Genomic DNA, 97972 nt, shown 5'->3' with positions numbered 1-97972 from the left:
TGAATTAAGCTTATGTATAAGCCCGTTTTCATAATAACAGACCCTGTAGTTATTACAGTAAAAAAAAATCCGGTGATAATTATCCTCGGCAATCCGGAAACACTCGTTGTTTTCCAGCCCGTCGGCCGATGTGAAGTTTTTAAAGTGCTGGCCGTCAAACCTGCTCACGCCTTTATCGGTGGCCAGCCAGATAAAACCCTTGCTGTCCTGCATTAAATAGTTAACCCTTGAACTGGGCAAGCCATCAGGCGAGCTATAATTTTTCAGGTAAACTAACTGATATGGAATGTCGGCATATCCCCGGCCCGGGAATAGAAACAGTGCTATTATTAAAAGTTTAAAAAAAAGGCTTTTTAGCGGCATTCTATAATTTGTATACATCGCTGCTTTTATCAATATGCAATGATACGGTGTATGGCTTTGTTTTGTTGTATCACCGATAAATTTAAAAAGAAATGATTTGTATTTAAATACAGTTTGAAAACGGCGAGGGAGCCGATCCAGTGTAAAACAGACGCGTATATGTATGATTGATTGTCTATTAAAGCAAACAGCACAATAGCTTTTGGCTAATTGTGCTGTTTGACGCTATGCTATATGCTAAGCTTAACTTTCGTTATATTTAGACTGTAAAATTAAAACGGATACCCGATTGCCAGGTTAAACACACTCCGGTTAAAGTTGAAATCCCAGCGTGGCTCATTAACACGTACATATGGTGTACGAAGAGGGATACCTAAATCTGTACGTAATACCAGTACGGTTAAATCAAACCTTAAACCAAAGCCGGCATCAACGGCAAAATCATTTAAGAAGCTTTTGGTAAACACGGCGCCCGGCTGTGATCCGTTGGAGTGCAGTAGCCAGATGTTACCCGCATCAACAAATAAAGCTCCGCGTACTATGCTGAATAGCTTTGGCCTGTACTCAATGTTAGCTTCTATCTTGATATCACCAGATTCATCGGCAAGGAAGCCGCCTGTGCCTACACCGCTGCTTGGGTCAAATGAACCCGGCCCTATGGCCCTTGCCCTGAAACCCCGTAAGCTGTTAGGGCCACCAATAAAGAATTGCTGGCTATAAGGTAACTGTGTTGAGTTGCCATAGGGTAAACCTACACCCACAATAAGCCTGCTGGCTATAGTGCTGTTTTGCCCTGTTTTATGAAAATACCTGATCTCGTTTTCGAGTTTCACAAACTGGTTAAATATGGCGCCGAACAATTTTTTAGGTTTTCCACCGGCACTATCTGCACCGGTAACTAAGCCGTAAATATTGTTTGAAAGGCTGATCTTTCCATTATAATAAAGCGTATTGGTACGATAATCCTCGTTGGTATTGGTATAAGTGAAGCTATAGCTTGGGCCCAGGATGAACTGTTTATCGATAACATGCTTTAAGGCTGGGTTTACCGGAACGTCTTTCCTGTCGATACTGTCTTTATATTTCTGCGACACGCTCAGCGGATTTACAAACTGAAAATTGATGAGGTTAAGCTCATGTGACCGGTGTTCTGTTTCGCGCCACTGATAACCGAATGATAAGTTATATGAATTTAAGTTATAGAGTTTTTGACGGTTTACTATTGAATATCCCAAGCTCAGATTAGTATGTGGGATATAGGCATCGGCCGCTTTTGGGTAGATAGGTCCGATAAAGCGCGGCCATGAAAGCGTTGTCTGGATACCGGCCTGATACACATTATAGCCTGCATTTTGGCCCCCCACCTGAACATCGGTACTCCCAAAAAGTGTTACCTTTAAAGCCTCGGCACCTTTAAAGGCGTTACGATTAAGCCAGTTTAAATTTACCTGTGTACCAGTGTAGTTAGCCGATGTGGTGCGGCCTAAAATATCAAGCGACAGCGATTTCTTTTTGTATTGGGTTAAAAAATAATAAACATCCAGCTTCGATGAATCGGCAGATACATCTTCAAACCTGTTTTTAACAAATTTATACGGACCCAGATTAATGAAGCGGTTAAGCGAGTTGTTATGTGCAGTACGGTTGTAAACCTGGCCCGGGCGCATCAGCACCGTATTGGCAAAAGTATAGGTATGTACGGTGTTACGACGCTCAACAATATTATACCATTTATAAAAAACAGCTTTATCCTTCATCAGCGAGGTGTCCCTTAACGAGTAACTCGGATACACATAAATATTGTTGATGGTATAAATGTTTTGGGCGCGGCCAGGTGTTTCATTTTTAACAGCCACAAAAATATCAACCTGATGCCCGGCTATAGTGCTATCTACGTGCATGATCAAATGTTCGGGTGAGAAATAATAAAAGCCTTCTTCTTTCAACCGGGCATCAATACGCAGGCGTTCGGTTTTAATAACATCAAGGTTATATTTATTGCCGACTTTTAGCAGCGTTTTTGCCGATGTTCCGGCTACTGCGGTATCGATAGTGCGGGTACCCCGCGGAAATACCACCTTCCTGATCTTATAGCCAGGCCCGGTTACTGCTGTATAAACCGCCTTGGCAACTTTTGATGTTGGCTTTTTGCTCACCGTATCGCCGCTTACCTGCGCCTGAAAATAGCTTTCGTTTTGCAGCCTGTTTTGCAGGATCTTGCTGTTTTGCTCAAGGTTAACAGAACTAATAAGCACAGGAGGCTCACCCTTTTTATTAAGCCAGTGGGCAAGGCCTTTGCTTTTATTGGTTTTTGTTTTAAAGTACAGCCACAATTTAAAACGCATACCTAATATGGTACTGTTGGGTATAGGTCTTAATAAAGCGCCAAGTTCCTCACTCAAGGCTTTTTTTTCGCTTTTTTTCAAAACCGAGTCTTTGATTACTACCTCGCCGCCGGTGTATAACTTTTGGCCCGGCGCCAAAAACTTGGTGGTACTGCAGGCACTCAGTAAAACACATGATGAAAGCAGTATATATTTTAAATGTTTGGTCATGGGCTTAGTTTGAAGTAGTTTGCGGTTTGTTTTCCTGTTGCTGCTGCATATTCTTTTGCTCCAACGCTTTATCCGCCTCGTCCTGTTTTTCTTTTTTCTCTTTTTGTTCCTGCTGATATTGGCGGCGTAACCTGCGTTCTTCAGGGGTACGCTTGCGGAAGATCTCGCGGAAACGGTTATAATCAACAGTTAGGGTAAAGCCTACGCCAGTTTCAATGATCTGTCCCTGTATCACAATAAATTCGTCGCGGCGGTAAGCACGCAGGGTGTAGCGGCCGTCTTTACTTAGTTTATAGGCTATGGATACGTCGCCCGCGATGTTCGATGCTTTTTGACCGGGTTGATTACCTTCCAGGTTAAAATTATTGCCAACACTTACGGTAAGCCTGTCATTCAGGAAGCGCTTGGACAGGCCAACGTTGAGGTCGGTACGATTGGTGGCCGTGCCCGATGAGTAATCCTCACCTGAGGTTAAACCGAAATTCAGATCAACTCCTGATATTAAACTTCCTGCAAGCCTGTTTAACTGGTCAGATAACAGGCTGCTTACGCTGTTACGGATGGTGCCCTCTACGGTAGTACCCGCACCCTGGCTTTGCAGCGGATTATCGCCAATAAAGTGCCCCAGTACAAGTACACCTAATACCTGCTTGTTTAGTTCGTTAGGGTCCTGGCGTATCTGGGTAAGGCGGGTATTAACCGTACTTACCACTTCGGATGACACAGAATAAGAACTGTCTGGCAGTACAATGTCAAAGCTGATAGTTGGTGTGAGCAGCTGATCTTTCAGGTTAAGGTTAACATTGAAAGGTAGCTTTTGCTTATACATCGTACTATTTTGCGCATCCGAAAGCTGGTTTGAAACCAGGTCAATTGGTGGTACATTGGCTACGTAAATAGCGGTAAGATCAATATTGGCACTGGTTGGGTCTCCAGTCCAAACAATAGTACTGCCTTTTTTAAAGTTAAAAGTGCGCTTAACAGTTGCATAGGCCAGGTTGTACGAGCCTGAGTTAACCACATAAGTACCGGTAAGGTTTATTTTGCCGCTTGGGTCAATGCCGCCATTCAGGCTGGCCTCGCCTTTAAGGTGTACGATATCGCCGTTTCGCTCATCAACTACAATAGTAAACGCAGCATTTTTATTTACGTTGATAGTTGCAGAAACATCCAACCCTGTAACATCCGATTTTTTGAGCGAATCCAGTTGCCTGGCCAGCAGGATGGAATCCATTTTAGGGGCATTTTTATCAATAAAGTCAACCACTCCCTTCCGGTCTTCCAGCGCCGGGTCATTGGTAGGCAGCACAAAAGTCATATCGGTTTTGTCGTTAACAGTAAGGTTGGCATCAACCACCGGCTTAGTCATATTGCCGCGGACCTTGATGCGGGTATCCACATACAGTTTGCCGTAGTAAAGTTTGTTATCGGCCTGGGTTGAGTTAGTAACTCTGAAGTTATTGGCATTAATATCCATGCCGAAGGCAAAATCGGTGTAAGTTTTGGTGTAGATACTGCCGCTTACTATGGCCTTGTTGCCAGTTGAATCAACCAACGTAAAATCATTAAAGCGGATCCCTTCGTTGTTGAAAGTAATGCTTTCCTGCGGCATCCTGAAATAGGAGTTAAGCATAGCCACGTTAAAGCCTACTTTGTTAAAGTTGATATCTCCCCGTACAGAAGGCGCATCTGTAGTGCCTGATATTTTAAGTGCTCCGGTAATATTACCTGTGGCATTACGCAGGCTACCAAAGCTAAATCCCTCGATGCTCTTCATGCTCAGGTTCACGATATTCAGGTCGAGATCAAAACGGCTTTCGGGCGTGGTGTAATACGTTCCATTCAAATCAACCTGATTGCCTTTGCCGGTAATGCTCATTTGAGCGGCGTAGGCATTCTGCGTTTGGTTATTTACTTTGAGGGCTATATTGCCCACCGTATCTCCTTTAAAATTAAAATTATCAACGTTTATGGCAGCGGTAAATACAGGACTGGTTTGGAAGTTGCTTACGGTAGCATCACCATTAATGATACCACCCACCTGTAACGAGTCCTGTTTGGCCATTTTAGTAAGCGCCTCAATATGGAAATTATTGAACTTGATATTCAGCGGGCTGTTAAACTCTTGTGTGCTGCTGTTAACGCTAAGGATCTGGTTGTTGTTGCTAATAGTGAAGTTATGCGCCAGGATTCCTTTTGGCCCGTATTGTAAAAAGTTATCATCACTAACCGCCCATGGCAAATAATCCAGCAATAAGCCATCTTTATTAAAGCTAAACTGGTATTCATTTGGCAACAGACTGAAAGTACCCGCTATACGGAAACGTTCTTTTTTTGCTGCGTCGCGGATTTGAACGCTCAAGCCTGCTTTGTTATCCTGTGCGGCACCTGAGATGCTGGTATACAACAGATCGACAGAACTTCCCACCTTCACTTCATCAACAGAAAAATTATAATTGAGCGCATTATTAGCAGTGTTAATGTTAAGCGATGCTTTGTTAACTGTGTTGGTGCCGTAAACAACTTTTGGTATGGAGCCTTTAACAACAAGTTCGCCGGTTTGACTATTAAAGCTGCCGTTCAGCAAAACCGGGTCAAGCTGTTTCAGGTCGGGGGCAAACTGGGTAAGCAATGGCGTTTTAACCAGTTTGGCTTCAAACGTAAACTGCTGCGGAGAATATTTAACCACAGGTGCGGGTTTGGCTTTTATCGTTTTGCCGCCTTTAGTTTTAACAGCTACCTGCTGCCCGCCTGCAATAGCGGTGTTGAAATATTTATTGATCACATCCTGCAGGGCCGGGGCTATCTGGGTAAGTTTATACTTGCCGGCCATGTGGGCAGACATGACAGGAGTTTTCAAGCGTAATGTACTGCTATCGGCGCTGGCTGTCGAGATGAGGCTGATAGTGTCCATCCGGATGCGCTGGCCTTTGTTTACTACCAACAGGTCGGTTGCTTTAATATCGGCGTTCAGGTAATCGGGATCGGCAGTTGGTACATCAGCCACAATCTTGCCATGAAAACGCATATCGTCCTTGACAAAATTCAGGTTTTTGAGGTTGATGCTATCCACACTTAACGTGGCCTTAACTGCCGGGTATTTTTTGTTGAGATTGGCTTTAGCATCCAGGCTGAAATTAATGTTAGGATCTTTCATGGTAGCAACTGCTGTATAGGCCCCATTGCTTGATGTACCTTTCATTACCAGGTTTTGGTAAGTGTAGCCTTTAACATAAGCTTTTGCAATATTGCCGTTAAAAGCTATGCTTGCCTTTTTAGGATCGAGGCTGGCACCTTTTAAATTAGCATTCATGGTAATGCGGCCAACCATTTGTGGTTGTTTGGTAAGCGCGCCAAGGTTAAGCTCGTTAACTTTAATATTGGCTGTATAAGTTGCCGTGTTTTTGTTTTGCCCATTCTTCAAAGTCGCAATCAGATCAACAGCGCCATAGCTCGAGCGCAGGCTCATTTTGGTATTAAAGCTGTACATGCTTCCTTTAAAATTACCTTTCAAGCTCATTTTTTCGGGGATGCTCACATTTGGCGGAATACTACCTGCTGGAGCAAGCTTGGCTATATCACTGTGACTGGTACTGAAATCGGCAATACTAATATCAAATGTAGCTTTGTTTACATCGGGCAGGCCTTTCATTTTTGCCGAGGCCTTGATATGCGTACTGCTTAAGCCGGTTACTTCCAGGTTAGGGATCTCGAGGTTGTTTACCTGCCCACTCACCCGGCCGTTGATTTTGAATACCGTACCCGGTGACGATTTAAAGGGTTCTATGCTGGCCATGCTTGGCATCAGCAGTAAAACATCCTTTAGACCCAAACGGATGCCATCTAAATTGGCATTGATACCCAGCGCGCCAATGTTTTTGGTGATGGCATCAATAGAAGGGTAACGTACCTGTACCGACTTTTGTAGTGTGGTATTCGGCGTTTCCAGCAACAGGTCATTCATATAAGCATTAGTTGGCCCGTACAGGAATGCCGTATGAAACTTATTGATCTTTAAACCGCTTTTTTCGGCAAAGGTAAAGGAGTTAATTTTGCCCGAAATGGTATCAGGGCTATAGGAAATATTTTCAGCTTCGGCATTAAGACTTCGGATGTCCATATGGCCAAAATCGAGACCTTTAAGGATAGCCTTCTGCGCTTCATTATCGAACTTAATATTATCGTTAGTAAAAGTTACTTTTCTAATTGTTGCCCGCCAGGCAGATTTGGTAGGAGAGGATACCAGCGTATCCAGTTTTTTAATGGTTTTAACAACTTCTTTAACCACAGTTTTAGGCTTGGCTAAACTAAGGCCTGCTTTGGTATCACTCAGTTCGATGCTTTTGATGCCTACCTTTTGATTCTTTAAGTCTATCTTGTCCATCTCCACCAAAAACTTGCTTAGGTCCACCTTGGCACCCATTTCGGCACTTCGATAATCAACCTTAATTTTAGAGATATCGATCACCCCTAAATTCAAATCCATATTCAAAGGTGTGGTAGCGGTATCAGGTGGTGGGATGGCGTTGGTCGGCGATTGGATGATCTTAGCATTTACATCGCTCAGGGTAATTTTCGGTATGGTGAACTTCATCTTATCCATATCAAAATCCTTAACGCGGGTGTCAAAATGGCCAAGCAAAAACTTTACATCGTTGCCTGTAATGGCATCCTTGTATTTTATGTTGATCTTATCGAGAACGATCTTATCAACAGAAAACTTCATGGTTGATGTAGTATCGGTAGGTTCTACTTCTTTTTTTTGTTCGCCAACAAAAGCCTTGATAATGTAATCGAAGTTAAACACACTGTCGGCCCCACGGTTTACATTGGCCGTAATGCCCTGCAGGTTTACTTCGTTTACTTCAACCTGGCTGTGCAGCAGCTTGAGCATGCTGATATCAACCTTTAATCTTTCGCCGGCTATGAGGGTGTCTTTTTTCTGATCTTCAAAATACACGTCCTCCAAAACTAACAGTTTAGGCAGGCCAAGGCTGATATGGCCAATCTTAACTTTGGTGTGGATTTTATTCTGTAAAAAAGTTACGGCTTTGTCTTTCGCGAAGTTTTGAACAGCAGGAACCTGTATCAAAATTACTACAAGGATAACCAGCAGAACTACACTTACCAGTATCCAAAGTATCGTTTTAAGGGTTATTCGTAGTATTTTTTTCAATTGTATTTGTATTTCAAAGGTGAAGATGCTGTTGATCAATATAAACAAATAACATGCTAAGTATAGCAGTTTGCTGTGTGTTGTTGTATAATTTACAAAATGGGGCGGCTTTAATTAAATTTCCACAGCGCTACTTTTTAACAGTCTACATCCCTAACTTGTTTTAACTTTGTACCTCATAAAGATTTTGTTGAAACGGATTTACTATGCCTGATTTTTCACACCTCCACGTACATACCCAATTCTCCCTGCTTGATGGGGCAGCCGATATTTCCAAGCTGTATAAAAAAGCCGCTAAGGATGGGATGAAGGCCCTTGCTATTACCGACCACGGCAACATGTTCGGCGTATTTAAGTTTGTAGCCGAAGCCGGTAAACACAATGTAAAACCCATTGTAGGTTGCGAGTTTTACGTGGTTGAAGACAGGCATAAAAAGCAATTTACCAAAGAAAATAAGGATGTTCGCCGCCATCAACTGATGCTGGCTAAAAACCCTACGGGCTACAAAAACCTGGTTAAGCTATGCTCATTGGGATATATGGAAGGGCTGTATAGCAAATGGCCTCGTATTGATAAGGAACTGATCTTAAAATACCACGAAGGTATCATTGCTACTACCTGTTGTATTGGGGCTTCGGTACCACAAGCCATTTTAAGGGATACGCCCGAAAATGCCGAAAAGGAGTTTAAATGGTGGCTGGATTTGTTTGGTGAGGACTTTTATATCGAGTTACAGCGTCACGAAATCCCGGAGCAGCAAATTATCAATAATGTGCTGCTCACTTATGCTAAAAAGTATAACGTAAAAGTGATTTGTTCAAACGATTCGCATTACGTGGATCAGCAAGACTCAAACGCGCACGATATTTTGCTTTGCGTAAACACAGGCGATATGCAAAGCACCCCAATAGCTACCGACGAGGAAGGTGGTAAAGGCTATCGTTTCGGTTTCCCTAACGATCAGTTTTACTTTAAAACACAGGAGGAAATGGGCAAGCTGTTCCATGACCTGCCCGAGTCACTGGATAATACCAATGAAATTGTTGACAAGGTGGAGGTGTTAAAGCTAAAACGCGATATCCTGCTGCCTAATTATGTAATTCCTGAAGAGTTTAAGATCCACAAAACACCCGATGCCGATACTTTAAATCAATGGGAATACCTGAAGCACCTTACCTTTATGGGCGCCAAGGAGCGTTATCGTGATATTAGTCCGGAAACCGAAGAACGCATCAATTTTGAGTTGTTCACCATTCGTACTATGGGTTTTGCAGGGTACTTCCTCATCGTGGCAGACTTTATAAAGGCTGGCCGCGATATGGGCGTGTTCATTGGCCCGGGACGTGGTTCGGCGGCGGGATCGGTAGTGGCTTACTGTACCGGGATCACGAATATTGATCCGATGAAGTACAACCTCCTGTTTGAGAGGTTCCTAAACCCCGACCGTAAATCGATGCCCGATATTGATACGGACTTTGATGATGCCGGTCGCCAGCGGGTTATTGACTATGTGGTTGATAAATATGGCAAAAACCAGGTAGCGCAGATCATTACCTATGGCTCGATGGCTGCCCGCACCAGTATCCAGGACGTGGGCCGTGTATTGGATATGCCACTGGCCGATGTAAGTGCCATGAAGAAACTGGTGCCTGAAACCCTGGGTATCACCCTCAAAGATGCCATTGAACAGGTGCCGGAACTAAAAGAGATCCTGAACGGTAACGACCTAAAAGCACAGGTATTGCGTGAAGCCGAAAAACTGGAAGGATCGGTACGTAATACCGGTGTACACGCCGCAGGTATCATCATTGCCCCTTATGACCTTACCGAGATTGTACCGGTAGCGACAGCAAAAGATTCGGACTTACTGGTTACCCAATATGATGGCCGCGTAATTGAGGATGCGGGTGTAATTAAGATGGATTTTTTGGGTTTAAAAACCCTTACCATTATTAAGGATGCCCTGCGCATGATCAGGCAAAATCATGGTGTGGTGATCGATATCGACTACATCCCGCTTGATGATATTAAAACTTATGAGCTTTATCAGCGCGGCGATACCAACGGTACTTTCCAGTTTGAAAGTGATGGTATGCAAATGTACCTGCGCGAGCTTAAGCCCGATAAGTTTGAGGATTTAATTGCCATGAACGCCCTTTACCGTCCGGGCCCGATAGAGTATATCCCAAACTTTATTGCCCGTAAGCATGGCCGCGAACCGATAGTGTTCGATTTACCTGACATGGAGGAATACCTGGGTGAGACCTATGGTATTACTGTGTACCAGGAACAGGTGATGCTTCTGTCGCAAAAGTTAGCAGGCTTTAGTAAAGGTGATGCCGACGTTTTGCGTAAGGCGATGGGTAAAAAGCAGATTGAGGTACTGAACAAGATGGAAGCCCAGTTCATGGACGGGGCGATAGCTAAAGGCCATCCAAAAGATAAGCTTACCAAAATCTGGACCGACTGGAAAGCATTTGCCCAGTACGCGTTCAACAAATCGCACTCTACATGTTATGCTTTCGTGGCATACCAAACAGCTTACTTAAAAGCACACTATCCGTCAGAGTACATGGCGGCGGTTTTGAATAACCAGAACAATATTGAAAAAATTACCTTCTTCATGGAGGAGTGCCGCCGTATGGGCGTTGAGGTATTAGGGCCGGATATCAACGAGTCGGACATGGCGTTTGCGGTGAACAAGCGTGGCCAGGTACGTTTCGGGTTAACCGGCGTAAAAGGTGTGGGTGATAAAGCGGTGGAAAGTATCATTGAAGAACGTAATGCCAACGGCCCGTTTGAAACAGTATATGATTTTGCAAGGCGTTCCAATACCCGTAGTGTCAACCGTAAATCTTACGAGAACCTTGTTTATGGTGGTGCGTTTGATGGCTTTGGAATTCCGCGTGCACAGTTTTTTGCCAAAACCGAGTTGGGTACATTAACAGGTGTTGAACGCCTGATCAAATATGCTAACGATTATCAGAATGTACAAAGCAGTTCGCAATCGTCATTATTTGGCGGTTCGGTGGCATCTTATGTACCAGAGCCTGCTATGCCTGATGTTGAAGAATGGCCGCTGATAGAAAAGCTGAAGTACGAAAAAATGGTTATCGGAATTTATTTGACCGGTCACCCCTTGGATAATTATAAGGTTGAACTTAAACGTTTTTGTAACGCAAACATCAGCGATTTGAAACTGATGCAAAAAGCCCGGTCAGGTGAAGGCGGCGAAGATGTAACTGCGGCGTTCAATGAACTACGCCGTCGCGGTGAGTTAAGGATAGGTGGCCTGGTATCAAGCGTTCAGCATAAAATGACTAAAACGGGTAAGCCATTCGGCACATTTGTGTTTGAGGATTACAATGAATCGTATGAGTTTGCGTTGTTTGGTGATGATTATGTAAAATTCCGTAATATGATGATGGAAGGCTACTTCCTGCATATTAAAGGAAACATTGAAGAAAAGTTCCGCCAGAAAGATAACTGGGATTTGCGCATCATGGTGATGGACCTGCTATCAGAAATGCGGGATAAACTTACCAAATCATTAACTGTTTGCATTGATGTACAAATGCTCAACAGTAAACTGCTGGATGATATCCAGCACATGATAGATGATAACAATCAAAAGTATCCAGTTAAAAATTGTAAGCTCCGTTTCCAAATCAAGGATAGGGAAGAGGTTATGCTTGTTGAACTGTCATCTAAATCATTCAAGGTAAATCCAAGCGATGATTTTATGGCGGGGATACATAGTTTGACTAATGAGGAGCCGGTGCTGAGTTAAGGTAGTTATGAAGCTTGATATAGTTAAATTTATAGGTTAAATTTGTTTAACAAGTGATCGTTATTATGGAAACAGAAGTTATTAGGGAAAGACTGCAAGAGTATATCCGTTTTGCTGACGATAAAAAAGTAGCCGCGATATATACCATGGTTGAGAGTGAGATACAAGATGAGCTTGATTTATGGGAGGATCAGGATTTTTTAAATGAAATGAAAAGCCGCGTAGATGATTATGAAAGTGGCAGAGTTGTTGGAATTCCCTGGGAGCAGGTTAAGAAAAATGCAAGAGCACGGTAGTTCTGATGAGATATAACATTTAATTACTTCCGAAAGCCGAAATAGAATATCAGAAAGCATACAGGTGGTATGAGGAGCAATTAACCGGATTGGGAGATCGTTTTGAAACCTCTGTTGAGCGAAAATTAAATAGTATAAGTAATAATCCTCTTTTTTATCCTAATAAAAGCGGGAAAATACGGGAATGTAAAGTGGATGACTTCCCTTTTTTGATCATTTTTAGAGTTTACTCTGAAAAGGGTCTCATCTTTGTTTATTCAATATTCCATACCAGTCGCCGTCCTGGTAAAAAATACAAGAAAAGCCTGTAGAGATATCGTTTTACAACATCTACATTTTACACTTCCACTTTCACCACCTCATCATCCTGTTTCACTAAAGTATAACAAGTATAATCAGGCTTAATTACTTCGCCATTAGCATTAGTTACAGTCATGTAATGGCTTCCCCATCTTTCGAGGGTGTAAAATATAGATGATAGTTCTTCGCCGATAGGGGTGAGGGAATATTCAACCCTTGGCGGTACTTCGGGAAAAATATGGCGGGATACTATGCCGTCTTCTTCCAGTTCGCGGATCTGTTGCGAAAGCATCTTTTCGGTCATGCCGGGGATGGCCCGGTTTATCTCGCTGTAACGCTTCTGACCGCTTAATAATTGGTTTATTATACTCAGTTTCCACTTACCACTAATCACGCTTAGGGCTGCTGCCATAGCGCAGGAGTGATCGGAATGTCTGTTTTTTGTCATAATGAAAAAGGCGATATGTCGATTGCATCAAACCGGTCCATAACCTACCAAAAAGTATGTTGCACACAAAATGGTGCATTCTTGTGGGTAGCTATAACTCACTGTACCTTTGATGTATCAATAACAAAGATAATGAAAAAGTTACAAGGAAAAACAGCAGTAATAACAGGCGGCAACAGTGGTATAGGCCTGGCCACAGCACAAGAATTCATCGCACAAGGTGCAAAAGTGATCATCACCGGCAGGAACCAAAAATCAATCAACGAAGCAATTGAAACACTTGGTGCTGATGCTCAAGGTGTAATTGCAGATAGCGGCGACATCAACCAGGTTAAGCAATTGGGTGAAAAGGTAAAAGCTATTGCCGAAAAAATTGACATCGTATTTGCTAATGCAGGTATTGGCCAGTTCAATTCAACTGAGCAAATGAGCGAGCAGATGTTTGATGATATCATGAACATCAACTTTAAAGGTGCCTACTTCAGTATTCAGCAATTGTTGCCTTTAATTAATGATGGCGGCTCTATCATCCTGAATACATCAATTAACGCACATATTGGTATGGCCGGAGCAACTGTTTATGCAGCAAGTAAAGCAGCATTGCTTTCATTAGCTAAAAACATTTCGGCCGAGTTGTTGCCACGTCGCATCAGGGTTAACTCTGTAAGCCCTGGTCCGGTTGTAACACCTTTACACACTGCCGATAAATTAGGCTTAACCCAGGAACAATTGGAAGGCATGGGTTCCGAACTGATCAAACAGATCCCAATGGGCCGTTTTGGTTTGGCCGAAGAAATTGCCAAAACAGTTACCTTCTTCGCTTCTGACGATTCAACATTTATAACCGGTGCCGAATTGATTGCTGACGGCGGTATGGCTACTTTGAAAGGTGCATAAACCCCTCTAAATCTCCCCTGAAGGGGAGACTTTTAAAAACCTATCTTCCGTGAAAATTTGATCAAGATATAATTCATGGAGGCATGATAAATTTATTAACTGATGACCGGCGGCTGTGGCTTCCGGTCATTTTTTGTTTTGATGAGGTAAATAATATAACTGAAGATACCAATAGATAAGGCGACTACCCCATCAATGAAAATGCCGCCGAAAAGTACGGCCATCTCGGGCATACCACATCGCCCGGCCGGGTGAGAGGATGAGGGTGGTGGTGGCGGAACAAGATACGGAAGGGCTGCAACTGTTAACGCTATGCCCAATCCCCATGACAATACGGTACTGCCTATTATAGGTAATATGATCCGACCCTTTATCCTTAATGATGAAAGGATCATTTGTACAACCGGGGCAATAAGCCAAATTAAAAAGATAAGCATTTCGATATAATTATATTGCTGCCTTTTCTTACATTAATTTATAGTACGTTATAAAACTACAAACTCCAATAACCGGAACTATAAAGCCTACATTTAAGATACCTATTGATATAAATATAGTGCATCCTATAGCACATTTGATATCGGCAGGTACGCTATATAGCGAAATCATAAAAGAAAGGGTGGCTAAGCCTGCTGCCAGCAAAAGCGACAAAAATATAATTATGGATAAAGGCAATTTGATTTGACCGTTTATCCTGCGTGATGATAGCTTAAACTGGAGTATCGGCGTAAAGAAGTTAAGTAACAGCGGGATAATAATCGTAAACATAATTCTATAGCTATGTGTTAATTAATACCCCCAATGTTAAAAAGTAACCCGCCGCTATAGTTGTAAATATGCTTTGGAAATAGGTAATTTGTGTTAATACGTCATGTCGCAAGGAGGTATTTAAGGGTGTAAATGCGACAAATGGTCATGCCTGCGTTAAGGCTGCGTATTATAATAATATAATTGTCACATTGTCAGTAGTACACTTGTGGCAAGCAATTTGAATAGCATATATTTGTAAGTACAAAATTTAAAAAATAGAAATCATGGCTTTAGAAATAACTGATGCAAACTTTGACGAGCTTGTCCTGAAATCAGACAAACCGGTATTAATTGACTTTTGGGCAGAATGGTGCGGTCCGTGTAGGATGGTAGGTCCGGTAGTTGAAGATATTGCTAAAGAATATGAAGGCAAAGCTGTTGTTGGTAAAGTAGACGTTGACAACAACCCAGGTATATCTGTAAAATATGGTATCCGTAACATCCCTGCCTTATTGTTCTTCAAAAATGGCGAAATTGTGGATAAACAAATCGGTGCTGTGCCAAAATCAGTATTAACTGATAAACTGGTAAAACAGTTAGCATAACCCTTAAGCTTATTTAATGCTACACATTGTAGCATTAACACAACATACTTTTTGAAAGAGCGTTGCAATTTTGCAGCGCTTTTTTTATGCCTATATTAGCCTATGACCAAATTAAACGATGATCAGCAAATAAGGCAGCTGGCGAATCTTGAATTGCTGGCCCGGCAGGTGGTTGAAGGTTTTATTACTGGTTTGCACCAAAGTCCCTTTCATGGCTTTTCGGTTGAGTTTGCCGAACACCGATTGTATAACAACGGCGAATCGGTAAAAAATATCGACTGGAAGCTGCTGGCCCGTACCGATAAATTGTTTGTAAAGCAGTTTGAGGAAGAAACCAATCTTCGCTGTTTTTTGCTGCTGGATACTTCATCATCCATGAACTTTCCTGAAACGGGTACCAATAAACTCCAGTTTTCTGTTTATGCCATAGCATCGCTCATGTACCTGTTTAAAAAACAACGCGACGCTTTTGGACTTTGTCTTTTTTCGGATAAAATAGACTGGATCAGCGCGGCGAAATCAACCACTACACACCTGTTTTATTTATATGCCGAGCTGGAAAAAATGTACGCCAGTCCAAAAGTAAATACGCAAACCAATATTACCAATGTGCTGCATCATATAGCCCAGGAAATCCATCAGCGTTCGTTGGTGATCATTTTTAGCGATATGCTGGAAAATAATCTGGATGCCGAAAAACAGCAGGCTTTGTTTGCTGCTATCCAACATTTGAAATTCAATAAACATGAAGTGGTGATTTTCAACGTTACCGATAAGCAAAAAGAGCTTGAGTTTAATTTTGATAACCGCCCTCATCATTTTATTGATATCGAAAACGGTGACGAACTGAAAGTGAACCCGGCCCGCATCCGCGACGCCTACAAGGCATCGTTAAAGGAGTATCGCCATCAGCTGGAGTTAAAATGCGCACAGTATCATATTGATCTGGTTGATGCCGATATCCATGAAGGCTATCATCATATCCTGAACACTTACCTGGTTAAGCGGAATAAGATGATATAAGAGATTATTTTGTAAAAAAGGCGTCATTGCTTCGTACCTCGCAACGACGGTAGTTTTTTGATTGGGTTTTCTTGAAAACAAAAAAAGGCCATTCCCATCTGGAAAACGGCCTCTATAGTTAAATAGGGGATCTATTTACAAAATAAACTTTGTAAATGTATTGATACAATGTGAAGATTAAGTGAAGTCAAGCTCGCGGTTAAATATGAGATAGATACTGGTACCCCTGTCTTTTACCGAATCTATTTTTACCCGGATGCCATGAAAAGCGGTAATACTTTTCACAATAGCTAAACCAAGGCCGTAGCTTTCTTTTTCTTCAGTCTCAAATTTTTCAAAACGGTTAAAAGCGTTTTCTATTTGTTGTTGGTTCATCCCCGCACCTGTGTCTGTAATTTCCAGTATATAAACATCTTCCTTCAATTCATCGGCAACGGTAATACTGCCTTTGGGTTTATTGTATTTAATTGCATTGTTTATCAAATTGAACAATAGGGTATGCATTAGGGGGCGGTTACCCATAATGGAGTAGATGTATTTAATGTTATTGTTGAAGGTGAGATGCTTTTCTTCCAAACGGTCTTCCAGTTCTTCCTGTATCTCCATAATTACGCCTGCTATCATCACCACATCGGTCTTGGCATACTGGTTATTTTCAACTTTTGATATTAGCAGCAGGCTATTGATGATAGATTTAAGCCGGTTTAATGTTTTCAGCGAGGCGTGCATTTTGTTTTCGCTGGCTTCGCTGAGTTCTTCCTGCAATAAAATATTCTCCAACCGCGAGCTGATAATTGATATGGGCGTAAGTAACTCATGCGATACATTGGCAATAAACTGTTTTTCCAGAGCAAACAGGTTACTGATCTTTTTCATGAGTGTGCTGATACTGTCATCAAGCAGTTCGAAATCCTGTGTGGTGGTCTGGATCTTTTCATAATCAAAGTTCATAGGATCATTTACTTTGATCAGCTTGCGGTCGATGATCTTATAAAAGGGCGCAAGCAAAAATTTGGTAAACACCAGGTCGCTTACCAGCGTGAGGGCGAGTGCTATTATCAATGTCAAAAGGGTAAACCTTTTAATGATGGATTTTAATTCCTCAACAGAGGTAACCGCTACGCCAATTTCAAGTAAATAGGTATGGTTATTAAAATTAAACTGATGAGTAAGTATGCGATAAGTTTGCGTTACACTTTCATTAGTTCGGATTTCTGTAGTAAACTTTGCATCTTCGGTAACTGTGGGTTCAAACTTAACCGGTTTTATAATAATAAATTCCTCTTTTAAAATATTGTAGTCCTTATACGTTCTTTGAGTTGATAGATAGCCATTGATCTCTTTTGAACTTAGGTTTTTGAGTATTTCCTTTTCATCATCCTCCAATCTAAGCTCAACATGGTCATAAGAAATTTTTTCGATAGAAAGCAGGATAAGCAGGCCAGTGAAAAGTATAATGGCTAATTTGGTTAATGTATTATAAAGGGCCAGTTTTACCTGTAATTTCATGAGGCTGTCAATTTCAGATGTTGATACGGTAGCCGATGCTCCTTACGGTTTCAAACCAATCTATAGGAATATATGCCGATAGCTTTTTACGCAGGTTTTTAACGTGCACATCCACAAAGTTAGAGTCGGAATTTATTTCCAATACATCGCCCCAAACATGTTCGGTGAGGTTGGTGCGCGATATTACCCTGTTTTTGTTAAGCACCAGGTAGTTGAAGATCTCGAACTCTTTTTTGGTGAGGGTTATGCGCTCATCGTTGTAAGTAACGGTACGGTTTTGTATGTTGATCTTTAAGCCTTTAACATTGATATCATTACTCTCCAGGCGGTGTTTGCGTCGGGTGATGGCGTGCATGCGGGCTAATAGCTCGTTTAATGAAAACGGCTTTGCCAGGTAATCGTCGGCACCCTGTTCAAGGCCCGATACCCGGTCGTCAACAGCGCCGCGTGCGGTGAGGATAATTACAGCATCTTCGCGCTCGTTCATGCCTTTCAGCATTTTAAGCAGGTCAAAGCCGTCACCGTCGGGCAATCCCAGGTCAAGCAGGATAAAGTCATAATTGTTTACGAAGATTTTTTCCGATGCCGATTTTTTAGTGCGGGCATGTTCAACCGTAAAACCTTCGTGGCTTAAAAATTCATCAACCTCAAGCGCAAGGCCTTTTTCGTCTTCAACAATTAGTACGTTCATAATTGTGCATTTACAGGAACTATCAATAAGGGTTACAGGATCAAGATTATTCACGGCGGGCAAAATACCGTACCGAAGATTAATAAAGTATGAAGATAGGCTTTTATAGCGTCCTGTAAAGTGCCATTTTTTTAAATCTTGCGTTTAAATTAAAAAAGCTCAAATCAATTTGCGCCGATTGGTGTTACAAACTAAAAGCTACCACTTCATTGTATGAGACTTTCTATCGAACGCAAACCCATCCGGGTAAATCCAGATCCGAAACGTGTAATAGCAAGATTTTTTTTTAATGGGAACGATCGCGCCAAAGAGGTTATTGAGCGTGTAATGTTAATCAGCGAAGATGATGCTTTTGGCATTGTATCGCCCTTGCTGCAGGAATATTCCAAAAGGCACCGTAATATTACCCGGGTGCTCAACAGGCATTGCAGCAAGCTTAAGCCTTTGTTTTTAGAGCTCAATATTGATTTTGATACGCTTACCGTTTACCGCAAGCTGCTCATTGGGTCTTATTTTACGCATGAGTATTCTATTGAATCGGCCGCCTTCTTTAATCCCTCGATAGTTGAAGATCCCGACCAAACTGAGCTTGAAGACGGCCAGCGCAGGGTGATCATCAGTTTCCGGGCGGTAGGCGAAGGGCATATCTCTTCCATAACTTTTCGCCGGGCCTTGATAGATAAGGATAACAACATCAGCATACAACCTGCGGGCAGTTACATTGATGAGGCCGAAATTGTGAGAAATGCCGTTTATAATAAAAAGCTTTTTTTTGAAAAAGCTGCCATCACCCAAATTAATATTGATGTTATAAGTGAGCTGGAATCAAAACTCGATCATCATTTTGAGTACGCCAACCTGCGCCGGATCATTATGGATTCGCAAAAACTGCAGGAAGACGATATGAAGCGGCTGGAGTATGACAAGGTACTTTGGCTTGCAGATTCCTATTATGAAATTGTTTTTTCACTGGATACCGATATTTCCGACAGGGTGATCTTCCCGATATCCGAATATGAACGTAAGGGTATTGAGGATGCCCGTTTTGTACAGTTTACCAACGATGACGGCAGCAAACTGTACTATGCTACTTATACCGCCTACGATGGCTCCCTGATTATGCCTAAGCTGCTGCAAACAACCGACTTTTATAATTTTAAGATCATGCCTTTGTACGGTGCGGGTGCACAGAATAAAAACCTGGCCTTGTTTCCACGCAAAGTGAACGGCAAGTATGTGATGATATCGCGGATAGACGGCTGCAATAACTATATCATGTATTCGGATAAGATCAATATTTGGGAAAAGCCGGTGATGCTGCAACAGCCTAAATTTAGCTGGGAGTTTGTGCAGATAGGTAATTGCGGCTCGCCCATTGAAACACCCGATGGATGGATCATGATAACCCATGGCGTTGGTCCCATGCGCCGTTATGTGCTGGGTGCAAGTCTGCTTAAACTGGATGACCCAACGGTTGAAATTGGCCGCCTGCGCGAGCCTTTGCTGATCCCCAACAGTGATGAGCGGGAAGGCTATGTACCTAACGTGCTTTATTCATGCGGGGTAATTGTACACAACAATAAACTCATTATTCCATACGGTGTTTCAGACTCATCAACTGCCTTTGCCGAAGTATGCCTGGATGAGCTTTTGAATAAACTTAAAGCCTTTATTTAAGCGCAAAGCCGAAGGCTGAAAGCGAAAAGCTTTGTGTTTGAAAAGCTTTCAGCCTTAAGCTTTCAGCTTTTAGCTTGTATTTATATTGTTGATTATAAGTCATTTAACTTTCATATAAATCTCATAATGTATTATTAGTTAAAACTTATTCTTCTTTTTCAAGTTAAATAAATATGAAAAAGATAATTTTAAGCTTAAGCATAATACTGTTTTCGCTTACAGGTTTTAGCCAGGCACTTAAACCTGTAAAGATAGATAGCCTTGTCACGGTTTCATTACCCGAAGGCTTTACTAAAAAGGATACATTAGGCCAGCAGATATACCAGGGTAGTGCATCATTAGGTAATATTCTTGTTTTACGCGTGCCAAACGCTAATACAAAACCTTTAAACAAGGAGAGCGACTTGAAAGATGTATTTAAAACCTACATCAAAGGTATTCAAAAACAATCTGTTAATGGCAGTGTAATGTATCCGCGTGATACCACTATCGGTAAACTGGAAGGAAAGGTATTCACCCTCAGGATTGATAACAGCGGTTCAACCGGCGAATCTCCGGAGTTAAGAAATTTTATCCTGCTGTATACCCAGGACGTAACCTATACTTTTGAATATAACTATCCGGAGCAGAGACTTGATCTGGCAAAGGCCGAACTGAAACAATTTTCCAGTTCTATCAAAATCGCACCTACTTTGGATCGCCGCGATCAGTATTTGTCTGACGCAAAAGGCATGTCCGCCCCGGCCAAAATAGGTATTTATGGCGGCGGCGCCGTTATAATATTGATTATCGTATTAACCGTGATCAAACGTAAAAACAGTCAGTTGGAAGCTGGAGTTTAATTAGCGACAGGGGCTTTTTTGAATACGTTATCGAGCAGGCCCCGGTTCCATTTGGCCGAATTGATGAACTGCTTACCATCAAGCCATGTTAGCCAAAATATAGTAACAAACACACCAATAGCCGAGCCGGCAAGCACGTCTTCATAAAAGTGCTCGGTTAAATAAATTCTTGAATAGCCAACCATTATGGCAACAAACAAGGCTGGGATTCCCCAGCCTTTGTTTTTACAGAGGTACGTTATGACCAGCGCGGCAGAAAAAGCACTCACCGTATGTCCGGACGGAAAACTGTATTTCTCCAATATATAAACACCTTCTACGGTATGTACCCTGCTCCACTGGCTGGCAAAGTATAGCTTTGGCCGGGGGGCGATATAAATGTATTTAAGGATTTGTGCCGCGACGGATGTTATGGCATAGCTGGAGGCCATTAACAGCCAGCTGCGGTAACTGAATAAAAGCATAGCAAGTGATACTATCACGGCTGTGGTGCCGTCGCCGATATCTGTAACATAAGGCTCAATGGTATCAAGCCAGGGGTGGTGCCAACCATTAACCGTAAAAAAAATAGCTTCACGGGTAAATAGCAGTTTGATAGTCAGGCAGGTGGCTAAAAGGATAAGGTAAAGGATAAAAAAAGGGCGGATCCTGTGCAACACGTCTTTTATTCCTATCTTCATGTTGCAAAGTAAGCATATACTTATTCAATGCAAAAAAATGATTAATTTTGAGATTGGTTAGCACTTATTAATTAAACTACATGTCGAAAAGTATCTTTCGTAAAAAGTCGGTAGCAAAAATTTTAAATGATGTTGAATGTGGTTTTAGTGATAGTGAGCATCCCGGTACAACGTCATCCCAACTCAAAAAAGAACTTAACGTAAAAGACCTCACCCTCATGGGCATAGCCGCCGTTGTGGGGGCAGGTATATTTTCGACAATTGGCGAAGCCTCTTTCCACGGCGGCCCTGCGGTTTCCATCCTGTTTATTTTAACCGCTGTTACCTGCGGCTTTTCGGCTCTTTGTTATGCCGAGTTTGCCTCGCGTATCCCGGTTGCGGGCAGTGCGTATACCTACGCTTATGCCTCTTTTGGTGAATTGATAGCATGGATCATTGGCTGGGACTTGTTAATGGAATACGCCATTGGCAACATCGCAGTAGCCATTTCCTGGAGCGAATACTTTGTAAACCTGCTGGAGGGCTTTCATATCCATATGCCCAAGTTTCTGACTATGGACTATGTTTCGGCCCTGCGTGGGCATGAGCAGGTTCAGGCAGCAGGTACAAACCTGGCTGATATCAGTGATAAAGTAAAAGCAGAAGCACTGGCCTGGGATCAGGCGCCGGGCATAGGCGGTTTTAAGCTCATTGCCAATTTACCGGCCCTTTTAATTGTTATCATCATCACCTACCTTGTTTATATTGGTATCCGCGAAACAAAAAAGGCCACCAATGCCATGGTGGTTTTAAAGATAGTGATTGTTATAGCGGTTATAGTGGTGGGTTTTTTTTACGTAACACCTGCCAACTGGCACCCGTTTATGCCTAACGGTTTCAGTGGTGTTATGAAAGGGGTATCAGGGGTGTTTTTTGCTTATATCGGCTTTGACGCCATCTCAACCACAGCCGAAGAATGTGAAAGGCCCCAGCGCGACCTGCCCCGCGGCATGATCTATTCGCTGGTGATTTGTACAGTATTGTATATCCTGATAGCATTGGTGCTTACCGGCATGGTAAGTTATAAAGACCTGCAGGTTGGTGACCCACTGGCCTTTGTTTTTGCAAAGGTGGGCTTAAATAAGATTAGCTATGTGATCTCCATCAGTGCAGTTGTTGCTACAGCGAGTGTATTGCTGATATTCCAGTTAGGCCAGCCCAGGATCTGGATGAGCATGAGCCGCGATGGTTTATTGCCTAAAGCATTTTCACGTATCCACCCAAAATATCAAACACCTGCTTTTGCCACGGTAGTAACCGGTTTTGTGGTGGCTATACCGGCTCTGTTCATGAATCTTACCGAGGTGACCGATTTGACCAGTATAGGTACCCTGTTTGCATTTGTACTGGTTTGCGGCGGTGTGCTGTTGCTGCCGCGTGAAGAGGCTGTTAAAGGCAAATTCCATTTACCATATGTGAATGGTAAATTTATTATACCAATTATCACACTGGTGATTTTAGGCTCGGTTGCCTGGTTTAAACCGGCCGCGCAGGTTGAAATGATGCAGTTTAAGAAGCTAAAAGACCGTAGCGATATCATTGATAACATGGACAACAATGACAAGCTGAGCCTGCTTAAAACTACCAATCAGCTTTATAACGCTAATGTAACTGTCCAGCCCGACTCGGCTAAAAAATATTTTAAGGATATAGAAGAGGATAAATTCAATACCGCACTAAGGCAAACGAACGATATCAGCGATGCTAAGAAGTATTATTTAGGTTTTGACGGCTTCCTGTATAATTTCCCTAACTATCTTTTCTTTATACTAATCATTATTATAGCGGTTTATAGCTTTATTAAAAACTTCTCGCTCATCCCTGTTTTGGGGCTGATGAGCTGCTTTTACCTCATGACCGAGCTTGGCTATACCAACTGGCTCAGGTTTTTGATATGGCTGGTGATTGGCTTAGTGATTTATGCCACCTACAGTTATAAAAACAGCGTACTGGGGAAAGAACCCAAAACCGCTTAAAACCTATGTGGAACTGCCCCTTATGCGAACGTGAATTTACCGCTACCAACCAGGTGCATTCATGCTGCGACAGGGAGCTATCGGAAGCGCTAAGCGGCAAAACGGCCCATACCATAGCGCTGTTTGATCATTTGGTTGACGAGTACCTGCAAATTGCCGAAATTAAAGTTTATCCTACCAAAAGCATGATCGCATTGGGAGCAAGGATAAACTTTGCTTATGTTGCCCAATTAGGTAAAAACTTTATTGATGTGGTATTTCCGTTTAAACAGGTTTATGACGATAACCTGTGCTTCAGTAAAATAAAACAAGTGCCCGGCACCGATCAGTATAATCACTACTTCAGGATGTATTTTAAGGAAGATATTAATGATGAGGTGCGGAAATATATGCGGATGGCCTGGGAGAAAAGCAAGTGACTATATAACTACCGCAGGCTTTCAGACTGTGGGTGGCATAGTGTAAGCTTTCAGCTTACACACTTGAGCTGAAAGCCCGTAGTAGATTGAAAAACAAAAGCCTCCCGTTTCCGGAAGGCTTTCAATATTAAAGGGGGAATTTAATTAACCCGGTGAATTTCAATCGCCTCAGGTATAGCAAGCACCAGCGGCACTTTCTCTACCGTTACAAAGCTCAGGTCGAGGCCAAAACCGCGCTCTTCGGATAAGCTCACTTTTTTAAGCTGCTTGTAGTAATCCATTATAAATCTTTCGATGAATGACAGGTTGTGTGAGCGTGAGAAGATCTTTTCGATCACCACAAAACGGAAATCGCCGACAATTTTATGCCTGTTCAGTGACTTGTAGGTACTGGTAATATCAACCTCGCCTTTTTTAACAAGATCTTCTACCACTTTCCTGAATAGCAGGTTTATTTGCTGTTCAACGCGGAAACCGAGCTTAAAGTCAATCCGGATGAGTTTGTTTGGCACTAAATGGTCAACTTCGTATTCGCGTTTGTAAGGTTCGTCCACTACGTCAACGTGTACAAGCCAATAAACATCTGCACGTTTAGGCTGTTTTTGCAGTATGGAATAAACAATTTTTGATTCAATTTCTGAATTGAAGTTGGCGCTGGTTAAATAAACCAACTGCGAAGCATATTTAGGCACACTTTCATCAGAGCTTAGCTCCTTTATTATATCAAAATAGTCTTCTATCTCAACAAACTTCACATAGCGGTTCCTGATCTTGCGGGCGGTATGCCATGTCCACATTACGGTGAACAGCACAAAACCGATGGAGAGGGTAAACCAACCACCATCTAAAAACTTGTGCAGGTTACCGGTAAGGAAGGTTCCTTCAATAAGCAGGTAAACCGCCAAAAACGTATTGATGATATAGTTAGGTACTTTTTTGCGTTTCAGGAATTTGGATACCAGTATGGTGGTCATGAGCATGGCTACGGTGATACTTAAACCGTAAGCAGCCTCCATTTTATCCGAGTGTTTGAATATTAGCACCACACCTAAACAACCGGCCCAAAGGAGCCAGTTAACACTGGGTACATATAACTGTCCTTTTTGCTCTGATGGATAGTTGATCCTAACTTTTGGCCAAAGATTAAGCCTTACAGCTTCGGCAATGAGCGTAAACGAACCTGATATCAGCGCCTGGCTGGCAATGATAGCCGCTACTGTAGCTATGCCGATGCCATATATCAGGAACCATGTTGGCATGATTTGGTAAAAGGGGTTTTGAGCATTAAGGTCCATAACGTGGCCGTTACGCTGTAGCAACCAAACTGCCTGGCCTAAATAGTTTAGGATAAGACAAATTTTTACATACACCCAGCTTACGCGGATATTGGCTTTACCGCAGTGGCCAAGATCGGAGTACAATGCTTCGGCACCTGTGGTACACAGAAACACGGCACCCAATATAATGAAGGCGCCATCGCTTGAACTCGACGTAAGCAATTTAATGGCATAGTACGGGTTTAACGAGCGGATGATCCATGGATCATGTACGATATAGGTAACACCTAAAAAGCCCATCATCGTAAACCAGACGAACATGATAGGCCCGAATGCCTTACCTACCAGTGACGTACCGAATTGCTGTATGATAAATAAAGCGGTAATAATGGCCATTACCACATATACAGTAGGCAAGTTAGGGTAATAGGTTTGCAAACCTTCAATAGCCGATGATATGGTAATTGGCGGGGTAATAATGCCATCGGCCAAAAGGGCGCAGCCTCCTACAACCGCCGGTACAATAAGCCATTTTGCTTTACGCCGTACTAATGAAAACAGCGAGAAAATGCCGCCTTCGCCCTTGTTATCCGCCCTTAGGGTTATCACCACATACTTTAAAGTGGTTTGCAGGGTTAATGTCCAAAAAATGAGCGAAACACCTCCAAGAATTAATGTTTCTGAAATTTGACGCTGGCCAACTATAGCCTTGAATACGTATAATGGGGAGGTACCAATATCACCGTAAATTATTCCTAAACTGATTAGAAAGCCCGCGGCTGACAGTTTATGCAGATCTTTATGATTTGACACTTTTATGATTTAGAGATGGCAAAAATATTAATTTTTTTGGTTAAACCATTACAATGATTAAACGTATAAGGAAATTATGTGTCTATTATACAATAAGGCTGTGCATTTTGTTAAAATTTGTTAAAAAGTTTTACAAAAACACTAATATTTAATGGGATGAAGGCATTATTTATACTTTTGTAGAATCATACTAAATAATGAGGCGAAATTTTACATATTCTTATGTTTATACCTACACATGGGTCGTGATAATTGCGATGGCAATTTTCGTGAACTTCGCCTTTGTTGCCGATGGTCATTCGCTAAAGTCTGATACCGTGTATCTTAGGGGTAAAACTAAAGCTGCCAAAACCTCTTATTTGAAGAATGGCTTGCACCTCTCGCTTCCTCCATTAAAACCCGCTGTTACTTCAAGTGTAAAATTGAATGTATCCCGGCCCGATGATAAACTACTAAGCGATGTGCAATTGTACCCTAACCCGGTAACCGACCAGATCAATCTTAAATATTCCATTTCGCGCAATGCCAACGTAACCATTAAAATAATGGATGTGCTGGGCAACGATATTTCTACCCTGTTTTCTCAAAGGGTTGAATCCGGCGATCATAATCTGAATTACCCGATCAGCAATAAGCTGGTCCGTGGTTTTTACTTTGTCCGCGTTGTTGCCGGTACCGAATCCGTTATCAAAAGGATTTCGGTTATTAATTAAATTCGATTAAAATTAATTTTTTCACTTTTGACTGCCCCAGCGGGGCAAAAGGTTTGTAGCAATTGAATGAACCCTATTTGGGTGTGCCAGAGGTACTTGCCTGCGTAAGTTTTACTTGAGGGGAACGTCAAATTATTAATACAACATTATAAACCTTCTCCTCAAACCCATCAAATTTTTTAGCTTTGGCGATTATAGCGTTCATTTATGAAAATTATTGCCATTGGCCGCAACTACGCCGAACACGCCAAAGAACTCAATAACCCGGTACCCACAACGCCGGTTATCTTCATGAAGCCCGATACGGCCTTATTAAAAGAGAACAAGCCTTTTTATCATCCCGATTTTTCGGAAGATGTACACCATGAAATTGAATTGGTTTTGAAGATCAGCAAAGAGGGCAAGCACATCAGCGAAAAGTTTGCCGCTAATTACTATGAAGAAATTGGCTTAGGTATTGACTTTACTGCACGCGATGTTCAGGCACGCCACAAAGAAAAAGGCCTTCCCTGGGAACTGGCTAAAGCCTTTGATGGCTCGGCGCCCGTCAGCACTTTTGTGCCTAAAACCAAGTTTGAATCTGTTTATGATATCAACTTTAAGCTGGATATTAACGGTGAAACCCGTCAGCAGGGCAACACCCGCGATTTGCTTTTTTCGTTTGAGAGCATCATTGCCTTTGTTTCAAAATACATCACCCTAAAAAAGGGCGACCTAATATTTACCGGCACCCCACCAGGTGTATCAAAAGTAAAAATCGGCGACAGACTTGAGGGATACCTCGAAGATGAGAAAATGCTCGATTTTTACGTTAAGTAAGCATGATAAAAAAAATATTGGTTACAGGGGCAATGTGTTTAGCGCTTTATTCAAACGCATTTGCTCAAAATATTATACAAAGCAGGGCTTACCCGCAAAACTATTTCAGGTATCCGCTTGATCTTACGCCGCCCACTACAGCCGGTTCATTTGGCGAGTTAAGGCCGTCACATTTCCACTCCGGGCTCGATTTTAAAACCAACCAGCGGACAGGCTACCCTGTACATGCCGCTGCCGAAGGTTACATATCAAGGGTACGTGTACAGTTTGGTGGGTTTGGGAGGGCTATTTATATTACCCATCCCAATGGGTATACTACGGTTTACGGCCATTTGCAAAGCTTTAGCCCGGCGGTTATTGATCTGGTAAAGAAATACCAGTACGAGCACCAAACCTTTGAGGCTGATTTTAATCTTACACCAACACAGGTGCCGGTAAAAAAGGATGAGGTTGTAGCTATTTCAGGAAATGCCGGTGCATCGGCCGGGCCGCATGTGCACTTTGAGATCAGGGACAGTAAAACAGAGGAAACTATCAATGCACAGCTATTTGGTTTAACCATTCCTGATAAAGTGCCGCCTACAATTACCGCTATTGGTATCTATCACCTCAACGGAAAACCGTTCAGCGAAAAAACACCTAAAGAGTTTTTAGGCGTTACGGGCTCAGCAGGTAATTATCATCTCCTTAAACCACAAACGCTGGAACTAAGCGGTAATATCGGATTCGGGATTAATACCAGCGATATGAACAGCACGTCGTTTAATCATAACGGCGTTTATTCAATAGAGCTAAAACTGGATGGCAAAACCGTGTATACCTTTGCGGTTGAACGTTTCGCGTTTGATCAGACCCATGCTATCAATGCATATATAGATTACCCTGCATTTGAATCATTCCGCAGGTGGATGCAGAAATGTTTCATTCTGCCCGGCAGCCGGATTTCATTGTATCCGCAATCGGTAAATAACGGCATCATTACGTTTGATGATAACGCGACGCATGATGTGGAGTATATTGTAAAGGATGTGGCTGGCAATACAGCATCGCTTAACCTGAAGGTTAAATCATCGCCGTTTACAAACCCACAGCCTGTGAAACCTATCGGTACTATGTTTTACTATGACAAGCGGAGTGAGTTTAGCAACGACAAAGTGAAAGTGGTCATTATGCCAGGTAACCTTTATGATGACCTTGATTTCCAATATTCAGCATCAGCCAAACCCGTGGGGGCTTATTCGGCCATGCACCATATCCATAACCGGCTTACACCCATTCATGATAGCTATGAGATCTGGATTAAGCCCGATGTTGACCTGGGTAAGTACACTGATAAGGCGGTTATTGTAAGTTCTTGGGGCGGCTGCCAGGGTGGTTACTTTAAAGATGGCTATGTGATATCGCAGGTGAGCGCCTTTGGCGACTATTGTATCAAAGTAGACACTGTGCCGCCCGTTATCCATCCGCTTAATATTAAAAATGGCAGTAATATGAGGGCTGCGCGCAGTATTAACTTCAGGATGAGTGATAATTTATCAGGAATTAAGAGTTATACCGGTACCATTGATGGCAAATGGGTGCTGATGGAGCACGATTATAAAAGTAAAATATTAAGTTACACCTTTAATAGCGATATTGCACCCGGTAAACACGTGTTTAAGTTGACTTTAGTTGATAACAAGAATAATTTTTCGGAATTTTCCGCCGATTTTTCCAGATAAGTACCTAAATAAGCCATGACAACATTAAAAGAAGGCGATAAAGCTCCTGCTTTTACCGCTAAAGATCAAAACGGCAAAGAAGTATCCCTTGCCGATTACAAAGGGAAAAATGTGATCCTTTACTTTTATCCTAAAGATGATACCCCCGGCTGTACTGCCGAATCATGCGATTTCAGGGATAACTATCAATCACTTTTAAGCAAAGGTTTTGAGGTGATAGGGGTAAGCACCGACGACGAAAAATCGCACAAAAAATTTGAAACCAAATATAGCCTGCCATTTACCCTGATAGCCGATAATGAGCTTAAAATTGTAGAAGCTTACGGCGTATGGGTTGAAAAAAACATGTACGGCAAAAAATATATGGGTACAGCCCGTACCACATTTATAATTGATGCAGAAGGGGTTATTACGCATGTGATCAGTAAGGTTGATACTAAGGCCTCGTCACAACAGGTGCTCGATCTTATAAAATAAGTGTTAAAAACACAATCAAAATAGCTACTTTAGCAGTTCCTAAATTCCATTAATGAAAGCAGACTTACAAACATTAGAAAAAACCGCGTCACAAATCAGGCGCGACATTGTACGCATGGTACATGGCTGTCAATCAGGCCACCCGGGCGGCTCATTGGGCTGTACCGATTTCTTTACCGCATTGTATTTTTCGGTAATGAACCACGATCCTAAATTTAATATGGATGCAGTTGGCGAAGATATTTTCTTCCTGTCAAACGGCCATATTTCCCCCGTGTTTTACAGCACATTGGCACATGCCGGTTATTTTGATAAAGCCGAACTGGCAACTTTCCGTAAACTGAATGCGCGTTTACAAGGTCACCCAACCACACATGAGCATCTTCCGGGTATCCGTATTGCTTCGGGTTCATTGGGACAGGGTTTATCGGTAGCTATCGGCGCTGCATTGGCAAAAAAATTAAACGGTGATAAATCATTGGTGTTTACCCTGCATGGCGATGGCGAAATCCAGGAAGGCCAGATTTGGGAAGCTGCGATGTTTGCCCCGCACAATCATGTTGATAACCTGATCTCAACTATCGATGTTAACGGTCAGCAAATTGATGGTCCAACCAAACAGGTACTTTCATTAGGCGATCTTCGAGCGAAATGGGAAGCTTTTGGCTGGGATGTATTGGATATGAAAGGTAACGATATGGCGGATGTGGTTAGGGTGCTTGAAGAAGCAAAAAGCCGCACAGGTCAGGGTAAACCGATCATGATCCTGATGCATACCGAAATGGGCTACGGTGTCGATTTTATGGTAGGCAGCCACAAATGGCACGGTGTTGCGCCAAATGATGAGCAGCTTAAACTGGCGTTAGATCAGTTAGAGGAAACACTGGGCGATTATTAATTCACCCCCTCCGGCTCCCCCAAAGGGGGAGAGTTAAAGACATCAATTTTATTATTACGATTTAATGCCAATCCCTCTCGATTGCAGGGGGAATTTGAACAATGAAAAAATACACTTACACAGATAAAAAAGATACCCGCTCGGGCTTTGGCGCCGGGTTGCTGGAAGCAGGCCAGAAAAATGACCAGGTTGTTGCACTTTGCGCCGACCTTATTGGTTCGTTAAAAATGAACGATTTTATTAAAGCATTCCCTGAGCGTTTTGTACAGGTAGGTATTGCCGAAGCTAACATGATCGGTATTGCTGCGGGTATGACCATCGGCGGTAAAATCCCTTTTACCGGTACTTTTGCCAACTTTTCAACTGGCAGGGTTTATGATCAGATCCGCCAGTCGGTAGCTTATTCAAACAAAAACGTTAAAATTTGCGCTTCACACGCCGGTTTAACTTTGGGCGAAGACGGTGCTACCCACCAGATTTTGGAAGATATAGGCCTGATGAAAATGTTACCAGGCATGACTGTTATCAACACCTGCGATTACAACCAAACCAAAGCCGCTACTGTTGCTATTGCTGAGTATGATGGCCCGGTTTACTTACGTTTCGGCCGCCCGGTTGTTCCGATCTTTACCGATCCCGATCAGAAATTTGAAATTGGTAAAGCGTGGATGGTGAACGAAGGCGCCGATGTAAGTATCTTTGCTACAGGTCACCTGGTATGGCAGGCTATCCTTGCAGGCGAAATTTTAGCTGAGCAGGGTATCGATGCCGAGATCATCAACATCCACACCATTAAACCGTTGGATGAAGAGGCTATTTTGAAATCGGTTGCCAAAACAGGCTGCGTAGTTACTGCCGAAGAGCATAACCGTTTGGGTGGCTTAGGCGATAGCGTTGCCCAGGTGCTTGCAGTGCACAATCCATCACCACAGGAGTACGTAGCTGTAAATGACAGCTTTGGCGAAAGCGGTACACCTGAACAGCTGATGACCAAGTACGGCCTGGATGCAGATCATATTGTGGCAGCGGTGAAAAAGGTGATAGAAAGAAAAAACAAAAAAGGTTAATTAAACCTTTAACATTAATAAAATTCTAAAAATGTCGGTACAGGTTGAAGATTCAGAGATATTAAGCAAGTTTCAGGACGAAAAAACCCGGAATGAGGCATTTAACCTGTTGTTGAAAAAGTACCAGCAAAAAATATACTGGCACATCAGGCGCATGGTTGTTGATCATGACGATGCTGATGATCTGGTTCAGGATGTTTTTGTAAAGGTTTGGAAAAACCTGGCTGGTTTCAGAAACGACGCGCAACTGTACACCTGGATGTACAGGATAGCATCCAACGAGTGCATTACTTTTTTGAATAAGAAAAAACAAAAAAATAATGTTTCGTTGGATGATGTTGCTTATGAGCTGGCCGATACGCTGGCCGACTCAACCTATTTTAACGGCGATGCAGCGCAGCGGAAGCTACAGGAAGCACTGCTTACCCTGCCCGAAAAACAACGGCTTGTTTTCAATATGAAATATTATGAAGACATGAAGTATGAAGAAATGTCGCAGGTTTTGGGTACCAGTGTGGGGGCTTTAAAGGCTTCGTTTCACCTGGCAGTCAAGAAGATAGAAGCTCATTTGCTTGGCAGGGATTAATTTTTTAATTTACGTTAAACCTTTTAGCACTATACCAATCTATAGTTGTGTATGAAAAGCGATATGGACAATAGGGAATGGCTGGATGATTTCATCGCACTGAAACAGGTTAGCAAAACTAACCCGTTTACAGTGCCTGAAGGCTATTTCCATGAGTTAGCGCAGCACATTACAACACGTATAAGGCTTGAGGGATTAAAAAACTATCCATCTGCAGGGTATACCATACCCGAAAATTACTTTGACGAGCTAAGCAGCAACATCCGAAGCCGTATAAATATTGAGCGTGCTTTTAGCGCCGGTGATTCGGGGTTTACCGTTCCCGAAAATTATTTTGATGAGCTGAGCAGCAATATTCAAAGCCGTATTGTGGTGGATGAAGCCATGAATGCGGGAGAGGGCTTCACGGTGCCCGAAAACTATTTTGACGAGTTAAGCAGCAATATCCAAAGCCGTGTAGCGGTGGAGGAGGTCATGAACCTGGCTGATGAAGGCTTCACAGTACCCGAAAATTACTTTGATGAACTGAGCAGCAACATCCAAAGCCGTATAGCGATTGAGGAAGCCATGGGCGATGAAGGGTTTACTGTTCCTGAAAATTATTTTGAGGAGCTAAGCGTCAATATTCAAAGCCGCATAGCAGTTGAGGAAGTAGTGAATGCCGAGCACGAAGGCTTTGTTGTACCGATAGATTACTTTAATAAGCTTAACCAGCGAATCCTGGATAAAACAGTTAATGCTGAAGTTGTAGAAGAGCAGGAGTTTGATAATGTTATAAGCATTAACAAAACTAAACCTGTACAGAAAAAAGGAATGGTGAGGAGGCTTTGGTTGTCGCCAACCATCAGGTATGCTACAGCGGCCTGCTTTGCTCTGATATTAGGTGTGGGTGTTATTTTCAGGGGAGATATCCAGGCGCCGGATCATAACCATTCTTACTTGCATGAGCAGGTATCATCGGTACCGGTTGATGAAATAAAAAGCTATCTTCAGTTACATATGGATGCAAGCGATACCCGTACACTGATAGATGCAAACCAAAAAAGCAACACAAGTAATGCAGACGAAGATCTGTCGGATTATATAGATAATTAAACAGAGGAAAAAATTTAATGAGTAAATTGATCAGGCATATTTGTATTGTGTTATTTGTTATGGCAATAGGCTATGAAGCTGTGGGGCAGGTTAACCGCTTTGTTCCGGCTCAAACGCCCTCAAGGCCCCAACTTAACCCGGTACGCCCTAATGGCAACAAAAAGGGCGCTATGGGTAAAAGACTTGAGGCTGCCCGTAACAGGTATATCAGCCGCCAGCTTGATCTTACTGATGAAGAGGCTAACAAATTTTGGCCGCTTTATAATCAGTACCAGCAGGAGCTTACTGCTGTACGCATTCTGAAGCGTTTAAATAACTCCACTTCATCAACCAACGGCACCGAGCAAATAGATAAGGAGATCTATTACGAAAGCCAGCTGGTTGGGATTCGTAAACGCTACCGCGATTCCTTTGCCAAGATCCTTCCGCCCGAAAAGGTGAGTGTCTTGTACAAAAGCGAACAGGAATTTAACGATGAGCTCATCAAACAACTCAGCGAACGCAGCGAGAGAGCGGGGAATTAATTAGTGATTTAGTGAATTATTGAATTAGCGAATTTTAAGTTCGCTTTTTTATTTGTGGCTTATTGAACGAAATGTTGAATTTTGCGACGATTAGGCAATCACTAATTCACTAACTCATTAATTCACTAATTGCTATGTCTACTCTTCGCCAGCTTTTTTTAGCCAATAACGCGCAAACCACTAATTTTCCTTTATTGCTTGAATTTGAGCGGGCCGAAGGTATTTATATGTACAATGCGGAGGGTAAACCCTATATCGATCTGATCTCAGGCATCGGTGTAAGTAGCTTAGGCCACAGCAACCCTTATGTTATTAATGCAATAAAGGAGCAGGTTGATAAATACATGCACCTGATGGTTTACGGCGAATATGTGCAAACGCCGCAGGTATGCTTTGCCGAAAAGCTGGTTTCTGTGCTGCCAGATAACCTGCAGTCGGTATATTTTACCAACTCAGGCGCTGAAGCCGTTGAGGGGGCATTAAAGCTTGCCAAGCGTTTTACAGGTAGGCAGCAGATTGTGGCTTGTCTTAACTCATATCATGGCAGCACACATGGTGCATTGAGTGTTATGGGCAATGAGGAGTTTAAACAGGCTTATCGTCCTTTATTACCGGGCGTAAATTTCATCCGTTTTAACAACCCGGAAGATCTTATGCTGATAACTGAAGAAACCGCCTGTGTGATTATCGAAACCATCCAGGGTGAGGCTGGCATCCGTGTGCCGGATCTTACCTATATACAGGCTTTACGTGCCCGTTGTACCGAAACTGGTACGCTGCTGATCCTGGATGAGATTCAGGCCGCATTCGGGCGCACAGGCAAGCTTTTCGCGTTTGAGCATTTTGATATCGTACCAGATATCCTGTTACTGGCAAAAGCTTTAGGCGGTGGAATGCCGATAGGGGCGTTCATTTCATCAAACCAGATCATGGATGCGTTAAAGGAAAATCCGATCCTTGGTCATATCACTACCTTTGGCGGGCACCCTGTATGCTGCGCGGCGGGCTTGGCTGCGCTGGAGTTTCTGCTGGATAACAATTTGGCAGCTACCGTGGCCGAAAAGGAAGCTTTGTTTCGGGATTTGCTTGTACACCCCGCCATACAACAGGTACGCGGCAAAGGCCTTATGATGGCTATCGAACTGGAAAACTTCGACCTTAATAAAAAAATAATTGATCGCTGTATCGAAAACGGTGTAATAACCGACTGGTTTTTACATTGCAGCAACTCCATGCGTTTGGCGCCTCCTTTGATCATAACACATGACGAGATCAGGAAAGCTTGCGATGTGATTATAAAAGCGATTGATTTCTACACCAATAAATAAAAAATTCACCGCCTCTTTGTCATTTCGAACGAGGAACGAGGAGAAATCTTATACGAGCTGTCTGCGGATATACAGAGTCGTTTTGCATGTCGTATAAGATTTCTCTTTCGCCCAGACTCGCAAGCCCATCGCCGCTCTATCGAAATGACAACTTTTATAACAACTTGTTCTTCCTTGTAAATTGCCTGTTACAACCCCTTCATAATTCATAAGGATTATAGTTTGAGTTAAATTGGTATGGTTTGTGTATTTATAGCAATGCCTATAAAAACAATGCTTTAGGTGTCCTAAAGGCAATAAGTAAGGTCACTGATGCATCTTTTTAAGGTCACCCTGCTTTTACAATTAATTAAATGTTGTAAAACGACTATCAAAGCATCTATACACAATCAACATATGAAAATAGCATATATATCAACCTATCCCCCCCGCGAATGCGGTCTTGCAACATTTAATAATAATTTGATGCGTGCCATCAGTTCAAATTTTCCTGAAAGGCACACCTTAGCACAAAATGGCTTTGTCGTGGCACTTAATGATTCGGAAAACCTGCAGGAATATGAATACCCGGAGGAAGTTAAATATATCATTCGCCAAAATCACCAGAAAGATTATATCCGTGCGGCCAATTATATCAATACCAGTAATGCCGATGTATGTATTATGGAGCATGAGTTTGGCATTTACGGCGGCGAAAGCGGCATTTATATTTTACCGCTGATCAATCGTCTCGAAAAACCGCTGATCTCAATTTTGCATACGGTATTGAAAGACCCGAGTTATGTGCAGCGCATCATTATCCGCGAAATTGCCGAGCAATCATCAAAGGTTGTGGTGATGAGCAAACGTGCTGTAGATTTCCTGACCAATATTTATGAGATCCCTGCCGATAAGATCCAGATTATAGAGCATGGCGTACCTGATGTGGAAGCCCCTGACGAAAACCCGGTGAAAAGCTTGTCGGCTTTTAAAAACAAAAGGGTGATGTTAACCTTCGGTTTGCTAAGCCGTAACAAAGGTTTGGAAACCGTAATAAAAGCATTGCCTAAAATAGTAGCGAAGCATCCTGATGTGATGTACGTGGTATTGGGTAATACACATCCCGGGGTTATCAAAAGTTCGGGCGAGGAGTATCGCGATCACTTGAAATCGCTTGCGGCGCAGTTAGGCGTTTCGAAGAACCTGGCATTTATCGCCAAGTTTGTTTCCGAAGAGGAATTGGTAAACTACTTAACTGCCTGCGAAATTTACGTAACACCATATTTAAACGAAGCACAGATTACCAGCGGTACGCTATCATACGCTGTTGGTGCAGGTGCAGCAGTAGTTTCAACTCCGTACTGGCATGCTACAGAATTGCTGGCCGAAAAGCGCGGCAGGTTATTTGATTTTAAAAATTCGGAAGCGCTGGCCGATACCGTTATTGAATTGCTTGATCAGGACCGTGTGCTGAACGAGCTGAAAGAAAACGCTTACCAATATGGTCTGCATTTACGCTGGCCGGTTATTGGTGCCGAATTTATTAGGGTGGCGCAGGAATCAATGGTTCGCTATGACTTTAGTGACAAGATTCTGCGTAATAGCATTGTTGATCCGGAGATCCTGCCAAAGTTTAGCTTGACCCACGTATTGCGGCTAACCGATGATACAGGGATTGTACAACATGCCAAGTATGGGATCCCGAATTTAAAAGAAGGTTATTGTTTGGATGATAACGCCCGTGCGCTCATTATGGCACTAATGGCTTATCAGCGTAACGGGAGCCGGGAAGCATTTGAGCTGCTGCCTATTTACCTGAGCTATATCCACTACATGCAAACTGATGATGGCAACTTCCGCAACTTCCTGAGTTTTGACAGGCGCTACCTGGACGAGGTTGGGTCGGAAGATTCATTTGGCCGTACCATTTGGGCTCTTGGTCATTTGATTGGCTGTGCGGCCAGCAATTCATACCGTGAATTCGCCCTGGAGATCTTCCATAAATCGGTGCCGCATTTTTCAGCGCTGAAACATTTAAGGGGGGTGGCCAATACTATAATTGGTATCAGTCTTTACCTGCAGGTTTACCCTACAGACGAGGGTATGGTTAAAATATTGGCCAACCTTACCCAGCCGTTAATTGATGCCTATAACAACACCCAGGCTGATGATTGGCAATGGTTTGAGGAAAAGATGACTTACGATAACGCCATCCTGCCGCTGGCCTTACTGCACTCATGCGAGATCACTGGCAATGAAGAGGCCAGGAAAATAGCTTTGGCAACTATGGCTTTCCTTGATCAGCTTACTTTATCAAACGGATATTTAAGTCCTGTTGGTAATGATGGCTGGTATTACCGTGGCGGCACATTCCCTACATTTGATCAGCAGGCTATTGAAACCATGGCTATGGTGCTGATGCATTTCCAGGCATACCAAATCTTCAGGATACCGCAATACATTGAAAAAATGTTCCTGAGCTATAAGTGGTTCCTGGGCGAAAATACTTTGCGGGCACCGTTGTATGACCATGAAACCAAAGGCTGCTGCGATGGTTTGCTGCCCGGCGGCATTAACCGTAACCAGGGAGCTGAAAGTACGCTGGCTTATCTGATATCGCACCTTACGGTGTTGAAAGCCTTTGAGCTGGAATATGAGTACAATAAATACGGCCAAAAAATGCAGATCTGTTAAATGAAGGTAGCTGTATTATCTCCTGTTGCCTGGCGTACGCCGCCCAGGCACTACGGGCCCTGGGAGCAAATAGCATCAAACATAACCGAAGGGATCATCAAAATGGGGGCGGAGGTAACACTCTTCGCCACGGGCGATTCGATAACCGCGGGTAAACTTGATGCCATTTGCGAGACGGGTTACGAGGAAGACAGAACACAGGATGCCAAAGTGCTGGAATGCCTGCATATCAGTAACCTGATGGAAAAGGCCGGACAGTTCGACATTATTCATAATAACTTTGACTTTTTGCCGCTTACATATTCAGGCTTGATTAAAACGCCGCTACTTACTACCATTCACGGCTTTTCATCATCAAAGATCATCCCTGTTTATAAAAAATATAATAGCCAGGGGCATTACGTTTCTATCAGCAATGCTGATCGCAGCCCTGAGCTTGATTATTTAGCCACGGTATACAACGGCCTCGATACCCGTGATTTTCAGTTTTATGAACAGCCGGATGGTTACCTGTTGTACTTCGGCCGCATCCATCCCGATAAAGGAACTGCCGAAGCTATCGATATCGCCAAAAAAAGTAAACGGAAATTACTGATAGGCGGTATAGTTCAGGATACCAACTACTTTAAGGAAAAGATAGAGCCATTGCTTTGTGCCGATGTGGAGTATATAGGCCATGCCGGGCCTGATAAGCGCCGGGAGCTTTTAGGCAGAGCTTGTGCACTGTTGCATCCCATCAGCTTTGACGAACCTTTTGGCCTGAGTGTGGCTGAAGCAATGCTGTGTGGTACGCCGGTCATAGCTTTTAACCGCGGCTCGATGCCAGAATTAATCAAAAACGCACAGACCGGCTTTTTGGTTAATACGGTTGATGAAGCCGCCGAAGCAGTTGGCTGGCTCCGTCAGATTAGCAGGGCTGATTGTTATGACTGGGCAAATTCGCAGTTTTCGAGTGATAAAATGGTGAAGGATTATTGGGAGTTGTATAATAGGGTATTGAATTAAAAGCAAAAACTGCCGCGGCAGACAGGTATAAACAACAAAAGCGCCAGTAGCGCTTTTGTTGTTTATGAGAGAAAATTTTAATTTAATTTATCCAACTCTGATTTAACAAACTCAGCCAGTTCTTTTACATAGGCCGCGCTAAAGTCAAACTTGATCCCTGCGGTTTCGTAAATCTCTTTAATAGTTTTAGTGTAACCGAGTTTAAGGGCGTCTAAATATTGTTGCAAACCCTTTTCCGGATTTTCTTTGTAGTTTTTCCACACAGCTATAGCTCCTAACTGGGCCATGCCATATTCGATATAGTAAAATGGCACCTCGAAGATGTGCAGCTGTTTTTGCCAAAGATTTGCTAATGCTTCGCGATGTTCGCTCCAATCGGCAAAACCCGCGCCGAATGGTTCAAAGATCTCGATCCAGGCGGTTGTACGGTCGGCATCGGTATGGTCGGGGTTGGTATAGATCCAATGCTGAAACTGATCGACAACGGCTACCCAGGGCAGGGTTTTCAAAACATCAACTAACTGATCACGTTTGGCGCGTTTAAGATCTTCCTCGTTATCAAAATACACATTCCAGTTATCCATCGAGATCAGCTCCATCGACATGGAGGCTAATTCGGCAACTTCGGATGGGCAATGTTTAAAATCATTCAGTTCCAGATCGGCAGTAAGGAAAGTGTGTACCGCGTGACCACCCTCATGTACCATGGTGGTTAAATCGCGGAAGGTATTGGCCGAATTCATGAAGATGAAAGGTGCGCCGGTTTCGGCCAGCGGATAGTTGTAACCACCCGGAGCTTTGCCTTTACGGCTTTCCACATCAAACAGGCCGTTATCTTTCATGATCTCCAAACGTTCGCCTAAATAACGATTGATGTTGCTGAAGCACTGGATAGATTTCTCGATCAGGTCTTCGCCATTTTGGAATGGTTTAAGGGCTGGTTTGCCAGAAATATCCACATCCATATCCCATGGCTTAAGCGTAGGTAAGCCCAAAGCCTCGCGGCGCTTTTCGGCCTGGGTTTTTAGAATAGGCACTATTTCGGTTTCGATAGCTGCATGAAAAGCATAACAATCCTGCGGGGTATAATCGAAACGGCCTAAAGCCTGGAACATATAATCGCGGAAGTTTTCAAAATTGGCGTTTGTTGCTACTGTGTGACGAAGCTTACGCAAATGGTCGAAAAGTTCATCGAGTTTGTCTTTATCCTGTAAACGGCGGCTGGTGATCTTTTCCCAAACTTCCTGGCGTTTAGCACGATCAGTGCCTTTTAAAAATACGGAAGCTTGTTCTAACGTAAATTCCTTATCATCAACATGAACAGACATGGAACCGGTTATGGATTGGTACTTCTGCTGTTCCACCTGGATTTCGGTTTGTACCGGGATATTTTCTTCGCGGAAAAGTTCCAATGCTTTTTTTACGGCCCGTAAAAAAATAAAATATTTTTCGCCGTCCAGTTTATCAACAAACGCGCTGGCAACCAGCTTTTTGTTCAGTTCGTTACTATATGGAGCAATTTTGGGCTCAATTTCGGTAGCAAAGTACTGGAACTTTTGAAGCAGGTCTTCGCTGGTGGTGTCGCAGGTCATGCGGATATAGCGCCATGCGAAATCTTCTTCCAAAGCTGCTTCCAGCTCACTTTTATCGCGCAGCCATTTCTCCAGTTCTTCAACTGAGTGGATTGGACGATCTAATAATTCTTTATAAAAAGGCTCAAGGGTTTCCCATTTAATATCAAGGGAAGCCGGGATATATGTTCTTGTTTTTTTGTGGATCATGATTTTTAGATGTGCAGATATGCGTATGTGCAAATGTGCAGATTATGGTTGGAGAAGTGCAAATAATACACGTTTAAATGTGTTTTATTTGATAAAAGAAAAGTAAAAAGTCCGCAAGGAGCAACAGCAACTTGCGGACTTTAATAAATTAAAAAAACTTAAGACTAAAGGCTTTTGACTTAAGACTTATGAAGCGTTTTCGATATCTCAGTTATCGCATCCTCGTAGCTTGTTGGTTTAAAGTTGAACGCTTTCTCAAATTTGCTGCTGTCGAAAATATAATCGTGATCGTACTGGTAATACATCTCCACTGTACCCATTACCACCTTTTTAAATAAACCGAACAGCCACAGCATTACTTTATTAACGCGTGTATATTTTGGTTCAACTTTATAAATCTTGGCGGCAATATCCAAAAACTGTTTACCGGTGATGGCCGGCGGAGTAGGGAGGTGCCAGATCTGATTGCCGCTATTGGGATTTTGACCAAGCATAAACATAGCTTTACCTGCATCGGGCACGTAAATAAAATTGTGTTTACAATCCGGATTGCCTATCCATTGCGCGTTTTGTTTTTTGGCGTAATTGCTCAGCACCATCATATCAATAAAGCTGTTGACCGGGGCGCCATAAAAATCAGGTGCGCGGGCTATGGTTGCGTTGATATTGCCGGCTTTAACTTCATTCATGAGCATTTCGGCGATGCCCGCTCTTATTTCGCCTTTAACGCTGCTGGGTTTATACGGGGTATCTTCGGTCATGGAGCCGTTAACCAGTCCGTACATGTAAACGTTATCAAAAAATATTAAACGGGCACCGGTGGCTTTGGTAACATTGATCACATTTTGCATGATCACCGGCCATTGCGCCCGCCAGATGTCTTTATCATAAACCAGGCCGGCAACGAGATAAATTACTGTCGATCCTTTTGCTGCCGACAGTACTTCATCGTAATTGAGCAGGTCGGCTTTTTGCCAGGTTACTTTATCATTATTATTTGTGTTAACCGGTTTGCGGCTAACTAAACGGATGGTTTCGTTATGGTTGATTAATTCTTTGGTGAGGATGTTTGCTACCGGACCGCCGGCTCCTAATATAGTATGCATGATCTTTTTTCGTTTTGTGTATTACAAAGGTAGGCCGCCTTTGTAAATCAAAACGTTAACAAAAGATAAGGAATTTCACCTCTCCTAAATCCTCTCCAAAGGAGAGGACTTTAAAATGTATGCTTTTTCTCCCTCTCCTTTGGAGAGGGTTGGGGTGAGGTTTAAGCGCTTATCTTCATGATCCTTCTCCTGATCCGCGAGAGCGAAACCGGAGTGATCCCTAAATAGTTGGCAATATAATGCTGGGGGATGCGGTACAAGGTTTCGCCACCTGTTTGTAAAAGATCGGCATAACGTTCTTCGGGCGATTGAATGATAAAGGAAGTAATACGTTTTTCGTAACAGATGAGATAGTGTTCGGCTGTTAATCTCCCAAAACGTTCCATCTTAAAACCAAGAAGCTCATTCATGCACGCTTGTTGTAAGTTTTTGTGGCTTAAATTTACGATTACCGAATCTTCAAGTGCCTGGATATAGTTTGCAGCCGGGGTGCGGGTGAGGAAACTTTTGTATGAGCTTAACATCTCATCTTCAAAGCTGAAATAGCCTGTTATTTCCTCGCCGTCTTTAACATGATAATAGCGTACGGATCCTTTTACCACCAGGCCGATATGATCGCATACTTTACCGGCCTCTACATAAAACCTTTTCTTTTTTAAGGCATCTACCGTTAGGTATTGCGATAAAGCCTGCCACTCTTCATCAGTAAGCGGAACATATCTTTCAAAATACTGCCGAAACTTTTGGAGGGCGGTTAGTGAATCCATATCCTGTCGAGCAAAAACAATACAGCAAATACTACGCTGGCAATGCCATTGGTAGTCATAAAAGCAAAGTTAACGCGGCTCAGGTCGTTTGGTTTTACAAGCAGGTGCTGGTAAACAAGCATGGCGCAAAAAAACGCGATACCAATGTAGTACAGGAAGCCTACCTGAGTTTCAAATGCCGGCATCATAATGAAAACGGCCGAAAGCACATGTAAAAAGGTAGATAGTCTTAAGGCGTTCACTTTACCTAAGTACGCCGGCATAGAGTGCAGGTTTTGGCTTCGGTCAAAATCTTCATCCTGCAGGGCGTAAATAATATCAAAGCCGCTTACCCAGCAAAGTACGGATAGTGAAAAGAATATAGGTGTAAGGGCAAACTGACCGGTAACCACTAAGTAAGCGCCGATAGGAGCAAGCGATAAGCCCAATCCCAATACCAAATGGCAGAGCGCGGTAAAACGTTTGGTTGCGCTGTAGCCCATTACCACAAATAAAGCTACCGGCGATAAAAAGAAACAAAGCCTGTTGATGAACCAGGTAGCTGTAATAAACAGCAGGCAGTTGATAATAACAAATGTTAAAGCAGCTTTTGGGCTGATCCGGCCGGCTGGGATATCGCGCTGTTTGGTACGTGGGTTTTGAATGTCGATATCCCTGTCAAGGTAGCGGTTAAAGGCCATTGCCGAATTACGGGCAAATACCATACATAAAACCATCAAAACCAGCTTTAGCCAGTCGAAATGATACTGGGTTGTAGTTACTGCCAAAAAGAAGCCGATAAATGCAAACGGCATGGCAAAAATGGTATGGGCGAAGGTTACTAAGGATAAGTATTTTTTCATTTTACTTTATAAAAATATCTAACTTCGATGAGGAAGCTTAATTACCAAGAGGCATAAAATACGCTTTCTCCATCTACAAAATTGTCAACAAAATCTTTTTTGAAATTTAATCCAAATGGATCGTTAGGTTTTAAATAGAGCATGGCTTTTTCTACTGATTTTTTATCAAAATATGGTTTGCAATTTTCAAAGGCGCTGTAAAACTCTTTATTCATGCCGCTCCTTTGATAGCCTATTTCGTTAAAAAATAAAACGACTTCTCCTTCATATTCTTTAAACATTTGAATATACCGCCTAACAAATTCCGGGTTCGAATTTAATTCTTCCACAGTGAAGTATTCAAACGTTTCACCGGCATCTGTGGGCACAATATGTGATAGATCCAAACCCATAACGTTATATTAATCCCGATCCTGCGGTAGCTGATAATGCGGCACTTCAAAATTTTGATTTACTGCATCAATAAACTCAAGTATCTCTTCGCGGCCTTGCTGTGTTTCTGACGATGTGATAAAAAACTGTGGCATTTCATCAAATGTAGCCAACAGGGCTTTTTTAAACCGGGCAATAGTTTGATCGGTTTTAATGCTCGATTGTTTATCGGCCTTGGTGAATACCAGCACAAATGAAAGACCTTTTTCGCCAAGCCAGTTGCAAAATTCAATGTCGATCTTTTGTGGCTCGAGACGACTGTCTATCAACACCATTACACATTGCAGGCTTTCGCGCTTGTCCAGGTAAGTATGGATGAACTTATCCCATTTGGCTTTTTCCGTTTTTGATGCGCGGGCATAGCCATAACCGGGTAAATCAACAATGTACCAGCTTTCGTTGATCAGGAAATGATTGATCAGCTGCGTTTTGCCGGGAGTTTGCGACGTTTTAGCAAGACCCTTTTTACCAGTTAGTGTATTAATAAGGGATGATTTGCCCACATTTGAGCGCCCGATGAAAGCGTACTCCGCTTTAGCTGGTGGAGGTAACTTGCTTACCTGGCTGTTGCTGCAAATAAATTCGGCCGATTTTACGATCATTCTGCAAAGGTAGTATTTTTACTTAATGCGTTCATTGTGGTAATAGTATGGAGTAAATAGCCATTGCTTATTTATAAGCTTGTTTTACAATAGGAAAACAAAAAGTAGTGCAATAATAATTAAATTTGATGTTTAAACATGTAATTATATGAACGATTATAAAATACCCGCCCAAACCCGCATTGGTCACGTACACTTAAAAGTAAGCGACCTGCAAAAATCTCTTGATTTTTACTGTGGTTTGTTAGGCTTTGAAAAAATGGTGATGTACGGCGATCAGGCTGCATTTATATCTGCAGGTGGTTATCACCATCATATTGGCTTAAATACCTGGCATAGCAAAGGCGCTTCACCAGCCCCGGAATACGCACCGGGCTTATACCATACTGCCATCTTATATCCCGAAAGAAAAGACCTGGCCATTATACTTAAAAGGCTGATTGATGCCCGTTACAATATTACAGGAGCATCTGATCATGGTGTATCTGAAGCCATCTATCTTAACGATCCCGATCAAAACGGGGTTGAGCTCTACTGGGATCGCCCCAAAGAACAATGGCCTGTAGATCAGGAAGGGAATTTGACCATGTTTACCCGCAGGCTGGATATAGAAAATTTACTGCAACTGGCTAATTAACAGATAAGAAGCAAACAAAAAAACTCATTGTGGGTTATATATTCAACGGGGGATTAAAAAGATAATTCATCTTTCCCGGTCATTGGGAGGCGGAACGGCGAAGCAGTCCTCTGCCGGCGATATTGCATGGTTGCCTGCTGTTAAGGATTGCTTCGTACCCCCAATGAGTTTTTTGATAAAGATAAAACTGTTGCGCGAAGGTACGAAGCAAAAAATTATAAATATTATAATTCCTTTATTTTAATGCTCCTGAAATAAGCTTTATGCCCATGGTCCTGTAGTGCGATCAACCCGGTTTTGGCGTTGCCATAGTCGGGGTAATCTTTCCATTTACCTTCGGCTTTTTTCCTTTTCCAGTCGCTGGTCCAGGCTTCAAAAGCTAAAATCTTTTTGCCGTTTAGCCAGTGTTCAACATGTCCGTTATTGAAAATAATTTTACTGGTGTTCCAGGTGCCAACCGGGGCTACCTTTTTTGAAGCGTTTGGCAGGTACATGGCATAATCACAGCCAGTTTTTTGCCAGTCTTCCAGTTTTTCGGGCCAGCCTGTATCGTCAATGATCTGGTATTCGGGGCCGGTTTCATAGGGGCCATGGTATTTCGGATCTTCAACCACATGGTATATTACACCGCTGTTACTGCCTTTTTCTATCTTCCATTCCCATGAAAGCTCAAAATTGGTGTAAGCTTTATCGGTTACTATATCACCGCCGGTATCGCCCTGCGCTGCACCAAGACAAACTAGGGCACCATCAATAATAGTCCAGTTTTTTACCGGACCCTTTTTGTTGAACCCATGCCAGCCCTTCAGGGTTTTGCCATCGAAGAGATTTACCCAGCCACCTTTTACCGGAGTGCCTTGTTTAGCAGGTTTGTGATTATTAACAGGGATGCCTGAAGTGTGCACACAAACCAAGCCTGCGGCAGCCAGTACCAAACCCAATTTTTTAAACTGTTGTTTCATAATAAGGTATTTGCGGTGAACTATTATTTCTTGATAACCTGCATTTTTTCCGGATCCCAGAACATGGGCGTATTGTTATAATAGCTATCGTTACATAACAGGGCAGGGGCTGCCGCGCGATAGCCAAAAATTGCGTCTTCGGTTACCTTGCCTTTATTGCGGATAGCGGTAAAAAAGTTCACCATATGATCATACGGCCCACCTTTGTATCCTTTTTCGGCATCATATGTGATTTCTTCGGGCGGTAGCATTTTTTTGCGTTCGGCATAACCGCTGCCTGCTTTTTTGAGTTTATCAAGATAGAATGGATCATCAGAATCCATCACTTTATTGCGTTTAAGCGTCACTTTATCCCATGTTATATCCATTGAGCCTTCGCTGCCCACCAGTTTAAGGTAAGTTGTGCCGCTGGTGCCATCCACAAAGTTACACCGTAACGAAAGGTTAAAGGCCGGGTGTGCCTGTGTTTTACCATAATCAAAAGTGCCTAAAAGTACATCAGGTACTTCGCGGCCATCATTCCAGAAACGTAAGCCGCCGGATGCATAAATTTTATTAGGGCCAACTGAATCGGTTATAAAATGCAGGCTTGAAAAAAGGTGAACAAAAAGGTCGCCCGCCATGCCTGTACCATAGTCGGTATAATTTCTCCAGCGGAAAAAGCGTTTTTCATCAAACGGACGCTTTTTGGTATTGCTGATATAAGTTTCCCAATCAACAGTTTGAGGTGAGGCATCTTCAGGGATCGGGTATTGCCAAACCTCAAGCGGCGCGCGGCGGGCCCAGAAACCTTCGGCGTAGTTTAATTCGCCAATAGCTCCGCTTTTTAATAGCTCATGTGCCTTTTCGTTGCCTAATGATGATACCCCCTGGCTGCCTACCTGGAATATCATTCCTGTTTCTTTTTGCGATTTGATCACCGCCGGCCCTTCGGTAATGGCATGAACCATCGGTTTTTCGCAATACACATGTTTACCGGCGTGCATCGCATCAACAGAAATTTGCTGGTGCCAGTGATCGGGTGTAGCAATGATTACGGCGTCAATGTCTTTACGGTTCAGGATCTCTTTGTAAACCCGGGTAGTAAAAATGTCGGCTCCCCAGCGGGTCTTGGCATCTTTTAAGCGACCGTCATACAAATCGCATACGGCTACCAGTTTAACACCGGGCACCTGCAGGGCGGTGATGGTGTCCTGGGTACCCATACCACCGGCGCCAATGAGGGCGATGTTTACCTGGTCGTTAGGGCTGTTGCCGATGAGGCGTTTTTGGATGGAAAAAGATTTGGCCTGGCTTTGGCTGGCTAAAAGGCCCGATCCGGCAGCTACGGCCGCGGTTGCTGTGGTTAGTTTTTTAATAAAACTGCGGCGCGAGGGTTCTTGTTCGTCTTTCATAAGGATAAGGAAACAAATTTTAAATGTGATTTGCCGGGACTACCGGCCGAAATTGGTTTCTAAAAATAGTGAATTGACTTAACATTTACATAATTAGCGCAACTTAATATCGATTTAGTAACAGCGAGGAGCATAGGCAACTAAGCTGGTCTACACTTAGCTGAAGAACGAAAACCCCGCTTTGCGAAGCAGAGAGGAGTGACGGGCGCAGCGAAGTAGGGATGAGTTAACTTGTCAGCCCTGTTTCAGTATTCACTTTCAGCTTTCTTAATATTAAAGCATTCACTATACAATCATTATCTTTGCTGCGATGAGCAAAACCATAACACCGTACCATGACGAGCAGGCTACCAAAAAAGAACAGGTAGCAGATATGTTCAACAATATATCAAAAACCTATGATTTCCTTAACCATTTCCTGTCACTTGGTATTGACATCATTTGGCGTAAAAAAGCCATCAACGAATTAAAAAAGGATAAACCAAAGCTGATACTGGACGTTGCTACCGGCACCGGCGATTTTGCTTTTGAGGCTTTATCTATCCTGAAACCTGAAAAAATTATTGGTGTTGATATTTCAAGGGGGATGCTTGACATCGCGGAGCAAAAAATAGCGAAACGGGGTTTGAGCGATAAATTTGCTGTAAAACTGGGCGATTCGGAAAAACTGCCGTTTGAGGGCGCGGAGTTTGACGCTGTTACGGTTGCCTACGGTGTACGTAATTTTGAAAACCTGGAAAAAGGCCTTGCTGATATAATTCGGGTGCTAAAACCCGGAGGAAAGGTGGTGGTGCTTGAGTTTTCAAAGCCTAAAGTATTTCCGGTAAAGCAGTTATATAATTTTTACTTCAGCTATATTACCCCGGGTATTGGTAAATTGTTCAGCAAAGATGCAAGAGCATACAGCTATTTACCGGAGTCGGTAGCTGCTTTTTCGGATGGTCAGGCTTTTGTGGGTTTGATGGATAAAGTAGGCTTTAAGAATACCAAATGCAGGCCTTTAACGTTTGGTATCTGTTCAATATACACCGGTATTAAATGATTATAAACCGTTACCTGCTTGTAGTTGTACTTATTTTTAGCAGCAATTTATTGTTTGCGCAGCATGTACCGGCATGGGGTGGCGGCGCCGATCAGCAGGATCTGAGCTTTGGTTTCAGTTTTACTTACGTAAGCACCGATTTTAAAATTGTTAACCAGCCCAATTTTCGCAACGCGTTTTTAGATGAGAACGGTGTGCAGGTTAAAGGGCCGCTTAACAGCATCAGCTCAAAAAGTTCACCGGCTTTCGGAGTAGGTTTTTTGACCCGGTACAGGATCACTGAGCACCTTGAGGTACGCACCACACCGTCATTGATTTTTGCCGACAGGGCTTTGCATTATTCTTATGTCGATCCGTCGGAAGATGTGGATAAAAAAATACAAACCACTTCGGTTGACATTCCCCTGCAATTGAAATTAAAATCAGACAGGTTGGGCGATTTCAGGGCTTATGTTGTAGGCGGCCTGAAATATACCCAGGCCATAGGCTCTAAGAAAAACGCGGATGCCAATCTTGACCTTTCAGAGAAGCTGGTTAAAAACGTAGGTGGCTTTGCCTCGTATGAGGCGGGCGTGGGTTGTGATATTTATTTTGAATTTTTTAAGCTTTCGCCCGAGATTAAGATTTCCAATTCATTAGGCAACGTACTGATGCGCGAGTATAACCCTTATTCGGCGCCCCTCAGCAGGTTGGGCTTACATACCATTATGTTTAGTTTGATTTTTGAGTAGAATGTAATTTTCCTAAATCTCGCTCTCATTTATAATGAGAGCTTAAAATAGACTTGCGTTTTCAACCCGATATTGGGGTGGGTAAAATCCTCCCTTTCAAAAAACATCCTTACTCCCAACCGACAATATTTTAAAGTAAAAAACATATTTTCGCTGTTTATAGTTATCAATATCTATGAGTAAGATTGCCTTAATTACAGGAGCTACCGCCGGCATTGGCGAGGCATGTGCACACGTTTTTGCCCGCGAAGGCTATGACCTGGTATTAACCGGTCGCCGGTTAGATAGGTTAGAGAAACTGGCCAAACACCTGAATGATAAGTATAACGTAGAAGTTGCGGTTTCGTCATTTGATGTGCGTAACCGCGAAGATACCATTAACAACCTGGAAGCTTTGCCGGCCCAATGGAGGAAAGTGACGGTATTGGTTAACAACGCCGGTTTAAGCCAGGGGCTTGATCCTATTCAAAAAGGCAGTATTGATGATTGGGAAACCATGATTGATACCAATATCAAGGGCCTGCTGTATGTAAGCCGGGTGGTATCAAACTGGATGATAGAAAATGGTAAGGGGCACATTATAAATCTTGGCTCGATTGCCGGTAAGGAAGTTTATGCCAACGGAAATGTATATTGCGCTACCAAACATGCAGTTGATGCTTTAAATAAAGGTATGCGGATTGACCTTTTACCCCACGGTATTAAGGTAACGGCGATACACCCGGGAGCTGTGGAAACCGAGTTTTCGGAGGTGCGCTTTAAGGGTGATAAGGAAAGGGCCAAAAAAGTTTATGATGGTTTTAAACCATTGGTGGCCGAAGATGTGGCCGAAACCATCTGGTTCATTGCATCACGACCGGCACATGTTAACATTAACGACCTGGTTATCATGCCTACAGCACAAGCCAACGCAGGTACGATATTCAGAGGGTAGTGGATGTGCAGATGTGCAAATTTCAGATGTGCAGATTTTTAATTTGATAATTTGCCAATTTGGGGATTTGAAAATGGGAAACTCAATAATCTGCATATTTGCATATCTGAAATTTGCACATCAAAATTCATTAATTCACTAATTAAAGATATGTCATTAATTACACAAATAGACCAGGACATTAAACTGGCCATGCTTGCCAAGCAGGCAGATCGTTTACAGGGGTTGCGTGCCATCAAATCGGCATTGCTTTTGGCGAAAACCGAAAAAGGTGCTGCAGATGAACTAACCGAGGATGCTGAAATTAAAGTATTGCAAAAGCTGGTAAAACAGCGTAAGGAATCGGCCGATATTTATAAGGAGCAAAACCGCGACGACCTGTACCAGGTGGAAATAGCCGAAATGCTGGTTATTGAAGAATACCTTCCGCAACAAATGAGCAAGTTTGAAATTGAAGGCTACCTTGAAGAGCTTATTGGCAGGATAGGCGCTACATCCGTAAAAGATATGGGCCGCGTAATGGGTATGGCCAGTAAAGAGCTTGCAGGCAAGGCCGATGGTAAAACTATATCAGAGGTGGTTAAACAGTTATTAGGTTAAGTTTTTACCATTTAATAGTACAGCGTTTTTTTGTGCAATGTTGTGTTAATGTTAATCTTATTAATAGAAGCTTAACATTACTACATTGGTAAATAATTACTATACTTGCTAAATGTCGTTCGTAATAAACTAATTTTACAGCGGAATAACAGGAATTTGTACTGAAAGCGATTTTGGTATAAGATAAGTTTGAAAAATTAATTTTTAATATTTTATATGGAGTTCGTGCTTAAAGAGGAACACGGTTTTAGTTACATCGATGAGGGCGAAGGAGAGGTGCTGTTACTGCTGCATGGTTTAATGGGGGCGTTGAGCAATTGGGATGGTGTTATTAATGAGTTTAAATCAAAGTACAGGGTTATTATCCCCATGCTGCCTGTTTATGACATGCCGCTGATTAGTACCGGGGTAAAAAGTTTATCGAAATTTGTACATAAGTTTATAAAGTTTAAAAAGCTTAGCAATATTACCTTATTGGGTAACTCGCTTGGTGGGCATGTGGCATTAGTTTATTTAACCACGCATCCCGAAAACATCAAGGCTCTTGTTTTAACTGGTAGCTCGGGCTTATATGAAAATGCTTTCGGCGGCTCTTTTCCGCGCAGGGAGAGTATTGATTTTGTACGCGAAAAAGTGCAATTTACATTTTACGATCCGGCTATTGCCACCGATGAGTTGGTGCTTGATGTTTTTCAGACCATTAACGACAGGCATAAGGTGATCCGCTTGCTGGCCATGGCAAAATCTGCCATCAGGCATAATATGAAAAAAGATCTGCATAAGATTACTATCCCGGTATCTTTGATATGGGGCCGTAATGATAAGATCACCCCGCCCGAGGTAGCTGTTGAATTTCATGAGCTGCTGCCCGATTCGGAACTTCATTGGATTGATAAATGCGGCCATGCACCTATGATGGAACACCCGGAAGAATTTAATACTTTACTTAAACAGTTTTTAGCTAAATTAGAGACCAAAGTAAATGCATAGATGATAGCACTTGACCTGATAGCTGACTCGATACCGCCGGTACACACTTCTGATACCATTCAGAAAGTGCTTGACCGTATGATTGAGTTTCGCCTCAGGCATTTGCCTATTGTAAATGAAGAGCAGTTTTTAGGTTTGCTTGCCGAGGATGACCTGATAGCCGAAAGTGATTATCAAACACCCATAGGTGCGCTGGCCCTTTCGTTGGTTAATCCCTACGTGCTGGAGGATCAGCATATTTATGATGTTATCCGCCTGTTTTATGAGCAGCAGCTTACCATTGTACCGGTGCTTGATGCAAAAAGCAACTATCTTGGGTTGATATCTATTAACGCCATTACAGAATATTTCGCAAAAATAACTTCAGTATCGCAACCGGGAGGCATTATTGTGCTGGAGATCAATAATAAAAATAATTCGCTTGCGCACATGGCGCAGATAGTTGAGTCAGACAACGCGCAGGTCCTGAGCTCCTATGTTCAGTCCTTTCCCGATTCAACCCGGATGGAAGTTACCCTTAAGGTTAACAAGCAGGATATTTCGGCCATAACTGCCAGCTTCCTTCGGTATGAGTATGATATCAAAGCTACCTTTAATCATACCGATATCAACGATACCACCCGCGACAGGTATGATTCGCTCATGAATTACCTTAATTTGTAGTATTAAGTCCGAAGTCTTAAATCATTAGTCCGAAGTATTGAGTCCGCTATGTATGACTTTCGGACAATTTAAACTACTGACTTAAGACCCGGAACTTCCGACTTATTATGATTTCAGACCAAATTATAAGCCTGCGCAAACATCACTGCATCATAATTATTTTTCAGGTGCAGTTTGTTTTTGATGTTTTTACGGTGCGTTTCGGCAGTAGCCGGGGCAATGAACAGCTTCGCGCTGATCTCGGCCGAGCTCATACCCATGGCAATATATTTCAGAATCTCTTTTTCGCGCCGCGTGAGCGTTAAAAATAACAGGTTATTATGGCGTAAAAAAGCGATCTCATGCATAAGCCTGTTTACCTTGGTGGTAATATGATGCACAGGATCAAGCCTGCTGGCAATAGTTAACAAATATGCAGCATCGCCTGCTTCATTGCGTGCAAAAACTTTGGTATTGCTCACAAATAATTGCCATTCGGGGTTATCAGGTACACGTACCTGCTGAAAATAGGATACCTGCTCCTGTGTTTTGCTTTTTATCAGGTGCAAAATTTTGGGTACGTATTCGTTGCTGTCTTCGGTGTTAAAATATTTAACGTGATATGTTTCAGGGCCCATGGCCTGCAGTTCATCAAGTGTGGTACCCAGTATATCGAGACCTACGCTGTTCATATACACTATCTGCAGCGTTTCAACCTCATGAATTATTAATGCAGAAGGAAGGTCATCAGCTATTGACTGTATATCCGATAGTTTTTGGGTAAAAGTTTTATCCATCAATAAAATAACCGTTGTTTAAATATTGGTAAGGTAGGCCAAAATAGTTAAACTTAATTATTTTACCTTGAAGTTATTTATCTGTTAAAGCAATTAAAATGGCTTTATTAGGAAATATAAGCAAACAATAGTGCAAAATTTACCATTATAAGAAAAATGTATGATGGGTGGATTGTAGTGTTTAATTTATGCGGTATTAATTATTTACGCCTTGCTGCATTAATGTACTTTCAAAGTTCGATATTCGCTTTTTTAAAAAATGAAAATAGCAGTTTACGGCAGGCCGTTTAATGAGCCATCTGTTTTACCTTTTATACAGCAGGTTTTTGATAACCTTGCACAGCATGGTGTCGATATTTATGTACACCAGCAACTCCACGAATATTTGCAGGATAAACTAACCACAGTGCAATATAAAGTGTTGCGCCCCGCCGAAACCTTAAAAGGCTTTATTGATATTTTTATAACGCTTGGAGGCGATGGTACCCTGCTTGATACGGTTACCTTGATTCGCGATTCGGGGATCCCTGTTATCGGTATAAACTTTGGCCGCCTGGGCTTTTTGGCCAGTGTTAATAAAAGTGATATTACGGCAGCCATTCATGCCGTGGTGAACAGACAATTTACCTGCGATTGCCGTGAATTGCTTACCGTCGACTCGGACCCTAATGTTTTTGGCAGCAATAATTTTGCCCTTAATGATGTAACCATCCATAAGCGTGATGATGCCGCCATGATCATAACCCATGTATTTTTGAACGATGAGTTTTTAAATTCATATTGGGGTGATGGTATTATCATCTCAACATCAACCGGCTCAACAGCTTATTCATTAAGCTGCGGAGGGCCTATTATTTTTCCGCAATCAAATAGCATAGTAGTAACCCCGGTATCTCCCCATAATCTCAACGTGCGGCCTATAGTGCTCCCTGATACCAGCAAACTTTGTTTTGAGGTGGAAAGCCGCAGTGCCAATTATATCATCTCCTGCGATTCGCGGACGGAAGTTTTAGATCAAACAGTTAAGTTTCATGTTCAAAAAGCCAGTTTTCAGTTAAATTTAATTCGCCTTAGTAATGAAAGCTATTTAACTACGTTAAGGAATAAACTGCTTTGGGGCCTTGATGCCCGTAATTACTAAATTTGATTAATGCCTAAATTTTTACTTTTTGCCATATTCTTGTTTTTAACTTATCAGCTGCAGGCCCAAACCTGGGAAATAGGCGGATCGATAGGCGGTGCGGGGTACATAGGTGATCTTAACCCCAATAACCCTGTTAAAATAAGCGGCGTTTCGGCGGGTATCTTTGGTAAAAGAAATTTTAATGGCTATTTTTCAGCTAAACTGAATATTGGTGTTGGTAATATATCGGCTTATGACAATCGGTCCGGCTATCAACAGTTTCGTGATCGTAACCTCAATTTTAAAGATCAATTGCGGGAGGTAAGTGTTATCGGCGAGTTTAACTTTATGAACTATATCCCCGATGCCGGACGAAACAAATACACCCCTTATATATTTACAGGTATAGGTATTACATCTTACGCGCCGCGTGCACAGGATTTTAACGGGCACGAGGTTGGCTTAAGGCAGCTAAAAACCGAAGGCCAGGCTAAGCCTTATGGCAATAACACCGTCGTAATCCCGTATGGTTTAGGTATCAAGTATAATTTATCCGGTAAGTTTACAGTTATGGCCGATATGGGTTACCGCTATGCATTTACAGATTACCTGGATGATGTAAGCGGTGTATATGCCGATAAAAGCAAAATGACCACGACCGGCGCTTTACTTTCTGATCGTTCGGGCGAAAAAACCGGCAATTATATTGGCACCGTTGGTTCTCAGCGCGGCGACTTTAAATCGCATGATACCTACTTCTTCCTTAACTTTACAATCTCATTTACTTTTGTAACAGCAAACTGCTACTTCTAATTACATCAGGCCTAACAAGTGTTGTGGATTTATTGCGTCTCTTTAGATAATAATTCAATATTTAATTCTTTTTAAATTTAAAATATAATATTTAATTCTGTTTTTATATTGAATTTTGTAATTTAGTATTGTACTGATTATTAACCTAAAATCTTTAAAGTCATGGCCGAATTAAACTCATCTCCCCAAAATGGCGGCGGAAAGCACAAACGCAAAAAAATAAACGCCCGCGTTGATCTTACTGCAATGGTCGATCTTGCATTCCTGCTTATTACCTTTTTTATCATGACCACCACGCTGGCTAAACCAAAAGCTATGGATTTGGCTATGCCAGATGACGGCGGCGACGGAATGCCGGTTCCGGCAAGCCGAACACTGACTGTTGTTTTGGGCAAAAATAATAAGGCCATGTATTTTCTGGGCGAGCTTAAAAATCCGATCATTGCACCTTCGGTAACCGATTTTTCAGCCAATGGCATTCGCAGGGCTATCATCGAAGCCAATAAAAAAGTACACGACGGCTCGGGCAAAAGCATGATAGTATTGGTAAAACCAAGCGATAAATCGCAATACAGCAATTTGGTGAGTACGCTTGATGAGCTGGCTATTACCGGCATTCAGCAATACGCTATAGTTGATATTATGCCCGCCGATGTTGACGCGCTTAAACAAAAAGGAATATAAAAGTGTAACGCAATTGTAAGCAAATTTACAGGTGGTTTTTTGAGGTCGGCAGCTTTCATTATCAGGCAGATAATGGCTGCCGGCTTTTTTATTTTTTTGAGCTTTAAACCAAAAATTATGAAAAATCATGGTTTTGATAGCTGTTTAGGCAGTTTTAATATATTATTCGCAATAACATTTTCTTTTAGCGAGGGATACTAAAAAAATACAAAGTAAGTTTTACCTTTGTACCCTGAAAAATCCGTCAATTTGCGTGGCAAAACGGCGGATGCAGGTAATTAATAATTGATTAATCTAACAACCGAATATCGCAGACCATAGTATTGATGAAAAATTTTACACAAGTGTGTTTGTACAGGGTGGCTTTTGATAAGGAGTAATATGGATTATTTGGATCAGATTGATTTGTCGAGACTACCACAGCACGTAGCTATTATTATGGATGGCAACGGGCGCTGGGCGAAAGGGAAAGGCAAATTAAGGATATTTGGCCATCACAACGGTGTAACATCTGTTAGGGATGTTGTTGAGGGGGCCGATAAATTGGGTATTAAATATATCACCTTATATACATTTTCGTCCGAAAACTGGAACCGCCCCAAGCTGGAGGTTATGGCTATTATGGAGTTAATGGTAACCACTATTCATAAAGAGGTTCCCGGCTTTATGAAAAACAACATCAGGCTAAATGCCATTGGCGATCTGGACACACTGCCCGAAAAATGCCTTCGTGAACTTAATAATGCTATTGAAACAACAGCAGGCAATACCGGTGTTGTGCTTACGCTGGCTTTAAGCTATAGCTCGCGCCGCGAAATTGTACGGGCTGCAAAAAATATAGCCATAAAGGTAAAAAACGGCGAGTTGAATGCGGAAGATATTAATGAAGAGGTTTTTGAACAAAACCTTTTTACAGGCGATATGCCAAACCCCGAACTGCTGATCAGAACCAGCGGTGAATACCGTATAAGTAATTATTTATTATGGCAAATTGCTTACGCCGAGTTGTATTTTACAACCAAATTATGGCCCGATTTCAGGAAAGAAGACCTGTATGAAGCAGTGATTGATTTTCAGAAACGTGAGCGCCGTTTTGGCTTAACAAGTGAGCAGGTGAACTAAATTTTTACTTTTAACAAATTTTAACAACTGTATAAATTATTTTTAGCCCACTAAAATATTCGAATGTATAAATTTCTTTTTGCTATTCTTTTCTCGGTTTTGGCTACTACGGCTTTCGCCCAGATATCCAATGGGCCGAGGCCTTCGCTTACAAAATCGATACCTGCTGATAGTTTAAGTTATCTTAATCCTAAAGATTATATTATTGGTGGTATTTCTGTTAGTGGCGCAAAATATCTTGATAAAGACATCCTGATCCAGCTATCCAAATTAACCAAAGGCGATCGTATCAACCTGCCGGGCGAACGTAATGCCGAGGTAATTAAAACCTTATATCAACAAGGCTTATTTGATGATGTGCAATTAAACATCACCAAAATTAATATGGATACCATTTACCTGGAGATTGCCGTGTTGGAGCGTCCGCGTTTATCACGCATGCACTTAACCGGTATTCGCAAAGGCGAAATTGAAGATGTTCAGAAAAAATTGAACGACCGTGTAGGCAAGATCGTAAATGAAAACCTCATCAGCACAACAACTGCTATCATAAAAAAGCATTTTAACGAGAAAGGTTTCTTAAACACTACCGTTACCATTACCCAGCGTAAAGACCAGGGTGATGTTAACAGCGTTATACTGGATGTTGCCATTGATAAAAAGACCAAGGTTAAAATCAACGATGTTATTTTTGAGGGCAACAAGGCATTTAGCACCGGAACCCTGCGTGGTTTTCTAAGTAAAACCCGTAAACGTAAATGGTATAACCTGTTTGGCTCAAAGAAATTTAAACAGGACAAATACGAAGAGGATAAACAAAACCTGGTTGAAAAAATGCAGGCCAGGGGATACCGTGATGCCGAGATCCTGAGCGATTCTGTATGGAAACATGACGATGAAACCGTAAACGTAAAGCTGAAAGTATATGAAGGCCCTAAATATTACTTCGGTAATGTTAAGTTTTCGGGTAATGCCAAGTATACCACCGATTTGTTAAACAGGATCCTTCACGTTAAAAAAGGTGACGTATTTAGCGAAGATGAGCTGAACAAGCGTTTAAGCGGCCCGACTCCGGGTAACGATGATATTTCATCGCTTTACCTTAATGATGGCTATTTAACCTTTAATGCCGATCCGGTACAAACAAGGGTTTATAACGATACTGTAGATGTTGATGTGAGGATTTATGAAGGCCCTCAGTATACGATTAACCGCGTTATGTTAAAAGGTAACGACGTTACCAACGATAAAGTGGTAATGCGTGAGATCCAGACAAAACCGGGTCAAAAATTCAATAAAGACCTGCTGATCCGCAGTGCGCGTGAAATTGGCCAGCTGGGCAACTTCGACGAGCAAAAAACCGAACCTAAACCAACCAACATCAATCCGCAGGATGGTACGGTTGACTTGGTTTATAACGTAGTTGAAAAACCTTCAGACCAGATCGAGCTTTCAGGTGGTTTTGGTGGTGGCCAGTTGGTAGGCACATTGGGTTTAACCTTTAATAACTTCTCTATCCGTAATATCTTCCACCTTAAAGCTTACAAGCCACTGCCAAAAGGCGATGGTCAGAAACTGAGCTTAAGGGGGCAGTCGAGCGGCCGTACCTATCAAAACTTCTCGTTCACATTCTCCGAGCCATGGTTAGGTGGAAAAAAACCAATTTACTTTGCATTGTCTGCTTATACACAGGGAAGTTCAACAGGGCAGTATTATCCAAAAACAAGCCCATACTATAACAAATTGCGTATTAACGGTTTGGGCGTTACATTGGGTAAACGTTTAAAATGGCCTGATAACTATTTCCAGTTAAACTACTCACTTAACTTTGATCATTACAGCCTTGACAACTATACCGGTTACCTGTTTACCAACGGTACCTCTTATAACATTAAGTTAACCCAGGAGTTGACACGTAACTCAATAGATGCGCCTATTTTCCCAACCCAGGGTTCAAATATTAAATTTACGATACAGGCTACACCGCCTTACTCATTATTTAATAACATCAATTATAAAATAGCCACCCCCGAAGATCGTTACCATTTTGTTGAGTACTATAAGTTTAAATACGATGCACAGTGGTTCTCGAAACTGGTAGGCAAATTTGTATTGATGTCGCAGGTTAGGTTTGGTTTCCTTGGCCAGTACAATCACCAGGTTGGCCCATCACCGTTTGAACGCTTTAAATTAGGTGGCGACGGTATGCAGAGCTACCAGTTTTTACAGGGTAGTGAGATCATCGGCTTACGTGGTTACCAAAACTTCTCGATTGTACCCGAGGGCTCAAACGAAACTCAAAATACAAACACCGGTAGCGCTATTTATAATAAATACACGCTGGAGCTTCGCCACCCGGTTATTGCAAGCCAGTCGGCAACAATTTTCTTGCTGGCCTTTGCCGAAGGCGGTAACGCGTGGAACCAGTTTAGCCAGTTTAATCCGTTTAATGTAAGGCGTTCGGTAGGTGTGGGCGCAAGGATATTTTTGCCTATATTTGGCTTACTGGGGTTAGATTATGGTTATGGCTTTGATAAAATACCGGGGCAACCGGATGCAAATAAAGGCCAGTTCCATTTTACAATTTCTCAGAGTTTATCCGGCGGATTTAATTAATTTGCGTACCGAATATATGAAGAAGATAATTTTAGTAGCCTTTTTAACGTTAACTGCTTTTGCAGGCGCTTACGCGCAACGTTTTGCTTATGTTGATTCGGAGTATATATTAAAGCACATGCCCGAGTATGCCTCATCTCAAAAGCAATTAGCTGCATTATCTGATCAGTGGCAGAAGGAAGTTGACGGCCGTTTTCAGGAAATCGACCGCCTGTATAAAGCTTATCAGGCCGATCAGGTGCTGATGACCCCTGATATGAAAAAACGCCGTGAGGCCGAAATTGTTGACAAAGAAAAGGCCGCGAAAGATTTTCAACGCCAGAAGTTTGGTCCGGATGGTGAGCTTTCACAAAGAAGCACAGCGCTGATTAAACCAATTCAGGATAGGGTGTCTAAAGCTGTACAAGCAATTGCCGAAGGCGATAACCTGGATATGATTTTTGATAAAAACAGCGAGGTTATTATGTTATATGCTAACCCGCGGTATGATAAAAGCGCGGATGTTATAACCAGATTAGGACTAAAACCCGGTGTATTTGCTAAATAATTTGAATTAAAATAAATCGAACTATTATTTAAACACAGAAAAAGGAAAATGAAAAAACTATTTAAAGTTGCCTTAGTTGCAGTAGGTTTGTTATTTGCGGGCAGCTTTGCAAATGCTCAGACTAAGATCGGCCACATCAACTTCAATCAATTGATTGATATGATGCCCGAAACTAAAACTGTAACTGCTTCGATCCAGGCTTATCAAAAAACATTTATTGATCAGCTTACTACAATGAATAATGAGTACCAGACAAAAGGCCAGGACTACCAGTCAAAAAGGGCAAGTATGACCGATGCTGTACGTACTGCTAAAGAAAACGAGCTTACCGATATTCAAAAACGTATGAATGATTACCAAAACAATGCCCAGCAACAGGTTGATGCAAAAAGGCAGGAATTAGGTAAACCGCTTATTGATAAAGCTACCCAGGCAGTACAGGCTGTAGCTAAAGAAAAAGGCTATGCTTATGTATTAGATTCATCACAGATCACCTTATTGGTATCTCCTGATGCTGATGACCTGATGGCAGCTGTAAAATTAAAATTAGGTTTGAAATAAGAATACAAAAGACATTAAAAAAGCGCCCTGATTAAACGGGACGCTTTTTTTATGTTTGCCATTTAAATTACCCCATTGTTATTTTAGCCGGGTAAGGATAGCTGTCAAATGTTCCTGTTCATTGTAAGCTCTCCCGAGGTTAGTTCATGAGCAATTTGCTGATACACGTTATAAAAACAAACAGATAATTATTATCCATTATTAAACACAGGACACAAAACAAAATGAAAAAACTATTTAAAGTCGCCTTAGTTGCAGCAGGTATGTTGTTCGTGGGTAGTTTTGCTAAAGCGCAAACAAAAATAGGTTATGTTAATTTTAGCCAGGTTATTGACCAGATGCCTGAAACTAAAACTGTTTCTACAACATTACAGGCCTATCAAAAAACATTCATTGATCAGTTAACCACTATGAACAATGAGTTACAAACCAAGGGTGCCGATTTGGAAAAAAACGGTTCAACTTTGACAGATGCTGCCCGTTCAGCAAAAACTTCTGAATTGCAGGATATTCAGAAACGCATGAACGATTACCAAAACAATGCTCAGCAACAAGTTGATGCTAAAAAACAAGAATTAGGCAAACCCATTATTGATAAAGTTAGCCAGGCTGTACAAGCGGTAGCTAAAGAAAAAGGTTACGCTTATGTATTGGATTCATCACAGGTTAGTATGATCGTATCGCCTGCAGGCGACGATCTGATGGCTGCCGTGAAATTGAAATTGGGTTTAAAATAAAATCACCTTTAAGTAAATTATACAAAAGCGCCCCGTAATTACGGGGCGCTTTTTTTATGTTTGTATATGTCAAATCAACCAATTGGTATTTTTGATTCGGGTTATGGCGGGCTAACTGTGTTCCGTTCTATCATTGAACAATTGCCCGGCTATGATTATATTTATATGGGCGATAATGCCCGTGCTCCCTATGGTAACCGCTCATTCAGCACCATACACCAGTATACCTGGGAATGCGTGCAGTGGATGTTTGACCAGGGATGCCCCTTAGTGATCCTGGCGTGTAATACGGCATCGGCCAAGGCGTTACGTACCATTCAGCAGCAGGACCTTAAACAGATAGATGACCCGTGGAAAAGGGTATTGGGCGTTATCCGCCCTACTGCCGAGGTTATTGGCGATTATACTAAAACCAAAGAGATTGGGGTGCTTGGTACAAAGGGCACGGTACAATCTGGCTCATACCTGCTCGAGATCCAGAATTTTTTCCCCGATATAAAAGTTTACCAGCAGGCCTGTCCGCTTTGGGTGCCGTTAATTGAAAACGGGGAATATGATAAACCCGGTGCAGATTTTTTTGTGCAGTTGTACCTGGATCAAATCATGGCGCAATCGCCCAACATCGACACCATTTTACTGGCTTGCACGCATTATCCTATTATCCAGGACAAAATAAAAGCACATTTGCCCGAACGCATTAATGTTATAGGGCAGGGCGATATCGTGGCTAAAAGCCTTGTTAGTTATTTAAACCGCCACCCCGAAATTGAACAAAAGCTTAGCCGGAACGGCGAAAATAAGTTTTATACCACTACCGATGATACTGCCGATTTTGACCATCATGCCTCGCTGTTTTTCTCGGCCCCGGTAAAATCAACGTTTATATCGGCAAATGATTTGGTGAAGTGTTGAACCTTGATTTTTATGATTATAGGATGATCATGATACAGAGCTTTAGGCGTTGATATATCTGGCAATCCTTAAATCAGGTAAATCATGGTTCTCCTATCAACTTAATATATAATTTAATCATTCTAAATAACTCAACATTTAGTAAGTTTGCACCCTTAAGCAAAAATTCCTGTTGAACTATTATTTTACATATTTTATTGCAGCAATTGGGTTGTTCAGTTTTTCGGCCTTCTTCGCTTTATTCGGTGTATATGCCGAGCGTAAAATATCAGCGTTTATACAAGACAGGCTTGGCCCAACGGAAACAGGAAAATATGGTTCGCTGCAAACGCTGGCCGATATTTTAAAAATGCTTCAGAAAGAGCTGATCGTCCCGGCAGCGGCAGATAAGTGGTTGTTTATGTTGGCGCCGGCGGTAATATTCATTGCTGTATACCTCGGTTTCGCCGCGCTACCCTGGGCCCCCGGGCTTATCCCTTCAAAGACTAATATCGGTCTCTACTATATTTTTGCCATTATTTCTATCGAAACGTTAGGAATTTTGATGGCAGGATGGGGATCAAACAATAAGTATTCTATCCTTGGTGCTATGCGTTCGGCGGCTCAGATCATTTCGTACGAAATCCCCGCGGGCTTTGCCATCATATCTGTTGTAATGATTGCTCAAACGCTCGACTTGCAGGTGATCTCTGCTCAGCAGGGTATTTTGGCTGCTGAAAAGATAAAATTTGCCGGTTTTTGGGATGTATCTCAGATAGGTGGTTTATTTAGCTGGAATGTATTCCGAGCGCCACATTTACTCATCGCATTTGTGATCTATTTTATAGCTTCACTGGCCGAAAGTAACCGTGCTCCTTTTGACATTCCAGAAGCAGAATCGGAACTGGTAGCCGGTTTTCATACCGAGTTTACGGGCATCCGCTTTGCGCTTGTGTTTTTGGCTGAGTACTCGATGATGTTCCTGGTATCCATGATAGCAGTGATCTTGTTTTTAGGGGCCTGGAATACACCGTTGCCTAATATCGGCGGTGTTAAACTGGCAACCTGGACAACCGGGGTGGCTTGGGGGATATTATGGGTGGTAATAAAAACATTGGGCCTGGTGGGTGTTCAGATGTGGATCAGGTGGACATTGCCCCGCTTGCGGGTTGACCAGCTCATGAACCTTTGCTGGAAAGTATTGACCCCGGTGGCTTTCGCTTGTATGCTGATATCGGGTGTATGGAGGTTGTGGCTGATGTGATTTTTAATTTCGGATGTCGGATATTCGATTTCGGAATTAAAAGAATTAAGATTTGTAATTAATTGAATAATAAGAAACAAGGATTAGCAGTAGTAAAGGAAATATCCTGAGCATCCTAAAATCCTAAAAATCATGGTTCAGAAAGTAATTAACGCGTTTACAACGGCATGGAAAGGTTTAAGCCTTACCATCCGGCATCTCTTTGCGGGTAACGGCAAAAGGGAGATTGTAACCGTGAGCGATAGCAATTATTTTAAGCAACTGGAGCATGGCACCAACACTATTCAATATCCTAAGCAGCAACTGCCGGTACCTGAAGTGGGCCGCTACCAGTTGGATGTGGAAATGGATGACTGTATCGTATGTGATCTGTGCGCCAAGGTTTGCCCCGTTAATTGTATCGATATTGAATCGATCAAGGCTACGGAAGCTATCGGCCAAACATCCGACGGTACTACCAAACGTTTGTATGCAGCCAAGTTTGATATTGATATGGCCAAGTGTATGTATTGTGGTTTGTGTACTATTGTGTGCCCAACTGAATGCATTACCATGACCAACCAGTACGATAAAACAGTTTTTCAGCTAAGCGATCTGGTTTACCAGTTTTCGGATATGACGCCCGAAGATGCCGCCGAAAAGCGTGCCCTTTTTGACAAACAACAGGCCGAAAAACAGGCTGCCAAATTAGCCGCCATGAAACAAAAGGAGGGTGGGGCATGACCTTGGTCCGCTTACTGTTTTATACAATGAGTTTTATTGCTATTGGCTCGGCGCTATATGCTGCTTTAAGTAAAAACCTGGTCAGGAGTATTTTTATATTTTTTGTGACCTTGTTTGCATTAGCTGGCTTGTATGTAATTGCCCTTGCCGATTTTGTTGCCGTAACGCAAGTGGTAATTTATGTGGGAGGCATTTTGGTGTTAATCCTTTTTGCATTTATGCTTTCTGGTCGTGAAACGCTAAATGTGATAGAGCAACACAAAGGAAAATTCATTAACATGGCTAAAGTACCGGCTGTTATACTGGCTGCGCTGTTTTTAGCGGTGATTGTAAACATTATCCTTAAAGCCGATGCTGATAAGCTGCCATGGGTAAAACAGGCCATCGCACAAAAAAATGAGATAACGCCAACCTCTTCAACTATAGATAATATAGGCGTTAACCTCATGACCACCTACCTGCTGCCTTTTGAAGCCATTTCTGTTTTATTGCTGATGGCTTTGGTAGGTGCGGCACATTTATCACGTAAGGAGGGCAGGGCATGATCACGTTAACCGATTTTTTACTGGTAGGCGCGTTATTGTTTTGCACAGGCATGTACATGATTGTATCCAAACGTAACTCGATACAAGTATTGATAGGAATTGAACTAATGCTGAACGCCGCCATTTTAAACCTGGTAGCTTTTGGTAAATATGATAAGCTAAATAACGGCGGACAGGTGTTCGCCTTGTTTGCTATTGTGCTGGCCGCGGCAACAACAGCGGTTGCGCTGGCCATCGTCCTGAATGTTTACCGGCGATATAAAACCATTGACCCGGATGAGATTAAAAATTTGAGGGATTAAAATATTGTAGAGACGCATAATTGCGTCTCCCGCAGGACAAGCGGAAATGTACATTCGGAGACGCAATTATGCGTCTCTACAGAGAAGATAAAAAAACTAATTGGGCACCGCGCTTTTACATACCGATCAAACCATCATCAGCTACACCATTGCAGCTGTGGCTTTACCGTTGGCGGCCTCGATCATCAACTTTTGCCTGCCGGTAAAAAGTAAAGCAGCGGGCTGGATTTCAACACTGGCCATTTTGGTGGGTTGCGTATTATCAGCCATTGTGTTTGCAAGGGTGTGGAACCAGCAACCGCTGCACACCCAAAAACTATGGTTTACCATTGGCAACACCAAAGTCTTCGCAGGCATCCTGCTTAATAATCTGTCGGCGCTGCTGCTGCTGTTGGTATCGCTGATTGCCTTGCCTGTTCACATCTATTCCACTGCTTACATGAAGCATGACGATAGGTACAGTCGTTATTTTACCTACTTAAGTTTCTTTTGTTTCAGCATGCTGGCTTTGGTGGTGGCGGATAGCATGGTGCTGTTCTATGCTTTCTGGGAGCTAGTGGGCTTTTCATCATACCTGCTTATCGGTTTCTGGTTCACTAAGGATAAAGCCGTACAGGCCAATAAAAAAGCCTTTATCATGAACCGTATCGGCGATATCGGTTTGCTAAGTGCTATCATTATCATTTTTGCCCAGTTTCATACGTTTGATATTGATGCCTTATTTGGACAACATGGACTTGTTAAGTTTATGGGGCCTGATAACGGGCAATGGGCTTTTGCTCCTGATAGGATGCCTTCTAATTATGGCTCTGTTTGGACACGGGGGGCAATGACTACATTACCCGCGATATGGCAGTATATAGCCTGCGCCGGGATCTTCCTTGCTGTGGCCGCAAAATCGGCACAATTCCCTTTGCATACCTGGCTACCTGATGCCATGGAAGGGCCGACGTCAGTTTCGGCGCTGATCCACGCGGCTACTATGGTGGCTGCCGGTGTATTTCTGCTGGGCAGGGTTTATCCTTTGTTTACCGATACGGAGTTAACGGTTCTTGCTGTAATAGGTTGCTTTACCGCTTTTATGGCCGCCACAATCGCGCTTACGCAAAACGATTTAAAACGGGTGCTTGCTTACTCAACCATATCGCAACTGGGTTACATGATCCTTGCGATGGGGGTTGGAGCTTATGGCTCTTCGCTATTCCATTTGGCTACGCACGCTTTCTTTAAATGTTTATTGTTTTTGGTGGCCGGGGTTGTGATTCACGAAATGCAACATATCAAGGAGGAAAATAACCTGGATATCGACCCGCAAAATATTCAGTACATGGGTGGCTTGCGTAAAAAGCTGCCATTAACTTTTATTGTGGCAATTGTTGGTTCACTGGCGCTTATAGGTATTCCGCTTACTTCTGGCTATCTGTCAAAAGATGGCATCCTGATCCAGGCGTTTGAATGGAGCGAGGGTAGAAGCGCATGGCTTAAACTGATCCCGGCAGGTGCATTATTTACCAGTTGGCTTACTGCCTTTTACGTATCAAGGTTAATAGTGAAAATATTTTTCGGAGAGTTTCGCTTGTTGAAACATCACCCTGACATTAAACTACATATCAGCGATGGTGGTTGGCAATATCGTGTGCCATTGATCCTGCTGGCGGTTTGCAGTTTGTTCCCCTTATTTTCGCTTAATCCTTTCTTTTATGAAAAAGCCTGGCTATTCGAAAGCTTAAAACCTGCCGAATTCATGGCCCGCGAAAATATCTACCATACCATTATTCCGATAGGGGTGAATATCTTAAGCGTTTTTGTAATGTACGCGGCCTATGCTATCTACGTAAAAAGAAATACGTTCTCGTTTCCGCAAACCGGCTTCTTTTACCGCTTATCCTATAATCAATGGTATTTGGATAAGATCTATAAAAAAGTAATCGTAAAACCTATACTTGGCCTGGGTAAAACCTGCTTCTGGTTCGACAGGAATATTATTAACGGACTCATCCATTCAATTGAACGGCTGAGCAGGGCGGTGGCAGACCTTACCGCCTGGTGTGATAAATATATTGTCGACGGATTTTTGCATTCAATGGCTGCATTAGTGCAAAGTATTGGCAATTTTGCACGTAAATTTCAAAATGGAAAAGTGCAGTACTACCTGTACAGTATGCTGCTCATTGTGTTGGTACTCTTTATTTTAAAAATACTGATCTGAATTTAATGAACCTACTAACCCTACTCATATTTATACCTGTACTGTTTGCGTTGGTGATCGTATTGCTGCCATCGTCGGTTCGGGGGAGTTTTAAATATATTACCCTGCTGGCTACGCTTTTGCAGCTGGGTATCAGCATCGCAATCTACCTTAACTTTAAAACAGGTGCGGCAACAGCAGGTATTAACCATGAAGACCAGTTTCAGTTTGTACAGAAACTGCCATGGATTGCCCTTAACCTGGGCAGCATGGGCAAAATGCAGATAGATTATTTTGTAGGGATAGATGGCATTTCGGTAACCCTATTGGTAATGTCGGCACTGGTGATGGTGGTTGCTACGCTGGCCTCCTGGGAAATCAAGAGCAATCTCAAAGGTTTCTTCCTTTTGTTTTTGCTGTTGGATATGGCCGTGATGGGTGTATTCTGCGCTTTGGATTTCTTCCTGTTTTACCTGTTTTATGAGCTCATGTTACTGCCGCTCTATTTCCTGATCGGGATGTGGGGCGGTGTACGCCGGGAGTATGCGGCCATCAAGTTTTTCTTGTATACCCTGTTTGGTTCGGTGTTTATGCTGCTGGTGATGGTTGGTTTATACCTTTCTGTAAGCGATCCGGCAACAGGAAGTCATACTTTTAATATTATCCAGATGATGAATCCGGCTAATTATGCCCAGGGTTCGGTATTCTCGGCTGCCGCGCATCAAACCATATTGGGGATGCCCGCACGCACGGTTGGCTTTGTAGTGCTGTTTATTGCCTTTGCTATCAAGGTACCCGTTGTACCGCTGCATACCTGGCTGCCCGATGCGCACGTTGAAGCGCCTACACCGGTATCTATCATTCTTGCTGGGGTATTGCTTAAAATTGGTGGTTACGGCATTATCCGTATCTGCCTCGGGATTTTCCCGGAGATAGCTTCTTCCGGCGCTTTTTGGCTTGGGTTGATTGGGGTTGTTTCGATATTATATGGCGCCTGCAATGCGCTGGCCCAGCGCGATCTGAAAAGGATGATCGCTTACTCATCGGTATCGCACATGGGTTTTGTGTTACTGGGCATTGCCTCGCAAACTGCCGAAGGTGTAAGCGGTGCGGTAATGCAGATGGTAAGCCATGGCTTTTTATCGTCGATGCTGTTCTTTTTGGTGGGCGTGGTTTACAACCGTGTGCACGACAGGGATATTTATCATTTCCGCGGATTGGGCACCCAGATGCCTCAATATACGGCCTTTGTTATGGTAGCATTCTTTGCTTCCTTAGGCTTGCCGGGCTTTTCGGCATTTGTGGCCGAAGCATTTACACTGGCGGGTACATTTAAATCGCCAACGGTTAACGGTTTGCTGCCATACTGGATGGCTGTTTGCGGTTCGGTTGGTATCCTGTTGGGAGCAGCTTATTTTCTGTGGACACTGCAGCGCATGTTCTTCGGAAAAGTATCACTTAAAGGCGGCGAGGTTTGGAAAATAGCACTTACCGATGTAAGCATCCGCGAAAAGCTGGCATTGATACCAATGGCTGTTGCTGCGCTTGCTTTAGGTTTGATGCCATCGTTGGTATTTGGAAAAATCAATGATTCGGTACTGGCATTGATACAGTTTTTACAGGCTAAATAAAAAAATAGTGTTTCAACATAAATTCATTTATGGAAAAGTGCATACACCTGCATCTTTTATTTACGTTGTCCCCGGCAACCCGGGCATAAGCGAAATAACAGATGGTATGTATTTAACCGAAGGAATTATGTTTAAAAAATTATCCATTGCCGCAGCATTACTTTTTATCACTGCGGCAACCAGGGCCGATGAAGGCCAGAAAGTAGCCTCCAAAGTTCAAAAAGTAACCGTGTTTTTGAACGGAGCACAGGTAAGTCGCACCGCATTGGTCAATATCAGCCCCGGCACATCAACGCTGGTGTTTGAAAACCTGTCGCCTGGAATTGATGTGCAGAGTATCCAGGTAAATGCAGGCGGCGATTTTACCATTCTTTCGGTTAATCACGAACTTGATTTTGCCGATAATGACATCAGGCAGAAAAATATACAGACTATCGAGGCGAATGTAAAACTGGTAAGAAACAAAATAGCCTTGCAAAATAACATGCTCTCTATTTACCAGGAAGAAGCTAACACGCTGGCTAAAAACCCGGTGAGCAATGGTACTAATGTTGCGCTGGATCCGATTAGACTGAAACAGACACTCGACTTTCAGACAGCTCGCTTAAATGAGATCAAAAAGAATCAGCAAGCCGTAAATGATCAGATAGATTTGTTTAACGACCAGCTGGAAGATTATAACAAACAAATTGCAGAGATTAACAAAGTAAGTGTTAAAACTACCAGCAATGTTTTGGTGACAGTATCGTCAAAAGTTCCGTTACAGGCAAATTTTACTTTAAGTTATCTGGTGCGAAACGCCAGCTGGTTCCCTACCTACGATATCCGTGCTAAAAATGTGAACAGTCCAATAACTATCGTTTACAAAGCCAACGTGTCGCAAAAAACGGGTGAGGACTGGAAAAGCGCAAAGCTTACCTTATCAACCGGTAACCCAAGCGTAAATGGGGCGAAGCCCGAGCTTACGCCTACCTATCTTAACTTTGGTATGTACTATTCAGGTACTGGTGTTTCAATAACTAAAGTAATGGGTAGAGTAGTGAGTAGGGATGATAACAGCCCCATCCCTGGTGTAAGCGTCCGGGTAAAAGGTACATCAATAGGGGCCGTAAGTGATGCCGGTGGAAATTACAGCATCCAGATACCTAACGCCAATGCTGTGCTTACTTACAGTTTTATTGGATATGAGACATTAGAAAGGCAGGCCAATGCGCCAATGATCAACGTGTCGCTAAAGTCAGCTTCAAACCAATTGAATGAAGTTGTTGTAGTTGGTTATGGTGAAGTTGAACATAAAAGGGATTTGACTGGTGCTGTTGCGAAAATACAAGATAAAAATATAATTAACACGGTTCCTATCGAAGTAAAAAAAGAAGAAAACCAAACCAATATTGAGTTTAATATCGCCAACCCTTATACGGTGCCAAGCGATGGCAAACAATATGCCGTTGAAATTAGCCAATATAATATTGATGCTACTTATCAGTATTATGTAGCGCCTAAACTGAGTACTGATGTGTATCTGACAGCGCAGCTTACCAACTGGAATAAATACAGTTTCCTATCTGGCGAGGCCAACTTGTTTTTTGAAGGAACATACATTGGCAAGTCGCTGATTAATACCGATGCTACCACCGATACGCTGAACCTATCGTTAGGAACAGATAAAAATATTGTAGTTACCCGTACACTGGAGAAAGGTTTGGCTATGCGCCAGTCATCAGGCTCCAACCAAAAGGAAACCCGCAATTGGCTTATCGACGTAAAAAACAGGAAAAGCCAATCGGTTAATTTATTGGTGGAAGACCAGGTACCGGTTTCGCAAAATAAAGATATCGAAGTAGAGGCGCAGGAAACATCTGGCGCAAAACCTGATGCAACAACAGGTAGGGTTTCATGGAATTTCATGTTAAATTCGCTCGATGAAAAGAAGGTGAAACTAAAATATCAGGTTAAATACCCCAAAAATCAATCAGTAATAGTACAATAAAATATAAATGCACGATCTGCTCCCCCATATATCAGCTCAGTTAACCAATGTTTTTGGCAGTATACCCTATTTCATGCCCGAAATTTATTTAACCGGGCTGTTTTTGGTAGTGCTGATAACCGACCTGATATTTGGGCGCAGATCTGTAAAGCTTTGTAAAATTATAGCCTGTACGGGCTTGTTACTGGTGCTGTTTAAAGACCTGCAGCAGGTAGCCCTGATCCTTGACGGCGATCATGTTATTTTCGGCAGTATGTTACTGCTGCGTAGGTCGGCGGTATTTTTCAAGATCATTATCGATCTGCTATCGTTTATCCTGCTATTGAATTTTACCTGGGATGATAAGCTGAAGGCGCATCCAAAAGGCTTATCAGACCTGTATACCATTTCCATAGCATCTATTTTAGGTCTGCATTTAATGGCCATGGCTATTAACCTGCTTTCTGTTTATCTTGCCATCGAGATGGTATCCATAGCGTCATACCTGATGGTGGCTTACCGGTCTGAAACTGCTTTGAGTACCGAAGCTGGTTTAAAGTACGTACTTTTCGGCGCGGCATCATCGGCTGTCATGCTATACGGGATCTCGTTACTGTACGGCTTCAGCGGCTCGCTCGATCTGCTGGGTATTGTAGCCCGGTTGCCTAATGTAAATCCGGTGAGTGCTTCATTTGCTTTAGTACTGGTGCTGATTGGCATAGGGTTTAAATTATCATTTATGCCGATGCATTTTTGGGTACCCGATGTTTACCAGGGAGCGCCCACGCCGGTTACTGCATACCTGTCAACCGTACCCAAGATAGCAGCTTTTGCATTGCTGGTAAATGTGATGCCTTTGTTCCTTTTTTCGGCCGACTGGAAGGGGATTGATTTTAGTATTGTTTTATCAGCCATTGGTATCGTTACCATGATAGCCGGAAATTTTGCGGCCGTTTTGCAAAGCAACGTGAAAAGGATGCTGGCCTATTCAAGCATCGGCCATACCGGCTTTGCTTTAATGGCGGTAGTTACCTTTAATTTACAGGGCTTATCATCATTAACCTATTACCTGGCCGTTTACGCGCTGGCCAATATCGGGGCGCTGGCACTGGCATCATACTTCAGCAATATTGTGGACGCTGAAGAGGTGGAGGCTTATAAGGGCCTGGGCTTAAAATACCCTGTAGCCTCGGTTTGTTTTGTTATTATCCTCATTTCTTTAACAGGGATCCCGGTTACTGCTGGGTTTACGGGTAAACTATTTGTGTTTTCGGCGGCTTACAGCGCCTATGAGCAAACACACAGTATCTGGCTGTTGTCGCTGATGATAACGGGCGCTATAACCACGGTGGTATCGTTGTTTTATTACCTTAAAATTCCTTTGTATTTATTTCTGAAAAGAACAGAAAATGCTGAAGTTGCCAGTGAAAGATCTTATAATTTACTTGTTTTAGCTATTATTATTAGTTTTCTGCTCGTTTTATTGGGGATTTTCCCGAATTCTATCCTGAAATATCTGTAGTAGTTGTTTTTTTTAACAAAAGTCAATTATTTTCTTTTGTTTTTAGAAAAAACACTAACTTTCATGCCGATTTAAAACATATTTTTTCTGAATAAATGAAGAGGTATTTCCCTTTTTTCCTGATCTTAATTATACTTTCCCTTACTTTCATTTTTCCGTCGGTTGATTTTAAGGATTCCGGTCATCCCAATTTTAATACGGGCGATATAGCCTGGATGCTGATGTCGACGGCGCTGGTTTTGATCATGACACCCGGTCTTGCGTTTTTTTACGGGGGAATGGTTAATAAGAAGAATGTGATCTCCACCATGCTGCAAAGTATTATTTGTATGGTGATCATTACGGTAATGTGGGGGATCTTTGGTTTCAGCCTGGCCTTCGGCGATAGCTTTTATGGCCTTATCGGTAACCCCGGAACTTATTTCATGATGAAGGGCATGTTAGGTAACGCCACCTGGAAAGCCGCTCCAACCATTCCGTTGTTATTATTTGCCATGTACCAGTTAAAATTCGCCATTATTACCCCGGCGCTTATTACTGGTGCATTTGCCGAGCGCATCCGTTTTAACTCGTATATTATTTTCCTGGTACTGTTTTCTATTTTCATATTCTCGCCGCTGGCGCATTGCACCTGGCACCCTGATGGCATATTGGCCAAATTTGGTGTGCTTGACTTTGCAGGTGGTACGGTAGTGCATATGTCGGCCGGATGGGCTGCCCTGGCATCGGCCTTATATTTAAAACGCCGTAACGAGGCTAATCATTCTCCGGCACGGATTACCTACGTAATGATAGGTACGGGCTTGTTGTGGTTCGGTTGGTTTGGTTTCAATGCCGGTTCGGCTTTTGGCGCAAACGCTTTGGCGGTTACCGCTTTGGCAACCAGTACCACTGCTTCGGCAGCTGCAGGTGTTACCTGGATCTTTTTTGATATGCTGCTTGGCCGCAAACCATCTGCAATGGGTACCTGTATTGGCGCTGTTGTAGGTTTGGTGGCTATTACACCTGCCGCCGGCTTTGTATCGGTGCCGCACTCGCTGGCTATCGGTATCATATCGGCTGTGGTGAGTAACCTGGTTGTGGAATGGCGTACCCGTACTTCTATTGATGACACGCTTGATGTATTCCCTTGTCACGGCGTTGGCGGTATGGTGGGGATGCTGTTAACCGGCGTATTTGCCAATCAGCATGTAAATGCTAATAATACAACAGGTAACGGTTTGTTTTTTGGCGAGACACACCTGTTCCTTGTACAGTTGGTAGCATTAGTGTGCGTATCGATATTCGCATTCTTTGGTTCATTATTATTGTTAAAGATCACCGACATGATCTCGCCGTTAAGGGTATCGGCCGAAGAAGAAGAACAAGGTCTTGATATCAGCCAGCACGGCGAAAAATTATAATCACGTATTTCCAACCAATCCAATAAATCTAATGAAATTCCCGGCCGCAAGGCCGGGTTTTTTTTGTTTTAAAGGGTAGTGAAAAATATTAACGCGGGTTCAAGCGCCCATTATTGAATGGCTTTTTAACAGGAGCTTACACGCTCCCTGATATTATGGTAGGCGTGACGCCATTAGGGAGAAAAACTTAAAAACCTCCTCTCGAGAACGGGCGCGGAGGAGGGAGCCTTTTTTTACGCCCTGGTATAATAAAGCAAAGCCGCACCACAGGCAAATGGTTCACAATTCACCAATTTTAACTCTAAATCATTTTTTAAAGGGTTAAAGGTTTGTTGTCCGTTACCAATCTCAGCAGGGTTTACAAGCAAATAAAACTCATCAACCAAATCATGTTGAATTAAAGATGATACAAACGAATCTCCTCCATAAACAAGGATGTCATGAGCGCAAAAGGGAGAAAAATAAAGCCCCTCTTTGCGAAGCAAAAAGGGGCAACACGTACAGCGATGTAGGGGGAGTTAATACATAGCGGTTAGCGCTACGCAAAAACTTTCTTACCCATACCTTCAACCGCTTTATGCGTAACCGGGTCAACCCTTTTTATGTGGATATTATTAACCGGTTTTACCACCAGCGGAATCTTTTCAATTCGTGTTTCACTGGTATCAAGTCCAAAAGCTTTAGCTTCTGACTGGGCCAGTTTTTTAATGGCAAAATAGCTGTTGAGGATAAAGCTCTCCGATACGTTGAACACGTTATTGTACGACAGGAATTTCTCCATGATCACAAACCTGAAATCGGCAGCCATATTGTATTGTTTTAATGATGGGTAATTGCTGGAGATATCAATCTCGCCACGTTCAACCATATCTTCAACTACTTTACGGAACAATACGTTTACCCGCGGCTGGATCCTGAAGCCCAAACGGAATTCTACGCGGATGACTTTGCCCGGCTCAATTTGGTCAACACTGTACTCCATCGTGTATGGCTCGTCGGTACGTTCAATGTGCACAAACCAATAGGTGTCGGCACGTTTAGGACGGCGGCTCATGATGGAGTAGATGATCTTTTCTTCAATTTGTTTGCCATTATTGGCTTTGGTAAGATAGATCAGGTGCGTAGCGTATTTGTTTATGGTAGTATCATTGCTCAGTGCGTTTAGTAAAGGCAGTTTCTCCTTGATGTCGGTAAAATGAAGGAAGCGGTTATTGATTTTACGGGCTTTAAACCAGGTGTACATCGTAAAGATCAGACCAACTTCAAATCCCACAAAAAACAAACGTTTTAGTATTTTAACCGCGTTCGCTACAAAAAAGGAGAATTCGACGGTTACAAATAAGCACAGGATAATGGTAACCAGCCATACAGGCCAGTGCTTTACATAGCGCATAAAGTAATACATTAAAATGGTAGTGCTAAGCATAGCAATGGTGATGCTGAATCCGTAAGCAGCCGTCATTGCGCTTGAGGTACGGAAATAGAGCGATACCAGGATGCAGCCGATACACAGTATCCAGTTGATGCTTGGAATATAGATCTGCCCGCGGATATTTGACGGGTATTTGATGGTGATCCTTGGCCAAAAATTCATGCTTACCGCCTCACTGATTAGCGTAAATGAACCACTGATTAAAGCCTGGCTGGCAATAATGGTTGCCAGTGTAGCCAAAGCTATCGCAGGTAGCAGGAAGAAATGGGGAACGATTTCAAAGAAAGGGTTAACGCCGGTAAAGTTCTTACCCGGTGCTTGTGACAGCACCCAGGCGCCCTGCCCCAGGTAGTTTAATATCAGGGTTGTTTTCACAAAGATCCAGCTTACCTGGATATTGCGCCTGCCGCAATGGCCCAGGTCGGAGTATAGGGCTTCGGCGCCAGTGGTACATAAAAATACCGCGCCTAACAACCAGAAGCCTTTAGGATGGTCCATCAGTAAATGGGCGCCATAATAAGGATTGAGAGCTTTAAAGATAGATGGGAAATGTGTTATCTGTATAGTGCCTAATACGCCCAGCATAATAAACCACAGCAGCATAACCGGCCCGAATGCCGAACCGACCACCTTGGTGCCAAACTGCTGAAAAAAGAACAGCAATAAAATGATGCTAATTACAATAATGAGGATCAGGTTGTTGCCGGGGACAATAACGGTTGAAAATGCCGGTACTAAATTTAAACCTTCAATGGCCGAGGTTACAGAGATGGGTGGGGTAATGATACCATCGGCAAGCAAAGTACCTGCGCCAATTATAGCAGGAATAGCCAGCCATTTACCGTAACGTCTTACCAGTGCGTATAATGAAAAAATACCGCCCTCGCCTTTGTTATCAGCCTGCAGCGTAATAACGATATACTTGAAAGTGGTTTGCAGTGTGAGTGTCCAGAAGATACAGGAGATAGAGCCTAATACCAGCGCGGGGTTCACCTTACCGCCTTCAACCAACAGGGTTTGAAAAACATAAAGGGGAGAGGTACCGATATCGCCAAAAATAATGCCGAGGGTAACGATCATACCCGCGAAAGTGAGTTGCTTAACGTGCGAATTCATGAAATGTATAAATTGTTAGGGGAAAAAGAGGAGATGATACCAGCTGCAATGAAGGAACTTATTGTCCGTTTTGTAAATTTTGCTGTAGCAGCGATAAACAATGCCATCGTAAATTTATTTTGTATTGTGAGGCCGCATGGCCAATAAACATGCCACAACGTTTTTTGCTTTATTTACAGGCTTGTGTTATAGGAGTTTATCAAAATGAGAAAGATTTTCTCAATATGAGGAAAAGCTATCAAAATGATAGGTTTTATCATTCTGATAGCAGAGTGGCCCATCGTGTTTTATGGTATGTAATACAGATATTTGAACATGGATCTATTCAATAATGACCAGCTGAACCTGTTTGGTGCGCCAAAAAACTTATTGCCTTTTGATGGAGAGGTATTGCTTTATCCCCATTTTTATAAGGAAGATGTATTTACGCGGCTGGTTGAGGAAACACCATGGAAGCAGGATAAAATGAAGATCTACGGCAGGGAAGTGAACTTCCCACGGCTTACGGCCTGGTACGGAGAGCGCGATGAAGTATATGTATATTCAGGTGTGGTAAATGTGCCGGTTAAGTTTAGCCCGCTGCTTAATAGCATTAAGCAGGCGGCGGAGCAGCAATGCGGTCACCGGTTTAATACAGCGCTGCTTAATTATTACCGTGACGGCAGCAACAGTATGGGCTGGCATAGTGATGATGAAAGCGAGCTTGGCGGTAACCCTGTAATCGCTTCGGTATCATTTGGCGCTTCGCGGGTTTTTCAGTTTAAGCATAAGCGGCAAAAGAATGCTAAAGTATCTGTCGTACTTAACAACGGCGATCTGCTGATCATGCAGGGGCAAACGCAGCATCACTGGCTTCACCAGGTACCCAAAACAAGCAGGATGCTGGGGGCAAGGATTAATATAACGTTTAGAAGTATTGGGTGAAGATTTTTTGCTTTGATGATGTGGTTGGTCAGAAGGCGCAATTATGCGTCCCTGCACAAAAAAACTGTTTTGTAACATCCCAAACAAACCGTTATCTTACATTAACATTACTGACCTTATGAAAACATCTTTATTATTATTTGCCGCCTTTTCGGCCTTAATAACAAACGCCAATGCACAAACCGATTTGCCAACCGATAGCGGTACCTTTTTTCTGCATAAGTTTGAGCAACACATTGGTAAGGAAACCTATTACGTGCACAAGTATAAAGATGCTGTTCATTATAATATCGATTTTAAGTTTGTTGACCGCGGTTCGCCGGTGCCGCTTACTGCCGAGTTGAAGGTGAACCCCGTAGCCGATCCACTGGAATTGACTATAAAAGGCAATACTTCAAGATTTTCGACCATTGATGATAAAATAACTATTCGCGGAGGCGAAGCTGCAATCAGGGTTAACGATTCATCTTATACACAAAAAGTACTGTCGCCCAGCTTCCCGGTAGCGGGCTATTCGCCGGGCACTGTGCAGCAGGTGCTCATCCAGTATTGGAATAAACATAAACAACCTGCAAGCATCCATACACTGCCATTTGGCGCGGTACAGATCAAAAAAGCAGGTATTGATCAGCTTAAGTTTAACGGTAAACCGCTCACGCTTAACCGGCTCACCATAAGCGGACTGGTTTGGGGTAACGAACTGGTTTGGACTGATAATGAAGGTAAACTCATATGCCTGATAACTAATGACGCGGAGGGTGACAAACTGGAAATGATGCGGGTACCTTACGAAGAACTGTTACCGCAGCTCATCAGTAAGGCGGCTACTTATGGTATGGAGCTATTTGCGGAAGCGGCCGCACCAACAGGTAAAGCAGATAAGATAATAGCTATTACCGGTGGCAACCTAATTGATGTAAACACCGGTGTAAGCATCCCCAATGCCATTGTTTTGATAGAAAACGGCATTATTAAACAAACGGGCAAGGTTGGTGAGGTTAAAATACCGGCAGGGGCTAAGCTTATTGACGCCAAAGGGAAAACCATTTTACCAGGCTTGTGGGATATGCACTCGCACTTTGAACAGGCAGAGTGGGGGCCGGCCTATCTTGCAGCAGGTGTAACTACTGTGCGCGATTGTGGTAACGAATTTGGTTATATCAACGCTATAAAAACCGCTATTGATGGCGGCAAAGGCGTGGGCCCCAACATCATTAAAGCTGGAATTATTGACGGCAAAGGGCCTTATGCATTGGGGATTATCCAAGCGGATACTAAGGAAGATGCTATAAAGGCAGTAGACCGTTATAAAGAAAATGGCTTTCAGCAGATCAAGATCTATAGTTCGGTTAAACCGGCTATAGTTAAAGTTATTTGTGATGAGGCACACCGATTGGGTTTAACCGTAACAGGCCATATCCCGCAGGGCATGACCCTTCAGCAAGGCGTTGATTCGGGGATGAATATGGTTAACCACGTACAGTATGTGTATTCAATCATGAAACGGGATAAGGACAGGTCGGTTATTTTCGATGATTCGGTAAGTATTGCGGCTATTAAGTTTATAAAAGACCATCATGTGGTAATTGATCCCACCATAGGTGTTTTCGAGCTCGCCTTCCGTAATGTTAAGGATGATATAACCAAACTGGAGCCCAACTATTATACCCTGCCGCTGCCGCTCCAGGCATTGTTTAAAAACATGGGCGAAGAACCGGAAAAGGCCGCTAAGCTGAAACCTTTGTATGAAAGCATGAAGAAAACCGTTAAGGTATTGCATGATGCCGGAGTTACTATTGTTGCAGGCACAGATATGGGGTTCCCCGGCTATAGTCTTGACCGCGAACTTGAATTATATGTTGAAGCCGGTCTTACCCCGGCGCAGGCTATCAAAACAGCAACGATAACACCGGCAATGGTGATGGGGCTTGATAAAACAACAGGTTCGGTTGAAGCGGGAAAGCAAGCCGACCTTGTTATTATCGATGGTGATCCGCTGCGTAATATCAGGGAGATCAGGAAAGTATCGGTAGTAATAAAAGAAGGCCGGATCTATGACCCGGTTAAGCTGCATCAGATGGTTGGGTTTAAGAAATAGGTGTGTGGTTTATTGGGTTGATTATGTTAATGTCTGGTTTTCAGTGCGATAGCTACTCATTAAATCAATCATTCACCAAGTCAACCAGGCAATCAATAAACTACTAATTTATGACAATAGATTTTACCGATACTTCATTTTAAAATGATACCTTTGCAGCCTCATTCCGAATCATGAGCGATCAGATTAAACATGAATGCGGTGTGGCATTTATCCGCTTACTAAAGCCACTATCTTATTATCAGAAAAAGTACGGAACTGCACTGTACGGCCTGAACAAACTTTATCTCTTAATGGAAAAACAACACAACCGCGGCCAGGATGGCGCAGGTGTTGCTACCATTAAACTGGATATTGAACCGGGCAAAAGATACATTAGCCGTCACCGCTCAATGGCCTCAAATGCCGTTGCCGACATTTTTGAATATATCCAAAAGAAATTTGCGGACATTCAGAAAGAGACCCCCGAAAAAATGGCGGACGCTGAGTGGCTTAAAGAACATGTGAGCTTTACCGGCGAGGTTTTGTTAGGGCACCTGCGTTATGGTACCCACGGCAAAAACAGCATTGAAAGCTGCCACCCGTTTTTGAGGCAAAACAACTGGATGACCCGTAACCTGGTTATTGCCGGTAATTTTAACATGACCAATGTTGATGAATTACTGCAACAACTGTATGCATTAGGTCAGCATCCAAAGGAAAAGGCCGATACGGTTACTGTGCTCGAAAAAATAGGCCACTTCATCGATACTGAAAACCAGGGCTTGTTCGATCAGTACAAACGTGAGGGATTAGATGATAACATGGAGATCAGTAAGCTTATAGCTAATGATATGGATGTTGCCAAGATCCTCCGTAAATCGGCCAAGAACTGGGATGGCGGTTATACTATTGCCGGGATCCTTGGCCACGGAGATGCCTTTGTAATGCGCGATCCGGTGGGTATCCGTCCGGCATTTTATTATTATAATGATGAGATCGTTGTTGCAGCATCTGAACGCCCTGCTATCCAAACGGCATTTAACGTGCCGATGGAGGAGATCAGGGAAATTCGCCCCGGCCATGCGTTGATCGTTAAAAAGAATGGTAAGATAACCGAGGATATGTTCAGTGAGCCAAAAGAAAAGAAAGCCTGTTCTTTTGAGCGGATCTACTTTTCGCGCGGCAGCGACTCGGCCATTTACCGTGAGCGTAAGCAATTAGGTCGCCTGCTTTGCCCGCAGATATTGGATTTTGTTAATCATGACATTAAAAATACGGTATTCTCTTACATACCCAACACCGCCGAAGTTGCCTTTTATGGTATGGTTGAGGGTATGCATAAGTATGTAAAGAAATATCAGTACGAAAAACTGCTTGAGCTTGGAAGCGACATTACCGAAGAAAAGCTTACCGAAATATTACAGGTAGCCCCAAGGGTTGAAAAAATAGCCATTAAGGATGTTAAACTGCGTACTTTCATCACCCAGGACGCGGATCGCAGCGAAATGGTGGCCCACGTATACGATACTACTTACGGATTGATCAGAAAAGGCACCGATACCTTAGTGGTATTGGATGACTCTATAGTTCGTGGTACTACACTGAAACAAAGTATCCTGAAAATTCTTGACAGGCTTGGCCCTAAAAAAGTAGTTGTGGTTTCATCTGCTCCGCAGATCCGTTACCCCGATTGCTATGGGATTGACATGTCACGTATGGGTGAATTTGTTGCATTTGAAGCTGCAATCAGTTTGTTAAAAGAGATGGGCAGGGAAGATGTGATCCTGGATGTTTATCAAAAATGTAAAGACAGCCAGAAACTGCCTAAGGAAGAAGTTGAAAACTATGTGAAAGAGATTTATGCCTTGTTTACCGATCAGCAGATCTCTGACCGTATTGCGCAGATCATCACACCTAAAAATGTGAATTGTGAGGTACAGGTAATTTATCAAACCTTAGATAACCTGCACATAGCCTGCCCTGATAACCTGGGTGATTGGTATTTCAGTGGTGATTACCCAACCCCGGGTGGTAACAAGGTTGTTAACCGCGCCTTTGTTAACTGGATGGAAGGTAAAAACCAAAGAGCTTATATGTAATGCCCCCTTACCCCCTAAAGGGGGAATGATATACGAGGCGATGAGTTTTTCATCGCCTTTTTTGTGTTTTAGGATTTTTTATTAGATGTGTGATGTTATGCTCATCTTCCGTCATCCCGAACTTGTTTCGGGATCCCATAAGACAAGCCGTCGGTTGCTTAACATAGAGGAGACTAAGCGTGTGGGGTGCCGAAACAAGTTCCGCATAACTGTGATTGATTGATAACCTACGATCCCGCCGGCGCTGCAAATACAAAATGTGTAACCAGCTTATCAATCAGCACCAATGAGGCGATAATAAGAGCAATACCGGCAACCTCATTTAAACGGTGAATAAACTTAACCGAAATACGTGCCCGGAGCTTATTGGCATAAAAAGCTTTGAGGGTATCCATACCAAACTGTATGATGAGTATGGTAAGGAACATGACAGCTATATGAAAGGATCTGTGCGGTGTACCTACCAGGAATGTAGTACTGGCTGCACCGATCACCACCGTCCAGTGGAAGAGGAGGGTAGGGTTAAAAATGCACATCAGGAAACCTTTAAGTATGTAACCAAAGCGGTCGGCGCCTGATGGTACTTTATTTTCATAATTGATCTCGCTTTTCTTGAACATGTAATATAGGCCAAGCGCGAATAATATGGCGCTGCCTACAACGCCTGCTATAACTTTGGTATGGTCAGATACATCGATATATTGCGAACCAAACAGGATTGCGCCCACAAAAACCACATCGCTGCAAACCACACCAAGGGCAAGCGAAACACCGGCATGAAACCCTTTTTCGATACTGGTTTTAATGAGCGCAAAAAAAACCGGGCCGGTAATAAATGTAAGTACTAATCCAAACCCGATACCCGAAACAATGGCTTTTATCATTAAGTTAAGCTTTGTTCTTTTTTGAACATTGCGAATATGCAATTTTATCTCATAAACAACGAAAGTTAAAATTGTGATTTAATTTATTTAAAAAAGAGGTGAGACTTTTACCAAAATTGAATTATGTTTAGAGATTCAAAAATCAAATTAGTACAACCTATTTTACAAATGGAACAAAACGACAAAAAAAATTACGGGTCGGCGTTGCTCACGTTAATTACCGTATTTTTCTTCTGGGGCTTCGTGGCCGCAAGTAATGACATTTTAATACCCGTATTTAAAGAAAAACTAAGCTTAGCACAATGGCAATCACAAATGATTTCATTTGCCTTTTATTTAGCTTATACTGTTGGTTCAATTATATACTTCTTTGTTTCAAAGGCAAGTGGCGGCGATATCTTAAATAAGTATGGTTATAAGAATGGAATTGCTGCCGGTCTTATTTTATCCGCTTTGGGTACATTATTATTTTACCCGGCTGCCGAAACAGCTTCATTTTATTTGATGATTACGGGTTTGTTCATTGTTGGCTTAGGTTTTTCGCTTCAACAAATTGCTGCCAATGCGTTAGTGGTAGCACTTGGTGATCCTAAAACAGGTGCACAACGCTTGAGCTTAACCGGTGGGGTAAATAATTTTGGTACTACTATTGGGCCGCTGTTGGTTAGTTTGGCAATATTTGGCCAGGTTGGCGGTGCTACGCACGTAGCAAGCATCAGCGCTGTTAAATTTCCATACCTTATTTTGGGTGCTTTATTTTTAGTAGTTGCTGTTATCTTCAAATTCTCATCTGTTCCTAATAAAATAGCTTCAGTAACGGATGAGGATGTGATCAGCTCCCCAACAGATATTTCAAAAGGTGTAAAACCTGTCGGTAAAAAAAGCGCGCTAAGCTATCTGCAATTATCATTGGGTATGATAGCAATATTTGTTTATGTTGGGGTTGAAGTATCGACGGCAAGTAACCTGCCGGAATTTATGAAAGAAAAGCTCCATACTGAAACGGGCAATATTGCTCCTTTTATATCTCTTTATTGGGCAAGTTTAATGATAGGCAGGTGGACAGCCTCAATAGGCGCGTTTAATCTTGCAGGTGGTGCTAAAAAGATATTAAGAGTTGTAATGCCTTATATTGCTTTTGCAGTATTCCTCGCCGTTAATAAGCTTGCGCAGCATGATGTTACTCCTTTTTATATATATGCGTTTGTCATTGTTGTATTGATCGTTGCCGATTTGTTGAGCCGCGGCAACCCCGCCCGTCAATTATTAATATTCTCGGGCTGTGCAATTACCGCTTTGTTCATAGGTATGTTATCAAGCGGCATGGTTAGCGTTTTCGCGTTTATTAGTGTTGGCTTATTTTGCTCAACATTATGGCCATGTATCTATACGCTTGCTGTAACTGGTTTGGGTAACCATACCAACGAAGGTTCAAGTTTCCTTATCATGATGATTATGGGTGGCGGTTTCATAAGCTTATTACAAGGTTATTTGGGTGGTCCGGACCTAATCGGCATCCAATGGTCATATTTAGTTGGTGTTGCTTGTTTTGCCTACCTTGCATTTTATGCAATTAAAGCTAAAAGTGTATTAAAGCAGCAAGGTATCGACTTTGATACTGTTGAAGTTAAAGGCGGACATTAATATTTAACCAGTCACTAATCATTATTGGGTCATTAAGTCATTTTTAAATGAAGTAATGACCCAATGATATTTAATGACATAATGATTTTAAACTATGAAACCCAGCTTTGATCAGATTTTTATGAACCTGGCCACTGATCTGGCCGAGCGGTCGCATTGTGTTAAAGCACATGTTGGGGCGGTTTTAACGCGTGATACGCGGATTATTTCCATAGGCTATAACGGTCCGCCGGCTGGAACACATAATTGTGATGTGGAATGGCCCGAAACAGGTTGTGCGCGCGATTCAAAAGGCAGCTGTTCACTTGCCCTGCATGCCGAAGAAAACGCGATACTTTATGCGGTAAAAAACGGGGCACGACTTGAAGGCGCTACGTTGTATACCACGCTGTCGCCATGTTTGCCTTGCGCAAGGCTCATCTATTCGGCGGGTATAACCCATGTGTATTACGATAAATCTTATGCCGAATACAAAGGCCTGGCAAGCGATGAAGGGGTGGATTTTTTAAACAGGTTTGGGGTTAAGGCGGAGAAGTTTAAGCAGAACCATGATTCACTTGATTAAGGGATTTCTTGATAGGCTTTAAATATCAAGAAATCCTTAAATCCTAAAAATCATGGTTCATTACTCCGCAATAAACGGTTCAATATGGCTTATGGCAAACATCAATTGCTCATCCTGGCTTAGGTCGGTGTTGTCTAATATAATGGCATCTTCGGCGCGGGTAAGGGGGCTTTCCTCGCGCGTGGTATCCTGGTAGTCGCGGTGTGCCAGGTTATCAAAAACCTCTTCTAAAGTAATGTTAGGGTTGGTTGGTAATAACTCTTTATAACGGCGTTCGGCGCGAATCTTTGGATCGGCAGTCATGAACAGTTTCACCTGGGCATCAGGGAATACTACCGTACCGATATCGCGGCCATCCATAATAATATTTTTAGAGCGGCCTAAACGCTGCTGTTGCCTTACCATGGCTGCGCGCACTTCTTTTATAGCTGCTACCGAGCTAACTTTATCAGCAACGTGCATCTGGCGAATCTCTTCAGACACGTCCTCTTCATTTAAGGTAATAAAGGTTTTATGGTTTTGCGTATGAAAATTAAGATGGATATTATGCAACGCGTCCGCTATCTGGGCATGATCTTCAAGATCAATATTATGCCTTAAAAAGTATAAGGTTACGGCACGATACATAGCGCCGCTATCAACATAGATAAAATGAAGCTCTTTTGCTAAAGCTTTTGCCAGGGTGCTTTTCCCGCACGAAGAATAACCATCAATGGCTACTACGATATTGTTGTTCATAGAGCTGCTAAAATAGCAAATTATTAGCAAATGGCCCGATAGCGGTAACTCAATAAGGCTTATTTTTGAAGATGAATTTTAACAAAGCCGATCTCCAAAAGGAAACGAGCTACAAAACATCAAGAAGCGGGGGAAAGGGCGGCCAAAACGTAAATAAGGTTTCGAGCAAGGTTGAACTGTTATTTTCAATAGGTTCGTCCGCTTTGTTTAACGATGAGGAAAAGCTGCTGCTAACCGAAAAACTGCAGAACAGGCTTAACAAAGATGGTTACGTGCAGGTAATATGTGATGAAGAGCGAAGCCAGTATCTCAATAAAGAAAAAGCAATTGAAAGGTTAACAACGCTGCTAACAAAAGCCCTTCAAAAGCCCAAAGTGCGTAAACCCACTAAAGTGAGTAAAGCCGCAAAAGCGGCAAGATTGGACAGCAAGAAAAGGCAATCGGTAAAGAAGGAGAATAGGAAAAATGATTTTGGTGAGTAGTTAAGCGAACTCTCTAAAGCTATGTCATTGCGCAGCGTGGCAATCGCATACTCTACAGAGTGGCAATGCTTCCGTGCGATTGCTTCGTTCCTCGCAATGACATGATGGTTCAGGTAGCGGTTCTTCTAATCACTAACCTCCAACCTCTAATCTCTTTACTTAAATCTGTAAAGCCCGGTAATTGAACCCCATTGGTGCGAGCGGAGCATTTCCTTAGTGTCTTTGGTATGGAATATTGCCGCTATATCAAAAGCGAAACGGCTGGTTGTAAAAGCTACACCTACCTGTTGGCTAAATATAAACGGTTTCTTTTCTGAAACAACTTCCAGGCTGTTTGGGTCGTCATGTTTGCGGAACAGGCTGCCCTGGATGGTTGCATCATAACCAACCAAATTGGCTAAGGGCTTGTAGTAAAAAAAGATCTCGTGCTTGTGCAGTAATTTTTCCTCACCGCCGGTTGATACCGTACTTTGGGTACTGATGGAATTGAATAGCTGGTTGAAATTTCCCAGGCGTACCATCCCCCCGGCGCCAGCGCCGGTAAAGCCGTTACCCAGGTTGGCATATGAGCTAAAGCTCAGGTCAATCCATGAGGCACGGGCCAGCAGCTTATTATACTCGGCCGAAAGATTGAGCTCTAAATCATTTTTGACCTGGTATTGCCAGCCGTTAAGTTTGTAAAAACCGAAAGTATTGTGAATAAGTTTCTGCACAGGTTCGCCTCCCGCGGCCGGGCCTACCAGGCCTATCTGGGCGCCAAGCTTCAGGTTACTTTCGTTTTTGTACAGCAAGTTAAGTGTTGAGCCTATATAAGTATAAGCAGCAAACGGCCTGTCAATATCAAATGGTCCGCGTACAAAGCCCGATTGGGGGTTGAACATTTTTTGCCCTAACTCAAATCCTAAAACTTTGTTTTGGAGTGAATTTTCGGACGGTTTTACGGTTAACGCCTTTCGGTAGTAAAAGAAAATACCATTGGTGTAATACCTGTCAGATCCCTGACCAAGGAACGAATCATTGTCAGTTTGAATACCAAATTCATGACCGCGGGTTTGTGCAAATAAGCAGGTAGCGCTTAGCAGGCATACCAGTGTTAAAAATAGTTTATTAGGCATTGGGGTTTATATAGGATAATAGTATATATGTGCGCTAATATATAAAAAACCCGATGCAAATAAAGCAGTTATAAATTTAGGGGTATTACGGTTTGAAATTTGATTGATGAGTCAACACAAAGAGAAAAGTATAACGATAAAAGGTAAAAAGAATGAATTAGGGTTTTACTAAAAATAAAACGAAATTTAAAAAGACATGCAAACAACCCATAATCCCATATTTATATGAACGTGCAGCAACAAACCGAAGAGTATATTGCCAGCCAACCTGAACCCAAACGTGGTGATATGCAAATTTTACATAGACATATACTTCAAATATTACCGGGATGTAAATTATGGTTTGAGGATGGTAGAAACGCTGAAGGCCGGATTGTTAGCAACCCTAACGTAGGATATGGATCTTACACCATAAAATACGCTAACGGAACAACCAGGGAGTTTTTTCAGGTTGGTATGAGCGCCAACACTACGGGGATTTCTATCTATATCCTGGGTATTAAGGATAAAAAATATTTACCCCAAACATATGGAAAAGAGATAGGCAAGGCCAGCGTGACAGGGTATTGTATTAAGTTCAATAATTTAAAAGATATAAACATTGATATACTTGAAGTGGCAATAAGGGATGGGGTTGAGATTACAAATGAAAATTAAACTTCGAGCCGCGAACACTATTTTAAGTTGGGCATTATGTTTCGATACCTTGTCATGAAGAACTTCTAAAACAAAAAAGTTTTACAGCGCATAACTGTAAAACTTTTGTTTTATGCCAGAAAATAGTCCTGCTTTAGTTAATTGCTGCTTTCTCGTCTTCTTTAACGGTAAGATTTATTGGATTTTTAACCTTTTCATTAAGCAGGGCCAGCGTTATCACGTCCCTAATATCGGTAACGTAATGAAAGCTAAGGTCTTTGATGTAATCTTCCTTAATTTCCAGAATATCTTTTTGGTTCGATTTGCACAGGATGATCTCTTTTATGTTGGCACGTTTTGCAGCCAGGATCTTTTCTTTGATACCGCCCACAGGCAAAACCCGACCCCGGAGGGTGATCTCGCCCGTCATGGCCAAATTGGGCTTTACTTTACGCTGTGTAAATGCCGAAACCAGTGCTGTAAGCATGGTAACACCTGCCGACGGGCCATCTTTAGGGGTAGCGCCTGCCGGTACGTGTACATGCACATCCCACTGATCAAACAGTTTAGGGTTGATGTCAAAATCGGCAGCATGAGCGCGCAGGTAAGCGAGGGCTATAGTTACCGACTCTTTCATTACATCGCCAAGGCTGCCTGTAAGTGTTAAGCGGCCTTTTCCGGGGCTTAAACTGGCTTCAATGAACAGGATGTCGCCGCCTACAGAAGTCCAGGCCAGGCCTGTTACAACGCCTGCTACGTCATTGCCTTCATAAAGGTCTTTATCAAAAATAGGTGCGCCCAGTATCTTTTCGATATCTTTTTTACTTACAACACTGTTGTAAGGCTCTTCCATGGCTATGTTCTTAGCCACGCCGCGCACAACCGAACCTATCTTTTTCTCCAGTGAACGTACCCCCGATTCGCGGGTGTAATCAACTATCACCTTTTCGATAACATCTGCTTTAAGACTTACATCTTTTATTTTTAAGCCATGTGCTTCGCGCTGTTTAGGTACAAGGTGTTGCTTTGCTATCTCAATTTTTTCTTCAATGGTATAGCCGTTCACTTCAATGATCTCCATCCTGTCTAACAAGGCAGGTTGGATAGTGCTCAGTGAGTTGGCAGTAGCTATAAACATTACGTTTGAAAGGTCGTAGTCCATTTCAACATAGTGATCAGAGAAGGTGCCGTTTTGCTCGGGGTCAAGTACTTCAAGCAGGGCCGACGATGGATCGCCCCTGAAATCGTTGCCTACTTTATCTATCTCATCCAAAATAAATACCGGGTTTGAAGCGCCCGCCTTTTTTATCGACTGGATAATGCGGCCCGGCATAGCACCAATATATGTTTTACGGTGACCGCGGATCTCGGCTTCATCACGGATACCGCCTAATGCCATGCGTACATATTTACGGCCTAAAGCCTTGGCTATTGATTTACCCAGCGATGTTTTACCAACTCCCGGAGGGCCAACCAAACAAAGAATAGGCGCTTTCATGTCATGCTTCAACTTAAGCACAGCCAGGTATTCAATAATACGTTGTTTTACCTTATCCAAGCCAAAGTGATCTTTATCAAGGATTCTTTGCGCACGCTTAAGGTCAAAGTTATCTTTGGTAAACTCGTTCCATGGTAAATCAAGCAGCAGTTCAAGATAATTGATCTGAACCGAGTAATCGGCTGCTGCGGGATTGGTACGGCTCAGTTTTTCAAGCTCTTTGTTAAAATGATCTTTAACTTCCTTTGCCCATTTCTTTTTGATGCCACGCTGGCGCAGGCTCTCAATTTCCAGGTCGGGCGTATTGCCGCCCAGTTCTTCCTGTATAGTTTTTAGCTGCTGGTTAAGGAAATAATCCCTTTGCTGTTTGTCAAGGTCAACGCGTACTTTGGTCTGGATCTGGTTTTTTAATTCCAGCATTTGCAGGTCGAGCGTTAAATGCTCAAGCACAAGGTTGGCACGTTCGCGCAGGTTGGCAATTTCAAGCAGGTGTTGCTTAGCGGTCATATCAGCGTTCATATTTGATGATATGAAGTTGATCAGGAACGATGTGCTTTCGATATTGCGGATTGCGATCCCTGCTTCACTCGGGATATTTGGCGAAAGCTGGATAATATTCATGGCCATATCCTTAATGGATGATACCATGGCTTTAAACTCTTTATCTTCCTTGATTTTTATCTCATGAAAGGGCTCAACTGTGGCTTTTATATAGGGTTCGCTCTGTACTTCTTCTTTTAAATAAAAACGTTTTTTGCCCTGGATGATAACGGTGGTGTTTCCATCAGGCATTTGCAGCATTTTTATAATGAGTGCTATAGTGCCAACTTTGTTAAGCTGGTTAAAAGTAGGGTCTTCAATCCCCACATCCTGTTGCGAAACCACCCCAATCATGCGGCTGCCTTTATTAGCATCGCGGATTAGTTTTATTGATTTATCCCTGCCAACTGTAATTGGGATCACAACACCCGGGAAAAGTACAGTATTGCGCAAGGGTAAAATAGGCATTACATCGGGCAGTTCCTCATTATTCATCTCCTCCTCATCTTCCGATGACATTAGCGGGAAAAATTCTGAATCCTCGTTTATAACCGGTAAAGCATTTTTAAAATCAAACGGATCGAAATTCATTATTATATTTTAGTAGAATAAAACGTCATGTTGTCAGCCTGTAAGATAGTTTCCACTTCAATTACAGGTTAAATTGCGATTATCAATCGCACATAACTATGGTTCAAGAGCTGTGCCAAGTTACGATAATAAATAGCAACAATTAATCTGGTGATTTAACGTACTGGTTACATGTTTGTTACAAATTTGTAAAACGAATTGTAAATAAATAAGATTTTATTGGTAAAGATGAAAAAAAGTCATAGTATCGCTTTGCTTAAATTATTTGTACGTGTGAAAAATTTTATATAAAACCACAATATGGCATAATAATTTAGGATATTAATAGTTAATATTATACCATTTTTGTTTTACCAGTAATCCGTTTAATGAAGTTATCAGTTATCCTGCCCCTTCTGATCATGTCTTCGCTCGAGTCGGCTATAGCACAAAACGCTTATGTACGGCTCGGCCAGCAGGCGCTCATGGATGGCGATTTCCGTTCGGCGGTGTCACACCTGGAAAAGGCGTGCATAACTGATTCAACAAATGCAAACGCTATGTGGATGCTGGGCTACTCATACTACCACAGCGATAACTACAAAAAATCGATACTGGCATATACCAAGGTAATTGCCGTAAAGCCGGCAGATGCTACTGCTTATTATTACAGGGCAAGGGCAAAAAGCTACCTGGGGAGAGACAGCCAGGCTTCGGCGGCGGATAAGGAACTATACCTGTTAGGCGCTATTGTGGATCTTACAAAGGCCATCTCTATTAACAGCGATCTCAGGGATAACAAATACTACCAAAACAGGGGCATAGCTTACCGCGACTACGGTATGTTTAAATTGCAGGCGACATCTCGTTTTTATGACAAAGCAAGGGGAATAAACTCGTTAAAGGCTTCAGTTGCCGATCTGGAAAAAGTACTGGCAGATAATCCGGGCCGCATGGACATTTCCGCACTGATCGATCAGTCAAAAGAGAAACTCATCCAGGCTACTACAGGGGTTAATACTTTAGTGAAGCAGCACTAAAATCCGGTTAAACTTTCTCTTTTACCTTTTAGGCAGGGTTCCCTGCACCTTGTAATCGTTCCGGCCCATCAATTTCACATGTTGCGTTTTTTGGATCAGGTAAAGTGAATCGGGAAAATAACTCAATTTTTCGTTGGTTTCGTACAGTAGGTTTTTGGTGTGGTTATAGATCAGGATCCACGCCACTTTATCGCCGGCTTTTTTGATGATGATGCGACGGGTTTTAAGCTCGGGGGTACGGGCCTTATAAATAATAGCGCTATCGCTTGTACTAACTGCATAACTGTTTTTCCAGGCCGGGCGGTTAATGTCCGACTGGATAAACAAATTAAGCTCCTGGTTCCAGTTGCCAATGTGTACTATTTTGGTTTCGGTAACGCCATTGTGGGTAACCGTTTTGTTTACTGCGGGGTTTAGCCTGGTAAGCCGTGCCGAATCGGCCCTGAAAAATTCTTTCAGGTCAAAGTAAACCAGTTTGGCACCGCTTTGCCTGTTATCGGGCCGGCAGGAATATAAATTTGCTATTAACAATAAAAAGCCGCCCATCAGGGCGGCTTTGCTTATGTTTTTTGGATTACACCAATACATTACCAGTCATTTCGGGAGGGATGGCAACACCTAATATACTTAATATGGTTGGCGCCACATCGCCCAGTTTTCCGTCTTTTACCTCTTTAACATCCTTGTCAATCACGATACATGGTACCAGGTTGGTGGTATGTGCCGTATTGGGCGACCCATCTTCGTTGATCATGTAATCGGCATTGCCATGGTCGGCCAGGATAATAAACGAATAGCCGTTGGCCAAACCTGCTTCAACAACAGCTTTGGTGCAGCTGTCGGCAGTTTCGGCTGCTTTAACCACCGCGCTAAAAACACCGGTATGGCCAACCATATCGGTATTGGCAAAGTTAAGGCAAACAAAATCAGGCCAGCCGGTTTCCAGTTCCGGGATAATGGCATCACGGATACCGGCAGCACTCATCTCAGGCTGCAAATCGTAGGTGGCAACCTTTGGTGATGGTACTAATAACCTTTTTTCGTTGGCAAACTCTTTTTCCCTGCCGCCCGAAAAGAAGAAGGTTACGTGCGGGTATTTTTCGGTTTCGGCAATCCTGATTTGTGATTTACCTGCATTTTGCAGGATCTCGCCCAAAGTTTTGGTCAGATCTTCTTTATTGAAAACAACCTGAACATTCTTAAACGTTTCATCATATGGTGTCATGGTGATGTAACGGATAGCCAGCGGGTGCATGTTGTATTCGGGGAACGACTTTTGAGTTAACGCGATACTGATCTCGCGGCCCCTGTCGGTCCGGAAGTTAAAGCAGATCACTACGTCGCCATCTTTAATAACGGCTAAAGGTTTACCTGCGTCATCAACAGCAACTATCGGTTTTACAAACTCATCGGTAACACCTTCAAGGTAGGAGTGTTTGATGAGCTCGGTAACGTTTTGGGTTGATGTGCCAATGCCATTAACCATCAGGTCGTAAGCCAGTTTAACACGCTCCCAGCGGTTATCACGGTCCATGGCATAGTAACGGCCTATCGCCGAAGCTATCTTAGCGCCGGTACCTGCAATATGCTCTTCAAGTTCGGTAACAAAGCCCAAACCCGATTTAGGATCGGTATCGCGGCCATCTAAAAAGGCATGGATATATACATTGTTAACGTCCAGCTGTTTTGCGGTGTCGCAAAGGCCTTTCACGTGACGAATATGCGAATGTACACCACCGTCAGATACTAAACCGATAAAGTGTACATCTTTATTGTTTTGTTTAGCGTATTCAAACGCATCTTTCAATACGGGGATAGTTGGCAGCTCATTGTCATCAACTGCCTTATGAATGCGGCCAAGTTCCTGGTAAACCACGCGGCCTGCACCAAGGTTCATGTGACCAACTTCCGAATTGCCCATTTGCCCGGCAGGTAAGCCTACTGCTGTTCCTGAAGCTTCAAGCTTTGAATTTGGATATTGCTTAAGCAGGCCATCAACAAAAGGAGTATTGGCAGCCAGTATAGCGTTTGATTGATCGTTGCGGCCATAACCCCAGCCATCAAGTATTATTAGTGCGAGTTTCTTTTTGTTTTCCACAATGCAAATATAAAGGCAACTGGGTACTTTATATATAATTTTTTAATTTAGGTTAGCAGCCTGAAATAAAACTTAAATTATACTGTTAGTGTTTATTATACAGTTTTAATGAACACAGCTTTTTAGTTTATTAAAAAACGAGTAAACACTTAACCGCTCTTTGTAACTTTAGCACCCATTAGTACGTTATTATTGTATGAAATTAATATACCTGCCGTCGTTTATTTTTTTACTGCTGCTCCCATATGTCTCATCGGCAGATGCTATAGATAACGTGGCCAATCTTTTAAAAACAGGTAATACCAAAGAGCTTTCCAAGCTATTTGCCAATAATGTTGAGATCACCATTATGGAAGACGAGAATGTTTACTCGCAAAACCAGGCTACAGTTATACTGGATAAGTTCTTCGCCCGGAATAAGCCTAAAAGTATTAAGCTGTTACATAAAATAAATTCGGGGGGTAATTATCATTTTGGTGTTTATATTTTGAATACAGATAAGGGCGAATTTCGGGTTGCAATCACCCTTAAAGACGCGGGTAAAGGTACTAACGTTGTTGAGCTGAAGATTGAGGATGAAAAGGTGAAATGACGTAGTTCATGGATCATAGTTAATGGTTCATAGCACCTGTTTGGAGCTGAACCGTTTTCATAGTCAGAGATTTGCCATGAACCATGAACAATGAACCATTATCTTTACCGTAATCAATCCCCCCATTTAAAAATTGTTGTTACTTTTGACACTCAAAAAGTACACAATTGGATAAAGAACTAATACACCAGTTTATAAATAATGCTTTAAGTGAGGATGTGGGCGATGGCGATCATACCTCGCTATCAACCATCCCGGCTGACGCTACCGGCAAAGCAAAACTTTTAGTTAAGGACGAAGGAATACTGGCCGGTGTAGAGCTGGCTGCCGAAATATTTCATGTGGTTGATCCAAACCTTAAACTTAACGTGTTTTTGCAGGACGGAGCCCCGGTTAAATATAACGACATAGCTTTTGAGGTTGAGGGCAATTCGCGCAGTATTTTGACCGCCGAGCGTTTGGTACTAAATTGTATGCAACGTATGTCGGGAATTGCTACAAAAACCAGGCAGATAGTTGATTTGCTGAAAGGGACTAATACTAAAGTTTTAGATACCCGTAAAACCACACCGGGGCTTCGTTATCTCGAAAAATGGGCGGTACGCATAGGCGGAGGCGTAAACCACAGGTTTGGTTTGTACGATATGATCCTGATTAAGGATAACCATGTAGACTATGCCGGCGGAATAAGACAAGCTATTGAAAGCGCTAATCAATATTTAACCGACAGTGGAAAAAAACTTGCCATTGAAATTGAGGTACGTAATCTTGATGAACTGGAGCAGGTTTTACAAACCGGCCGGGTTAACCGCATACTGCTTGATAATTTCAATTTTGATGACCTGCGGCAGGCTGTTGGTATAATACAAGGGCGTTATATTACCGAAGCTTCGGGCGGTATCACCATTGATAATATACGTGAATATGCCGATTGTGGGGTCGATTATATTTCTGTCGGGGCGCTTACTCATTCGGTTAAAAGCCTTGACCTTAGCCTGAAAGCCGTAAAATAGGGGTAATTAAAACATCAAATAACACATTGTTAAACAAAGTTTAGTGGTAAAAGCGCTGTGATTAAAACGCTTTTACCGCTTCAATTTTGTAATATTGCAGGAGAATGATAACCGTTTACTCTGTTACAGCACTTATAATGGCTTATCTGTGCGGCTCAATACCTACGGCTGTTTGGATTGGTATGGCTTTTTACAATGTGGATGTACGCGAGTACGGAAGCGGTAATGCAGGTGCTACAAATACTTTTCGTGTGCTTGGTAAAAAGGCGGGCATCCCCGTGATGCTGCTTGATATATTTAAAGGCTGGGCAGCAACAAACTTCGCTTATTTCATTGGTGCATCTGCTACAGGTGCCATCAATTCAACAGCATACACTAATTATGAACTGGCCTTAGGCATAGCGGCAGTTATGGGCCACCTGTTCCCTATTTTTGCAGGTTTCAGGGGCGGCAAGGGCGTAGCAACTTTGTTTGGAATGATTTTGGCTATACATTTTCATGCTGCTTTATTATGTATAGTGGTTTTTATAACGGTGTTACTGATCTCAAAATATGTGTCGCTTAGCTCAATTGCAGCTGCCTTTACTTACCCTATAGGCGTTACATTTGTTTTTCCGACACCTATACGGTCTATAGTAATTTATGGCATGTGTATTTGCGTACTTGTGCTGGTAACCCACCAAAAAAACATTGAACGTTTAATAAGAGGCAAAGAATCGAAAGTTAATTTTTTTAAGAAGAAAACAACAGCTGCCTAATCACCATGAAAAAGTTTAAACCTTTATTAGTCCTGATAGCCATCATGGCTGTCTTTTCCTGTTCAACTGTGCCGCTAACCGGCCGTAAACAATTAAGCCTGGTTGGCGATGCCGAAGTGAACCAGTCGGCAGCGGCAAGCTATAAGCAACTGCTTTCCGACCCTAAAACTAAAGTGGTGGCCAGCGGTGCCGATGCGCAACGTGTTAAAACCATTGGTAACAGACTGGCTGTAGCCATTGAAAAATACCTCAAAGAAAACGGTTATGGCGATCAGTATAGCTTTAATTGGGAGTTTAACCTGATCCAGAGTAGCGAGGTTAACGCCTGGTGTATGCCTGGTGGTAAAGTTGCGGTTTACAGCGGGTTATTACCTGTAGCCAATACCGATGCCTATCTTGCTGTAGTTATGGGCCATGAAATTGGGCATGCCATTGCCCGCCACTCGGCCGAACGGATCTCGCAGGAGATGTTGGTACAAGGGGGCGGACAACTGGTAGGAGCGGCGACAAGCCAGCAGTCGCAGGCTACACAAACTGCCATAAGTACTTTATATGGTGTTGGAAGCCAGCTGAAATTGTTGGCGTATTCCCGTAAACAGGAATCAGAAGCCGACCGTTTAGGTTTAACTTTTATGGCTATGGCCGGTTATGATCCGCACAATGCCATTGCCTTTTGGCAACGTATGGCAGCCCAAAACAAAGGTGGGGCACCGCCTGAATTTTTAAGCACTCACCCTGCCGATGCTACGCGTATTGCCGATATCCAGAACCTCATACCCGAGGCTATGAAATATTATAAAAAATATTAATCATTTTAGTATATCCCGCTCGTAAAAAAGGCGGGATTTTTCTTTTTATGGCTAAAAGCGAATTTTTAAAAGCCCAGTGGAAAAACCTTGTAATGCTCAATTACGAGGTTGATGCGGCAATATTAAAACCTTATAAGCCGGCAGGCACGGTGCTTGACCTGTGGGAAGGAAAAGCGCTGGTAAGTATGGTTGGTTTCATGTTTTCGGATACCCGGGTACTGGGTATTAAATGGCCCTGGCATGTAAACTTTGAAGAAGTTAACCTGCGATTTTACGTGCGATACTTTAATGGTACCGAATGGAAGCGCGGCGCTGTTTTTATAAGCGAAATAGTACCGAAAAGCATGATAGTGCTTATTGCCAACAATCTTTACAAAGAGCATTACCGTGCCCTGCTTATGCGTAGTTCTATCACTTCAGCTGCAGATAATCACACCCAATTTTTATATGAGTGGAAGCTAAACGGCCGCTGGAATAAACTTGGTGCCACCGCGAGTAATGAGTTAGTAAATATTAAAGCCGGTAGCGCAGAAGAATTCATTTTGGAACATTACTGGGGATATAATAGCTTAAGCCCCATAAAAACCATGGAGTACCAGGTTGAGCATGTTTCATGGCAAACGGGTTTGGTGCGCGAGTATGTTTTTGATGCTGATGTTGCCGCACTCTATGGTGAAGCAGTTAGGCCGTTTTTGGAAAAAGAGCCGGTTTCTGCTTTTTATGCGGTCGGGTCGGATATCGTGGTGCGAATGGGGGAGAAGATAGTGGTGGGGAAGTAAAGAGTTATGTGAAAAGGAGTGATGCTTCGAGTCTTTATGGTAAACTTATGGAAGTGAATTATTAAGCATAATGATCTGCCCCTCTGGGGCAGCCTTTCAATTTCTTAAATTTAAGTTAATGATATCGCTTGTAGCAGTAATCTGATCCGTTCCGAGTTAGCAGTGCTTTAAATCCTTATTAAAGCAACTATAATTAAAGAATCCCCCATCACCCCGTCGTCAAAAAAAATAATCAGTTCATTAATAATCACGTTGTTTGCTATTTTTGCCACCCATACAATTTTTGATACATGGCAAATTACAACAACCGCATTGCACAGTTAAAAATCGAGATCCATCCTTTACGCGATCAGCTTATCAGTCACGAGCTTTATAAAAATATTACATCGCTTGATGAGCTTACCGTTTTTATGGAGCATCATGTGTTTGCTGTTTGGGATTTTATGTCGTTGTTAAAAGCTTTGCAGCAAAAGCTTACCTGTACGGTAACGCCATGGATGCCAACCGGGAACGCCAATACCCGTTACCTCATCAATGAAATTGTTGCCGGCGAGGAAAGCGATATCGATGAGCAGGGAAACCGTGCAAGCCATTTCGAACTTTATCTGCGTGCCATGCAGCAGGCCG

Annotated in this window: 87 protein-coding genes (1 of these 87 only partly in view); 61 read left to right on the top strand and 26 right to left on the bottom strand. The window is 42.6% G+C overall.

The window, feature by feature from the left end:
* The 3 genes from BLS28_RS22560 to BLS28_RS22550 all read right to left on the bottom strand — a co-directional run.
* On the bottom strand, nt 1-363 hold a 363-nt coding region (locus BLS28_RS22560; RefSeq protein ID WP_305367613.1), incomplete at its 3' end, for a two-component regulator propeller domain-containing protein.
* A gap of 272 nt (nt 364-635) precedes the next feature.
* Nucleotides 636-2918, bottom strand: a complete 2283-nt coding sequence (tamL, locus tag BLS28_RS22555) for a translocation and assembly module lipoprotein TamL (protein WP_091172662.1) — start codon at nt 2916-2918, stop codon at nt 636-638.
* A gap of 4 nt (nt 2919-2922) precedes the next feature.
* Entirely contained in the window at nt 2923-8094 is a 5172-nt protein-coding gene (locus tag BLS28_RS22550) for a translocation/assembly module TamB domain-containing protein (protein WP_091172675.1), read from the bottom strand.
* A gap of 206 nt (nt 8095-8300) precedes the next feature.
* Between BLS28_RS22550 and dnaE the strand changes: the two genes are divergently transcribed.
* The 3 genes from dnaE (at nt 8301) to BLS28_RS31635 (ending at nt 12492) form a co-directional block, all read left to right on the top strand.
* Nucleotides 8301-11885 (top strand): DNA polymerase III subunit alpha, encoded by a 3585-nt coding sequence (gene dnaE / locus BLS28_RS22545; protein WP_091172660.1) that lies wholly within the window; start codon nt 8301-8303, stop codon nt 11883-11885.
* 65 nt (nt 11886-11950) lie between these two features.
* Complete coding sequence (locus BLS28_RS22540; protein ID WP_091172657.1) at nt 11951-12181, top strand: addiction module protein; 231 nt, start codon at nt 11951-11953, stop codon at nt 12179-12181.
* 41 nt (nt 12182-12222) lie between these two features.
* Nucleotides 12223-12492: a type II toxin-antitoxin system RelE/ParE family toxin gene (locus BLS28_RS31635; RefSeq protein WP_091172655.1), complete on the top strand. Its 270-nt coding sequence runs from the start codon at nt 12223-12225 to the stop codon at nt 12490-12492.
* Nucleotides 12493-12518: 26 nt separating this feature from the next.
* Here the strand turns inward: BLS28_RS31635 and BLS28_RS22530 are convergent, their stop codons facing one another.
* The gene (locus BLS28_RS22530) at nt 12519-12929 is read right to left on the bottom strand and encodes a winged helix-turn-helix transcriptional regulator (RefSeq protein WP_091172653.1); all 411 of its coding nucleotides are present in this window, start codon (nt 12927-12929) and stop codon (nt 12519-12521) included.
* A gap of 132 nt (nt 12930-13061) precedes the next feature.
* Here BLS28_RS22530 and BLS28_RS22525 point away from each other — a divergent pair, with 132 nt between their 5' ends.
* Entirely contained in the window at nt 13062-13826 is a 765-nt protein-coding gene (locus BLS28_RS22525) for an SDR family oxidoreductase (protein ID WP_091172651.1), read from the top strand.
* 95 nt (nt 13827-13921) lie between these two features.
* Here the strand turns inward: BLS28_RS22525 and BLS28_RS22520 are convergent, their stop codons facing one another.
* Entirely contained in the window at nt 13922-14263 is a 342-nt protein-coding gene (locus tag BLS28_RS22520) for a hypothetical protein (RefSeq protein ID WP_091172648.1), read from the bottom strand.
* A 597-nt stretch (nt 14264-14860) separates the two neighbouring features.
* On the opposite strand from BLS28_RS22520, the gene trxA reads away from it, so the two are divergent.
* Entirely contained in the window at nt 14861-15181 is a 321-nt protein-coding gene (trxA, locus tag BLS28_RS22515) for a thioredoxin (protein WP_090531998.1), read from the top strand.
* Between the two features lie 102 nt (nt 15182-15283).
* Nucleotides 15284-16204, top strand: coding sequence for a DUF58 domain-containing protein (locus BLS28_RS22510; RefSeq protein WP_091172645.1), 921 nt, complete (start codon nt 15284-15286; stop codon nt 16202-16204).
* Nucleotides 16205-16381: 177 nt separating this feature from the next.
* Here BLS28_RS22510 and BLS28_RS22505 read toward each other — a convergent pair whose 3' ends face one another.
* Complete coding sequence (locus tag BLS28_RS22505) at nt 16382-17713, bottom strand: sensor histidine kinase (protein ID WP_091172642.1); 1332 nt, start codon at nt 17711-17713, stop codon at nt 16382-16384.
* Nucleotides 17714-17726: 13 nt separating this feature from the next.
* Nucleotides 17727-18404 carry a response regulator transcription factor gene (locus BLS28_RS22500; RefSeq protein WP_091172639.1) on the bottom strand — a complete coding sequence of 226 codons (678 nt, stop codon included), beginning with the start codon at nt 18402-18404 and terminating at the stop codon, nt 17727-17729.
* Between the two features lie 213 nt (nt 18405-18617).
* Here BLS28_RS22500 and BLS28_RS22495 point away from each other — a divergent pair, with 213 nt between their 5' ends.
* On the top strand, nt 18618-20081 hold the full coding sequence (locus BLS28_RS22495; protein ID WP_091172637.1) for a glycoside hydrolase family 130 protein: 1464 nt from the start codon (nt 18618-18620) through the stop codon (nt 20079-20081).
* 173 nt (nt 20082-20254) lie between these two features.
* Nucleotides 20255-20923 carry a hypothetical protein gene (locus BLS28_RS22490; RefSeq protein WP_091172635.1) on the top strand — a complete coding sequence of 223 codons (669 nt, stop codon included), beginning with the start codon at nt 20255-20257 and terminating at the stop codon, nt 20921-20923.
* Here BLS28_RS22490 and BLS28_RS22485 read toward each other — a convergent pair.
* Nucleotides 20920-21603, bottom strand: coding sequence for a phosphatase PAP2 family protein (locus BLS28_RS22485; protein WP_091172633.1), 684 nt, complete (start codon nt 21601-21603; stop codon nt 20920-20922). The two genes, BLS28_RS22490 and BLS28_RS22485, sit on opposite strands and share 4 nt — an antisense overlap.
* 80 nt (nt 21604-21683) lie before the next feature.
* Here BLS28_RS22485 and BLS28_RS22480 point away from each other — a divergent pair, with 80 nt between their 5' ends.
* On the top strand, nt 21684-23618 hold the full coding sequence (locus BLS28_RS22480; protein WP_091172631.1) for an amino acid permease: 1935 nt from the start codon (nt 21684-21686) through the stop codon (nt 23616-23618).
* Between the two features lie 5 nt (nt 23619-23623).
* Nucleotides 23624-24037 (top strand): DUF5655 domain-containing protein, encoded by a 414-nt coding sequence (locus tag BLS28_RS22475; RefSeq protein WP_256337512.1) that lies wholly within the window; start codon nt 23624-23626, stop codon nt 24035-24037.
* Nucleotides 24038-24177: 140 nt separating this feature from the next.
* On the opposite strand, the gene BLS28_RS22470 is transcribed toward BLS28_RS22475, so the two are convergent.
* Nucleotides 24178-26127: a KUP/HAK/KT family potassium transporter gene (locus BLS28_RS22470; RefSeq protein WP_091172629.1), complete on the bottom strand. Its 1950-nt coding sequence runs from the start codon at nt 26125-26127 to the stop codon at nt 24178-24180.
* 257 nt (nt 26128-26384) lie between these two features.
* Between BLS28_RS22470 and BLS28_RS22465 the strand changes: the two genes are divergently transcribed.
* The 12 genes from BLS28_RS22465 to BLS28_RS22410 all read left to right on the top strand — a co-directional run bounded on the left by BLS28_RS22465 (nt 26385) and on the right by BLS28_RS22410 (nt 39033).
* Nucleotides 26385-26840, top strand: coding sequence for a T9SS type A sorting domain-containing protein (locus tag BLS28_RS22465; protein ID WP_176844542.1), 456 nt, complete (start codon nt 26385-26387; stop codon nt 26838-26840).
* A gap of 207 nt (nt 26841-27047) precedes the next feature.
* Nucleotides 27048-27659, top strand: a complete 612-nt coding sequence (locus BLS28_RS22460) for a fumarylacetoacetate hydrolase family protein (protein ID WP_091172625.1) — start codon at nt 27048-27050, stop codon at nt 27657-27659.
* A gap of 2 nt (nt 27660-27661) precedes the next feature.
* On the top strand, nt 27662-29380 hold the full coding sequence (locus BLS28_RS22455) for a M23 family metallopeptidase (protein ID WP_091172623.1): 1719 nt from the start codon (nt 27662-27664) through the stop codon (nt 29378-29380).
* 15 nt (nt 29381-29395) lie between these two features.
* Nucleotides 29396-29857, top strand: coding sequence for a thioredoxin-dependent thiol peroxidase (gene bcp, locus BLS28_RS22450; protein WP_090531973.1), 462 nt, complete (start codon nt 29396-29398; stop codon nt 29855-29857).
* A 52-nt stretch (nt 29858-29909) separates the two neighbouring features.
* Entirely contained in the window at nt 29910-30755 is an 846-nt protein-coding gene (locus tag BLS28_RS22445) for a transketolase (RefSeq protein ID WP_090531971.1), read from the top strand.
* 101 nt (nt 30756-30856) lie between these two features.
* Nucleotides 30857-31822, top strand: a complete 966-nt coding sequence (locus BLS28_RS22440) for a transketolase family protein (protein ID WP_090531969.1) — start codon at nt 30857-30859, stop codon at nt 31820-31822.
* Nucleotides 31823-31853: 31 nt separating this feature from the next.
* Nucleotides 31854-32408, top strand: a complete 555-nt coding sequence (locus BLS28_RS22435) for an RNA polymerase sigma factor (RefSeq protein ID WP_090531966.1) — start codon at nt 31854-31856, stop codon at nt 32406-32408.
* A gap of 51 nt (nt 32409-32459) precedes the next feature.
* Entirely contained in the window at nt 32460-33503 is a 1044-nt protein-coding gene (locus BLS28_RS22430) for a hypothetical protein (RefSeq protein ID WP_091172621.1), read from the top strand.
* 17 nt (nt 33504-33520) lie between these two features.
* Nucleotides 33521-34027 carry a hypothetical protein gene (locus BLS28_RS22425; RefSeq protein ID WP_091172619.1) on the top strand — a complete coding sequence of 169 codons (507 nt, stop codon included), beginning with the start codon at nt 33521-33523 and terminating at the stop codon, nt 34025-34027.
* A 134-nt stretch (nt 34028-34161) separates the two neighbouring features.
* Nucleotides 34162-35355 (top strand): aspartate aminotransferase family protein, encoded by a 1194-nt coding sequence (locus BLS28_RS22420; protein WP_091172617.1) that lies wholly within the window; start codon nt 34162-34164, stop codon nt 35353-35355.
* 396 nt (nt 35356-35751) lie between these two features.
* Nucleotides 35752-38028 (top strand): glycosyltransferase family 4 protein, encoded by a 2277-nt coding sequence (locus BLS28_RS22415; protein WP_091172615.1) that lies wholly within the window; start codon nt 35752-35754, stop codon nt 38026-38028.
* Nucleotides 38029-39033, top strand: a complete 1005-nt coding sequence (locus BLS28_RS22410) for a glycosyltransferase family 4 protein (protein WP_091172613.1) — start codon at nt 38029-38031, stop codon at nt 39031-39033.
* A 77-nt stretch (nt 39034-39110) separates the two neighbouring features.
* Here the strand turns inward: BLS28_RS22410 and BLS28_RS22405 are convergent, their stop codons facing one another.
* From BLS28_RS22405 to yihA, 6 genes are all read right to left on the bottom strand, one after another.
* On the bottom strand, nt 39111-40814 hold the full coding sequence (locus tag BLS28_RS22405) for a M3 family oligoendopeptidase (protein ID WP_091172610.1): 1704 nt from the start codon (nt 40812-40814) through the stop codon (nt 39111-39113).
* Between the two features lie 179 nt (nt 40815-40993).
* The gene (locus BLS28_RS22400) at nt 40994-41920 is read right to left on the bottom strand and encodes an NAD-dependent epimerase/dehydratase family protein (RefSeq protein ID WP_091172607.1); all 927 of its coding nucleotides are present in this window, start codon (nt 41918-41920) and stop codon (nt 40994-40996) included.
* 161 nt (nt 41921-42081) lie between these two features.
* Nucleotides 42082-42687, bottom strand: coding sequence for a Crp/Fnr family transcriptional regulator (locus BLS28_RS22395; protein WP_091172604.1), 606 nt, complete (start codon nt 42685-42687; stop codon nt 42082-42084).
* Complete coding sequence (locus tag BLS28_RS22390; protein WP_091172602.1) at nt 42675-43529, bottom strand: UbiA-like polyprenyltransferase; 855 nt, start codon at nt 43527-43529, stop codon at nt 42675-42677. The genes BLS28_RS22395 and BLS28_RS22390 overlap by 13 nt, the downstream gene beginning before the upstream one ends.
* A 41-nt stretch (nt 43530-43570) precedes the next feature.
* Nucleotides 43571-43921: a hypothetical protein gene (locus BLS28_RS22385; protein WP_091172600.1), complete on the bottom strand. Its 351-nt coding sequence runs from the start codon at nt 43919-43921 to the stop codon at nt 43571-43573.
* Between the two features lie 9 nt (nt 43922-43930).
* On the bottom strand, nt 43931-44563 hold the full coding sequence (yihA, locus tag BLS28_RS22380; RefSeq protein WP_091172598.1) for a ribosome biogenesis GTP-binding protein YihA/YsxC: 633 nt from the start codon (nt 44561-44563) through the stop codon (nt 43931-43933).
* A gap of 148 nt (nt 44564-44711) precedes the next feature.
* Between yihA and BLS28_RS22375 the strand changes: the two genes are divergently transcribed.
* On the top strand, nt 44712-45200 hold the full coding sequence (locus BLS28_RS22375; protein WP_091172596.1) for a VOC family protein: 489 nt from the start codon (nt 44712-44714) through the stop codon (nt 45198-45200).
* 224 nt (nt 45201-45424) lie between these two features.
* Here the strand turns inward: BLS28_RS22375 and BLS28_RS22370 are convergent, their stop codons facing one another.
* Both BLS28_RS22370 and BLS28_RS22365 read right to left on the bottom strand, forming a co-directional pair.
* On the bottom strand, nt 45425-46162 hold the full coding sequence (locus BLS28_RS22370; protein WP_091172593.1) for a 3-keto-disaccharide hydrolase: 738 nt from the start codon (nt 46160-46162) through the stop codon (nt 45425-45427).
* A gap of 23 nt (nt 46163-46185) precedes the next feature.
* Nucleotides 46186-47556, bottom strand: coding sequence for a Gfo/Idh/MocA family protein (locus tag BLS28_RS22365; protein ID WP_091172591.1), 1371 nt, complete (start codon nt 47554-47556; stop codon nt 46186-46188).
* Between the two features lie 310 nt (nt 47557-47866).
* Between BLS28_RS22365 and ubiE the strand changes: the two genes are divergently transcribed.
* The 6 genes from ubiE to BLS28_RS22335 all read left to right on the top strand — a co-directional run bounded on the left by ubiE (nt 47867) and on the right by BLS28_RS22335 (nt 52516).
* A complete protein-coding gene (ubiE, locus tag BLS28_RS22360) occupies nt 47867-48598 on the top strand; it encodes a bifunctional demethylmenaquinone methyltransferase/2-methoxy-6-polyprenyl-1,4-benzoquinol methylase UbiE (RefSeq protein ID WP_091172589.1) in 732 nt (243 codons plus the stop codon).
* Nucleotides 48595-49329: a type IX secretion/gliding motility protein PorT/SprT gene (porT, locus tag BLS28_RS22355; protein ID WP_091172587.1), complete on the top strand. Its 735-nt coding sequence runs from the start codon at nt 48595-48597 to the stop codon at nt 49327-49329. Before ubiE ends, porT begins: the two co-directional genes overlap by 4 nt.
* A 175-nt stretch (nt 49330-49504) precedes the next feature.
* A complete protein-coding gene (locus BLS28_RS22350) occupies nt 49505-50263 on the top strand; it encodes an SDR family oxidoreductase (protein ID WP_091172585.1) in 759 nt (252 codons plus the stop codon).
* A gap of 150 nt (nt 50264-50413) precedes the next feature.
* Complete coding sequence (locus BLS28_RS22345) at nt 50414-50863, top strand: GatB/YqeY domain-containing protein (RefSeq protein ID WP_091172583.1); 450 nt, start codon at nt 50414-50416, stop codon at nt 50861-50863.
* A 216-nt stretch (nt 50864-51079) separates the two neighbouring features.
* Nucleotides 51080-51853 (top strand): alpha/beta fold hydrolase, encoded by a 774-nt coding sequence (locus BLS28_RS22340; protein ID WP_091172581.1) that lies wholly within the window; start codon nt 51080-51082, stop codon nt 51851-51853.
* Nucleotides 51854-52516, top strand: a complete 663-nt coding sequence (locus BLS28_RS22335) for a CBS domain-containing protein (RefSeq protein WP_091172579.1) — start codon at nt 51854-51856, stop codon at nt 52514-52516.
* 113 nt (nt 52517-52629) lie between these two features.
* Here the strand turns inward: BLS28_RS22335 and BLS28_RS22330 are convergent, their stop codons facing one another.
* Nucleotides 52630-53292: a response regulator transcription factor gene (locus BLS28_RS22330; protein ID WP_091172576.1), complete on the bottom strand. Its 663-nt coding sequence runs from the start codon at nt 53290-53292 to the stop codon at nt 52630-52632.
* Between the two features lie 259 nt (nt 53293-53551).
* Between BLS28_RS22330 and BLS28_RS22325 the strand changes: the two genes are divergently transcribed.
* From BLS28_RS22325 to BLS28_RS22240, 18 genes are all read left to right on the top strand, one after another.
* Complete coding sequence (locus tag BLS28_RS22325) at nt 53552-54433, top strand: NAD kinase (protein ID WP_091172573.1); 882 nt, start codon at nt 53552-53554, stop codon at nt 54431-54433.
* Nucleotides 54434-54442: 9 nt separating this feature from the next.
* Nucleotides 54443-55228 carry a type IX secretion system protein PorG gene (porG, locus tag BLS28_RS22320; RefSeq protein ID WP_091172570.1) on the top strand — a complete coding sequence of 262 codons (786 nt, stop codon included), beginning with the start codon at nt 54443-54445 and terminating at the stop codon, nt 55226-55228.
* A 162-nt stretch (nt 55229-55390) separates the two neighbouring features.
* Complete coding sequence (locus BLS28_RS22315; RefSeq protein ID WP_091172568.1) at nt 55391-55912, top strand: ExbD/TolR family protein; 522 nt, start codon at nt 55391-55393, stop codon at nt 55910-55912.
* Between the two features lie 381 nt (nt 55913-56293).
* Nucleotides 56294-57034, top strand: coding sequence for an undecaprenyl pyrophosphate synthase (gene uppS / locus BLS28_RS22310; RefSeq protein ID WP_090531922.1), 741 nt, complete (start codon nt 56294-56296; stop codon nt 57032-57034).
* A gap of 63 nt (nt 57035-57097) precedes the next feature.
* Nucleotides 57098-59650: an outer membrane protein assembly factor BamA gene (bamA, locus tag BLS28_RS22305; RefSeq protein WP_091172566.1), complete on the top strand. Its 2553-nt coding sequence runs from the start codon at nt 57098-57100 to the stop codon at nt 59648-59650.
* Between the two features lie 16 nt (nt 59651-59666).
* Nucleotides 59667-60197 (top strand): OmpH/Skp family outer membrane protein, encoded by a 531-nt coding sequence (locus BLS28_RS22300; RefSeq protein WP_090532069.1) that lies wholly within the window; start codon nt 59667-59669, stop codon nt 60195-60197.
* A 48-nt stretch (nt 60198-60245) separates the two neighbouring features.
* A complete protein-coding gene (locus BLS28_RS22295) occupies nt 60246-60758 on the top strand; it encodes an OmpH/Skp family outer membrane protein (protein ID WP_090531918.1) in 513 nt (170 codons plus the stop codon).
* 224 nt (nt 60759-60982) lie between these two features.
* Nucleotides 60983-61495, top strand: coding sequence for an OmpH/Skp family outer membrane protein (locus BLS28_RS22290; RefSeq protein WP_090531916.1), 513 nt, complete (start codon nt 60983-60985; stop codon nt 61493-61495).
* A 66-nt stretch (nt 61496-61561) separates the two neighbouring features.
* Nucleotides 61562-62407: a glutamate racemase gene (gene murI, locus BLS28_RS22285; RefSeq protein WP_091172563.1), complete on the top strand. Its 846-nt coding sequence runs from the start codon at nt 61562-61564 to the stop codon at nt 62405-62407.
* A 172-nt stretch (nt 62408-62579) separates the two neighbouring features.
* Nucleotides 62580-63650, top strand: coding sequence for a complex I subunit 1/NuoH family protein (locus BLS28_RS22280; protein WP_091172560.1), 1071 nt, complete (start codon nt 62580-62582; stop codon nt 63648-63650).
* Between the two features lie 132 nt (nt 63651-63782).
* On the top strand, nt 63783-64373 hold the full coding sequence (locus tag BLS28_RS22275) for a 4Fe-4S binding protein (RefSeq protein ID WP_091172557.1): 591 nt from the start codon (nt 63783-63785) through the stop codon (nt 64371-64373).
* A 26-nt stretch (nt 64374-64399) separates the two neighbouring features.
* Nucleotides 64400-64918 (top strand): NADH-quinone oxidoreductase subunit J family protein, encoded by a 519-nt coding sequence (locus BLS28_RS22270; protein ID WP_256337510.1) that lies wholly within the window; start codon nt 64400-64402, stop codon nt 64916-64918.
* A complete protein-coding gene (nuoK, locus tag BLS28_RS22265) occupies nt 64915-65220 on the top strand; it encodes an NADH-quinone oxidoreductase subunit NuoK (RefSeq protein WP_090531905.1) in 306 nt (101 codons plus the stop codon). The genes BLS28_RS22270 and nuoK overlap by 4 nt, the downstream gene beginning before the upstream one ends.
* Nucleotides 65221-65320: 100 nt before the next feature.
* Nucleotides 65321-67429, top strand: a complete 2109-nt coding sequence (gene nuoL, locus BLS28_RS22260) for an NADH-quinone oxidoreductase subunit L (RefSeq protein ID WP_091172551.1) — start codon at nt 65321-65323, stop codon at nt 67427-67429.
* A gap of 5 nt (nt 67430-67434) precedes the next feature.
* Entirely contained in the window at nt 67435-69039 is a 1605-nt protein-coding gene (locus BLS28_RS22255; protein WP_091172548.1) for a complex I subunit 4 family protein, read from the top strand.
* Between the two features lie 7 nt (nt 69040-69046).
* Nucleotides 69047-71029 carry a mucoidy inhibitor MuiA family protein gene (locus BLS28_RS22250; protein WP_091172546.1) on the top strand — a complete coding sequence of 661 codons (1983 nt, stop codon included), beginning with the start codon at nt 69047-69049 and terminating at the stop codon, nt 71027-71029.
* Between the two features lie 73 nt (nt 71030-71102).
* Nucleotides 71103-72530: an NADH-quinone oxidoreductase subunit N gene (locus tag BLS28_RS22245; protein ID WP_176844541.1), complete on the top strand. Its 1428-nt coding sequence runs from the start codon at nt 71103-71105 to the stop codon at nt 72528-72530.
* 95 nt (nt 72531-72625) lie between these two features.
* On the top strand, nt 72626-73933 hold the full coding sequence (locus tag BLS28_RS22240) for an ammonium transporter (protein ID WP_091172540.1): 1308 nt from the start codon (nt 72626-72628) through the stop codon (nt 73931-73933).
* 233 nt (nt 73934-74166) lie between these two features.
* On the opposite strand, the gene BLS28_RS31630 is transcribed toward BLS28_RS22240, so the two are convergent.
* Nucleotides 74167-74418 carry a dihydrofolate reductase family protein gene (locus BLS28_RS31630; protein WP_091172538.1) on the bottom strand — a complete coding sequence of 84 codons (252 nt, stop codon included), beginning with the start codon at nt 74416-74418 and terminating at the stop codon, nt 74167-74169.
* A gap of 53 nt (nt 74419-74471) precedes the next feature.
* Nucleotides 74472-76481, bottom strand: a complete 2010-nt coding sequence (locus BLS28_RS22230; protein WP_091172535.1) for a KUP/HAK/KT family potassium transporter — start codon at nt 76479-76481, stop codon at nt 74472-74474.
* Between the two features lie 315 nt (nt 76482-76796).
* Between BLS28_RS22230 and BLS28_RS22220 the strand changes: the two genes are divergently transcribed.
* From BLS28_RS22220 to BLS28_RS22210, 3 genes are all read left to right on the top strand, one after another.
* Nucleotides 76797-77405, top strand: a complete 609-nt coding sequence (locus BLS28_RS22220) for an alpha-ketoglutarate-dependent dioxygenase AlkB family protein (RefSeq protein ID WP_091172529.1) — start codon at nt 76797-76799, stop codon at nt 77403-77405.
* 118 nt (nt 77406-77523) lie between these two features.
* Nucleotides 77524-79503 carry an amidohydrolase family protein gene (locus BLS28_RS22215; protein ID WP_176844540.1) on the top strand — a complete coding sequence of 660 codons (1980 nt, stop codon included), beginning with the start codon at nt 77524-77526 and terminating at the stop codon, nt 79501-79503.
* A gap of 173 nt (nt 79504-79676) precedes the next feature.
* On the top strand, nt 79677-81584 hold the full coding sequence (locus BLS28_RS22210; RefSeq protein WP_091172525.1) for an amidophosphoribosyltransferase: 1908 nt from the start codon (nt 79677-79679) through the stop codon (nt 81582-81584).
* Between the two features lie 227 nt (nt 81585-81811).
* Here BLS28_RS22210 and BLS28_RS22205 read toward each other — a convergent pair whose 3' ends face one another.
* A complete protein-coding gene (locus tag BLS28_RS22205) occupies nt 81812-82468 on the bottom strand; it encodes a LysE family translocator (protein WP_091172523.1) in 657 nt (218 codons plus the stop codon).
* 168 nt (nt 82469-82636) lie between these two features.
* Here BLS28_RS22205 and BLS28_RS22200 point away from each other — a divergent pair, with 168 nt between their 5' ends.
* Nucleotides 82637-84112: an MFS transporter gene (locus BLS28_RS22200; RefSeq protein WP_091172671.1), complete on the top strand. Its 1476-nt coding sequence runs from the start codon at nt 82637-82639 to the stop codon at nt 84110-84112.
* A 94-nt stretch (nt 84113-84206) separates the two neighbouring features.
* The gene (locus BLS28_RS22195) at nt 84207-84677 is read left to right on the top strand and encodes a deoxycytidylate deaminase (RefSeq protein ID WP_091172520.1); all 471 of its coding nucleotides are present in this window, start codon (nt 84207-84209) and stop codon (nt 84675-84677) included.
* Nucleotides 84678-84737: 60 nt separating this feature from the next.
* On the opposite strand, the gene cmk is transcribed toward BLS28_RS22195, so the two are convergent.
* Entirely contained in the window at nt 84738-85415 is a 678-nt protein-coding gene (gene cmk / locus BLS28_RS22190) for a (d)CMP kinase (RefSeq protein WP_091172517.1), read from the bottom strand.
* A 71-nt stretch (nt 85416-85486) separates the two neighbouring features.
* Between cmk and arfB the strand changes: the two genes are divergently transcribed.
* Entirely contained in the window at nt 85487-85897 is a 411-nt protein-coding gene (arfB, locus tag BLS28_RS22185; RefSeq protein ID WP_091172514.1) for an alternative ribosome rescue aminoacyl-tRNA hydrolase ArfB, read from the top strand.
* A gap of 155 nt (nt 85898-86052) precedes the next feature.
* On the opposite strand, the gene BLS28_RS22180 is transcribed toward arfB, so the two are convergent.
* Nucleotides 86053-87012: a lipid A deacylase LpxR family protein gene (locus BLS28_RS22180; RefSeq protein ID WP_091172511.1), complete on the bottom strand. Its 960-nt coding sequence runs from the start codon at nt 87010-87012 to the stop codon at nt 86053-86055.
* A 225-nt stretch (nt 87013-87237) separates the two neighbouring features.
* Between BLS28_RS22180 and BLS28_RS22175 the strand changes: the two genes are divergently transcribed.
* Nucleotides 87238-87669: a DUF1801 domain-containing protein gene (locus BLS28_RS22175; protein ID WP_091172507.1), complete on the top strand. Its 432-nt coding sequence runs from the start codon at nt 87238-87240 to the stop codon at nt 87667-87669.
* Between the two features lie 133 nt (nt 87670-87802).
* Here the strand turns inward: BLS28_RS22175 and lon are convergent, their stop codons facing one another.
* Nucleotides 87803-90277 (bottom strand): endopeptidase La, encoded by a 2475-nt coding sequence (gene lon / locus BLS28_RS22170; protein ID WP_091172505.1) that lies wholly within the window; start codon nt 90275-90277, stop codon nt 87803-87805.
* A 368-nt stretch (nt 90278-90645) separates the two neighbouring features.
* Between lon and BLS28_RS22165 the strand changes: the two genes are divergently transcribed.
* A complete protein-coding gene (locus BLS28_RS22165; protein ID WP_090531867.1) occupies nt 90646-91296 on the top strand; it encodes a tetratricopeptide repeat protein in 651 nt (216 codons plus the stop codon).
* A 21-nt stretch (nt 91297-91317) separates the two neighbouring features.
* Here the strand turns inward: BLS28_RS22165 and BLS28_RS22160 are convergent, their stop codons facing one another.
* Nucleotides 91318-91884: a hypothetical protein gene (locus BLS28_RS22160; RefSeq protein WP_091172500.1), complete on the bottom strand. Its 567-nt coding sequence runs from the start codon at nt 91882-91884 to the stop codon at nt 91318-91320.
* Complete coding sequence (gpmI, locus tag BLS28_RS22155; RefSeq protein WP_091172496.1) at nt 91871-93394, bottom strand: 2,3-bisphosphoglycerate-independent phosphoglycerate mutase; 1524 nt, start codon at nt 93392-93394, stop codon at nt 91871-91873. Before gpmI ends, BLS28_RS22160 begins: the two co-directional genes overlap by 14 nt.
* A gap of 196 nt (nt 93395-93590) precedes the next feature.
* Here gpmI and BLS28_RS22150 point away from each other — a divergent pair, with 196 nt between their 5' ends.
* The 6 genes from BLS28_RS22150 to BLS28_RS22125 form a co-directional block, all read left to right on the top strand.
* Nucleotides 93591-93986, top strand: a complete 396-nt coding sequence (locus BLS28_RS22150) for a DUF4783 domain-containing protein (protein WP_091172493.1) — start codon at nt 93591-93593, stop codon at nt 93984-93986.
* A 167-nt stretch (nt 93987-94153) separates the two neighbouring features.
* Nucleotides 94154-94999: a carboxylating nicotinate-nucleotide diphosphorylase gene (gene nadC, locus BLS28_RS22145; RefSeq protein WP_091172490.1), complete on the top strand. Its 846-nt coding sequence runs from the start codon at nt 94154-94156 to the stop codon at nt 94997-94999.
* A gap of 104 nt (nt 95000-95103) precedes the next feature.
* A complete protein-coding gene (gene plsY / locus BLS28_RS22140; RefSeq protein ID WP_090531854.1) occupies nt 95104-95757 on the top strand; it encodes a glycerol-3-phosphate 1-O-acyltransferase PlsY in 654 nt (217 codons plus the stop codon).
* 5 nt (nt 95758-95762) lie between these two features.
* On the top strand, nt 95763-96566 hold the full coding sequence (locus BLS28_RS22135) for a M48 family metallopeptidase (protein WP_091172486.1): 804 nt from the start codon (nt 95763-95765) through the stop codon (nt 96564-96566).
* A gap of 47 nt (nt 96567-96613) precedes the next feature.
* The gene (locus tag BLS28_RS22130; protein ID WP_091172482.1) at nt 96614-97345 is read left to right on the top strand and encodes a YqjF family protein; all 732 of its coding nucleotides are present in this window, start codon (nt 96614-96616) and stop codon (nt 97343-97345) included.
* A 290-nt stretch (nt 97346-97635) separates the two neighbouring features.
* Nucleotides 97636-97972, top strand: the start of a protein-coding gene (locus tag BLS28_RS22125; RefSeq protein ID WP_091172478.1) for a DUF3050 domain-containing protein. Its footprint extends 461 nt past the window's final position; only the first 337 of its 798 coding nucleotides appear in the window; its start codon is at nt 97636-97638; its stop codon lies beyond the right edge, outside the window.

The sequence above is a fragment of the Mucilaginibacter gossypii genome, assembly GCF_900100945.1.
GTDB classification, from domain to species: Bacteria; Bacteroidota; Bacteroidia; order Sphingobacteriales; family Sphingobacteriaceae; genus Mucilaginibacter; species Mucilaginibacter gossypii.
Note: the sequence above shows the minus strand (reverse complement) of the source record. Positions and strands in the feature narration are given on the sequence as shown.

Excerpts from the sequence above, each read along its gene's own strand:
- BLS28_RS22175 (WP_091172507.1), top strand. The coding sequence starts at position 87,238 with ATGAACGTGCAGCAACAAACCGAAGAGTATATTGCCAGCCAACCTGAA.
- cmk (WP_091172517.1), bottom strand. The coding sequence starts at position 85,415 with ATGAACAACAATATCGTAGTAGCCATTGATGGTTATTCTTCGTGCGGG.
- ubiE (WP_091172589.1), top strand. The coding sequence starts at position 47,867 with ATGAGCAAAACCATAACACCGTACCATGACGAGCAGGCTACCAAAAAA.
- BLS28_RS22430 (WP_091172621.1), top strand. The coding sequence starts at position 32,460 with ATGAAAAGCGATATGGACAATAGGGAATGGCTGGATGATTTCATCGCA.
- BLS28_RS22405 (WP_091172610.1), bottom strand. The coding sequence starts at position 40,814 with ATGATCCACAAAAAAACAAGAACATATATCCCGGCTTCCCTTGATATT.
- BLS28_RS22375 (WP_091172596.1), top strand. The coding sequence starts at position 44,712 with ATGAACGATTATAAAATACCCGCCCAAACCCGCATTGGTCACGTACAC.
- BLS28_RS22230 (WP_091172535.1), bottom strand. The coding sequence starts at position 76,481 with ATGAATTCGCACGTTAAGCAACTCACTTTCGCGGGTATGATCGTTACC.
- BLS28_RS22150 (WP_091172493.1), top strand. The coding sequence starts at position 93,591 with ATGAAATTAATATACCTGCCGTCGTTTATTTTTTTACTGCTGCTCCCA.
- BLS28_RS22435 (WP_090531966.1), top strand. The coding sequence starts at position 31,854 with ATGTCGGTACAGGTTGAAGATTCAGAGATATTAAGCAAGTTTCAGGAC.
- BLS28_RS22135 (WP_091172486.1), top strand. The coding sequence starts at position 95,763 with ATGAAAAAGTTTAAACCTTTATTAGTCCTGATAGCCATCATGGCTGTC.
- BLS28_RS22240 (WP_091172540.1), top strand. The coding sequence starts at position 72,626 with ATGAAGAGGTATTTCCCTTTTTTCCTGATCTTAATTATACTTTCCCTT.
- BLS28_RS22220 (WP_091172529.1), top strand. The coding sequence starts at position 76,797 with ATGGATCTATTCAATAATGACCAGCTGAACCTGTTTGGTGCGCCAAAA.
- BLS28_RS22180 (WP_091172511.1), bottom strand. The coding sequence starts at position 87,012 with ATGCCTAATAAACTATTTTTAACACTGGTATGCCTGCTAAGCGCTACC.
- BLS28_RS22350 (WP_091172585.1), top strand. The coding sequence starts at position 49,505 with ATGAGTAAGATTGCCTTAATTACAGGAGCTACCGCCGGCATTGGCGAG.
- BLS28_RS22325 (WP_091172573.1), top strand. The coding sequence starts at position 53,552 with ATGAAAATAGCAGTTTACGGCAGGCCGTTTAATGAGCCATCTGTTTTA.
- plsY (WP_090531854.1), top strand. The coding sequence starts at position 95,104 with ATGATAACCGTTTACTCTGTTACAGCACTTATAATGGCTTATCTGTGC.
- BLS28_RS22415 (WP_091172615.1), top strand. The coding sequence starts at position 35,752 with ATGAAAATAGCATATATATCAACCTATCCCCCCCGCGAATGCGGTCTT.
- BLS28_RS22205 (WP_091172523.1), bottom strand. The coding sequence starts at position 82,468 with ATGATAAAAGCCATTGTTTCGGGTATCGGGTTTGGATTAGTACTTACA.
- BLS28_RS22525 (WP_091172651.1), top strand. The coding sequence starts at position 13,062 with ATGAAAAAGTTACAAGGAAAAACAGCAGTAATAACAGGCGGCAACAGT.
- BLS28_RS22505 (WP_091172642.1), bottom strand. The coding sequence starts at position 17,713 with ATGAAATTACAGGTAAAACTGGCCCTTTATAATACATTAACCAAATTA.
- BLS28_RS22340 (WP_091172581.1), top strand. The coding sequence starts at position 51,080 with ATGGAGTTCGTGCTTAAAGAGGAACACGGTTTTAGTTACATCGATGAG.
- BLS28_RS22460 (WP_091172625.1), top strand. The coding sequence starts at position 27,048 with ATGAAAATTATTGCCATTGGCCGCAACTACGCCGAACACGCCAAAGAA.
- BLS28_RS22295 (WP_090531918.1), top strand. The coding sequence starts at position 60,246 with ATGAAAAAACTATTTAAAGTTGCCTTAGTTGCAGTAGGTTTGTTATTT.
- dnaE (WP_091172660.1), top strand. The coding sequence starts at position 8,301 with ATGCCTGATTTTTCACACCTCCACGTACATACCCAATTCTCCCTGCTT.
- BLS28_RS22490 (WP_091172635.1), top strand. The coding sequence starts at position 20,255 with ATGAAAAAGATAATTTTAAGCTTAAGCATAATACTGTTTTCGCTTACA.
- BLS28_RS22210 (WP_091172525.1), top strand. The coding sequence starts at position 79,677 with ATGAGCGATCAGATTAAACATGAATGCGGTGTGGCATTTATCCGCTTA.
- BLS28_RS22530 (WP_091172653.1), bottom strand. The coding sequence starts at position 12,929 with ATGACAAAAAACAGACATTCCGATCACTCCTGCGCTATGGCAGCAGCC.
- BLS28_RS22300 (WP_090532069.1), top strand. The coding sequence starts at position 59,667 with ATGAAGAAGATAATTTTAGTAGCCTTTTTAACGTTAACTGCTTTTGCA.
- BLS28_RS22255 (WP_091172548.1), top strand. The coding sequence starts at position 67,435 with ATGAACCTACTAACCCTACTCATATTTATACCTGTACTGTTTGCGTTG.
- BLS28_RS22540 (WP_091172657.1), top strand. The coding sequence starts at position 11,951 with ATGGAAACAGAAGTTATTAGGGAAAGACTGCAAGAGTATATCCGTTTT.
- BLS28_RS22215 (WP_176844540.1), top strand. The coding sequence starts at position 77,524 with ATGAAAACATCTTTATTATTATTTGCCGCCTTTTCGGCCTTAATAACA.
- BLS28_RS22385 (WP_091172600.1), bottom strand. The coding sequence starts at position 43,921 with ATGGGTTTGGATCTATCACATATTGTGCCCACAGATGCCGGTGAAACG.
- uppS (WP_090531922.1), top strand. The coding sequence starts at position 56,294 with ATGGATTATTTGGATCAGATTGATTTGTCGAGACTACCACAGCACGTA.
- arfB (WP_091172514.1), top strand. The coding sequence starts at position 85,487 with ATGAATTTTAACAAAGCCGATCTCCAAAAGGAAACGAGCTACAAAACA.
- BLS28_RS22200 (WP_091172671.1), top strand. The coding sequence starts at position 82,637 with ATGGAACAAAACGACAAAAAAAATTACGGGTCGGCGTTGCTCACGTTA.
- BLS28_RS22520 (WP_091172648.1), bottom strand. The coding sequence starts at position 14,263 with ATGCTTATCTTTTTAATTTGGCTTATTGCCCCGGTTGTACAAATGATC.
- BLS28_RS22475 (WP_256337512.1), top strand. The coding sequence starts at position 23,624 with ATGTGGAACTGCCCCTTATGCGAACGTGAATTTACCGCTACCAACCAG.
- BLS28_RS22365 (WP_091172591.1), bottom strand. The coding sequence starts at position 47,556 with ATGAAAGACGAACAAGAACCCTCGCGCCGCAGTTTTATTAAAAAACTA.
- BLS28_RS22195 (WP_091172520.1), top strand. The coding sequence starts at position 84,207 with ATGAAACCCAGCTTTGATCAGATTTTTATGAACCTGGCCACTGATCTG.
- BLS28_RS22395 (WP_091172604.1), bottom strand. The coding sequence starts at position 42,687 with ATGGATTCACTAACCGCCCTCCAAAAGTTTCGGCAGTATTTTGAAAGA.
- BLS28_RS22330 (WP_091172576.1), bottom strand. The coding sequence starts at position 53,292 with ATGGATAAAACTTTTACCCAAAAACTATCGGATATACAGTCAATAGCT.
- BLS28_RS22335 (WP_091172579.1), top strand. The coding sequence starts at position 51,854 with ATGATAGCACTTGACCTGATAGCTGACTCGATACCGCCGGTACACACT.
- tamL (WP_091172662.1), bottom strand. The coding sequence starts at position 2,918 with ATGACCAAACATTTAAAATATATACTGCTTTCATCATGTGTTTTACTG.
- BLS28_RS22275 (WP_091172557.1), top strand. The coding sequence starts at position 63,783 with ATGGTTCAGAAAGTAATTAACGCGTTTACAACGGCATGGAAAGGTTTA.
- BLS28_RS22500 (WP_091172639.1), bottom strand. The coding sequence starts at position 18,404 with ATGAACGTACTAATTGTTGAAGACGAAAAAGGCCTTGCGCTTGAGGTT.
- BLS28_RS22420 (WP_091172617.1), top strand. The coding sequence starts at position 34,162 with ATGTCTACTCTTCGCCAGCTTTTTTTAGCCAATAACGCGCAAACCACT.
- BLS28_RS22345 (WP_091172583.1), top strand. The coding sequence starts at position 50,414 with ATGTCATTAATTACACAAATAGACCAGGACATTAAACTGGCCATGCTT.
- porT (WP_091172587.1), top strand. The coding sequence starts at position 48,595 with ATGATTATAAACCGTTACCTGCTTGTAGTTGTACTTATTTTTAGCAGC.
- BLS28_RS22400 (WP_091172607.1), bottom strand. The coding sequence starts at position 41,920 with ATGCATACTATATTAGGAGCCGGCGGTCCGGTAGCAAACATCCTCACC.
- BLS28_RS22165 (WP_090531867.1), top strand. The coding sequence starts at position 90,646 with ATGAAGTTATCAGTTATCCTGCCCCTTCTGATCATGTCTTCGCTCGAG.
- BLS28_RS22495 (WP_091172637.1), top strand. The coding sequence starts at position 18,618 with ATGAGACTTTCTATCGAACGCAAACCCATCCGGGTAAATCCAGATCCG.
- BLS28_RS22465 (WP_176844542.1), top strand. The coding sequence starts at position 26,385 with ATGGCAATTTTCGTGAACTTCGCCTTTGTTGCCGATGGTCATTCGCTA.
- BLS28_RS22440 (WP_090531969.1), top strand. The coding sequence starts at position 30,857 with ATGAAAAAATACACTTACACAGATAAAAAAGATACCCGCTCGGGCTTT.
- BLS28_RS22410 (WP_091172613.1), top strand. The coding sequence starts at position 38,029 with ATGAAGGTAGCTGTATTATCTCCTGTTGCCTGGCGTACGCCGCCCAGG.
- BLS28_RS22390 (WP_091172602.1), bottom strand. The coding sequence starts at position 43,529 with ATGAAAAAATACTTATCCTTAGTAACCTTCGCCCATACCATTTTTGCC.
- bcp (WP_090531973.1), top strand. The coding sequence starts at position 29,396 with ATGACAACATTAAAAGAAGGCGATAAAGCTCCTGCTTTTACCGCTAAA.
- BLS28_RS22315 (WP_091172568.1), top strand. The coding sequence starts at position 55,391 with ATGGCCGAATTAAACTCATCTCCCCAAAATGGCGGCGGAAAGCACAAA.
- BLS28_RS22480 (WP_091172631.1), top strand. The coding sequence starts at position 21,684 with ATGTCGAAAAGTATCTTTCGTAAAAAGTCGGTAGCAAAAATTTTAAAT.
- BLS28_RS22455 (WP_091172623.1), top strand. The coding sequence starts at position 27,662 with ATGATAAAAAAAATATTGGTTACAGGGGCAATGTGTTTAGCGCTTTAT.
- BLS28_RS22485 (WP_091172633.1), bottom strand. The coding sequence starts at position 21,603 with ATGAAGATAGGAATAAAAGACGTGTTGCACAGGATCCGCCCTTTTTTT.
- BLS28_RS22270 (WP_256337510.1), top strand. The coding sequence starts at position 64,400 with ATGAGTTTTATTGCTATTGGCTCGGCGCTATATGCTGCTTTAAGTAAA.
- BLS28_RS22370 (WP_091172593.1), bottom strand. The coding sequence starts at position 46,162 with ATGAAACAACAGTTTAAAAAATTGGGTTTGGTACTGGCTGCCGCAGGC.
- BLS28_RS22130 (WP_091172482.1), top strand. The coding sequence starts at position 96,614 with ATGGCTAAAAGCGAATTTTTAAAAGCCCAGTGGAAAAACCTTGTAATG.
- lon (WP_091172505.1), bottom strand. The coding sequence starts at position 90,277 with ATGAATTTCGATCCGTTTGATTTTAAAAATGCTTTACCGGTTATAAAC.
- BLS28_RS22510 (WP_091172645.1), top strand. The coding sequence starts at position 15,284 with ATGACCAAATTAAACGATGATCAGCAAATAAGGCAGCTGGCGAATCTT.
- BLS28_RS22245 (WP_176844541.1), top strand. The coding sequence starts at position 71,103 with ATGCCCGAAATTTATTTAACCGGGCTGTTTTTGGTAGTGCTGATAACC.
- BLS28_RS22290 (WP_090531916.1), top strand. The coding sequence starts at position 60,983 with ATGAAAAAACTATTTAAAGTCGCCTTAGTTGCAGCAGGTATGTTGTTC.
- bamA (WP_091172566.1), top strand. The coding sequence starts at position 57,098 with ATGTATAAATTTCTTTTTGCTATTCTTTTCTCGGTTTTGGCTACTACG.
- BLS28_RS22160 (WP_091172500.1), bottom strand. The coding sequence starts at position 91,884 with ATGTATTGGTGTAATCCAAAAAACATAAGCAAAGCCGCCCTGATGGGC.
- porG (WP_091172570.1), top strand. The coding sequence starts at position 54,443 with ATGCCTAAATTTTTACTTTTTGCCATATTCTTGTTTTTAACTTATCAG.
- yihA (WP_091172598.1), bottom strand. The coding sequence starts at position 44,563 with ATGATCGTAAAATCGGCCGAATTTATTTGCAGCAACAGCCAGGTAAGC.
- nuoK (WP_090531905.1), top strand. The coding sequence starts at position 64,915 with ATGATCACGTTAACCGATTTTTTACTGGTAGGCGCGTTATTGTTTTGC.
- BLS28_RS22445 (WP_090531971.1), top strand. The coding sequence starts at position 29,910 with ATGAAAGCAGACTTACAAACATTAGAAAAAACCGCGTCACAAATCAGG.
- murI (WP_091172563.1), top strand. The coding sequence starts at position 61,562 with ATGTCAAATCAACCAATTGGTATTTTTGATTCGGGTTATGGCGGGCTA.
- trxA (WP_090531998.1), top strand. The coding sequence starts at position 14,861 with ATGGCTTTAGAAATAACTGATGCAAACTTTGACGAGCTTGTCCTGAAA.
- BLS28_RS22425 (WP_091172619.1), top strand. The coding sequence starts at position 33,521 with ATGAGTAAATTGATCAGGCATATTTGTATTGTGTTATTTGTTATGGCA.